Genomic DNA, 81,248 nt, shown 5'->3' on the forward strand with positions numbered 1-81,248 from the left:
AATCAGCTTGCTGAACGTGAAACGTTTTTGCCTCTCAAGAATCCCGCGTTCTTTAAAAACGTATCCGTTGAGCCAGGAGGTCACGCTGTATCATGGAACTCGGAAATCGACATTAGCGAATATGAGCTTTGGCAAAACGGCGAGGAAATGCCCTAATGATGAAACGGGTTGATGAAGCGATGAAACGCGATGAAACGGGTCAGGTTCGGTTTGATTCCCAAGACCGAAGTTAATCCATCAAATCGCCTAACGAACTGCTCCAGCCGAAGCCGGTTTCGCTCTCGCTCAACCGGCTCGGCTGAGCATGGCGTTAGTGCGCCAAGCTTCGCTTGGCGCACTAACAAAAAAAGCTCATGGCACAAAGCTTGACTATACCGTAACTTATCGACAGAAGTAAGTGTTTGTAAGATTAGGTGGCCTGGGTCGATTTGATTTTTGAGGATCGAATTAAACCCACATAATCGCCTAACACGGCGCTCCAGCTGAAGCCGGTTTCGCTCTCGCTCAGACTCTGATCCGCATCGATCTCGAGGCGGTGCGGGCGCTGATCACGCAGCGGCCGGAGTTGGGCGAATACCTCGCCGAGATCGTCAAAACACGGCTCGATGCCGCCGATGCGGCCCGCGTCGCGAGCCGGCGCCCGGTGCGCCGGCTCTCATTGCGCGATGTGCGCGAGGGGATCGAGCGCCGCCTGCGCCCGCTCGGGATGCGCGGCGGCCCTCGAGCCTGAGGTCTGCCGCCGTCAGAGGCGGCTGATCGGCGCGGGCGGCAGCGGCAGCCGGCCTCAGTTGTTTTCCTGATCGCGCGCCGTGCTGATCTGCTCCTCGAGCTGATTGATCTCAGTGCGCATGGATTCCGACGCCGAGTCCTTCAGCGCATTAAGCTGATCCATGATGCCTTCCGCCGAATCGAGATGATTCTCCTCGAGGTAGGTTTGGGCGCGCTCGATGAGCCTCTGTGCCTCGGCCTTGGCGCTGTCGGTCAAGGTCGCGCCTTGATCTTGAGCGATGCCGGCCGCCTCGGAGATCGCCGCCAGCGCCTGGCTGCCGGCCTCGGAGGCGCTGTCCATGGCCGCTTGGGTCTTTTCCTTCACCGAGTCCATCGCCGCGCTGCCGCCGGCCTCGCCCTCGGCTTGGCTCAGGGCTTGGCCCTCGGTGTCGCTCGGGCTCGTGCTCTGCTCGCCATCGCCACAGCCGGCGAGGGCCAGAAGGGCTGCCGCAGAAAGGGATAGCATGACGCGAGTGTGCATATCGGATGACTCCTGATGGCTGCGTAGAGAGGGTTGGGTCGATCAGAGGAGGCGCGCGCCTCGGTGGCCGCTGGGTCGAGCGACGCAGCGCCAGCATCACAGTAACGCAGTCGCCGCCGCGATGCACCAGCCTGCGACGTTGATCGACCAAGAGCGGCCATTTATGCTCTGTGCTCGATCACTCGTTGCCACCACGCACGCATCCGCTGATCCGCAGGACACCGCGCATGACCCCTGACGCCTTCGTGAGCAAATGGACCGGCGTCACGCTCAAGGAGCGCTCCTCGGCGCAGGAGCATTTCCTCGACCTCTGCCACCTGCTCGACGAGCCCACCCCCGCTGAGGCCGATCCGACCGGCGACTGGTTCTGCTTCGAGAAAGGCGCCAGCAAGGCCGGCGGTGGCGACGGCTGGGCCGATGTCTGGCGGCGCGGCTGCTTCGCCTGGGAATACAAAGGCCCTGGCAAGAACCTGCTCAGCGCCTTCAAGCAGCTTCAGCTCTATACGCCGGCGCTCGAATACCCGCCGCTGCTGATCGTCTCGGACGTGCACACGATCGAGATCCACACCGCCTTCACCGGCCTGGTGCCGGTGGTGCAGGTGCTCGCGCTCGAGGATCTGCGCGATCACGCCAAGCGGCGCCTGCTCAAATGGGCCTTCACCGAACCCGAAAAACTGCGCCCAGCCAAGACCACCGCCGCGCTCACCGAACAGGCCGCCGCGCGCTTCGCCGAACTCGCGCACACCTGGCGCGCGCGCGGCCATGCCGCCGAGGCGGTCGCTCACTTCAGCCAACAACTGCTGTTCTGCCTGTTCGCCGAGGACATCGACCTGCTCCCCGGCCGGCTCTTCTCCCGGTTGCTGCACGCCGGGCAGCAGAACCCGGCCCACCTCGAAAGCATGCTCGGCACGCTGTTCGGCACCATGGCCCAGGGCGGGCTGATGGGCGTCGATCCCATCGACTGGTTCAACGGCGGCCTGTTCAATTCCGCCGCGACCCTGCCGCTGGAGCCGTCCGATGTCGACCTGCTGCTCGAGCTTGCCCGGCTCGACTGGTCGGCGATCGACCCGACCATCGTCGGCACCCTGTTCGAGCGCGGTCTCGACCCCGGCAAGCGCACTCAGCTCGGCGCTCACTACACCGATCCCCACTCGATCATGCGCCTGGTCGATCCGGTGGTCCTGCAACCGCTGCGCGACGACTGGAGCGCGCTCAAGGCACGCATCGGCGCCCAGCTCGACAAGGCCGCCCAGGTCCGAAGCGCCTCGGCCCGCACCAAGGCCAGCAACGCTGCGCTCAGCCTGCTGCAAGGGTTTCTCGATCGCCTGCGCCGCTTCCGCGTGCTCGACCCGGCGTGCGGCTCCGGCAACTTCCTGCTGTTGGCGCTGCTCGGGCTCAAAGACCTGGAGCATCAGGTCATCATCGAAGCCGAGGCCATGGGCCTGCCGCGCGCCTTCCCGATGATCGGCCCCGAGAACGTGCTGGGGATCGAACTCAACCCCTTCGCCGCCGAGCTGGCGCGGGTGGTGGTCTGGATCGGCGAGATCCAGTGGATGCTCGCGCATGGGTTCAACCTCAGCCGCGATCCGATCCTCAAGCCGCTTGAGACCATCGAGAACCGCGACGCAGTGCTGAACGACGATGGCAGCGAGCCGGCGTGGCCGGCGGCCGATGCGATTGTGGGGAATCCGCCGTTTTTGGGCGGCAGCAAGAAGCGCAGCGCCCTGAGCGATGCCTACTTCGAGGGGCTGGCAGCGGTCTACGATGGTCGGGTTCCGGCTGGCGCCGATTTGGTGACCTACTGGTTCGAGAAGGCGCGGGCACTGATCGAAGAGGGCAAGGTCCAGCGGGCGGGGCTGGTTGCCACCAACAGCATCAGAGGTGGCTCCAACCGCAAGGTGCTACAGCGCATTACCGAGACCGGCGACATCTTCAATGCTTGGTCGGATGAGCCTTGGATCAATGAAGGCGCGGCGGTGCGCGTGTCGTTAGTCAGTTTTGGGCTGAGCGGGGATCAGCCCACAGCGATCCTTGACGGTGAACCTGTAGCAGCAATATATGCTGATTTGACAGCAAAGGTGTTCGGAACTGAAAAAGGCGCATCGGATTTGACGCATGCGAAGAGACTCGCGCAAAACAAAGGAGCCTGTATTCGGGGACTCGCTAAGGTTGGGCGCTTTGATATTCCAGGGGATTTGGCCAGACAGTTCTTGAACCAGCCCAACCCGAATGGATGTTCGAATACTGATGTCCTGACTCCTTGGGCAAACGGAATGGACATAACGCGCCGATCTTCCGATACCTGGCTGATCGATTTTGGTAACAAGCTGTCCCAAGCAGACGCGGCTCTCTATGAGGGGCCGTTTCAGCATGTACTGAAGCATGTTAAGTCGGAACGTGAGCGGCAGCGCGATGAAAAACGCAAATGTTATTGGTGGAGGCTAGGTCGTTCTGGTGCTGAGATTCGTGCCGCTATCGCTCCATTATCCAGATATATCGCTACTCCGATGGTTGCCAAGTATCGTTTATTTGTCTGGCTGGATCGACGTGTTTTCTCAGACCAACAACTCATCGTCATCGCCCGCCCCGACGACACCACCTTCGGCATCCTACACTCGCGCTTCCATGAGCTATGGTCGCTGCGGATGGGCACCAGCCTAGAAGATCGCCCGCGCTACACCCCGACCACCACTTTCGAGACCTTCCCCTTTCCCGAGGGTCTGACGCCGATCGAGACCGCCGGCTCCACCGAAACCCTGCCAAGCGGTGCCATCATCCCGAGCGTGGAGCCTGCCATCCGCGCACGCGCCGAGCCCATCGCCGAGGCCGCGCACCGGCTCGACGGTCTGCGCCGCACCTGGCTCAACCCACCTGAGTGGGTCGACATCGTGCCCGAGGTCGTGCCCGGCTATCCGGATCGCATCATCCCCAAGCCCGAGCATGAGCAGGCGCTGAAGAAGCGCACCCTGACCAATCTCTACAACGAACGCCCGGCCTGGCTCGATCATGCTCATCAGGGACTCGATGCGGCGGTCGCGGCGGCCTATGGTTGGGCCGACTACAGCGCGGAGATACCAGACGACGAGATTCTGAGCCGGCTGCTCGCGCTGAACTTGGAGCGTGCGAACACCACGGCTGCTTGATCTGCCGGCCAGCCTGGCGCGGCGATAACTACAACATTCGGGGTGAGAGCGAAGCCTAGCTCGATCACCGACATTGATATCAAAACCATTAGGAGGAAACGATGCGCAAATTCAACGACCTAACTATTAGAAAGAAATTAACCCTGGGCGTGCTCTTGTTGTTACTGTTGTTATCTCTTGGTATTGGGCTCATTGCTTCCGCGCAGTCCTCGCGGACTCTTGAGAAGCAAGTGCAAGAACTCATTCCCGCCATGGCCCAGGATGCGGCGAGAACTATTTCAAATACGTTACAAGGCCATGCGTCGACTGTGACTGAACTAGCCTTTAATGCTGATATAAGAACCATGAACTGGGAAGTGCAAAAACCAATCTTGGAAGAGGCGCTTCGCCGAACGGATTATATGCAAATTGGGGTTTCGGATTTAGAAGGGCAGCTCACCTTAAATGATAACTCCCAAACAAACATTTCAGGCAGGGTCTATTTTAAAGAAGCGCTAAACGGTCAGGCGGTAGTGTCGGATGTTTTAGTGCACAGAATTCAAAATATACCCTTTATGAGCATCGCTTCTCCTATAAGATCGGAAGCCGGAAATATTCATGGTGTATTGGTGGCTCTTCTGGACGCCACATGGCTAAGCGAAATAACTGATCAAATAGGTTATGGTGAAAGTGGCTATTCATATATAATAGACAGCGAAGGCGCGTTGATAGCACATGATAACAGAGAGTTTGTTCTTGACCAGCGCAACTTCTTGGAAGAGGGCAAGGCCGACGAAAAATTTGCGGACCTGTCCGCTATGTTTCAAAGAATGACCCAAGGGGAGTCAGGCTTTGATGAGTACCCTTTTATGGGGTCGGTCAGATACTTCGGCTATGCTCCCATTGCAGGCACCGATTGGTCTATTGCCGTCGGTTCATATAAAGCCGATGTATTTGAGCAAATCGAAACAATGAAACTGAACATTGTTCTTGTTTCGATTGTCGGCGTCTTCCTTGGCGCGTTCTTGGCGGCCTTGTTTGCAAAAACCATTGCCACGCCGATTCAAAATACCATGTCCATGTTAAAAGATATCAGCGAGGGGGAGGGTGATCTGACAAAAAGATTGCCTGTGGCTTCAAAAGATGAAATCGGAGAAATGTCCATCTATTTTAACAATTTCATTGAAAAGCTACAGGGCATCATCGGTCGCATGACCAAGAATGCGAGCACGGTAGCCTCCGCCGCAACGGAGTTATCTTCGATCAGCGCTGAAACGTCGCAGCATGTTCAACAAGTCGCGCAGCGATCTTCTTCTGTTGCAGCGGCGGCGGAAGAATCAAGCGCGAATACCGCCTCGGTAGCCGCAGCGACGGAACAAACCGCGACGAATCTCACCTCAATCGCAGGTGCCACGGAAGAAATGAGCGCAACCATTACCGAAATTGCCACGAACTCAGAGAAGGCCCGCGTCATCAGCGAAGATGCCGGCAACCAGGCCACGCATGTTTCATCCCTGATGCAGCAATTGGGAACGGCGGTCACGGAAATAGGGCAGGTGACGGAAACCATTTCTGAGATCTCCTCCCAAACCAATCTTCTGGCGCTCAACGCGACCATTGAGGCGGCCAGAGCCGGAGAGTCCGGCAAGGGGTTTGCCGTGGTGGCGGGAGAGATCAAAGCCCTGGCCAAGCAGACGGACCAAGCCACCGAGGATATCAAGTTGCGCATCAAGAGCGTGCAAAACTCAGCGGGAAACGCCATCGCGGATATTGAAAAGATCTCGTCCGTGGTTTCGGAGGTCAGTCATCTTGTCTCGAGCATCGCGACAGCGATTGAGGAGCAGGCGGTCGTCACCAGAGATGTGGCCAACAACATCACTCATGCCTCATCGGGTGTCCAAGAGGCGAATGAGCAAGTCGCGCAAATTGCCTCCGTCTCGCATTCGATGGCCGAGGACATGGCGTCTGTTGATCAATCAATGGTTGAAATCAAGACCGGAGGGGAACAGGTCCAGGCCAGCGCGGCGGAACTCTCGCGGATGTCCGAAGAGCTTAGAATGCTGGTCGAACAATTCAGGGTCTAGGTTGCACGCGGAATAGCGTTCGACGGCTTTGACGCTCGTTCCTCAAACGCCGCCAAATCGTCCTGATCGTCGGCGAGTGCTTCACGGACCGCATCATTGACAATCTCCGAGAGGCTGCGATTTGTATAAACCGCCTTCAGACGTAATGCGTCATGTAACTGAGGGTCAAAATACACCGTAGAACGCTTCAATACCTTGCTCATGAAATTGTCCAAAAAGCGTGACATGAAGACACTTTAGCTTCACAACATCAAAACGTCCATGGGCGTGCAGCTCACGCCATCTGTTTGGGCTTGAAATCCCCAGCCGCTTTCGATAGCGTTCAGCGGTGTCCTGCTGGGGGTGCCCGCGCGCGTGCGCGGGCTGAGAGAGTCCCCTAACGACCTGATCCGGTTCGTACCGGCGGAGGGAAGCCAGGACGAGCCGTGCTGTCACCGCCTGCTCGTTTCGGTTCCTCGCACGCTGGTTCGCCATCGTTCCCAAGGAGCCGCTATGAGTGCCATCCCCGAAGCCTTCCTCGCGACCACCGCCCGGTTGTCCGACGAGGTAACCCGTCCGTTTCCCGCCTCGCGCAAGTGCTATGTGACCGGCTCCCGGCCCGACCTGCGCGTGCCCATGCGCGAGGTCGCGCAGACCCCGACGCTGACCAGCGCGGGCCGCGAAGAGAATCCGCCGATCTATGTCTATGACACCTCCGGCCCGTACTCGGACCCGGCGGCGCGCATCGATCTGATGGCCGGGCTGCCGGAGGTGCGCGGCGCCTGGATCGAGGAGCGCGGCGATACCGAGCTGCTCGACGGCCCCACCTCGGGCTTTGGCCGCCGCCGCCAGCAGGATCCAGGCTTGGCGCATCTGCGCTTTGAGCATCTCCGCACTCCGCGCCGCGCCAAGCCCGGCGGCAACGTGACCCAGATGCACTACGCGCGCAAAGGCATCATCACGCCGGAGATGGAATACGTCGCCATCCGCGAGACTATGCGGCTCGATGAGTTGCGCGCCGATCCGCGCTACGAGAAGCTGCTGCGCCAGCATCGCGGCCAGTCGTTCGGCGCCAATCTGCCGGATCGGATCACGCCTGAATTTGTCCGCGCTGAGATCGCCAGCGGACGCGCGATCATCCCGGCCAACATCAACCATCCCGAACTCGAGCCGATGATCATCGGCCGCAATTTCCGGGTGAAGATCAACACCAACATCGGCAACTCGGCCACCACCTCCAGCATCGAGGAGGAGGTCGAGAAGATGGTCTGGTCCGCGCGCTGGGGCGGCGACACCCTGATGGATCTGTCGACCGGCAAGAACATCCACGAGACGCGCGAGTGGATCTTGCGCAACGCGCCGATGCCGATCGGCACCGTGCCCATCTATCAGGCGCTGGAGAAGGTCGATGGCAAGCCCGAGGAGCTGACCTGGGCGCTGTTCCGCGACACCCTGATCGAGCAGGCCGAGCAGGGCGTCGACTACTTCACCATCCACGCCGGGGTGCTGCTGCGCTACATCCCGCTGACCGCCGATCGGCTCACCGGCATCGTCTCGCGCGGTGGCTCGATCCTGGCCAAGTGGTGCCTGGCGCATCATCAAGAGAATTTCCTTTACACCCACTTCGCCGAGATCTGCGAGATCATGCAGGCCTATGACGTCGCTTTCAGTCTTGGCGACGGGCTGCGTCCGGGCAGCCTGGCCGACGCCAACGACCGTGCTCAGTTCGCCGAACTCGAAACCCTCGGTGAGCTGACCCAGTTCGCCTGGGAGCAGGATGTGCAAGTGATGATCGAAGGTCCCGGCCATGTGCCGCTACAGATGATCGAGGAGAACGTGACCAAGGAGCTGAAGGACTGCTTCGAGGCCCCGTTCTACACCCTTGGGCCGCTGATCACCGACATCGCGCCGGCCTACGATCACATCACCTCCGGCATCGGCGCCGCCAACATTGGCTGGTACGGCACCGCGATGCTCTGCTATGTGACGCCCAAGGAGCATCTGGGATTGCCGAACAAGCAGGATGTGCGCGATGGCATCATCACCTACAAGATCGCCGCCCATGGCGCCGACCTCGCCAAGGGTCTGCCGGGGGCGCAGATCCAGGACAACGCGCTGAGCAAGGCGCGCTTCGAGTTCCGTTGGGAGGACCAGTTCAACCTGTCGCTGGACCCGGATCGCGCGCGCGACTTCCACGATCAGACCCTGCCGCATCAATCGCACAAGGTCGCGCACTTCTGCTCGATGTGCGGCCCGCATTTTTGCTCGATGAAGATCACCCAGGATGTGCGCGACTACGCCAAGGCACGCCAGCTCGAGGATGCCGAGACGGCCCTCGCCGAGGGGATGAAGGAGAAATCCCGCGAGTTCCTAGAGGAGGGCGCCCGCATCTATCGCGAGGTGTGAGTCCAGGCTCCCGCCGAACTCGCCGGCGCGTTATGCTCGGAGTATGAACGCTGTTGAGCTGGTAAACGGTGTCGAACTGCAATGGGCCTGGCGCCTGGCGGTGGCCTTGGCGATCGGCTTGCTGGTTGGCTTGGAACGCGGCTGGCAGACGCGCGATCAGGAGGAAGGCGAGCGCGGGCTGGGTCTGCGCAGCATGGCGCTGGTCGGGCTGATCGGCGGGTTGGCCGGGCTGCTCGTCGAGCCCGTCGGGGGCGTCTTGGTTGGCTTCGTCGTCCTCGGCCTGGGGCTGCTGCTGAGCGCGGCGCATGTCGCCTCGGTCCACCGCTGTGACGATCTCGGCTTGACCACCGAGGTTGCCGCCCTGGCGACCTTGTTGCTGGCGGTGATGGCCGGCCTGGGGCAACTGGTGATCGCCGCCTCGGGGGCGGTCATCATGGTGCTCCTGCTGGGCTACAAGACGGAACTGCACGGTTGGCTCAAGACCCTGAAACGCCCTGAGCTGCATGCCGCGTTCAAGCTGTTGTTGATCTCGGTGGTGGTACTGCCGCTGCTGCCGAATCGCGGCTTTGGTCCCTGGCAGGTGCTCAACCCCTATGAGATCTGGTGGATGGTGGTGCTGATCGCGGCGATCTCGTTCGTCGGCTACTTCGCCATCCGCATCGCTGGCGCGCGCAAAGGCATGCTGTTCATCGGCCTCTTCGGCGGACTGGCGTCGTCGACCGCGACCACGCTGAACCTCGCGCGCATACATCGGGATGGTGTTGGCGCAGGCGCAGGCGCGGGCATTGGCGCGGGTGCGGGTGCTGGCCCTGGCGGCCAGGCCGCGATTGCGGCCGCTGGCATCCTGCTGGCCTGCGCGACCATGTTTCCGCGCATGCTGCTGGTCGCCTCGTTGCTGCATCCGCCCTTGTTTTGGCCCTTGCTGTGGCCGGTGGTGGCGATGTCGGTGCTGCTGTACCTGCCGGCTGTCGTCTACGTATGGCGCTCGGGGGCCAGCGAGATCACTGCGGATCTGCTGCCGCGCAATCCGCTGGAGCTGAAATCGGCCCTGTTCTTCGGCGCTCTCCTGGCGCTGGTGATGCTGCTCGGTCAGGCGCTGACCGATTGGTTCGGCGACGCCGGCATCTATGCGCTGGCCGCCGCCTCGGGCATTGCCGATGTCGATGCGATCACCTTGTCGCTGGCGCGCATGGCGGGTGACGAACTGCTGTTGTTGACCGCTGGGATCGGCATCTTGATCGCCTCGCTCGCCAATTCGCTGCTCAAGGCCAGCATGGCCTGGGTCGTGGGCGGTCATGCGCTGGGGCTGCGGGTGTTCTTGCCGATGTGCGCCGCCGTCGTGGCCGGCCCGTCCATCCTGTTCGTTTGACATCCTCCCCGCCCTAAAGGACACGGTGGCGATGGCGCGCTGTTCGAGCAGCCCGTGCAGGGCTGGGGTCCAGGAATAATGCTCGGCGCAGTCAGTTGGTCCAGCGGTGTTGAAGAAGCGTTCTTTGCTAATCGCCAGTTGCTCAGCAAGAGCGATCCCCTGTGATGGGCGGGATGCTCGGCAGAGTCCAGTTAACTGCTCTTGAGTCTGCTGGACCTACTGGCCTGCGGACCTGCTGGTATCAAGCAGCCGTCGTCGCCATCCCAGCCTTACCATGCCAGTAGCCATCGCAGGGACCGACGGGCATGAGCGCGTTGAGCTGGCCGCTGGCCTCGGCGGGGTCGAGCGCATCGCTCAGGGCTAGGTGGAACAGCTCGATCACCTTGTCCATCTGCGTTGATTGCGGACTGATGCGCAAGATGTCGACGCCGAGCGCGCGCATCGCCGGCAGTTCCGCGAGTAGATTGACCGTGTGCGCGGATTGGGTCTGGATGCCATTGAGCACCAGGAATTGCTGATCGTCCTGGGTGTTGACGACTAGACCGTCTGGATAGTCGATGCAGGCGTCGCGGCAGTCGTCCTTGGGAAGATCCTTGTGGCGGGCCGTGAAGCAGCGCGCTGAGTAGGCGAGTGGTAGCCGGCCATAGGCCATGACCTCGGTCTCGACCCCAGCAGGCTTGGCCTGCTGCATCTGCTCAAGGGTTTCGCGGGTCAGCTCGACCGGTAGCGCCCAGCGCTTCAGACCCTGTTTGGCGAGCACGCCGAGGGTGCGATCGTTGTAGCAGTTGACGCTCGGGCCAATCGCGAACGGGCGCCCGGCGAGCAGATGCACCGCGCCCATGTCGTTGGCCTCGACCATGAATCCGGTCTGCTCGCAGATGGCGCGCAGGCGCTTGAGTTCGGACTCGGCCTCGAGCAGAGTCAGGCTCGAGAGCACCACTTCCTTGCCATGTTCGGCCAGGCGCTCGGCGATGGCGAGCCAGTCCTCGTGGCGGACCTGATTGCGTTTCGAGCAGATGGTCTCGCCCAGATAGACGATGTCGATTGGCGATTCGGCCACCATCGCGTAGAAGGCGTCGACCTGCGCCTTCGGCCAGTAATAGCTGATCGGCCCCAACGAGAGGCGCGGGCGATGGTTGCTCTGTGCGGCGGCGGTTGAGGTTCGTGGTTCGCTCATCGTTCTTGTTCCCCTATTGCCAGGGCCGGTGATAGGGGCCGAGGGTGGTCTGGGCGCCCTCGGAGACCTTGCCGAGGGCGGCGGTCCACTCAGGCTTGGGCGCGAAGCTGGTCGGGTTGCGCTCGAAGCTGTCCAAGGCCTCGCGCCAAATCTTGGTCACCTGCGCGACGTAGACCGGGCTGCGCTGCCGGCCCTCGATCTTCACCGCCTTGACGCCGGCGGCGACCATCTCTGGCAGCAGTTCCATCGCGTTTAGGCTCACCGCATCCTCGATCGCATGATCGATCCGGCCATCGGTGTTGAAGGTGCCCTTGCAGAGGGTCGGATAGCCGACGTTCTCGCCCTTGGGATGGCGCTGGATCAGCACCCCGCCGAGGCGTGTGTCGAGTCCGCTCTCGGTCTCGATCCACTCGACATGGCTGGCCGGCGAGCAGGCGCCATAGGTGTTCGGCGAGCGGCCGGTGGCGTAGGACGACAGGATGCAGCGACCCTCGACCATCACGCAGAGGCTGCCGAAGGCGAAGACCTCGATCTCGACCGGGCTCTGGTCAATGACGTGCTTGACCTGGCTGATCGAGAGCACGCGCGGCAGCACTGCGCGGCGGATGCCGAAGTGCTCATGGTAGAAGCGCAGCGCCTCGTAGTTGGTGGCCGAGCCTTGCACTGACAGATGCAGATTGAGCTTGGGATGGGTGCGGCTGGCGTAGTCGAGCACGCCAATATCGGCGGCGATCAGCGCATCGACACCCAAATCGGCGGCGCGATCGACCGCCTGCTCGAAGCGTTGGAAGCCATCCGGCCGCGGATAGGTATTGAGCGCGATGAACACCCGCACGCCCTTGCCGCGCGCATAGCGGATGCCCTCGGTCATCTTGTTCGGGGCGAAGTTGAGGCCGGCGAAATGGCGCGCGTTGGTGTCGTCGCGAAAGCCGATGTAGACCGCGTTCGCGCCGTTGTCGACGGCCGCCTTCAATGCCGGCAGATTGCCGGCCGGACAAACCAATTCCATCGTCTGGGTCACTCGTGGTTAGCGTGATCTCGGTGAGCGTGAAACAAGCGCTTCATCGTCCGAACTGGCGACGCGCTATGTACGGTAGCGTGAAACAAGTGCCTCATCTTCCGAGCCGCGATGCGCGATCAAGCTGGCCGTGAAACGGGCGCGCCATCTCGCGCGTCGCGATGCGTTATGTGCTTTTAGGGCGCAGCCTCAGGCGACTCGCTCGATCGCTGATGAGCTGGGCGTTTGCTCCAAGGCCAGAGAGCCCTGGCGCGTGCCACGACGCCGCAGCGCGTTCTCGATGCCGTTGAGCACGATCCATTTCTTCGAGCACCACTCGGGGGCAAGCAGGATCTCGCGCTGCGCGGTACCGGTGACGCGGTGGTAGAGCACCTCATCGGGGGTGCGCTCGATCAGATCGGCCGTGATCTCGATGTAGTCGTCCAGTGCCAGCGGTTGATAGCCGCCGCGTCGCCATTGATGGGCCAGCAGGGTGTGTCGGACCACATGCAGCGGATGCAGCTTGAGCCCGTCGGTGCCGAGCGCGACGACGCGCGCCAGCGTTTCCAGCGCGGCATCGCGGCCTTCGCCTGGTAGGCCGATGATCAGGTGAGTGCAGACCGGGATGCCACGCAGCCGCGCGGCGCGCACCGTGCGCCGATAGTCAGCGAAGCTGTGGCCGCGATTCACGCGCGCCAACGTACTGTCGAAGGCCGATTGCAGCCCGAGTTCGAGCCAGACCTCGTGACCCTCGGCGCGATAGCCGGCAAGCAGGTCCAGCACCGCATCCGGCACGCAATCCGGACGGGTGCCGACCGAGAGACCGATGACATCGGGCTCATCAAGCGCCTGCCGATAGAGGGCGCTGAGGCGAGCGATGTCGTCGTAGGTGTTGGTGTAGGCCTGAAAGTAGGCGAAGAAGCGTTCGGCACCGGTGCGCCGTCGCACCACTTGACGCCCACACTCGATCTGCTCGGCAACGCCGCGATCTGGGGCGAAACGGGTTACGCTGGCGGTCTTGTTGGCGGTCGGGCTGCCGGCGTTGGGGCTGAAGGACACGTTGTTGCAGAAGCTGCAACCACCGCGCCCTTTTGTCCCGTCGCGGTTCGGGCAGGTGAAGCCGGCGTGAATGGCCAGCTTATGCACCCGGCGGCCATAGCGGCGGACCAGATCGACGCCGAAGGTGTTGACTCGATCTGCTAAGGTCATGCCCGCTGTTAGCTCGTCATCATCAATCGGTCACGGAAAGCTCGAAACTGTCGCAAAAGTCGCCCTGGTTGACATTGAGCAATGTCAACCAGAATGAGCGCCGAGGTTAACGCACGATGCGGGCCGTTCCGTAGCGATCGCTCAACACGCGCACGCGATCGCCGGGCACGAGCGAGATGTCGGCGGCTTGGGTGACGGCCACCGTGCGGCCATTGTCGAGCCTGACGGTGACCTCCAAGCCGCGTTGGCGTGTCGTGCCTTCTTCGACCGCCGAGCCCGCAGCGGCCCCCGCGAGACCGACGCCGATGGTGGCGAGCGTGCGACCCGCGCCAGCGCCGATTTGGTTGCCCAGCACACCGCCGATCGCGCCGCCGGCGAGGGTGCCGACACCGCTCTTGGTGCCTTCGATGCGGACCTCGCGCACGGATTGCACGATGCCGAATTCGACATTCTGCGCACTACGCGCCTGATCGCGCGTATAGGCGGAGGAAGACATGCTAGCCGGGCAGCCGCTGAGCAGCGTGACCATCGCCAACGCCGCAACCAATAGGACTAAGGGGGAATGCGCTCTGTTCATCGTGTGTCTCCTCGCGTCAACCGCTTGGGTTGAGTATGCCGTTTGACGGTGATTGGATGTCGCTTTGTTGGGGGATCTAAAACAGCGGTTGGCTCAGCGACCGTAGAGTATGACCGGATCGACCAGCGTGTCCGTGACCACTTCAACCCGGTCACCACGAATGGCATTGTAGAAGCAGCTTTGGCGACCGGTATGACAAGCCGGGCCCGTTTGGTCGACCAGCAACAGGAGCGTATCGCCATCGCAATCGAGCCGCGCTTCCTTGAGCTGCTGCACCTGGCCCGAGGACTCGCCCTTGCGCCAGAGCGTGCCACGCGAGCGCGACCAATAGCAGACGCGGCCGGTGCGCAGGGTCTCCTCGAGCGCCTCGCGGTTCATCCAGGCCATCATCAGGACCTCGCCGCTGTCGTGCTGCTGGGCGATGGCCGGGATCAGCCCCTCGGCGCTGAGCTTCAGGCTGTCCAGCACCTGCGCCCAGGGCAGGCTGGCGCCGAGTGGCGCGCGCTCGTTGTGGCTGATGATGTGGTCACTGCTCATGCCCTTGTTGCTCACTCGGTTTAGACTTGGCTGAGAGCCTATCAGTTTCAGAGGTGACGAGCCCATCATGTCCAGTTTGCTGATGACCAATGCCGATTGCGTCAACGAAGGCCGTCGCTTCGAGGCTGATCTGCTGATCCGCGATGGCCGCATCGAGGCCATCGGCGCCGATCTGCAGTCGCGCGCGGCCGATCGGGTGATCGACGCCAAGGGCAGGCTGCTGATTCCAGGCATGATCGACGACCAGGTGCATTTTCGCGAGCCGGGCCTGACCCATAAGGCCGACTTCGCCAGTGAGTCGCGCGCGGCGGTGGCCGGCGGCATCACCAGCTTCATGGAGATGCCGAACTCGCAGCCGCCGACGCTGAGCCTGGATCTGTTGGAGGCGAAACACACCCGCGCCGCCGAGGTCTCGCGTGCCAATTACAGCTTCTACCTCGGCGCCAGCAACGATAACCTGGAGGCGATCCGTGCGGTTCAGGTGGGTCAGAGCTGCGGCGTCAAGGTGTTCATGGGTGCCTCGACCGGCAACATGCTAGTCGACGACGAGGCCATCTTGGATGCGATCTTCCGCGACAGTCCGCTGTTGATCGCGACCCACTGCGAGGACACGCCGATGATCCTCGCCAACGAGGCCGAGTACCGTGCCCGCTATGGTGAGGATGTGCCGATCGCCGCGCATCCGCTGATCCGCTCGGAAGCGGCCTGTTTCAAATCCTCATCGCTCGCGCTCGCGCTCGCGCGCCGGCACGATGCACGTTTGCATGTGCTGCATCTAACGACCGCTAAGGAACTGGCACAGTTCCATCCTGGGCCGGTCGCCGGCAAGCGCATCACCGCCGAGGCGTGCGTCCATCACCTGTATTTTGACGAGGCTGATTATGCCGAGAAGGGCACACTGATCAAGTGCAACCCGGCGATCAAGCGTCGCGAGGATCGCGAAGCGCTGCTCAAGGCGCTGGCCGAGGATCGCATCGACGTTGTTGCGACCGATCATGCGCCGCATACATTCGATGAAAAGGGCCAGAGCTACTTCAAGGCGCCGGCTGGTCTGCCGCTGGTGCAGGATGCGCTCCCCTCGCTGCTCGAGCATGTGCACGCTGGTTGGCTGACACTGGAACAGGCGGTGGCCAAGACCAGCCATGCGGTGGCCGAGTGTTACCGCATCCAGGAGCGCGGTTATCTGCGCGAGGGCTACTGGGCCGATCTGGCCCTGATCGATCTCGACGCGCCCTCTGTGGTCGAGCGCGCCGGGGTGCTGGCCAAATGTGGCTGGTCGCCGTTCGAGGGGCGACGCTTGCGCGCGCGGGTGATGACGACCCTGGTCAATGGCGAGATCGCCTTCGAGCACGGGCGCGTCAACGATCAGGTGCGCGGGCAGCGGCTGCGCTTTGGCGCGCAGCGTTGAACGCCAGCAAGATTCCTTGGTTGCGTCGTATCATTCACTATCGTCATCATCCCCGCTTATCGTGGACCTTCGCCTTGCAACCGACGGTCTCTTAGCAGAGAGGCAGCATCGATGTTTTTTCGTCTGTTATCCGATCCCCGCTTGAGGCCAGCGCGCGCGCTGGCTCGAGCCGACGGCGCTTCGATGTTCGTCGTGCTCCTGCTCTGTGCCTTGGTGCTGGCGATGCCTGCAAATGTGGCTGCCAGTGCTGGTGCCAATCATGGCGCCGCGACAACCGCCAAGCACAAGCAGGAGGGCCTGTTCAAGGATGACAGCCAGGATTGCATGCGCTGCCATTGGATGGAGACCATGGCCTACCGCGACCGCGACACCGGTCAGATCGTGAGTCTCTCCATCGACAGCCAGGCGTACAGCCATTCGGTGCATGCCGAGTTGGCCTGCGGTGACTGCCACGCGCGTGGTTTTGCGCGTTATCCGCATCGCAGCAGCAGCGCCGATGAGGCGCTGCAGTGCGTGGGCTGCCATGAGCAACACCAAGACGAGGGCGCGCCAAATCTGATCGGACTCGAGCATGAGTACGAGCAGAGCGTGCATGTGGCCGAGGAGGTCGAGGATTTCTCCTGTTTCTCCTGCCATAACGCCCATACCTTCAAACCGGCCGGCGGCCGCGAGCCGATCGCCGATGTGGTCGTGCAGACCAATGGGGTCTGCCTAAGCTGTCATGAGGACCTGCTGACGCCGGTGCCAAAGGGACATGAATGGCTGCCGAGGCCGCAAGCACACTGGAGTTCGGTGCGCTGTCTCGACTGCCACACGCCGGTGGAAGGGCGGGTGCCGGAGCGGCCCTCGCACAATGTGCTGGCCGCCGCCGATAGCAATCAGCTCTGTGTGGAATGTCATACCAAGGGCTCGGAACTCCTGAGCCAGCTTTACAACTACCGGGCCGAGGAGGAGCGCCAGCAGAAGGGGTTCTTCTCGCGGGCGCTCTATAACGAGGCCTACATCGTCGGCATGTCGCGCAACAGTCTGTTGGATTGGATCAGCCTCATCGTGATCTTCTTGACCCTGCTCGGTGTGGCCGCTCACGGCTACGGTCGCTACCGCGCCTATCGCAAACAGGAGTCCTCGCAATGACCGCGCTCTATCTGTATCCGATCTGGCTGCGGCTTTGGCACTGGCTGAACGCGCTGCTGTTTCTGATCCTGATCGTGACCGGCGTGAGCATGCACTACAGCCTGCATTGGCTGGTGCCGTTCGACACCGCAGTGCCGGTGCACAACAGCTGCGGCGTCCTGCTCACCTTCTCCTGGCTGGCGTTCGTCGCAGGCAACATTTGGGGCGGTAACGGCAAGCATTACCTGGTCAACATCCGCACGCTACCCCAGGAGCTGATTGCCCAGGGCCGCTACTACCTCCACGGCATCTTCGTCGGCGCGCCGCATCCATTCCATGTCAGCGCCGAGCATAAGCTCAATGCCTTGCAGACCCTGAGCTATGTCGGCGTCATGTTCGGGCTGATGCCGATCCTGATCCTTAGCGGCTGGTCGTTCCTGTTCTCAACCGCCTTGCCAGAGACACTGTTCGGCGTCGGTACCGTCTGGATCATCGCGATGGTGCATTTGGCCACGAGCTGGATGCTGGCACTGTTCCTGATCGTGCATGTCTACATCATCACCACTGGCGAGACCCCGACGACCAATCTCAAGGCGATGATCACCGGTTGGCACAAGGAGCGCTCGAGCGGCTGATGCCTTCTGCGTCATCGCTGCACTCGCCGCGCCGCCCCGCTCGTTGTGCTGGTCCGCTAGCCACCTTTGATCCCCGCATTGCACTCTCCGAGATTCAAGATCATGCACATCCGCTCTCTCTTCGCAACCAAGACGCGCCGCCGCATCGCGAGCGTGCTCGCCGTCATCCTGGTGCCAGCGGTGCTCTACAAGGTGGTCTATCCGCTGTTCTTCGATGCCTACACGGGCGTGAAGAATGCGCCGCTCAGCTATGACACCCGCAAACTGAGCGATGCGGAGTTCGAGCAGTTGGCCTTGGAGCTGACCAAGCAAACCCGCCGCGAGCGGGCTGCGGCAACCGTGCGTCAGGATCAGGACAGCTTCGCGCGCGAGGTCAAGATCGACATCCTGATGAATACCCCCTCGTTCTTCGAAGAGGCTGACTATCAGCACATCGGGTATTTCCGCGAGGCGGGCATCCGCGAGTACCAAGGCCCCGAGACCTGTCTCGAGTGCCACGCGACCATCGACATCACCCATGAGGATGGGACCGTCGAGACGGTGGATACCTTGGAGAACATCGTCAACACGGTGCACTTCAAGTTTCAGAGTGCCGCTGGCGGCGCCTTCTCCACCTACGGCTATGACGGCCGTCAGGTCAACGCCGAGGGGGCGCGCAAGATCCCGGTGGGCAAGATCAACCGCGCTTGCGGTATCCCCGGCAGCTTTTCTTGGACTGGCTGGGCGGCGCTAGTCGAGAGCCGCCCCGAGCATCGGCTTGCTGCGGAGGCGCAGTCCTCACCGATCAACGAGGGCGCCGCTGCTGAAGCCAGTGCTGAATCCACGTTTGGTCCAGCAGTTGCTGCGAATGCAGGTAGCGATGGCCATGGCTCCAGCGGTGAGATCGTGATACGCAGCGAGGGCTGCGGCCAGTGCCATATCGGCGGCAACTACCATCCGGCCACCGAGAAGATGATGCCGGTCGGCGACGTGCCCGATGAGGCCAAGCAGGGCATCGACTGCCTGATCTGTCACGCTGCCGAATACGACATGGATCAGCGTTATGTGATCGAAGACAAGACCGGCCTGCGCTGGAACCAGGATCGCAGCATGCGCTCGGCGATGACGGTCGGCCGCGCCACCAACCAGAACTGCCTCAACTGTCATCAGCACAACATGGGCGGCGATGCCTATATCCATAACGTCGCCGCCAAGTCCCTGGGCGAGAAGCATCAGCGGCTGTTGCACACCGGCGCCAAGCGCGGCAACCCGTTCAGTCCACAGGAGGACGTGCATGCGGCGGCCGGCATCAAGTGCACCGATTGCCATGAGCCTGAAGGCCACAAGATCCCGCGCGGGCGCAAGGGCGTCGATCTGGTTGCGACCGACTTGCCAGAAAAGGATGTGACCTGCGAGAGCTGCCACTCACGCGCCCCGCATAATCTCTCCGACCACCGTGCGCTGCTCAACGGCCATGTCGCGCGGCTCGCCTGCGAGACCTGCCACATCAAGCAGCTGCAGGACAACAACGTGGTGCTGCGCGACTGGGTGCATCCCACCTGGGACGCCGAGGAGGGCATCTGGACGCCGACCGATATCTATCGCTCCGGCGAGCCCGGCAAGGGCATGATGTACCTCTGGTTCAATGGCAACGGCACCTTCCTGGCCAATGCCCTGGGCAGCAACCCGGAGGGCGACGGCAGCTATGACCCGCTGATGCAGCAGATCGCGCGCATCGACAACCCCGAGGTGATCGCGGCGGTGCGTGCCCAGGCCAAGGTGCTGAAAACCCATTACCCAGATATCGATGTCGAGCGCTACGTCGAGATGGCCACCGACCCGCTCTCGCAGCTCTCGCCCGAGATGCTCGAGAAGCGCCGCCGGATGGTCAGCGAGAATCTGCGCGAGGCCATGGCGAAAGGCGAGAGTCGCATCTATCCGTTCAAGCCCTTTAACGCGATGATGTTCGAGGACATGAATAACCAGGGGCCGTTCGGGGCGATGATCCTGCCGTTCGACTACGCCACCTACTATGAAACCGGTGATACGCGCGCCTCGGTGGCCAAGGCGATCCAAGACCCGATCGTCCTACGCATGTACCAAGAGCCGTTCAAGCTCTACATGATGGATGAGTTCATGGCCTACTTTGGCGTCGAGGGCGGCTGGAAGACCATCTACCCGCTGACCGATGACGGCCAACTCGGCTCACAGGTGGAGGCGCACTGGATGCGACAGATGGGCACCCTGATGGTCAACCACGGCATCCAGCGCGAGGGCCACAGCTGTAAGGCCTGCCATGAGCCGAATGGCATCCTCGATTATGACGCACTCGGCTATCCACCGGAGCGGGCCGCCGAGCTGTCTTCGATGGACATCGTCGAGGACATTGAGCCTTAGAGGTCGTTTGAAATCCCAATCGCGGAGGCAGCGTTCCGCGCTTGAAAGGCCTCTGGGGTGCCCAATGCAGCATTCCAGACGGCTTCTAAACAGCCCTAGCGGCCAATCATGACCCTTCGATGATGAGCGCGCGGTCCACCAGGGCCGCGATCACGAGATCGCCCCAAACATTCAGCGCCGTGATTGGATAGTCGAAGAAGCGATCGACCACCAGGTAGAGCGCCAGATAGGTCTGTGGTAGGCCGAGCAGGTCCAGCATGAAGGCCATCATCGCGATACCACCGCCGGGGATACCGGCGGTGCCGGCGCTGGAGGCCATGGTCAGCAGCACGATCATCAGCGCCTGCCAGAGTGAGACATCGGCGCCGGCAAGTTGGGCCATGAAGATCAGCAGAATGGATTGATAGAGCGCCGAGCCGTCCATGTTCAGGGTCGCGCCCAGCGGCAGCGTAAAGCTGGTGGTGCGCGCGCTCACCCCGGCGTTCTGCTCCAGCGTCTGCTTCGAGACCGGATAGGTCGCGGCGCTCGAGGCGGTCGCCAGCGCCGTGGCCAGCGCCGCGCGAACCTGGATGAAGAAGCGCCAGGGAAGCCGCCTGCTGCCCAGCCAGAGCAGCGCTGGCAGGAATAGCAGCGCATGTACTAGCGCAGCGATCAACACCGCCCAGACGAATGGCTGTAGCGCCAGCACGCCGGCCCAGTCCATGCTTGCCAAGGTCGCATAGACCAGCGCCGCGATGCCGACTGGCGCCAGCGCCAGCAGGGCCGTGAGCATGCGCATCAGCAGCGCGTTCAAGGCCTCGGCGCCATCGGCCAGGAACTTGCGTGGCTCCAGCTCCAAGCCGCGCGCGGCCAGCGCGGCAAAGATCGCCAGCACCACGATATGCAGGATGTTGCCCTCGGCCAACGAGGCGAACAGGTTTGAAGGCACCAGGTTCGCAATCAGCCGCGCCAGGCTGAAACCGGCGCCGAAGACCTCGCCGCCGCTGGCGATCGGCTCGAGATCCAACAATCCCGGCGCGACCCCGCGCGAGAACAGCAGGCCGAGCAGGGTACCGCTGACGGCGGCAAAGGCCGAGGTCAGCAGATAGAAGCCGAGCGTGCGGCCACCGAGTCGGGCCAGATCAACGCCACGCGCGAGCGCGGCATAGATCGAGACCAAGATCAGCGGCAGGATCAGCACCTTCAGCAGCGACAGGAACACCTCGCCAAGCCAGCCGACCCAGACCGCGCCCGCAGGCCAGATCAGCGCGAACAGCACGCCGAGCGCAAGTCCGGCAGGTGTCGAGTAGAGGGTACGCCAGGTCATTCATTCATGCGTCAAGGTTGGAGAAACGGTGAAGCCGACTTCGGTGCCCCCAGCGGCGGTACACCGAGCACCTGCATCAGACGCTCGACCATCTGTTGCTGGCTCTGTCGGTCGCCGTGTTCCGCCTCGATGTTGTAGTACTCACCGAGCCGATGACGGGCGACGTAGTCGGAGAGGGAACAATCGAAATTGCTGGCGTTCAACTGCTTGTGCATCACATTGAGGCCGGCGGCATTGAGTGCAGCGACTCGGCGTTTTAGCGCGGGATCGGCGCTGAGTGGGTCTGTGCCGACCACGAAGACCAGGTTGTCTTCGTCGCGCAAACGGCTGTTGCCTCCGGCGCCGACGCTGATGCCGGCGTTGACTTTGACGCTGGCATGGCTCGGATAAGCCGCTCGGTTGGTTCCCAGATAAGCCCCCAGATAAGCCCCTGGATAAGCCCTCAAAGTTGCGCTCTCCCGCTCGAGCGAGATGGTGCCGGCACCGCCATTGCCGCTCCAACCGTTGAGGTTGTTGTGCAGCGCGAGGATTGGGCTGCGGCGACTGCGGTAATGGTCCAACACCGCTTGAGTGTAACCGGGAGCGGGTCGGCGCTGGCCACGGCAGCGCCTGGACTCGGCGTTGGAGCGGCTGAAATTGCGATTCGGATCCTGGCCGAGAACGTTGCGCTGGCCGCCGCTATCAACCGCCAGCAGGCCGCCGCCATAATCGATCACCGCCTGCACCGCGACATCGAAGGCGGTGTCTTCGTTGTCATGCGGCAAGACCCAGAATGGCCCCTGCGGATGCTGCTGATGCTCGAGGATGTGGAAGGTCCAGCGGAAGCCGCCCTCGCGCACCTGCTGAAGCCGGTAGCACAACGGTGCGCGCTCGATGCGACTGAGGTTGCGGCGGATGTCGCTGGACTCGGCGCGGGCCGGCTCCATGCACGCGCTGATGGTCATCGAGGAGTCGCCCCGGCCATCGCCCGCGCAGCTGACCAGCAGCGGTGCCAACACAACCGCTAGGATGCCGAGGAAAAGGCGTCTCATAGGCCGCTCCAACCGAGCCGCCGCAGGTGGTGCAGCACCTGCTCGCGGTCGCTGTAGGGGCGCTTGATCCCGTTTTGGTCGATATAGGGCTCGTGGCCCTTGCCAGCGATCAGCGCGACCCAGGGCTCGTGATGTGGTCGCTCGGCGAGCCGGTCGAACAGCGCGGCGATGGCCTCGGCCCGGTCTAGGATCACCGTCGGCGAAGTGCCGCAGCCTTGCATCCCGGCGCGGGCGTCGTCGGCGATCGCCCGCAGATCCTCGAAGCGTGGATTGTCTGACGTCAGAATCACCTGATCCGAGCCGCGACAGACCGCAGCGCCCATCAGCGGGCGCTTGGCGCGGTCGCGATCGCCGCCGCAGCCGAACAGGGTCAGCACCCTGGCGCCGGGGAAGGCCGCGCGGATGGCGCCGAGGATGTTCTCGAGCGCATCCGGGGTGTGGGCGAAGTCGATGACGATGGTGCGATGCCGGTAGACATAGCAGTCGAAACGCCCGGGTACCGGCTGCAGGGCCTGCCAGGTCGCGGGCGGCTCGGCGCCGAGCAGCCGAGTCGCCAGTGCGCAGGCCAGTGCATAGTTGGCGCGGTTGTAGCTCAATGCGAGAAATGGGCTCGCTCGCAGGGCCTCGGCGCTGAGTGCTGAGGCCGGAGCGGGCGGAGTCGGTGCATCGACGGTCGGCTCGGTGGGCAATGAGGGTGGCGCGATCCACACCACTGGCGTGTCGGGTCCACGCTCGGCACGCAGCCGGTGCTCGACCTCGGCGCTGGTCGTGAGCAGTGGCACGCTCTCAGCGAGCTGATCGAGGATCAGTGCCTTAGCCGCGAAATAGCTGGCCTCATCGCCATGGTAGTCGAGATGATCCTGGCTGAAATTGGTCCAGGCCGCCGCTGCGAAGCGCAACCCATGCACACGACCTTGATGTAGTGCGTGGCTGGAGACCTCCATCACCAAGGTGTCGGCCTGAGCGCGACAGCCGTTGAGGATGCGCCGCAGCTCGATGTAGGGCGGTGAGGTGAAGCCGGTCTCGGCCAGCGGCTGGCCATTCAGTGTGAGCCCCAGCGTGCCGATGCTGAGCACGCGCCGTCCGGCCGCGAGCAGGATCGACTCCAGGTATTTGATGGTGGTGGTCTTGCCATTGGTGCCGGTGACCCCGGCGATGTGCCACTGCGCCGGCCCCAGCGGATAGAAGTGATCGCAGAGCCGTTCCAGGGTCTCGCCCCAAGCGTCCGGGGCGGTGACAAAGATCGGACGCCCGGCGAGCTGTCCAGTCTGCAATGCCCCATCCGCCCATCGCACATCCTGCTCCTGAGTGGCATCGGCATCCAGCGGGCGATTGATCACCAGGGCGCCAAAATCACTGTGCAGCAGATACCGCTCGATGATCTCGGCATCGCTCCTGCCGTCATCAAAGCGCTGGAAGCAGAGGATTGAGTTCGGCGTGCAGCGCTCAGCGCGCCATTGGATATCGGTCAGGCGGCGGGTGTCGAGCACGTCGAGATCGGGTGCCTGCGTAAACCGGCAAACGTTGAGCACCTCGCGTAGCGAGCGCACGACTGGGGCATGAGACTGAGGATCGGGCGGCATTCAGACAACAGACACAGGATGCAGTGCGGATCGATCCGGTTAATTGGAAGCCTGCAGCCAGGGCGCGTCTTGGAAGATCCGCACGGCGCTTGCGGCATCCACCGGCCGGGAAAACAGATAGCCTTGACCGCTGTCGCAGCCGAGCCGCTTCAAGGTGGCGTACTGCTCGGGCGTCTCGATGCCCTCGGCGATGACCTGTTTCTCGAGCGTCTCCGCAAGCCGGAGGATGGCGGTGACGATGGCCTCGGTGCGCACATCCTTGGTGATCGAGTTGATGAAGCTGCGGTCGATCTTGATGTAATCGAAGGGGAATTGGTGGATGTAGCTGAGCGAGGAGTAGCCGGTGCCGAAGTCGTCCATGCTCAGCTTGAAGCCCCGGGCATGCAGCTCTTGCATCCCGGCCAGTGCCATCTCCTTGTCGGCGAGGATGGCGCTCTCGGTGATCTCGAGATTGATCAGCGAGGGCGGGCAGCCGTATTGGGCGCTCAGGTCGCTGACCTCGTCGGCGATTTGGCTGTTGATGAACTGCCGGCCAGAGAGGTTGACGCTCACCACCGGCGGCTCGGCGAAATGCGCCGCCCACGCCACCGCTTGGCGGCAGGCCTCAGCGAGCACGAAGCGGCTGAGGTCGAGGATCAGGAGCGTCTCCTCGGCTAGCGGGATGAAGCGATCCGGCGGCACCAGCCCGTGCTCGGGATGCTGCCAGCGCACCAGCGCCTCGAAGCCTTTGACCCGCCCCGTGTCGAGCCTGACGATCGGCTGATACTGGAGCCTGAATTCATCGCGCTCCAGCGCCCGCCTGAGATCGCGCTCCATTTCCATATCCGCCAATGCGCGTGAGTGCATGGCCGGGTTGAACAACGCATAACGGCGCTCACGGCCCTCGCGGCGCTTGGCCTGATACATGGCGATATCGGCATCGCGCAGCAGCGCTTCCGGTTGGTCATAACGGCCGTCGGCGAGCACGATCCCGATACTGGCGCTGGTGAAGATCTCCTGGCCGCTGACGGTGAAGGGGGTTTTTAACGCCTGCTCCAGACGTTGCGCCATGGTTTCAGCGGCATCCGGGCCGGCGATGTGGTTGCTCAGGATCAGGAATTCGTCGCCGCCAAGCCGGGCGATGCTGTCGTCCTGATCGAGGCAGGCATTCAGGCGTTGGCCAATGACGATCAGGAGCCGGTCACCGAGACTGTGTCCGAGGCTCTCATTGACGGTCTTGAATCGATCGAGATCCAGGAAGAAGAGCGCGAACCGATAGCCAGGCTCTTGGCGCTGGCGCTTGATGGCGGCTTCCATGCGCCGATACATCAGGGCGCGATTCGGCAACTGCGTGAGTTCATCGCGGAAGGCGTAATGACGCAGGCGTTCCTCGGCCTGTTTGCGCTTGTCGATATCATGCGCGATCAGCAGCAAGCGTCCGCGCTTGGCCGCGCCGATCCTGATCAGGCTCAGCTCGGCCCAGAACGGCTGCCCGGCGGTGTTGCGCAGGCGGCATTCGACCTGCTCGCTGCGGCCGGTCAAGGCACGGCGCCAGCGCCGGCGCCAGGCGCTGGGGTCGGGATCGCTCAGCCAGCTGATGAGCGCGCGCTGCCGCAGCTCGGCGAAGCTGGCGCCAAGCAAGCGTTGCGCTTGGCGGTTGGCATCGATCAACTGGGCGTTGCGCCCGTCGATGACCAGGAAGGCATCCTGCGCGCTCTCGAACAGGATGCGATAGTCGATCTTGGCGCTCTGTAACGCCCGTTTCGCATGGCGTTGCTCGGTCAGCGCGAGATAGAAACCGAGCACCGCCTCAGCGATCGCCTGATCGCCGTCGGCGAAGGTGAGCGGGGTTTCCGGCGCCTGTTGGTGCCGATGAGCGAGCAGGAGCACCTTGCCACTCGGCGCGGACGAGGCCCAGACCCAGTGCTGTAAGCCTTGCGCCCGCAGCGCCTCGCTGACCTCGGGCGCTACCTGCTCCGTGACCCTGCTGGACGGTGGTTCCGAGAGCGGCACCGAGGGCGAGAGTTGAAAGGTCGCCTTCAGGCCCAGCGCATGCTCCACGACCAGGGTGTTGGCGCGGGTCTGAGTCAGCAGCGCCGCGCAGTCGACTTGCAGGATCTCAACCAGCAGTGCCACCAGATGCTCGCCGAGGTGGTGGTCTACCTGCTGATCGGCCGTCTCCTGACTGGCGAGCGCGTACAGGCGCTGAATGATGCGCGCGATGAGGCGCTGGCGCGACGCATCGCGGCGCGCCGCCCGCAGCTCATGACGCGCGCGTAGCAGACGTGAGCCGAGTTCGTCATATTGCTGGCGATAGAAGTCGATGGACTGTTGACTTGTCTGCGTCTCGTCCACGGAGCGGCTCCTCGGCAGGTCTGTATTCAACCCCGTGCGGTCGGGTTGATGGTGTGGATGCGCTTGTTGTGGTAGAAGCAAACACGATTACGCCCCCCGTCCTTGGCGGCATAGAGTGCTTTGTCGGCGGCGCTCAATAAGGCATCAAAATGTTCATGCTCGGCTTCTCGCTGCGCCGCGCCGAGGCTGATGGAGAGCTGGATGTGATGTCCGCCACAGTCGATGCGCAGTGCGGCAATACGCAGTCTCAGGCGCTCGGCGACGACGATGAGCTGCTTGATGTCCGACACCGAACTCAGCAACAGGAACTCCTCGCCGCCCATGCGGTAGCTGCCTTCGCCTTGGCGAATCGCGGCCTTTAGGGCCTTGGCCACATCGGCCAGCACCTGATCGCCAGCGGCGTGCCCGAATTGGTCGTTAATGCGTTTGAAATGGTCGATATCGATCATGATGACCGACATCGGTAGATCGGCGCGATCACTCATGGCCCAGGCCTGGCCGAGGGCCTCGATGGCCGATCGGCGGTTGGGCAGCCCGGTCAGTTGGTCGGTCAGCGACAGCACCTCCATGCGTCTGTGACTCAGCGCCAGCTCATTGGCGATCCGGCGAAGCTCGGCACGATCATGCTCCCATTTCGCTTGCAGATCGAAGAATCGCTGGACCACGAGCAGATGCGCCTCGAGTGCTTGCGTGCCGATGTCGTTGCGAACGCAGGTATCGGCCCCGGCGGACAAGGCCTGGGTGACCTGCGTGCTATCGCAGCAGTCCAGTATCGACATGATATAGACCTTTTTTCCCCATTCGGTCGAGCGGATCAGTCGACAGAGCCGGCCTTTTTCGATGCCCGCGTCCTCGCCGATCACCACCAGTTGGGGTTGGACTTGGAGTGCGAGCCTCAGGAATTCGTTCTGCTCATGACAGGTGTGCACATGGAAGAACCTCGCCTCCAGGAGCTGTTGGAGCGCATGGTCGCTGCCCTCGGCATGGATCAACAGCGCCTGCAGTTTTTGGCTCTTGGAGCCAGGCGCGCCGGCGTCGGGGGCGTCCGCCGAGTTGGGGTCGTCTGCTGGCGGCAGCGGAGCCGCCGGGATCTCCAGAACCTTTGACCATTCCTGCCATTCGTTGACACTCTGCCTCAGCAGCATCGAGAGCTGACTTAACGGCAGGCCGAGGCGTCGGGCCAGGGTCTTGGTTCGATTCGCCTGGCTCGCCTCGCTGATGCCCGCCTCCAGACAGGATTCCGCGAGCTGATGGCCAAGATGGAACAGCGTCGCCAGCTTCGCGCCGCGCGAGCCCTCGGCGAAATCCGCCTTGCTTGAGTGTTCATGGAATTTGGCCGGTTCCACCAAGGCCTCGGGAAGACCGAAATCGATGAGCATCTCCGAGGATAATTCATTGTGGTCGAAACCAAACTGCTGGCGTTCCGCCGCAGCGAGATCGGAGGGTTGCGCTTCGAGGAGTTCGGAAAACGCCTGCGGGTAAATCGTGGCGAAGGCGAGCATCCCGATGCGCGCCATCAGGGCGCAGGTGAACAACTCCTCGGGTGGGGCGATGCAGGTCACGCGTCCGAGTTCCCTGGAAATCACCGCCATGAGCAGCGATTGCGACCAAAAACCGTGATAGTCGAAAGACTGGCAGCGCTCCTCGTAATGGTTGACATCGATGAGCGAAAAGGCGACGGCCAGTTCGCCGACGGTCTTCAAGCCGATTCTGACGACGGCCTCGGAGATGGAGGTGACGGGTCTGAGACCGGTGCTCGCGGAGTTGGCGAGCTTCAGCAGGCGACCGGACAGCGCGGGATCGCTCTGCACGAGGTGCGCAAGCTGATTGACGGTGGCATGCTCATCCTCCCAAAGCTCCATAATCGCCAGCGCGACCCCATTCGGGCTCGGGAGCTTTTCGGCGGCGTTATCGAGCAGTGTTCTCGCTGTGCTCACTTTGGATCTCCACGGACGAACAACATCAAGTGTTGCGCGCCTGCATGGTACCCCGCGTCCGGGGAACGGCAAAAGCGGGATGCGCGCACAGAGGTCAATCGGCATGGTGACGGCTGACGAGGGCACAACCCCGGCTGATTTAGTAGCATGATGCCTTGCCGCAGCGCTCGCTGCTGTTGTCTTTTAGTTTCGAGGTTGCACGCTCGTGTCCATTGCCCTTGACGCCGCTGGTGTTCGCCGTCCGTTCTCGCTGGCATTGTTCGCCGCCTGGCTGACCTTGCCATGGCTGACCTTGCCGGTCGACGCGCTGGCGGATACACAGCCGGTCCATCTGTATAACTGGAACGACTACTTCGCCGAGGATACGCTAGCGGACTTCGCCGCGCGCAGCGGGATCGAGCCGGTGCTCGATGTCTATGACGCGAACGAGGTCCTTCTCGGCTGCGTTGGTCTATTTGGGCAAGGATCCCAACAGCCTGGACCCGGCCGATCTGGACGCCGCGACCGAGCTGCTGAAGGCGGTGCACCCACATATCCGTTACTTCCATTCCTCGCAGTACATCAGTGATCTGGCGACCGGCGATCTCTGCATCGCCCATGGCTACTCCGGCGATGTGCTGCAGGCGCGCGAGCGCGCCGACGAGGCCGGTGGCCCGGAGATCGCCTATCGCATCCCGCGCGAGGGTGCGGCGCTCTGGACCGATGTGATGGCGATCCCGAAGGATGCGCCGCATCCCGAGGCGGCGCAGGCCGTCATCGCCTACCTGCTGGAGCCGGAGGTGATTGCCGAGGTCTCGAACTACGTCTACTACGCCAACCCGAACCAGGCCGCGAGCGAGCACCTGGATGCCGAGCTGCGCGATGATCCCGGCATCTATCCGCCGGCGGCGGTGAAGGCGCGGCTGTTCGTGCCGACCGAACGCTCGGAGCGCGCGATCCGTGACCTGAATCGGCGCTGGACCAGGATCAAGTCGCGGCGCTGAGCGGGGGCCCATGGCCGAGCCATCATCGACGCGCGAGCCCTGGCAAGACCCGCACGCGGCGCCCATCGTGCGCATCGAGCGGCTGACCAAGCGCTTTGGCGAGGTCTACGCGGTCGATGACCTGAGCCTGAACATCTATCGCGGCGAGTTCTTCTCGCTGCTCGGGGGTTCGGGCTGCGGCAAGTCGACCCTGCTGCGGCTGCTGGCCGGGCTTGAGCGGCCCACAGCCGGGCGCGTCTTCATCGATGGCGTCGATGTGACCCATCTCCCGGCCTATGCGCGGCCGGTGAACATGATGTTCCAGTCCTACGCGCTGTTCCCACACATGAATGTCGAGCAGAACGTGGCCTTCGGGCTCAAGCAGGAGGGGATGGCGCGGCGCGAGCGCGGCGAGCGCGTGGGCCAGATGCTCGAGCTGCTGCAAATCACCGAGCTGCGTCGGCGCAAGCCGGATCAGCTCTCCGGTGGTCAGCGCCAGCGCGCGGCGCTGGCGCGCAGCCTAGCCAAGCAGCCGAAGCTGTTGCTGCTTGACGAGCCGCTCGGCGCGCTCGACAAGCGCCTGCGCGAGAACACCCAATTCGAGCTGGTCAATCTGCAAGAGCGACTCGGCATCACCGTTATCACCGTGACCCACGATCAGGAAGAGGCGATGACCATGTCGACCCGGATCGCGGTGATGCACGCCGGGCAGATCCTGCAGGTGGATACGCCCACCGGTATCTACGAATACCCGAATTGCGAGGCTGTCGCGCGCTTCATCGGCTCGGTGAATCTGTTTCCCGGCAAGGTGGTCGCGCTCGAGGGTGATCAGGTGCGCATCGCCTCGCGGCTTGGCCCGATGATGCGCATGCGCTGTCTGTATCCGCTGGCGATCGGCACCCCGGTGAGCGTGGCGGTGCGCCCGGAGAAGATGCGCCCCTGTGAGCCTGACGCGCCCGGCGGCGCGGTCAATCGGCTCGCTGGCGTGGTCGAGGACATCGCCTATCTGGGCGATGTGTCGATCTATCGGGTGCGGGTGCCGGCGAGCGAGGAGGCGTCCATCGCGGCCGAGAGCGGGAACGGCATCAACGTCGAGATGACCCTGACCAACATCCAGCCGCGCACCGAGCAGGCCCTGACCTGGGGCCAGCCGGTGGCGATGGAATGGTCGCCGACCAGCGGCGTGTTGCTGACCGAGTGATGTTCAATCGGCTGCTCAACATCGGCCTGCCGTACCTGTGGCTCGGGCTGTTCTTTCTGCTGCCGTTCGTCATCGTGCTCGGCATCAGTCTGGCCGAGCCGGCACTGGCGCAGCCGCCCTACACCGCGCTCTGGGAATGGGTGGAGCAGGGCGTGCTCGCCATCCGACTGAATCTGAAGAGTTATCTGCTGCTGGCCGAGGATGATCTCTACCTGGCGGCGCTGCTCAGCTCACTCTGGATCGCGCTGGTCTGCACGCTGCTGTGCCTGCTGATCGGCTATCCGATGGCCTATGCGATCGCGACCGCGCCGGAGCGCTGGCGCGTGCTGCTGTTGATGCTGATCGTGCTGCCGTTCTGGACCTCGTTCCTGATCCGCGTCTACGCCTGGATGGGCATCTTGCGCGGCAATGGCCTGCTGAACAACTTCCTGCTCTCGTTGGGCCTGATCGAGCAGCCGCTACAGATCCTGCACACACCGCTGGCGATCTATATCGGCATCGTCTATGCCTACTTGCCGTTCATGATCCTGCCCAGGTCGGCGGTCACATGGACGCGGTCCGCATAACGAGTGGCCAACCCACGCGCTAAACCCTTAGACTAGACAATTGATCATTGGTTGGGGTGCGGGATGTCTTGGAATGCCACAAACCCGGCCTTGGGCGAGGCGCGCCATAATGACGCCTTCAGCGCCGCTCAGAGCGCCGCGCGCCAAGCCCGGGAGCGCCTTGGCGCGACGCCGAGCTGGGTCTTGGCCTTCGGTGGCGGTCGGCTTGATCCGGCCGCGCTGCTGAATGGCCTGCGCAGCGTGCTCGGCGAGATCCCGATCGTCGGTGGTAGTACCGTCGGCCTGATCACGGCTCAGGGCACAACGCTGACCGGGTTTGAATGCGGTCTGCTGCTGTTCGCCGAGCCGCTGGTGCCAGGCGCGATCCTGAGCGAGACCCAGAGCGGACGCTGTGATTCACGGGCCGCCGGACAACGCCTCGGCGCCGCGCTGCGCGCCGCCGATCCCGACGCTTCAACGATTCTGCTGCTCTACGATTCGGTGCATGCGGCCGCGCCGTTGCACCTGCATAACGGCAGCGACCTAGTCAACGGCTTCCATGAAGGGCTCGATGGGCTCGAGGCGAACCTGATCGGTGCTGGAACCCTGGGGGAACTGGCGATGGAGACCAGCGTCGTCTTCGATGGTCGCGAGGCGCGACGACACAGCGTTGTCGCGGTGTCGATGCCAAGGGGGCTGCGCAGTCATATCCGCATCACCCATGGCTGTTATCCGGCCAGCGATTTCATGACCATCACCCGCATCGAGGATGAGCGCATCCTCGAACTCGACGGTCGGCCGGCCTTCACGGTGGTGGCCGAGCGCCTGGCGATCCCCGAGGCCGAGCTGGCGCGGATGGTGCCCCCCGTGCTCGCGTTGGCCCTGGGCGAAAAACAAGGCGACCCCTTCGCCCCCTTTGCCGATGCGAATTACAATAACCGTCTGGTGGTGGCTGCGGATGCCGAGTCTGGGGCACTGATCCTCTACGAGGCCGATTTCGCCGTTGGCAGCCGTGTCCAGCTGATGGATATCGAGCCGCGCAGTATGATCGATTCGGTGCGCGAACAGACCGATTCCTTGCTCGCCGAGCTGGGCGAGACCAAGCCCTTGTTCGGGCTCTACATCGACTGTGCGGGTCGCTCGATGGCGTTCAGCGGCACGGACGAGGACGAATCCGCGCCCGTGCGCACCCTGATCGGCGAGCGTTGTCCGCTACTCGGGTTCTTCTCCGGTGTCGAGATCGCCCCGGTACAGGGGCGCTCCCGACCGCTTGATTGGACAGGGGTGATGGCGATCTTCACCCAGACCACGGACGCAGACCGGGCCTCCCGCCCTGATTGACCGCGCAGAGACCGCCCATTGCCCAAGCAGCCGGTCGCCGGACACCGGCGACTTGGCAGCCGGTCGCCGGACACCGGCGACTTGTTGGAGAACCGCTTTATGGATGACCTGCAGACAAGCCAGCAGGCGCTCGAGTTCTACCGCCAGCAGTACGATGAACTCGGGACGCATCTGCTCCAAGCGCGCCACGAACTGCGAGCGGCGCGCCGCGATGCCTACCGTCAGCGGGCCATCGCGCGCATCATCCAGCGCCTCTACCTGCTCGCCGGTCGCGAGCCGACCCATCAGCAGATGGATGATCGCCTCGGCGAGCATCTGGTCGCGCTGTTGGTCGAGTCCCTGCAAATCGACTGTGCTGCGGTGCTCACGCAGACCAGCGCCGAGACCCTGATCGTCTCGCATGCGCTGGGCCTGGATACGGCCTTTCAGTTGACCCTCCCGGTGCCGCTGTCGGAGCAGCCGCTCAACATGGTCACGCACCAGATGTCGCCCGAGGTGCGCGAGGCGCTGCACGCCCAAGGCTTGCGGCTCTGGCTCTGGACCGCCTCCCCGCGCAGCGGCATGGTGCTGCTGCTCGGTCAGCGGCGCGACCAAGCGCTGGGGATACCGCTGTGCCTGGACGCCGACGATCTGGTGATCGCCGAAGCGGCCCTAGGCTTCTTCGAGGCGTCCAAGCTGTCGGTGACCGATCATTTGACGGAGTTGGTCAATCGCACCCGCCTGCATCAGGTGCTGGAAGAGAATCTGAAGCGAGCCAGGCGTTATGAGACGCCCTTTTCCGTGATCATGGTGGACATGGATCACTTCAAATTGGTCAACGACCAACATGGCCATCAGGTCGGGGACGAGGTGCTCGTGCGCCTGGCCAAGGTGCTGATGAGGAATACGCGCGCTGTGGATGTGGTCGGGCGTTGGGGCGGCGAGGAGTTCTTGGTGGTGGCGCCGAACACCGAGCTTGCACAGGCAGCCCAGTTGGCGGAAAAACTGCGCACGGCGGTGGCCAACAGCGAGCTTCCCGCAGTGGGTTTCAAGACTGCGAGCCTGGGCGTGGCCAGTTACAACGCCGGCGATGATCAGGAATCGATCATCGGGCGCAGCGATGCCGCCTTGTACAAGGCGAAAAGGAACGGTCGCAATCAGGTTTGGTATTGAGGTTTGAGACGCGCCAACCTAGCGCAGCAACAACGTCGGCACCTTCGCCGAGCGCAGCAGGTCGGACCGCGCCAGGAAGGGCCGCCTCTAAGGATGGTCGCGCCGAAACAGCGCCATCTGACTGGCGCCGCCATAGAGCGGATGCACGCCGCCGATATCGCGGTGGCGCAACCCGTAGCCGTGCCGCTGGGCGATGCCGCGCGCCCAACGCTGGAAGCGCGCGCGGTCCCATTCGAAGCGATGATCGGGATGGCGAAAGCGGTTCGGCGGCACCTCGAGCAGCGGATTGAATTCGGCGTTTGGAGTGGTGATGATCACCGTTCGCGGGCGCATCCGCGCGAAGAGCGCCTGCTCGACTTGGCCGAGATCACGCGGATCGATGTGCTCGATGGTCTCGACCAGGATGGCGCAGTCGAAGCCGACGAGCGCGTCATCGGGATCGGTCAGCGAGCCGTGTCGCAGCTCGATCCTGGGGCCGTTAGCAGTACCCGCACTGATGCCGGAAGGCACTTCGGCATCGAGCCGTAGCCGCACCTGCTCCAGGCACCCAGCATCGAGATCCAGCCCCAGGATGCACTCGAGTCCGGGCTCCCGGGCCAACCGCACCAGCACATCCCCATCGCCGCAGCCAAGATCGAGCAGGCTGCGGGCACCGCTCGCCCGCACGGCGTTGACCACCGCCTCGAGGCGTTCCTCATGCAGCGGCGTGGTGGCTTCTTGATTCCAGTGCATCGATCTTGCCGCCGCTGTTGTGACGCCCAACGACATTATAGAGTGACCAATCTATAGTGCACAGCCATGCGGAGCAGGCCGCGTCCTGCGGAAACCCTGGCCATCGGAGCGAGCGGATGGAGCAAAAGACGGATCAAACGAGCGACTGGCCGACGGGCTTCATGCTGATCCAGGCGAACCGGCTGGAGTCCCTGCGCGGGTTGCTCAGCGCCTGGCTTAGGCGGCATCCGCTGCATCCGCTGGAAAACGAGGCCATTCTGGTACAGAGCAACGGCATCGGCCAATGGCTGAAGCTCGCGCTGGCGGCGCTGCCCGCAGATGACCCGGTGGCGAAGGCAGGCTCGGCGTCTGGAACGGCATCCGATGCGGCAGAAGGCGGCTGCGGCATCGCCGCAGCACTGGACATGATGCTGCCCGGGCGCTTCCTGTGGCAGGCCTACCGCGCCGTACTCGGCGACCTGCCGGACGTCTCGGCCTATGACAAGGCGCCACTCGGCTGGCGGCTCTACCGACTGCTGGGCGCTCTGGACGACCTCGCGGACAACAGCGCCGAGCGAGGCTGGCTCGCCCCGCTGCGCGGTTTCCTCGACGCCGATACCCACCACGACGGGCGCGCGCGCCGGCGCCACCAGCTCGCCGAGCGGCTGGCCGATCTCTACGATCAGTATCAGGTCTACCGTGCCGACTGGCTCGCCGCCTGGCAGCAGGGTGAAGATGTGCTGATTCGCCCGAACGGGGAGCGCGTTGCCTTGCCCGAGGACCAGCGCTGGCAATCGCTGTTGTGGCGTCGGCTGAAGCAGGATCTGAGCGGTTCGGGCACAGGTCAAGTCGAGGCCAGCCGCGCCGAGATCCACACCCGCTTCCTGGCGCAGGCCAAGACGCTCACCCCGAACACGCGACCGGAGGAACTGCCGCGCCGGGTCATCGTCTTCGGCATCTCCTCGCTGCCACGCCAGACCATCGAGGTGCTCGAAGCCATCGCCCCGGTCGTCCAGGTCATGCTCCTGGTGAACAACCCGAGTCAACACTATTGGGGTGATATCGTCGAGGGCCGCGAGCTGTTCCGCCGGACCTACCAGCGTAGCGCCGAGCGCAAAGTGCCCGACGGCCTCGATGAAAACACGCTACACCTGCACGGCCATCCGCTGCTCGCGGCCTGGGGCAAGCAGGGGCGCGACTACATCCGCCTGCTCGACGAACACGACGACCGCACGCAGTACGAACAGCACTTCGCGACCCAGAGCCTCAAGATCGATCTGTTCGAGTCCCCGATCGACCCAGACACCGCCGGCACCGCCAGCTTGCTGCAGCAACTGCAGGACGACATCCTGGAATTGCGCACCCTCCAGGAGCGTCGCGATCTGAGAACGGCGATCGACCCGCGCCACGACCGCAGCCTCGCGTTTCAAGTCGCCCACAGCCCTCAGCGCGAGATCGAGATCCTGCAGGACCAGCTGCTCGCGGCCTTCGCTGCCGCCAAGACGTTTGATGACGCGTCCGCGACGACCCCGCTGTCACCGCGCGACATCCTGATCATGGTGCCAGACATCGCCACCTACGCCCCGCACATCGAGGCCGTCTTCGGCCGGCTGGCCCAGGACGACCCGCGCCACATCCCGTTCCACATCGCCGATCAGGGCGAGCGCCAACGCAACCCGCTGCTGATCGGCCTAGAGACCCTACTCAACCTGCCGCAGGCACGACTGTCGACCAGCGACGTGCTGGATCTGCTCGACATCCCGGCCCTGCGCGCGCGCTTCGGGCTGCAGGAGTCAGACCTGCCACGGCTGCGTCAATGGGTCGCCGGTGCGCAGATCCGCTGGGGGCTCGATGCCGCGCAGCGCGCGGGGCTTGGCCTGCCCGCAGGCCTGGAGCAGAACAGTTGGCGCTTCGGTCTCGAGCGCATGCTGCTCGGCTTCGCCACCGGCGACAGCGACCCCTGGCACGAGGTGGAGCCCTACGCCGAGGTTGGTGGACTCGAATCGGTCCTGGTCGGGCGCCTCGATGCCTTGCTGCAGACCCTGGTCCACTACTGGACTCAGCTCCAGCAGCCGCGCTCGGCCAAGGCCTGGGCGGTCCTCATCGCGGGTTTGCTCGAGGACTGCTTCAGCGCCGAGAGCGAGGCCGAGGAGTTGACCCTGGCCAGCTTGCGCGAGGCCCTGGAGCAGTGGCAGCAGGAGGGCGCGCGCGGCGGGCTGGGCGACGAACCGCTGCCGCTAGAGGTGGTGCGCCGCTCGCTGCTGGCGCGGCTCGATGAGCCGACGCTGAGCCAGCGCTTCCTGGATGGTAGCGTGAATTTCGCCACCCTGATGCCGATGCGCGCGATCCCATTCCGCCAGATCTGGCTGCTCGGCATGAACGACGGCGACTACCCGCGCAGCCGCCGTCCGGTCGATTTCGATCTGATGGCCCATGATTATCGCCCCGGCGATCGTTCCCGGCGCGAGGATGATCGCTATCTGTTCCTGGAAGCGCTGCTCTCGGCGCGTGAGCAGTTGGTCATCAGTTGGGTCGGGCGCAGCCTCCGCGACAACAGCCCGCGCCCCCCTTCGGTGCTGGTCGGACAGCTGCGTGATCACCTGGTCGCTGGTTGGCAGCTGGCGGCTGCAGCGAATGCGAGTGCGGCAACGGATACGAATGCAGCAGCGGATACGGCAAAGCAGCGCCACGCGGGTGTAACCAAAGCGGGCGCTATCGATACCTCCGGCCAGGCGCTGGTCACCGCGCTCACCACCGAGCATCCGCTGCAGCCCTTCAGCCGGCGCTACTTCGAGCCCGGACGTGATTCGCGCCTCTTCACCTACGCCCACGAATGGCGTGCGTTGCATCGCGCGCCCGCAGAGCCGGCAGAGCAAACAGACCCGGTGGAGCCGGCAGCAGCTTCCCCGAGCGTTGCCTCTGATGCCAGGCCAAAGGCAGAGATGGACTCCGCTCCGGCATCCCGGCCAGCGCCCAAGCGGGAACAGCCGCCGAGTCTGCCTCCACCCAGCTTTGATGGCCCGATCCAACTGGCCACGCTCGGGCGCTTTCTGCGCCATCCGGTGCGCACCTTCTATACCCAGCGCCTGCAGGCGTCTCTGGAGCGCGAGGTCGAGCAGAGCGCGGATGTCGAGCCCTTCGCCATCGATGCGCTCAGTGGCTGGAGGTTGCGCCAGCAGGTCATCGACGCGGTTGCGCGGCAGTGGGTGCAGACGCCGGAGCGGACGCTCGACGAGGGTCTCGAGCGGGCTATCGGGTGCCTTGCGCGCGCCGGCCAACTGCCGCTGAAGCCCTTCGATGCCCCCTGGGTCGAGCAACTGACGGCGGAGCTGACCGCCCCGCTGGCGCGCTACCAACAGCTGCTCGCGGCGCATCCGCAGTCGCTGCCGAACCAGGTCGTGCGCCTTGAGCAGGCAGGGCTGGTCTTGGAGGATCGCCTGACCGGCCTGCGCGCGGCGGCCGATGGTGAGCGCTTGCGCCTGACCCTGCAGGCCAGTGAGCTGGTCAAGGAGCAACGGCTCAAGTGGTACCATCTGGTGCGCCCCTGGCCCGCGCATCTGGCCGCTCAGTGCGAGGCGCCGACCACCAGCTGGCTGATCGGCCCGGGTAGCATCGTGATCCTGACACCGCTCGCGCCCGATGAGGCGCAAGCGCATCTGCGCGCGTTGCTGCGGGGCTATGTCGAAGGGCTGACTCGGTTGCTGCCGCTGGCCTGCAGGACGGGCTTCGCCGCGCTGGCGAAGGATGCAGGCGATCGGCGTGCGAACCCGGCGGAAACCTATGAAGGGGGCTTCAACCGCAGCGGTGAAAGCGACGACCATCCCGGTTATCGGCGCTATTGGCCCGACTATGCCGCATTGAGCGCCGACCCGGGCTCAGGCTCGGACCCAAGCTCGGGCGCGGGCGCGGGCTCAAACCAAGGCTTTCACTCCCTGATCGAGCAGGTCTACACACCCCTGTTTGCCCATACGCCGACGCTGGAGGAACTCTGACATGGAGGCTGCGATGGACACCACCACGGCTACCGATCAGCCGCTGGAGCCGCTGAACTTTCCGCTGCATGGCAGTCGTCTGATCGAGGCCAGCGCGGGCACCGGCAAGACCTTTACCCTGGCGCTGCTCTACATCCGCTTGGTGCTCGGCCATGGCGATCGGGGCAGGGCGTCGGAGAAGGCGCTGATGCCACCCAACATCCTGGTGGTCACCTTCACCGACGCAGCGACCAAGGAGCTGCGCGAGCGCATCCGCGCGCGCCTAGTCGAAGCCGCCACAGTGTTCGACGAGCCGGCGACGACCGCCCGCTCAGCGACGGAAAACCTCGATCTCAACAGCGTCGTGGATGATGACCCGCTACGGATGCTGCGCGCCGACTATCCGCCCGAGGCCTGGCCCGGCTGTGCGCGACGGCTGCGTCAGGCGGCGGACTGGATGGACGAGGCATCGATCGCCACGATCCATGGCTGGTGTCAGCGCATGCTCCAGGAGCACGCCTTCGCCACCTGCGGGCTGTTCCAGCGCGAGCTGGTCATCGATCAGACGGATCTGATCCTAGAGATCCTTCGTGACTACTGGCGCACGCACTTCTACGCCCTCGATCCCGAGGATGCCCGCCACATCAGTGAGGTCGTCGCCTCGCCCGAGGCGCTGCGGAAGAAGCTCGATGCCTGGCTCAGCCGCCGTGATGCCGGTCTCTGCTACAAGGGCGCGCCATTCAGCTGCGACAGTCTCGCCGAGCCGCTGGCCGCGCATCGCCACTGGCTCGCTCAAGGGCAGGCGAAGGCCACGGTCTCCGAGCCCACGCTGGAGGCCTGCCTGCTCGCTCACGCGCAACGCTGGGTTGCGCGCGAACTGCCGCACCGATTAAACCTTCGCGCCGAGATGGGTTTCGACGAGTTATTGCGCGACCTCGACGCCGCGCTCACGCCTCCCAATCCGACGCCCGCGTCACAGGCCCAAACCAGGGTCCTGGCCACGACCATCCGCCGGCGGTTCCCGGTCGCCCTGATCGACGAGTTCCAAGACACCGACCCGATCCAGTACCGCATCTTCGATGCCGTCTACGAGGTCGCCAAGAACGACCCCGAAACCGCGCTGGTGATGATCGGTGATCCGAAACAGGCTATCTACGGCTTTCGCGGCGCCGATATCCAGACCTATCTGGCCGCGCGTCGTGCCACGGCTGGACGGCATTACACGCTCAAGATCAATTTCCGCTCCACGGATCCCCTCGTCGAGGCCTGCAACCGCTTCTTTGGCCATGCCGAGGGACAGCCGCGCAAGGCGTTTCGCTTCGCGCTCGACACCACCGCCGAGAATCCGATTCCGTACACCAAGATCGATGCCAAGGGCAGACAGGAGCAGCTCCTCATCGATGGCGCTCCGGCCAAGGCGATGACCTTCTGGTGGCTCGACGGCGAGTCGCAGGTGGTCAATCCCGAGGGCTATCGAACCTCCATGGCGGCGGCGGCCGCCGCCGAGATCGCGCGCTGGCTGGAACAGGCGCAGGCGGGCCGAACCGGCTTTCAGGCGCCGGGCAGCTCGACCATTCACCAGCCACTGAAGCCAAAAGACATCGCCATCCTGGTGAAAGACCGCAAGGAGGCCACGGCGATGCGCGAGGCGCTTGCGGCGTTGCGGATCAACAGCGTCTACCTGTCCGACCGCGACTCGGTGTTCGAGACCGAGGAGGCACGCGATCTGCTGCATTGGCTGCGCGCCTGCGCCTCACCGACCGACGAGGGGCTGGTGCGCGCCGCGCTGGCGACCAATACCCTGGCCCTGCCACTGGAGACACTCGCCCACTGGCAGCAGGACGAGCTGCAATGGGAGGCGCGGGTCGAGCGCTTCGGCGAATACCGCCGCCTCTGGCAACGCCAGGGCGTGCTGGCGATGCTGCGCAGGCTGATGCACGAGTATGCGCTGCCTGCCCGCTTGCTGGCTCGTCCCCATGGCGAACGCCTGCTGACCAACCTGCTGCACTTGGCGGAATGGCTGCAGCAGTCGGCCACCGCGCTGGACGGCGAGCAGGCGTTGATCAGGCACCTGTCGGAGCATCTGGACTGCCGTGGCGAGGAGTTCGTCGTCCGGCTCGAGAGCGATGCCGAGCTGATCCAAGTCGTCACCATCCACAAGTCCAAGGGCTTGGAATATCCGCTGGTGCTGCTGCCGTTCATCTGCAGTTGGCGCGAGGTCGATGGCCACATCAAGCAGGTGCCCTATCACGCCACCGCGTCGGGTGGGACGCTCGAGCGCTGGCTCGAGATCGCCGGCAAAAACGCCTTCGGCAAGGCCTGGAAGGCGGCGGACGACGAGCGCCTGAGCGAAGACATGCGCCTGCTCTATGTCGCCGTCACCCGCGCCCGGCATGCGGTCTGGCTTGGCATTGCGCCGCTGAAAAGTGGCAACTCCAAGACCCCGCAGTTGGAAAAATCCGCCATTGGCCACGTGCTGAATGGAGGTAAAAAGCTGGCCTCCGCCGACGCCCTCTGGAGCGCCCTGGAACGGCTCAGGGGCGACTGCGACGCCCTCTGTGTGCGCGCAGCACCGAGCGCGCGCACGCGGGCACTCGCCGCGACGCCCGACACGGCACTGGAACCGGCACGCGTGCCCAAACATGGCCAGTTTCAGCGTTGGTGGATCGCCAGTTACTCGGCGCTGCGCCTGCAAGGGGCTTGGACCCCGCAGGCGCTGCCAGCAGCGACAGAGACCAGCTCGCCGCCAGCGCTGTCCGCCGAGACGGCGGCGCAGGAGACGGCGCTCGAGGAGGCGGATCTTGACCCGCTGTCAGTGCCGGAACCGACTGACCCCTTTAGAACCGAGGCAGAGGCTGCTTCACCTGTCGCTGCAGTAATCGACGCGGCCAACGCAGCTGACGCATCCCGTTCAGTGCTAGAAGACCCGACTCCGCCGCACGCGCTGCATTCGCTACCGCGTGGCAGCCGCTATGGCACCTTCCTGCACGGTCTGCTCGAATGGGCCGCAGCGCAGCAGGGGCTGGACGCCGAGGGCCAACGCCAACGCGGCTATGCCGCCGCAGCCGACGGTGCCCACGTGCGTCGCGACATGCTCGCGCGCCGCTGCAATCTGCGCGGACTCGACGGCTGGATCGATCCGCTCGATCGCTGGCTTGCGCACCTCCTGACGCGCGAGTGGCGCCTGACGGGGCTCGAGGACGCCACCGGGCAGGCACCGCAACTACGGCTGCGGGAACTCGCCCCGCGCCAAACGCAGGTGGAGATGGAGTTCTGGCTCGAGAGCAGCCAGGTCGACACGGCCGCCCTGGACCGCCTGGTCCAGCGCCACTGTTTGCCCGGCCAGGCGCGACCAGCGCTGCGCGCAGACCGCTTGAACGGCCTGCTCAAGGGCTTCATCGACCTAGTGTTCGAGCACGACGGGCGCTATTACGTGCTCGACTGGAAATCCAACTGGCTCGGCCCGGACGATAGCGCTTATACGGCCCAGGCGATGCGCACGGCCATGCTCGTGCATCGCTACGATCTGCAATACAGCCTCTATCTGCTCGCGCTGCACCGACAACTGCGCACGCGCCTGCCTGGTTATGACTACGCGCGCGACATCGGCGGCGCGATCTACGTCTTCCTGCGCGGTAGCGGCGCGACGACCCAGGGGCTGTTCACCGACAAGCCGCCCAGGGCGTTGATCGAGAGCCTCGATCGGCTCTTTGCCGGCGTGCCCCTGAGCGCGATTCCGGAGTGTGCCTGATGTCGACGACGCTCACGAACACCACCGACGGTTTGTTCCAGACCCTGCAGCACTGGGTCGAGGCCGACGCCCTGCGCGCCCTGGATCTGTCGCTGACGCGCTTCATCGCCACGCACAGCGGCGAGACCGATGAGGCCGTGCTGCTCGGCGTGGCGCTGACCAGCGAGCGCCATCGGCATGGCCACGTCTGCCTCGACCTGCAGGGCGCCCTGCGCGAGCCGGCGGCGCTGCTCGGACGCGTGCGCGACGATCAGGAACTCGCTGCGCAGGTGCGCGAGGCGCTCAACGCATGCTTGCGGGCGCTCGAGCTGTCGGACTGGGTCGCGCGCCTAGCCCGCAGTGCAGCGGTCAGCGACTGGCTCGGTGGCCAGTGTGACGACGGCGCCTCGCCGCTGGTCCTCGCCGGCAGCGAGGCGCGGCCATTGCTCTACCTGCGCCGCTATTGGCAGGACGAGAACCGCATCCGCGACGGCATCCGCGCACGCCTCCGCCAGCCGATCGTTGTCGACCAAGATAGCCTAAAAGCGCAACTGGATTCCCTCTTTGGGCCTGAGCCCGAGTCGAAACCTGAGTCCGAGCAGCGCGCCGAGCCGGACTGGCAGCGCATCGCCTGTGCCCGCGCCGCGTCGCGCGCCTTTTTTATCATCACCGGTGGCCCCGGCACCGGTAAGACCACCACCGTGGTCCGGCTGCTGGCGTTGCTGCAGGGGCTGACCGTGGCGGACGGCAACCCGCCGCTGCGGATCGAGTTGGCCGCACCGACCGGCAAGGCGGCAGCGCGGCTCAACGAGTCCATCGCCGATCAGGTCGACAAACTCAGCGGCCATCAGGCGCCCGCAGGCAGCATCCCGACCCGCGTCAAGACCTTGCACCGGCTGCTCGGCACCCTGCCGGACAGCCGTCGCTTCCGCCACCATGGCGCCAATCCGTTGCCAGCCGATGTGGTCGTGGTCGATGAGGCCTCCATGGTCGATATCGAACTCATGGCGCGATTGCTCGAGGCGCTGCGACCAGATGCGCGCCTGATCCTGCTCGGCGACAAGGACCAGCTCAGCTCGGTGGAAGCGGGCGCGGTGCTCGGCGACCTGTGCCAACGCGCACTCGGTGAGCACGACCGGGCAGGGGACCTCGGCCAGGCCGTGGTGATGCTGCAGAAGAGCTTCCGCTTCAATCCGCAGGGCGGCATCGGCGCGCTTGCCAGGCTCGTCAACAGCGCGGGCGACACCCCGACTCAACCCCGGCTGGAGCAGACGTTAGCGCTGTTCGAGCGGGAGGCAACCCGGCAAGACTCGAACGACGGTGTCATCGTCCTAAGGCGGCTGAGCGAGACCAGTGATCAGGCTTTCAGGGCGTTGATCATCGCGGGCTACGGGGCTGAGGGCAGCGCGTTGGCCAAGATGCGTCGGGCGCCGACAGGATCGGTGGATCAGGACGCGCTCAACGCGTGGGCAAAACAACTGCTGGAAGCGCAAAAGCGGTTTCAACTGCTCACGCCGCTGCGCCAGGGCGCTTGGGGCGTGGAAGGTCTCAACCGGCGCATCATCGAGCTACTGCGGGAGCAGGGGCTGCTCGGTGCCGGCGGTGGCGGCCCTGCATTCCAGCCGCGACAGTGGTTCGCGGGGCGCCCTGTGCTGATCACGCGCAACGATTACGGGCTGAACCTGATGAACGGGGACATTGGGCTGACCCTGCGGGTGCCCGCCGACACGACAGCGACGGGCGCGGCTGGGACGAGGCCGGTGCTGCGCGTCGCCTTCCCGACCGCCGAAGGCGGCGTGCGCTGGGTGCTGCCGAGCCGCTTGCAGGCGGTGGAGACGGTCTTCGCGATGACCGTGCATAAGTCCCAGGGCTCGGAATTCGAGCACACGGCACTGATGCTGCCGGATAAGCCGAATCCCGTGCTCACACGGGAGCTGCTCTACACCGCGATCACGCGCGCCAAAGCACGCTTCACGCTGCTCTATAGTCAGGAGGCGGTGCTCGGGGAGGCGCTGACAGGACGCGTTCAACGCGTCAGCGGGCTGCAAGAGACGTGGCTCTAGGGCTGGCTAGGGCTGGCTGCAGGTTGGCTTGCACAGAGCCCAGGGAGCCTGCACCGCGCTCGGCGAGCCGATCCTGCGCGGCGGCATGATCGCCACGCCCGCCGAGACCAGGATCGATGCCTACATCGAGGCCGAGCGCCGCCGCCATGGCCAGGCGCTGGAACGGGCGCTGACGGATCTCGAGGCGCGCGCTGGAGCCGAGGCCATGCACTGGCTGAAACCTGTACGGCATCTGCCGAAGGGCTCGCCGCGCGAGGAGTTGCCCGCGCTCGCGGCGCGCATCGATGCCGACATCCTGGTGCTCGGCACGCTGGGGCGCAGCGGCGTCTCTGGGCTGTTGATCGGTAATACCGCCGAGGCCGTGCTGCAACGTCTCGACTGCGCGGTGTTGGCGGTGAAGCCTGCGGGCTTCGTCAGCCCGATCGCCGCCTAACGCCCCTCTGCGGTGCGTTTGCGCTGGATGTCGATGATGTTGTCGGCGGCGAAATCGACCGCGTCGCGGAACGGGTAGAGGATGATCGGCGCGCCGGCCCGCCAGAGCTTGGCGCCCCGCGCCTCGTCGCGCGCCACCACAGCGATCTCGCCGGTGAAGTGCCGCTCCGCCAGCGCCTGCATCAGCATCCGATTCGAGTCGACATCCGGCAGGGTGCTGATGACCCACTGCAGCCCGTCCAGTGGCAGGATGTCGAGAAAGGCTGGGTCATGGCCATCGCCAAAGCAGACCGGCATCCCGTCTTGCGTGAGCTGGCGCACGAGGTCAGGGTCACAGTCGACGCCGAGCACGCGGAGATCCGCAGCGCTCAAGCGCTTCGCCATGCGCAACCCGTAGCGACCAAGACCGAGCACCAGCACCTGTGGGTGCAAATCCGTCGCGATCTGGGCTTCGGCCGCGATCTCGCGGAAGGGTGTGCGCCGCTCGAAGACCCCAAGCACCGGTGTTAGCAACCGGTACAGCGGCTGCGAGTACAGGATCATGTAGGTCGACAGCGTAATGGTGATGATGCCGACCAGGGTCGTCACCCCAAGCGCCTCGACGCCGATGTGGCCGAGGCCGATGCCCATGGCGATGAAGACGATCGAGAACTCGCTGATCTGCGCCACGGTCAGCCCGGCCAGGAAGCCGGTGCGCTTGCGGTAGCCCATCACGCCCATAATGACCATGACGATCAACGGATTGCCGATCAGCACGAAGAGCGAGAGCAGGATCGCCGGGAAGACCTCGGCGCCCAAGGTCGAGAAGTCGAGTTCGGCCCCGAGATCGACGAAGAAGAACAGCAACAGGAAATCGCGGATGCCGCTGAGGCGCGCGCTGATCGCCTCGCGGTAGACGGTGGAGGCGAGCGAGAAACCGGCCAGGAAGGCGCCGGCCTCCTTGGAAAAGCCGACCCATTCGCCGAGTGCCGCCAGCCCGGTGCCCCAGGCGATGGCAAAGATCAGCAGCAGCTCCTGCGAGCGCGCCATGCTGCGCAGCAGGGGCGGGATCAGATAGCGCATGAGCACGAACATCAGCAGCGCCGCGCCGAGGATGCGGGCTGAGAGCGAGACCGCGATCTCCCAGGCCGACGCGTCGCCGCCGGCGCCGAGCGCGCTCATCGCCATCATCGCCACCACCACGGCGATGTCCTGCACGATCAGGAAGCCGATCGCGATGCGGCCGTGCAAGGCGTCGAGTTCGCCCTTGTCGGAGAGCAGCTTGACGATGATGATGGTGCTGGAGAAGGTCAGCGCCACAGCGATATAGAACGCCTCGACCAGATCCTTGCCGAGCGCCAGGATGAGCAGAAAGCCGAAGACGATGGTGAAGGCGAGCTGGCCCAGGCCGGTGGCCAGCGCCACCTTGCCGATGTCGCGCACGCGCGTGAGGTCGAGCTTGAGCCCAACCACGAACAGCAGCACCGAGACGCCGATCTGTGCCAGCACGCTGATCTGATCGTGCGATTTCACTAGTTCGAGCCCGGCGGGCCCGACCGCGATACCAATGATGATGTAGGCGATGAGGACCGGCTGGCGCAGCCGCACCGCGAGCGCGCCAGCCGCCGCCGCGAGGACCAACAGCAGCGCCAGCTCGGCGAAGGGATCGAGGATTGGTAGGCTAATCGGCATGGATTCACGAATCATGAGAGCCAGTCAATACACTAACATGAGTGGCGATGCGGGCAACGGTGCGGGCAGCAGTACGGGCAATGGTACGGTTAGCGATCGGGGCGGGGGCGACGGGGGCGGCCGCAGGCCGTTTCCGATCCCGATCTGGCTGCTGGCGGCATTGCCGCCGTTGTTCTGGTCCGGCAACTTCGTGCTGGCGCGGGCGCTGCACGCGGACATCCCGCCGCTGGCGCTCTCGTTCTGGCGCTGGGTTGGCGCGCTGCTGATCCTGCTGCCGTTCACCTGGCATGGGCTCTGGCGGCAACGCCAGCTGCTGGCCCAGCATTGGCCGCTGCTGGCACTGCTCGCGGTGCTCGGCATCACCAACTACAACACCATGGCCTATTTGGGGCTGCAGCACACCACCGCGACCAACGCGGTGCTGCTGAACTCGGTGGTACCGGTGCTGATTATCGGGCTCTCGTTCCTGCTGCTGCGCTTGCCGGTGCGCGGGGCTCAGCTTGGCGGCATTCTGCTCTCGCTGTTCGGCGTGTTCATCATCGCCACCGAGGGTCGCCCGCAGACACTGTTGAGCTTATCGCTGAATCGGGGCGATCTCTGGGTGCTGGCTGCGGGCCTCGACTGGGCGTTGTACTCGGTCTGTTTGCGCTGGCGTCCGCAGGGGCTGGCGCCGGAGACCTTCCTCGCCGCCATCGTGCTGATCGGGCTGCCACCCTTGGCTGGGCTCTATGTCTGGGAATTGTCTAGCGGACAGGGGTTCGCGCTCGATGCCGTTAATCTGGGGGCGATCGGTTATGTCGCATTGTTCCCGTCGGTGCTCGCGTATCTGTTCTGGAACCGCGCCATCGCCGAGATGGGGCCGAATCGTACCGGTCACTACCTGCACCTGATGCCGGCCTTCGGCACGCTGCTCGCGGTACTGCTGATCGGTGAGCAGCTGCATGGGTTTCATCTGCTCGGTGGTGTGCTGATCGCCGGCGGTATCCTGCTGGCGACCTGGCCCAAGCCGCCCTGAGGGCGCGCGGGCATTGCACGCGATGCGAGATTGTGCTGCACTTCGACAATGTGTAGCACAACGAGGCGAAGGGATGAAGGAGTTGAATGTTCGTGAGATGCGAGCCGCGATTGGCCGACTTGATGAACTGGTCGACACGGCCGGCGAGTTGCTGGTCAACCGACGTGGCCGGCCGATTGCTAGGATCTTGCCAGTCGCCGGAACGCGACCACGTCCGGATCATGCCGATTTGCGAGCGCGCATGCTGCGGCTGTCGACGTCTTCAGCAGCGCTGATTCGCGCGGAGCGCGATGAACGCTGACGCTAACGGGCGCACTTATCTGGACACCAGCGCCTTGGCGAAGTGGTATTTCAACGAGGAGGGCTCGGAAGACTTCGTCAGCTACCTGCAAGGCCTCGATGTCGCCGTGGTCAGCAGCCTAACGCGAACCGAAGTGCGCTCGATGCTGGCGCGCCGCCGGCGTATGGGCGAGTTGAGTCACGAGCTGGAGTCCGTTGTTTATGCGGCCTTTCTCAACGACATTGCGCAGGGTTGGCTGCAGCTCTGCCCGGTTGAGGATGCTCGCTTCGATGAGGCGGCGAACCTGATTGCTCGCTATCCAGAGCATCCACTGCGCACCTTGGATGCCTTGCATCTCGCGATCGCGCTTCAGGCTCGGGCCGCTGGACTCGCGACAGCCGATTCGGTGATGGCGGAAACGGCGACATCGCTGGGCTTTGAAGTCGTCAGGTTCTGATGCCGCCGCAGCCAAGCCTCGGTTACACTAGAGGGTTCTCCACGCGCCAACCCAGGCAATCCGAGATCATGTCCCAGCTGGAAGAACAGATCGCCCATCGGCGCACCTTTGCGATCATCTCGCATCCGGACGCCGGCAAGACCACCCTGACCGAGAAACTGCTGCTGTTCGGCGGCGCTATCCAGCTCGCCGGCACCGTCAAGGGCCGCAAATCGGCGCGCCACGCGACCTCCGACTGGATGGAGCTGGAGAAGCAGCGCGGCATCTCGGTGACCTCATCGGTGATGCAGTTCCCTTACCAGGAGTCGATCGTCAACCTGCTCGATACCCCGGGCCATGGCGACTTCTCCGAGGACACCTATCGCACCCTGACCGCAGTCGACTCGGCGCTGATGGTGATCGATGTGGCCAAGGGCGTCGAGGAGCGCACCATCAAGCTGATGGATGTGTGCCGGCTGCGCACCACGCCGATCCTCACCTTCGTCAACAAGCTCGATCGCGAGGGCCGCGACGCGATCGAGGTGCTCGATGAGATCGAGCAGGTGCTCCAGATCCAATGCGCGCCGGTGACCTGGCCGATCGGCATGGGCAAGCGTTTCAAGGGCGTCTACGATCTGCGCCATGACCGTACCCACCTGTTCAGCGCCACCCATGGCGGGCACATTCAAACCGGTGAGGTGATCGAGGGGCTCAATAACCCGCGCATGAACGCGCTGCTCGGCGATCAGGCCGATGAACTGCGCGGCGAGCTGGAATTGGTACAGGGGGCGAGTCACCCGCTGAATCTGGATGATTATCTGGCCGGCAAGCAGACACCGGTCTTCTTCGGCTCGGCGATCAATAATTTCGGCGTCAAGGAGCTGCTCGACGCCTTTGTCGAGTATGCGCCGCCGCCGCGTCCGCGCCCGACGCGTGAGCGTCCCGTCGAGCCGCAGGAGTCCAAATTCACCGGCTTCGTTTTCAAGATCCAAGCGAACATGGACCCGGCGCATCGCGATCGCGTCGCCTTCCTGCGCGTCTGCTCGGGCAGCTACAAGAAGGGCATGAAGATGCGCCATGTGCGCATCGGCAAGTCGGTGCAGGTGGCCAATGCCATCACCTTCCAGGCCGACGAACGGCGTCAGGTCGAGGAGGCCTGGCCGGGCGATATCATCGGTCTGCACAACCACGGCACCATCCAGATCGGCGATACCTTCAGCGAGGGCGAGGATCTCAAGTACGAGGGCGTGCCCTATTTCGCCCCGGAGCTGTTCCGGCGCGTGGTGCTCAAGGATCCGCTCAAGCTCAAGGCCCTGCAGAAGGGCGTGCTGCAGCTGTGCGAGGAGGGCGCGACCCAGGTCTTCCGGCCGTTGAGGAACAACGACATCATCCTCGGCGCGGTTGGCGTGCTGCAGTTCGAGGTCGCCGCCTATCGGCTCAAGGGCGAGTATGGGGTTGAGGCCGTGGTCGAGGCGGTGGGCGTGAACACCGCGCGCTGGGTCGAGTGCGATGACCCGAAGATGCTCGCGCGCTTCAAGGAGAAGGCCTACGAAAACCTAGCGCTGGACGGCGATGAACAGCTGGTCTATCTGGCGCCCACCCGGGTCAATCTGGATCTGACCCAGGAACGTTGGCCGGACATCCGCTTCAATGCCATCCGCGAACTCTGACAAGAGCGAGGTTACAAGGACAGGGTTGAGCAAGCATCGATTCCGGCCAAACAGGTGGGCTTCAGCACCATGAAAGATAGAGTCTCGGCCATGTTCTCCACGTTGACTATCGGCCATAAATTAGCCGTCTCCTTTGCCCTGGTCCTGGTGATCCTGCTGGTGGTGGCCGCCATTGGCTGGACCGGCCTGAGCCTCATGGGCACAACCCAAGAGCGGGTGGCGGAGACCTATGAACAGGCCATCTTCCAGGTGCAAAAGGAGGTTGATCACCTGGTTTGGGTGAACGATCTGGCCAACGTCTTCGTCTTGGGCTCCGACTTTCAGGGGCAACTGGACCATACCCGGTGTGATTTCGGGCGGTGGTACTACGGCTTTCGTGGCAGCGATGCCTATGCGCAGGCGCCGGCGGATTTCCGCCGCACCTTCGATGCCATCGAACCGCCCCATCAGGCGCTCCATCAGAGCGCCATTCGCATCTTGCGCGCTGTGGAAGACGGCAACCGGCAACAGGGGCTGGCGATCTACCAAAGCGAGTCCCTGGGCTATCTGGAAACCCTCCGTGCGTTGCTGAATAACCTGGGTGTCCAGCTCGCCGAACAGCGCGACGCGGTGATGACCCAGGCCGAGCGCACCGCCTTGGTCGCCACCACCACCATGATCTTGGCCGCCTTGCTGGCGGTGGCCCTGGCCGGGCTGCTGGGGTGGTTGCTCACCCGCGCCATCGTCACCCCGTTGAAGAGCACCACCAGCCATCTGCGCTCCATCGCCGAAGGCGAGGGCGATCTGACCCAACGCTTGCCGATTCACAGTCGCGACGAGGTAGCGGATCTGTCCGCCGCCTTCAACGGATTTGCCGAGCGCGTGCATGGTCTTGTCAAGCAGGTGGTGGAGGCATCCGGGCTACTGGCGGCGGCCGCCGAGAGGCTCGCGGTCACCAGTGGCGAGACACGCCAACAGGTGCATACGCAGCAGTTGGAGGTGGAGCAGGTGGTCACCGCCATGCACGAGATGGCGACCACGGTGCAGGAGGTGGCGAACAATGCGGCGGAGACGGCCAGCGCCACCGACGCCACCGATGATCAGTCCAAGGCCGGCACCGAGGAGGTCGAGCGGACCATCGAGAGCATCCAGTCCCTGGCGCAGCAGGTGGAAGACTCCGCCGAGATCATCAGCACGCTGTCGGCGGACAGCGATGAGATCGGCAAGATTTTGGAGGTGATTCGTGGCATTGCCGAGCAGACCAATCTGCTGGCCCTGAATGCGACGATTGAAGCAGCGCGAGCCGGTGAGCAGGGTCGGGGCTTTGCCGTGGTGGCGGATGAAGTGCGGACCCTGGCCGCCCGCACCCAAGACGCCACCAACGAGGTGCGAGACATGATCGAACGCCTGCAGTCCAGTGCCGCCAAAGCGGTCGAGTCCATGGGCGCGGGGCGCGACAAGGCGCGCGGCGGCGTCGAGCAGGCGGCCCGAGCGGGCGAATCGCTGCAGGTGATCAGTCGTTCCATCGGCACCATCAACGCCATGAGCACACGCATCGCCGGTGCCGCCGAGCAGCAGTCGACGGTGGCGATGAAGGTCAATCGCAACGTGGAAAACATCAGCGATGAGGTCAAGCAAACGGCTTCTGGTGCCGATCAAATCGCCGCCACCAGCGAGACGCTCTCCGCGCTTGCCGCCGACCTGCAGAGTCGCGTGAGTCGTTTCAAGGTCTGATGACAGGTGAACTGACCGTCCTCGCGCCCGGCCTGCTGGGGCCAGTGCCCCTGCCGCCGGAGCAGGCGCCGCGCACCCCCGCGCTCGATCTTTTGTTGCGGCGCGGCCAGCCCCGGCACGCGCCACATGCCGGGAGCACTCATACCAGCCTGACGGCCTGCTTGCTCGAGCGTTTCGGCGCGGCCGCGAGCGCGCCCTATGCCCGCGCCGCCGATGATCCGAACTGGAACCCTGAGGGCTATGTGCTGCATGCCGATCCGGTCCACCTGCGCCCGGATCGCGACCAACTGCGCTTGTTCGATGCGCGCCATCTCGGCATCAGTCGGGATGAGGCGGCGGCGCTCGCGCACGCAGTGAACGCGCATCTGGCCGCTGACGGGTTGCGGCTGGTGGCGCCGGTGGCCTCGCGCTGGTATCTGGAACTGACCGAGCGACCGCAGCTCGAAACCAGCCCGCTGGAGGCGGTGATCGGCCGCCACATCGATGGCTTCTTGCCGACCGGGGCCGATGCCCGACGGTGGGCCGCGCTGATGACCGAGGTGCAGATGCTGCTGTTCCAGTCGCCGGTGAATCGCGCGCGCGAGGCGCGCGGCCGACCAGCGGTGAATGCGCTCTGGCTCTCGGGCGGTGGCGAGTGGCGAGCGTTGGCGCCCCCGCCGGGGCTCGCCAAGGTCTGTGCCGATCAGCCGCTCGCGCGTGGATTGGCGATGGCCAGTGGGCTTGAGGTGATGGGGCGCGATGGCTTCCGCGCCGAGCCGGGGTTGCTGCTGGTCGAGGCCGAGATGGCCGATGGCATGCTCGATGCCGATGAGCTGAGCTGGCGCGGCGCCGTGGTTGGCGTCGAGGCGCGGGTAGCGCTGGCGCTGCGGTCACTGCGCGCGGGCGAACTCGATGGGTTGACGCTGGATCTCTGCGATGGGCGCCGATGGCATTTGACCCGCCACCGTTTGCGCCGGTTCTGGCAGCGATCGCGAGCACTCGCCGAGCGGCTTGATCAGCCGCCAGCGCGCTAGGGGCCGGCTCGCAGAAGCGGGCGACTAAGGGGCTGGCGTGCGAGAGGTTATGCGCCAGGAACGGGTCAGGGCTGTCGCCGCCACACCAGGGTGCGATTGTTGACCGGCATCGCGATGTCGGCCTCGAGCGCGAGTCCGACCGCGCGGGCGAAGCCTTCCAGGTCACGCAGATCGCGCACACCGCTCAGCGGGTCGTTCCTGCGCAGCATTTGGTCGAAGCGAACATTGCTCTCGCTGTTGTGGCGGCCATCGACGCTGAAGGGACCATAGAGTAAGAACAGCCCGTCGCTCGGCAGCAGGGCGCCAACGCCGTGGAACAGGCGTTCGACCTGCGCGAGCGACATGATGTGCGCGGTGTTGGCACTGTAGATCGCGTCATAATCGGCGTGGCTGAAGGCGTCGCTCCAATCGGCGTCGACATCGAACGCGATGGGGGCGGGCAAGTTCGCTAGCCCGGCCTCCTCGATCCAGCGCCGGACACCGGGCAGATGCTCGGGCACATCGGTGCATTGCCAGCGCAGATGCGGCATCGCGGTGGCGAAGTGAACCCCATGCTGACCGGTTCCACTGCCGATCTCGAGCACCGAGCGTGCCGATGCCAGCCGTGGGGCGATCACCTCGAGGATCGGTTGCTGATTCTCTTGGCTCGAGGGGGAAAAAGGCTTGTCCATCATGCGTTCGTTGGCCTGTCTGCGTCGTCGGTGGCTCGGGTCGGGGCGGGCGCTGTTCGGGGTGAGAGTTGCGGCCAGGGGGTCGGCTTCGCAACCGCGCGCGGCACGCTGATGCGATCCGCGCGGATCAGCTATCATGCAACTCCATCCCCTATCCCTGCTGCGAGACCGCGATGCGTGGAGCCTTCCCGAGCATAGTGCTGATCGGTGCCGTTTTGCTGGCGGCTTGCGCCGGGAGCGGTTCGCGCGAGGCCGAGAGGGACGCATTGGAGGTGCCTGGCAGGATCGGGCCTGATCGTGCCCCGGACTCTAGTGCGTCAGTCACCTTCGAGGTTGGCGGCCCGGAACGCGAGTGGGACGAGCAACAGCCGAGCCTGGTCGATGACCGTCTTAGCTTCGAGGCTGGCGTCCTCTATGCCATGGCCTATATACCCTCGCCCAGCGGTGTCGAGACCGAGCGCGCGAACAGCTTGGCGGAACTCTACGGGGATGCGCGCCCTGGCTATGCGCTCTATACATTCATCCTCGGTGGCCCGGTCGGCGCCCAAACGGCGGTCGATGATGCCGATACCTATTCCGAATTGTTGCGGGTGATCGAGACCTACGTCGCGAATGATGAGAGCGCCGAGGCCGACACGGGCTTCGGGCGGCATGGTTTTCTGGTCCAGGTCGATGCGGCGCGGACCGATGGCGCCCTTGCCGAGCGGGTGCAACCTGGACTCTCACGGCAGATACAAAGTGCGTTGGCAATGCAGCTTCGCATGCAGGGTCAGTTCGAGCTGGCCGAACGGCTCGACCGCTCGTACGGCCCCTTTCTGGTCACCAGTCTGCGGCCGGCCCTGTTCCCGATGTCGGCGCGGACACCGCTGCTCGTCGTCGATCCGCAGGAGATCGGGCCTGAGTACATGTATTCGCTGATCGATGCCTATGATCGGCCCATTCCTGGCGATCTCTCCGGTCGTCCCGGGAGCTTGGCGGCGATTGAGCGTCGTTTGCGCGGGATGTTTCCGAATCCACAGCGCGATCGTGGTGCCGCGCCGCCACCGTTTGGCGATTGGATTTGGTTGATCGGTGACGCGGGTGAACAGGGCGGCATGGCCGAAGCGGCAATTTCAGGGGAGGGTTGATCGTGGGCGGACGTCTCAGTGGTTTGCTTCGGTTCCTGATCGGTATCCTGCTCCTGCAGGCAGCCACGGCATTGCTGACCTATACCGCGTTGATGACCGATCTCGAGCAGACGATCTATTTGTTTGCGGGCCTGGCCGCCCTGCTTGGCTTCCTGGTCGCGCTCTGGTTCGATTCCGTGCTTGGCACGGTGCGCGAGCAAACGCTGTCGAAGCAGAATAAGCGGCACACGCGCGAGCGCGAGAAGCTGCGCATGCAAGCCGAGCGCGAGAGGGCGAAACTGGCTGCGAGCAAACACAAGCACTCCAGCGGTGCCAAGCTGCGCACCGGCGTTGCGGTCGGCGGCGTGGTCGGGATCGGCGTGGCGATGATGTTCGCTCAGTTCCTGACCCTGGGGCTGCTCACGATCGCAACCGCCGGCGGTGCGGCGGCCGGCTATGGCGTGCGCGTCCGCCAGGAAAAACGCCTGCGCATCCGCGATGCGACCTTGAACAATGAGCGGCTGATTGCCTCCTCAGCCGACGATCTACCGGCGCTCGAGGATGAGTCGCCGGCGTCGCGCCGGCGCGGGAAAAAGCCTAGTGCTTAGGTGTACCGGTGTCTGGTACCTTCTCGCGCAATTCTTGCAGCCAGATCGCGGCCTCGGCATCGCTTGGCGCGCGCCAATCACCACGCGGCGAGAGTGAGCCGCCGGAGCCGACCTTAGGGCCGTTCGGCAGACAGCTGCGCTTGAACTGGCTGAGCTGGAAGAAGCGGAACAGGAACAGCTCGAGCCAGCGCTTGATCTCGGGCAGATCGTATTCGTGGCGACGCGTCTCGGGCAGATTCTCAGGCCAAAGGCCTTGGGTCTTGTCATGCCAGGCGTGCCAGGCGAGAAACGCCACCTTGCTCGGCCGTAGTCCGTAGCGGCTGATCCAATAGGTGTTGAAGTCCTGAAGCTCGTAAGGGCCGATCTTGGCTTCCGTGCTTTGCAGGCCGCTTGCCGTGGCTCCGACCGAATGAGACCCGCCTTCAGTGCGGTCTATTGCTTCGTTTGTTGCGGCTGCTGCTTCGGCCTCTGCTACGGATTGGGCTCCGGTCATCGCAGTTGCCGCATTGGCATTGCCAATCGCCGCATTGGAGCCGTTATTTGCTCCGTTAGCATCGGTTGGCACCAACTCGGGCGAGATCTCGGTGTCGAGGATCGCTTGCAGGATGGCGTTGGTGGTGCCATCGAATTGGTCGCTGGCGATGACCCAGCGGATCAGGTATTGGATCAGCGTCTTGGGCACCGAGGCGTTAACGTTGTAATGCGACATCTGGTCGCCGACGCCGTAGGTGGACCAGCCGAGCGCGATCTCGGAGAGATCGCCGGTGCCGAGCACGAGGCCGCTGTGGCGGTTGGCGAGCCGGAACAGATGCGAGGTCCGTTCGCCGGCCTGGACGTTCTCGAAGGTGACGTCATAGACCAGCTCGCCTGCGGCGAATGGATGGCCGATGTCCTTGAGCATCTGGGTGCAGGAGGGGCGGATGTCGATCTCCTCGGCCTGGGTGCCGAGCGCCTGCATCAGCGCTAGCGCATTGGCGCGGGTCTCGCTGCTGGTGGCGAAGCCCGGCATGGTGTAGGCAAGGATGTTGGTGCGCGGAAGCCCGAGCCGGTCCATGGTGCGGGCCGCGACCAAGAGTGCCTGGGTCGAATCGAGCCCGCCGGAGATGCCAATCACGATGCGCTCGATGCCGGTGGCCTGCAGTCGTTTCGCCAGCCCGTGGACCTGGATGTTGTAGGCCTCATAGCACTGCGCATCACGCTCCGCGCTGTCGGCTGGCACGTAGGGGAAACGCTCGATTGCGCGCTGCAAGCCGAGATCGCCAGTCGGTAGCTCGGGGCTGAAGCGCACCCGCCGCATGCGTTCTAGCCGCTCGCGGTGCACGCGGATGCTGTCGCTGAAGCTGGTGACTCGCAGCCGCTCTTGTTGTAGCCGCTCCAAATCGATGTCGGCCGTGATCATCTGCGCGCTGCTGGGGAAGCGCTCGGACTCGGCGAGGAGCCGATCCTGCTCGAAGATCACCGCATGGCCGTCCCAGGCCAGATCGGTGGTCGATTCGCCCGGCCCGGCCGCCGAATAGAGATAGGCGGCGAGGCACTTGCCGGATTGGGCGGCGCAGAGATCATTGCGATAGGCGGCCTTGCCGATGGTGATGTTGCTGGCCGAGAGGTTCAGCAACACCGTCGCGCCGGCCAGCGCGGCATAGGTGCTGGGGGGAATCGGCGCCCAGAGATCCTCGCACAGTTCCATGTGGATGATCAGGCCGGGCAGGGTGCTGGCCTCGAACAGCAGGTCGGTGCCGATCGGGATGTCTTGGCCGAGTAGCTCGACCTCGCGCGCGAGCAGCGCATCGGCGGCAGCGAACTGGCGTTTTTCGTAGAACTCGCGATAGCTCGGCAGATAAGACTTGGGCGTGACGCCAAGGATACGGCCGGCGTGGATAGCGACCGCACAGTTGAATAGGCGTCCATCTAGGCGCAACGGCAGACCCACCGCGATCAGCGGCCGCAGCGCGCGGCTGGCCTCGACGACCTGCGCGAGTGCCGCGAGCGCCGCGTCGAGCAGCGTTTGCTGATGAAAGAGATCGTCGTTACTGTAGGCGGTGAGCCCTAGCTCCGGAAACAGGGCGATCAGCGCGCCGGCCTCATCGGCGCGACGGGCGAGCGCGATGGTCGCCTCAGCGTTAGCGGGCGGGTTGGCGATACGCACCTCGGGCACGCAGACCGCCGCCCTGACTAAGCCTTGCTGGTAGAGGTTGAAGAAGTCGCTCAATGCGTCAGCTCTCTGGCGAGACGGAAACGCCCCGCAGGGCGGAGCGTTGACGAAGCGGTAGACGGCAGACTGTCCTTGCCGTGAAACAGACGCTTCATCTTCCGGGGTAACGACGCACCATGAACCTTAGTCGGTCTCAGTCGCCGGTGTAAGGCTCCTTCAGCGTCACTAATTCCTCGGCGCTGACCGGATGAATGGCAACCGTATTGTCGAAGTCTTCCTTGGTGGCGCCCATTTTCAGCGCCACAGCAAAGCCTTGCAGCATCTCATCGACCCCGTCGCCGACCATGTGGATGCCGACCACCCGCTCGTTCCCGCCGCTACAGACCAGTTTCATCGCGGTGCGCGGCTCGCGTGTGTTGAGCGCGTATTTCATCGGCGTGAAGGTGGTTTGATAGATGGTCACCTTCTCGCTAGTCGCGCGCGCCTGCGCCTCGGTCATGCCGATCGAGCCAACCGGCGGATGCGCGAAGACCACGGTCGGGATGTTCTCGTAGTCGAGGTGCCGGTCGGGCTGGTTGTTGAACAGCCGATCGGCCAGTCGGCGCCCGGCGGCAATAGCCACTGGCGTCAGCGGCGCGCGGCCGGTGATGTCGCCGAGTGCATAGACGCCCGCGACCTTGGTGTTCTGGAAGGTGTCGGTCGGGATGACGCCATTGGGCTGACGCTCGATATCCGTCGCCTCGAGGTTGAGGGCTTCGGTGTTCGCGCGCCGGCCGACCGCCCAGAGCGCGGTGTCGAAACCGGTCAGCGCGTTGCCGTCCCTGTCGATCACCGCGATGCCATCATCACGCTGCTCGAGCGAGCCCACCGCGAACGGTAGGTTCAATCGAATGCCTTCATGCTCTAGGTTGTGCTTGACCGTCTCGCTGATCAGCGGGTCGAAGGTCTCGAGTACCTTCGGTTCCAACGCGACGATGGTGACCTCGGAGCCGAGCGAATTGAGGATGCCGGCCAGTTCGACGCCGATATAACCGCCGCCGATCACGCAGACCCGCTTGGGTGCCTGATCGAGCTTGAAGAAGCCATCGGAGGTGATGCCCAGCTCATGACCCGGGACCGGTGGCACGATGGGTTTGCCACCCGTGGCGATCGCGATATGGTCAGCGCTGTACTGCTCGCCATTGACCTCGATGGTCTTGTTGTCGACAAAGCGCGCGCTGCCCTTGAGCAGAGTGATGCCGAGCTTCTCAACGTAACCGTTCCAGTAGTTGCGGATGCCGTCAATCACGTCCTCGCGGCCCTTGACCAGTGTCGGCCAATCGATCGCGGAGATCTCGGCCTGCACCCCAAGCTCGGGGGCATCGCGCACCGCTTGGGCGATCTCTGCGGCATACCACATCATCTTCTTCGGCACGCAGCCAACGTTCACACAGGTACCGCCGAGTTGACCGGGTTCAACGATGGCGGTGCGCTTGCCGTAGGCAGCGGCCTTCTCGGCAACCGCAAGTCCACCGCTGCCGCCGCCGATGGCGATGAGGTCGAAATGCTTGTCCATGGGGTTCTCCTGGGAAGAGTGATGAAGTTAAGCGGAACATCGGCCGTCGCCGCGTTGACCTTGTCAGCATGAAAGACCATCGCCGCCGGGATGGCTATGCGATTCGCCAATCAGCCAGGGGTCGGACTCGGTTGCGCGGCTCAGAAACCCGTGTTGGCCGGGGAGCGCAGCAGCGAGGGCCACGGCAATGTTTGGAGCAGTAGTCAGCGCAGTGATCAGCGCAATGATCGGAAATGGGGCCGATGATCAGGATGCGGCTGTGCCGACAGCCCAATCACCGGTAGACAGTTCCTTTGTATCGGCCTGTGCGCGCCGTTTGTCGCGCACAGGCTCAGGCCAGGCAAGAGGTAAGCCCTGGCTGGTCTCGCTTGGCACCTGCTCAGCGGCTGGCCATCCACTTTTCGAGATCGTCGGAGCCGCCGATCTTCATCCCATTGATGAAGATCTGCGGTACCGAGGTCGCGGCGGCCACGGCGCGCAGGGTCTCCTCGGTGTAATCCTTGTTCAGGACCAGTTCTTCATACTGCATGCCGGCATCGCTCAGCATGGACTTGGCCTTGGCGCAGAATGGGCAGCCGGGGCGGGTGAAGACGGTGATGTCCGACGGCTTGGCCGCATTCGGCGCGATGTACGCGAGCATGGTGTCGGCATCGGAGACGTGGAAGGGGTCGCCCGGCTCCTCCGGCTCGATGAACATCTTCTCGATGGTGCCGTCCTTGACCAACATCGAGTAGCGCCAAGAGCGCTTGCCGAAGCCGAGGTCGTCCTTGTCGACCAGTAGACCCATGCCGTCGGTGAACTCGCCATTACCGTCTGGGATGAAGGTCAGATTCTCGGCGTTCTCGTCTTCCTTCCAGGCGTTCATGACGAAGCCGTCGTTGACCGACATGCAGATGATGTCGTCGACGCCGGCGGCCTTCAGGGCCGGTGCGAGCTGGTTGTAGCGCGGCACGTGGGTCGAGGAGCAGGTCGGGGTGAAGGCGCCGGGCAGCGAGAAGACGACAACGGTCTTGCCCTTGAACAGCTCATCGGTGGGGATGTCCTTCCAGTCGTGGTCGGTGCGGGTGCGGAAGGTGACGCTCGGGACTTTCTGGCCGGTGCGGTCTTGCAGCATGATCGATACTCCGTTGAGTGGTTGAGGGAAGGAATGTGCAAATCAGGATGTGATGGCGGGGCACTGCCGCCTCGCTCAGCACACAGAATGGGGTAAAAACCGCGAGCATCCAAATGGATTCTTCGGATGATGACGATCGGTTTGCTCGATCGTCATCGGGTGTCGCCGGCGCATATTGCTATCGTGCGAGCGGTTTACGGCTGAACGGCCGGCCGATGCTGAGCGGAACGACCAGTCCCTGCTGAGCGATCGCGCAAAAATATGGCCCTGCCGGTTTCCCGAGCAGGGCCACGGTGGCTCAAACGAGGTCAGGCTCAGGCGAGCGGCTGAGCCGGCGTCATCACAGCAGCGCTCTCGCCTTTCTTCTTGTCGCCGCAGCTCTTGCCGTCGCCAGCCACGGCGGTGCCGGCGCTAAGGATCAGGGTCAGGCCGAACAGCAGGGCGGTCACCAGGGTTGCAGTACGTAGGTTCATGTCGATGCACTCCTCGCGCGAGACGCGATTGATGTTAATCATGGCGGGATGCGGAAACAGCATCTCCGACAGGGGCAGTATGGGATCACTGTTCCGGCGCGACAACCCCATGGTTCGATGTTCGATGGCTGCTTGCCCGCAGTGGCTGATGCGTGCGCGCTTGGTGTTGGCTCAGGTGATGACATCCGGCTGCGTGCGGTCGGTGCGCGACTCGATCTGCGCCAGCTCGCGGGCGATGAGGATCAGCGGCGCTAGCGCCTCCTGCACGGGCTGGTCGTGGCGCGCGCTGTCGGCTTCGTACTGCTCGATATAGACGCGCAGCGTCGCGCCCTGGGTGCCGGTGCCGGAGAGCCGCAGCACGATGCGTGAGCCGTCCTCGAAGCCGATGCGGATGCCCTGATGCTCGGCGACGCTGCCGTCGATCGGATCGGTGTAGGCGAAATCATCGGCAAAGGCGACCTTGAAACCGCCGAGCTGCTGCCCAGGCAGGCTTGGCAGCAGGATGTGCAGATGGTTGACCAGGCCTTCGGCGGCATCGCTGTCGATACCTTCGTAGTCGTGGCGGGTGTAATAGTGACGCCCGAAGCGACGCCAATGCTCGCGCATGATCTCGGCGACCGATTGGCGCTTGACGGCGATCAGGTTGAGCCAGAACAACACCGCCCAGAGGCCGTCCTTCTCGCGCACATGATCGGAGCCGGTGCCGAAGCTCTCCTCGCCGCAGAGGGTGATCTTGCCGGCGTCGAGTAGGTTGCCGAAGAATTTCCAGCCGGTCGGCGTCTCGAAGCAGTCGACGCCGAGGGCCTCGGCGACACGGTCTGCGGCCTGACTGGTCGGCATCGAGCGGGCGACGCCGGTGATGCCGCTCTTGTAGCCGGGCGTCAGATGGGCATTGGCGGCGAGCACTGCGAGACTGTCGCTCGGGGTGACGAAGAAGTCGTGCCCGAGCACCATATTGCGGTCGCCGTCGCCGTCCGAGGCAGCGCCGAAATCCAGGCCCTGTGTGCCGCGCGTCAGCTCGACGAGAGCGTGCGCATGCACCAGATTCGGGTCCGGATGTCCGCCGCCGAAGTCTTCCAGCGGCACGCCATTCATCACCGTGCCGGGCTCGGCGCCGAGCCGGTGCTCAAGGATCTCGAACGCATAGGGGCCGGTGACCGCGTGCATGGTGTCGAAGCGCATGCGAAAGTTGCCGGAGTTGAATAACTGATGAATGGCGTCGAAATCGAACAGACTGGCCATCAGGTCGGCGTAGTCGGCGACCGCGTCGATGACCTGGACCCGCATCTCGCCGAGGCGGGACTCGCCGACCTGATCCAGATCGACCAGGTCGGCCTCGATGGTCCGGTACTGATCGATGGTTTGGGTGCGTTGGTAGATGGCGTTGGTCACCGATTCCGACGCCGGGCCGCCGGCATCGATATTGAACTTGATGCCGAAGTCTTCGTTGGGTCCACCCGGGTTGTGGCTGGCCGAGAGGATGATGCCGCCCTGGGTTTGGTACTTACGGATGATGCAAGATGCCGCTGGTGTCGATAGGATGCCGCCCTGGCCGACGAGCACGCGCGCCACGCCATTGGCCGCAGCCATGCGCAGGATGGTCTGAATCGCCTCGCGGTTGTAGAAGCGTCCGTCACCGCCGAGCACCAAGGTGCCACCGGTGAGCTTGGTCTGGGTGTCGAAGGTGGCCTGGACGAAGTTCTCCAGGTAGTGCGGCTGCTGAAAGGTAGCGACCTTCTTGCGCAGGCCCGAGGTGCCCGGTTTCTGGCCGTCGAACGGTGTCGTGCTGATAACGCGTATTTCCATCTGCATAACCCTTGATTTTGAGCTGGTTTGCCTCGACCACAGCGGCGCCGGCGAGGCCTGGTGGCTGCGATTGTAGCCAGACCGACGGCCAGCCGACCGATCGAATTTCTTACATGGAGCCAGACACTGCGTTCCGGCTCCGCTCATTGACACTCCCACTAACACAGGTGATCGACCCCCATGACCGTTGATGCCCATAAGGAAACCCTCGAGTTCAAGGCCGAGGTGAGCCAAGTCTTGGACCTGGTGATCCGCTCGCTGTACTCGAACAAGGAGATCTTCCTGCGCGAGCTGATCTCCAACGCCTCCGATGCCGCCGAGAAGCTGCGCTTCGAGTCGCTGACCGACGCGGCGCTGCTCGAGGATGACCCGCAACTGCGGGTGCGAGTCTCGATCGATCAGGAAGCTGGCACCATCACCGTCGCCGATAACGGCATCGGCCTCAATCGCGAGGAGGTGGTCGAGACCATCGGCAGCATCGCCAGCTCCGGTACCCGCCGCTTCCTGCAGGCGATGAGCGAGGGCGAGGTGACCGATCACGCGCTGATCGGCCAGTTCGGCGTCGGCTTCTACTCGGCCTACATCGTCGCCGACAAGGTCACGCTGACCTCGCGCCGGGCCGGCCTGACCGCCGAACACGGCGTGCGCTGGGAATCGGACGGACGCGGCAGCTACACGCTCGAGACCATCGAGAAGCCAAGCCGCGGGACCGAGGTGACCCTGCACCTGAAGGACGACGAGAAGGAATTTCTCGACGCCTGGCGCGTGCGCAGTGTCATCGGCAAGTTCTCCGATCACATCGCGATGCCGATCGAGATGGTCAAGGAAGACCTCGGTGGCGACGATGACGAGAACAAGGACAAGGACGCCGAGCCGGAGCTGGAGCAGGTCAACCGCGGTACCGCGCTCTGGATGCGCAACAAGTCCGAGCTGTCGGATGACGAATACAAGGACTTCTACAAGCATATCTCGCACGACTTCGACGAGCCCTTGGCCTGGGCGCACAACCGCGTCGAAGGCACCAATGAGTACACCGCGCTGCTCTATCTGCCCAAGCGCGCCCCCTGGGACATGTGGGACCGCGAGCAGAAGCACGGCGTCAAGCTCTATGTGCGTCGTGTCTTCATCATGGACGAGGCCGACAAGCTGATGCCGCATTGGCTGCGCTTCGTCAAGGGCGTGGTCGACTCCGACGATCTGCCGCTCAACGTCTCGCGCGAGATCCTGCAGCACAATCGCAAGATCGACACCATTCGCGGTGCCAACACCAAGCGCGTCCTGAGTCTACTCGAGGGCATGGCCAAGGACGAGCCGGAGAAGTATCGGACCTTCTGGAAGGAGTTTGGCAAGGTGCTCAAGGAGGGACCAGCCGAGGACTTCGCCAATCGTGAGCGGATCGGCGGCCTGCTACGCTTTGCCAGCAGCCACAACGAGAACGATGAGCAGACCGTCTCGCTCGACGATTACATCGAGCGCATGAAGGACGGCCAGAAGGACATCTATTACATCACCGCCGATAGCCCGGCGGCGGCGCGTCACAGCCCGCATCTGGAGGTGTTCCGCAAGAAGGGCGTCGAGGTGCTGCTGCTCTCGGACCGGGTCGACGAATGGTTGGTCAGCAACCTGCACGAGTACAAGGAGAAGCACCTGCAATCGGTGACCAAGGGTAAGCTCGATCTCGGCGATCTGGCCGACAAGGAAGAGAAGGAGAAGGCCGAGCAGGCGGAGAAGGAGCACGAGGACCTGCTCAAGCGGCTCAAGGACTCGCTCGGCGAGCGCATCGAGGCGGTGCGGGTGTCGACCCGACTGGTCGACTCACCGGCCTGTATCGTTGTCGGCGAGCACGATATGAGCGCGAACCTGGCGCGGGTACTCAAGGCGGTCGGCCAAGATGCGCCGAGCATGAAGCCCACCTTGGAGGTGAATCTCGACCACCCATTGGTGCGTCGTCTGGAGGCTGAGTCTGATCAAGGCCGCTTCGATGACCTCGGCATGATCGTGCTCGATCAGGCTATCCTTGCCGAAGGTGGACAGCTCGACGATCCTTCGGCGTTCGTCGGTCGTCTGAATAAGCTGATGATGAACATGTTCATGAGTGGTGCTTGATGGTGGATGCCCTGATCACCCTTGGCTGGCGTGAGTGGGTTGGCTTGCCCGAACTCGGGCTGCCGCTGATCAAGGCCAAGGTGGATACCGGGGCGCGCACCTCGGCCCTGCATGCGTTCCAGGTCGAGCGTTTTGCTAAGGACGGGGCGGACGGCGCGGACTGGGTGCGCTTCGCGGTGCACCCGCTGCAGGGCCGGGACGATCTGGTGATGCGCTGTTCGGCGCCACTGCTCGATCAGCGCGCGGTCACCGACTCCGGTGGCCATCGCGAGGAACGCTTCGTGATCGCGGCAACGCTCGAGGTCGGCCGGGAACGCTGGCCGATCGAGCTGACCCTGACCGACCGTGACAGCATGCGCTTTCGCATGCTGATCGGACGCACCGCGCTCAGTGGGCGCGCGCTGGTCGATGTGCGCCGATCCTTTCTTATGGGACAGCGAGCGGATGCCGCTGCGGCTTATCGCGGCGTTGCGACTGGCGCCTCCATGGAGGACGATAGCGCCGGGGGCGCACGCGATGATCCGTAGTTACAAGGTCGCCTTCGTCGCGCTCTTCGTCGGCCTGCTGGTGCTGACGATGTTTGCGGTATCGGTGAATACCTATCGGCATGCGACCCAAGTGTCACTGGATTTCTCGGCGGATATCCTCTCCGAGATGTCGGCGAAGGTGATCGGGCGGACCTCCGCCGTGTTCGAGGTGGCCCGGGACTTTGCCGAGATCAATGCACGGATGGTCGCCGAGCAGGGGCTTAGCAACCATCAGACCCTGTTCCGATTCTTCGGCCAACAGCTCGCGTTGCGGCCACAGTTGGCGTCGATCTATGTCGCCAGCCCCGATGGCGATTTCATTCAGGTGCGCAGCTCGCCGCAGTTGGTGACGCGACTGATTCGCCGCGCTCCCGGCGAGGGCGAGCATTCGGCCGTGGTCAGCGAGCATCTGGTCTATCGCGATCCCGGTTTTGAGCCGATCGCCCGCATCAACGGCGACTCGGCGTATGACCCACGGCAACGCGGCTGGTATCAGCAGGCGATCGCGGCGGAGGGGCTGCAATGGTCATCGGTCTATCGCTTTGCCAACACCGAGCAACGCGGTATCACGGCGGCGATCGCGGTGCGCGCGGCGGATGGCTCGCTGCTCGCCGTGGTCGGCGTCGATATCTCTCTCGGCAGCCTGTCGGAATTCCTGACCGAGCAGCGGGTGGCGCGTGGTGGTGTCGCCTTGATCGTCGATGCCGAGGACCGTTTGATCGCTGTCCCGCGCGCCTTGAAGCTGCGCTCGGACGTGCCCGCGACGGGCGAACTGCCGCGCGTCGACGACCTACAGCGGCGCTGGCTGGTGGATGCCTATCACCATCACGGCGTCGATACGCTGCGCATATCGGGCATCAACCGCGTCGAGTACAGCCTGACCCAAACCCTTGGTCAGCGCTATCTAGGCCATCGGCAGGCGTTTCCGCCGGGTGTCGGTGATGACTGGGAGTTGATGATCGTGGTGCCCGAGGCCTCCTTGCTCGAGTCCGCGCGGCGGCTGTTCAGCGAGGCGGCCGCCGTCTCGCTGATCCTGCTGGTGATCGCGGCCGTTGCGGTGTCCTATCTGTCGCTGCGGCTGTTCCAGCCGCTCAAGCGCCTGGTGCGCAATACCGAGCTGATTCGCGAGTTTCGCTTCGCCGATGTCAAACGGGTGCCGTCGCGCTTCGCCGAGATCAAGGCCATGGACGAGGCGATCTGGAAGATGAGCCAGGGCTTGCGCTCGCTCGAGAAGTTCGTGCCGATGGATGTCGGCCGCCAGTTGATCAAATCCGGCAAGCGGGTCGAGCCCGGTGCCGAGGTGCGCGAACTGGCCCTGCTGCTGACCGGCGCCTCGGACCTGGCGAGTCTCTGCGGGGCGCTACCGCCGGCGCGCATCACCGAGCGACTGTCGCGCCAGTTGGATGTCTTTACCAGCACCATCCTGCGCCACAAGGGCACCATCGATAACTTCCTCGGCGAGAGCATCCTCGCCTTCTGGGGCGCGCCGGTGGCGATCGATGACAGTGTCGATCGCGCCTGCCGGGCGGCGCTCGCCTGTCGCGAGGCCGAGGCCGCGCTGCATGCCGAGTGGGACAAGACGCGGCCTGCCGATGAGCCCGCCCCACCGTCGAATCTGTTCTCGGTGCATCATGGTCGTGCCATCGTTGGCGCGATCGGTTCGCGCCAGCGCATGAGCTGGACGGCGATTGGCGATAACGTCGCCCTGGGCTGGGACTTGCACCAGCTCAACCGGCGCTATGGAACCCAGATCATCATCAGCGGCGAGGCGCGCGATCAGGTCGCCGATCGCTACTGGACGCGCCGGCTCGATGTCCTGCCGCTGAGCGGCGGCGAGCGCCGGCTCGAGGTGTTCGAGCTGATCGACCGGCGCGAGCGCGCGCTGATGCCGGCCCATCTGGAGGCAATCGCAAGCTACGAGGCCGGTCTCGAGGCCTTGCTCGTCGGTGACTGGGAGGCGGCCGAGGCGATCTTCATGCCGCTCGCCGAGCGCGATCCGAACGACATCGCGGTGGCCTTGATGCTGAATCGCTGTGGTGCCCGCGATGCCTGTTTCTGGCCCGGGCTTGCGGGTCCGCGCGATGATCTGCTCAATGGCCCCTTTGCCACCCGGGCCGTCGCCTCGAAACCCCTGAGCGTCAGCGCTTCGAGCGACGCGCCTGCGGTTGACCCCGGAGACTGATCCATGCAACTGAACGACGACCAGGCGCTCGATCAGTCCATGGATCGCTTCGCGAAGCTGATCCGTCGCATCGACGCTCGTCAGAGCCGCATCGAGGCGCGGGTGGCCTTGCTCTACCAGTTGCTGTTCGGGGCCGTGATCGTGTTGGTGGCCTCGTTGTCGTTTCTGACCATCATCCTCTCGCAACAGATCCCGGATGCGACCGCCGCAGTGACCGGGTTGAACGAGCATTTTGCCAAGGTCGCCGACAACATGGACCGTATGGAGTACTCCGTGCGCATGATCGACGCAGGCATGCAAACCCTGCCGGAGATCATTCGTCATGTCGATACCATGCATGGCGGACTCGCCTTCATGTCACATGATGTGGCCGATATCGCCGACTCGGTGGTGGCCATCGATACGGACATTGGCGCGATGTCGACCAGCCTCGATGACATGCGCCAATCGTTTCGGGTCATGGAGGAGACGGTGGGGCGCATGGGGCGGGATGTGAACCAGCTCTCACAGCCGATGCGGATGTTCAACTGGATGAATCCATTTCGTTGATTGACGAGCCCCACCTATGATCGAGCGTGACCGCATCGAGGCCCTGACCGAACTCATGGTCGAATTGGAAATGGACCTGGATCGCAGTGATCTCCTGAGCGGGCGTCATCGCCGTGGGGTCGCGCTCTGGGTGCGCATCGTGATCGGACTGGTGGCGATGCTCGCGCTCTCGAACCTCTACTTCGTCAACGACCTGACCGATGAGGTGCGTTTGGTCATCACCCGCATGCAGGAGATGACCGAACTCTTTACCCGGGTCTCGGAGCGCATGGATCAGATGAGCGTCGAGGTTCACGCGATCGAGCGCAATGTCTTCCTCATGCCAGTGATCGCGGAGCAGATGGGCGAGATGTCCTCGCATGTGCTGGCGATGGAGCAGTCGGTCGCGAGCATGGGCCAGGCGACTGGACGCCTGGATGACTCGGTGGCAGTGATGAATACTAGCGTGCGCGAGATGGCCGTGCGCTTTCATGGGCTGAACCAACGCGTCGGAGCCATGAGCGTCGATGTCGACCACATGGCGCGGCCCCTGCCTTAGGCGCCCAGCGCCAAGGCTCAGAACTCCACCGCAAGCTGCGCCACGAAGGCGTTGGCGAGTTCGCCGGTGCCGCCCTTGGCGGTGCTGTAATCGGCGTCGCGGGAGTACTCGAATGAGAGCGCGGTGCCGTCGAAGATCCCGATCGACCAACCGACCAGCCAGCGCTCTTCGGGCAGCTCGAGCGCCAGCGCCTCGTTGCTGCCCTGGTAGGCGACTGCGGCCACCGATTCCTTGCCAAACACCTCGAAGCGGTAACCAAGCTCGATGTTCCACGCCTGCGGCTTGGCGCCCTGGCCATCGAAGTTCAGGCTGTCGGCATCGAACTCATCCGCCGCCCCGAGATACTCGCCGATCAGGTTGAAGTCGTTGATGACAACGGCAAGATTCGCGGTCCAGCCGCCAGTGAACTCAGTCGGCTCCGAGACCGCGTCGCGGAGCGCATCGGAGTCGCCGAGGTTACTGATATAGCCGGCGCCCACCGCCCAGCTGACCGTGTCGAGTTCTTGGGCAAAGCTGAGATTCGCGCCCCAACTGTCGATCCTGGTGTCGCCGTCAACCTCGTTATCACCCTGGAACGCGTAGACGCTGCCGCCGAAGCCTTCGTGGACGAAGCCGAGTTCGGCGGCGCTCTCGCGGATCTCGCCGATCTCGAGCGTCAGCGGATCGGAGACCAAGTTGGTCTCGTAAGCGCCGAAGGGCAAATAGAACTGACCGGCGTTGAGGTACACCGGAGTGACCGCCGCGTTGGCGATGGTGATCTGCGCGATATCGACCTCGAGGTCGGTGTCGCCCTCCTCGTAGAGCAGGGAAGCCATGGCGTCCACCCAATCGTTAATCTGTGCGGCGATGCCGAGTTCGAAGGTGGCAAGGGTGAGGTCGGATTCGCTGTCGCCCTCGAACGGGTCGACATGGCTCGCTTCGACCTCGATCAGGCCGGCGATCTCGATGCTGTCTAACCAGCCCGCGCCCAAGCCGGCGCTGCCTTCGCGCTTGGTCTCGAGCGCATCCTCGAGCTGCTCGACACGCTGAGGCGCGCCTTCCAGTTGCTGCTTCTGCTGCTCGATGGTCTGGTGCTGACGATCGATCGCCGCAGACTGCTCGCGATTCTCCTGCTCGAGACGACGGACGCGCTCCTCGAGCGTCTGTGCGCTCGCCGGACTGCCGGCGGTGGCGAGGAAGGTGACGATGGCGGCGGCCAACGGTGTGTGTCTCATATCTTGGCTCCTGAGGATCGGATGTCGGTCGCGGCGCTCGCCCCAGTCTGCGCGGACGCGAGTTGAGCGGCGATAATACAAAAAAATAAAAAGTATGCAGCTGCTTGACGTCACGCAGCATCCACCACTGCCGTCGATTATGCGAATGCGTATCAACAGCGATATGATAGTACAATAAAATAAAAAAATGAGAAGTGTTATTGATGGCGTGGCGGGGAGGCCGACGATCTGATTTCATCGAAACGGTGAAGGCTCGGGTCAACGACCGTGGACCCTCTCTGTGCTCTGAACCAGTCGCTGCTGCGCTCGCTATTCAGGTGTTCGTTGCGCTGCTGCTGGAGCGATCGCCGCCGTGAGCAGGCGCGGTTCGCAACCAAGACGCAAGCGATACACCAGAACCGTTTCTGGCAACGCTTGCGCGGCTGATCACTGGGGGCGAGCGGCCATCAGAAACGGTAACGCACGCCAAGATAACCAAAGGGGCCAGGATTGGAGCCGATGCCGGTATCGACCCCTTCGAGGGCACCGGGTTGATAGCTCGCCTTGACATAGAGCACACTGGCCGGGCCACGGATGATCTCGATGCGCTCGATCATCGCCGCCGAGAGGCGATTGAGTTCGAAGGTACCGGAGCTGCTCAGGACCTCATGCTCGATACCGTTTGCCGCACCGGCGTCGGGGGTGGCAGCAGCCTCGGTTGCGCTGTCGGTGGCCTCTTGAGCGCCGGCTGGTGGCGACGCGACGCGTTGCGCCACGCGTTGCTCGCTTTCCTCAGTCATCCAGCTCGCGCCGCAGCTCCCGCAATAAGTCCCAACGTCGGCAGCGCCGTGACGGCGGGCCCGACATGAACGCATCGCGCAGCCAAACGCGCAGCCCTGTCTGCTTAAGTGGCGCTGGCTCTGGTCGCTGCTCCCAGGCTGCAGCATCTTCTGCGCCCGGTTCCCGGGTGAACCGCCCTCTGGCCATCCTTTGGTTGTGACTGTTTCGGTGTGGCATCGGTTTGCCCTGGATCGTTGCGTACTCTTACCGACATTATCACAGCAGATAGCAAATACAAATCACTCGTAGTCGCTAGAAGCATTTTGTTGCCTCTTGACCAGGTTCGGGGTTGACGAACGGACTGGAGCTGCTAATCTAACCGAGAATCGTTCTTAAATAAGACCGATACTCCAGCCAGCCCCTATGTCGAGATCGACCCTGTCGAGGTCGTGCCCCAAGCTGAGGCCGACGGCCAGCCGGATGTGTTCAATACCAACTGGGCCTCAATGCCCGATGACGGAGACACTGGCATGCAACGCATTTCCACTGGCACAACCGATGCAACCCTCGCCGTCGATTCCCTCCTGCTGCACCTGCCGCCCGAGCTACTCAAGGCGCGTCTGGCGGGTCTGATTCGAGCCTCTGTCACTCAGGGAGCGGCGGCCGTGGCCGAGACGGTGGTGCGCCATTTTCAGGCACTCTCCCTGCACCCACAGCTCGCGGCCGATCTTGATGAACGCGCGGCCTATTGCCGTGGCGCGCGCCATTGGCGCGGACTGGCCGCGATCGGCGAACGCTCCGCGAGCCACGGTGCTGGGCGCGTTCCAGCAGGAGCCCTCTGATGTCGAGTCCTTACTTGAGCGGCTTCAGCGCGGGGTTCGCTAACGATCCTCCGTCTTCGGTGGGGGCTGAGGGCGGACCGCAGCCGTTCTCTAACCGTTCTCGGCATTGGGACTCCGGGCAGATGCAGGTTCCTGGGCAGATGCAGGTTCCCGGGCAGGTGCGCTACCTCGGTCATTGGCCTGAGCTATTGGCCGATCTGGCGCTCCTCGGGCGTGTCTGGATCGAAACCGAACAGCCGGGCATTCGCATCGCGCAGCGTCGCCGGCTCAGTGGGCTGCGTGTGCACGGCATGCTGGGTTATCTCGATACGCCCGAGTATCAAGTGCGGATCCTGCTCGACCAGTGCCATGCGCTGAATGCCCGCGACGATGGGCAGGGCTTGGTGATCGAGGACCGGAGTATGCAGCCGCTGGTGAGCGTTCAGTTGGAGGCGGGCGCCCTTCCGCTGCCGTTGCGCCTGCTCTTATCCAGTCTTGGCGCCGATGACCGTCGCGTGGTGCCAGCGCCGCATCGGCAGGATGAGCCCCGGATTGCCGCGCTCGAGCAGCACGCCATCCACCGTTTACAGCGCGATTGTCAAGCGCTGGAGCCGGAGCCGGGGTACTCAAGGTCGGAAGGGGCAGAGCCTGGATTCCAAAGGTTAGAATATTCGGGGTTGAGATTCCGGGATCTGGCCGAGCTAAGCGGCCGCCTGAGTGGACATCCTTCGCCGTTGAGGCAGGCGGTCGAGCGCGGTGATGACCAGGCGATCGCCATCGATCCATCGCTGGTGCCCTGTGCGCTCGAGACGCTTGTCGATCAGGTGCATCCGCTGGTGTTTAGCAGCGGCAGTGGCGGCTGGGTCAGCCGCTCGATCGAGCAGTTCTATGCCCATGCCTATGTCGATGGGCAGCTCTCACTGCGCGGTGACGAGGCGCGCCTCGAACTCGATGTACACGCGATCGACAGCGCTTGGGTTGTCGGGGAGCACACGGGTGAGGTCGATCGCCGCTCGCTCCGGCTCTACGACGAGGACGGTCGAGCCATGGCCGTCATCGCTTCCGCCGCCGAGTCGGACGACTGCGTGGGCAGTCGGTGCACAGGCGCGGGTGATCCGGGTGACCCGGTTGGCGCGGCTGATCTGTCTCGGCCCGCCATGAGCCCCCGGTTTCGTCCCCAGGATCGCGCCCAAGGTCGAGCCGGCTTCCGACGAGACGAGGCGCGGCTCTGGACCACGTTGATGAACGCGTTGACCAGTTGAGTTGCCCCACCATGTGTCAACAATGTCAACGATTAAGTTCAGAGCTTCACCCGCTGATCTCGGTATCCGCGCCGGCCAACGCCGACGCTGAACGAGCCGAATTGGCGGAACTGGCGGAAGCGCTTGATCACAAGGAATTCGCACCACTCACCGAGCCTTGCGGCAGCACCAAGGGCCGCAGTCGACTGTGGGAGATTTGGCATAAGTACCACTGCCCGATCATTGGCACCTGTCTCGAGGTCGATGACTTGCGGCGCCTAGCGCGGAAGATCGGTGCCGCGACGCTCAAGGATGCGCGGAGTGACTTCGAGGTGCACGTCAGCTTCGTCGCTGCAGCTGATGAGAAGAATGTGCTCTCGATCGCGGTGCAGAAGGAGCTGGATCGACGCTATGCGCCCACCGTGAAACGCTTTGCGGCGGCAAAATCGCCCGACGCATTGCTCGAGCTGTGGCAACAGGCACTGGCCGACGGCGAGGTGCAGGGCGCGTTCTGGGCACTGATGACGCATGGGCTCGCCGATGTCGCCATACGCTCGCGTGCGTTCGAGGACGTGCACATGCTCTCGCACCAGATCGGTGCTGGCCTGCGCGCCGATCTGGTCGCGCTGGCAAAGGCGCGCAAGGATCTCGCGCGGCTGCGCAAGGATACCGAGGCAGAGTCGAAGCGGCAGGCGCGGCGGATTCGGGCGAAGCTCACCGAGATCGAGCAATTACGCGTGCGGGTCGCGCATCTGGAGGGTATCGAGCAGGCCTATGTAGAGACGCGCGAGCGACTGCGCGAGCTTGAGGACGGTCGCGAACTACGGGCCTTGCGGGCGCAGGTTGCGGAGATGGAGCACGACAATGATCTTCAGGGTCGACGATTGGCCGATGCCGAACTGCGCGCGAACGCGTTGGAGACGGCGCTGGGAGCGGCTGAAGCCGAGGTCGTCGATCGCACGGCCCGCTTGAACGAACAGGTGCGCGCCTGCGAGGCCCTTGAGCGCCTGGTTGGTGTCGGCGATGAGACCGTTGACTGCAGCGCTCAAGACTGCGAAACCTGCAGTGAGGGGCAGGACCGTCTCCAAGACTTGGATCTGGCGGGACGTCGCATTCTTTGTGTTGGGAGACGCAGCGATCTGGCGTCGCGCTACCGCGATTTGGTACAGCGCTGCAATGGCGAGCTGATCCGCCACGACGGTGGGCTCGAGGACAGCCAGCAGCGCCTGCAAGCGGCGCTCGCGAGTGCCGATGCGGTGATTTGTCCGGCCGACGCCGTCAGCCACAACGCCTACTCACGCACCAAGCGCTTCTGTAAGCGGATGGGTAAGCCCTGTGTGCTCGTGTTGCGCTCCAGCGTGGGGGCCTTTGCCGAGGCGCTGACGGTGCTGGCTGATCCACTGAATCAGCAGGCGTTGCAGGGTCCGATCAGCCTGGGCGGCGATCGCCTGCCGTCACCGAGCCGCGCGGCCTGAGCCGGGAGTCGGCGGCTTGATTCATGGCGCTTGAACACCTCACTCTTGATTGGCGCAAAATAATGCAATCGATTATTATATCGATTCAATAAAATTCAGGCCATGAAGCGCCAGCTAGAAGCGCCAACCAGGAGAAACGAGATGAGCGAAGCCGAGCGTGACCACGGCGGGTCCAGTGGTGCGCCGCAATCCGGTGGTGGGCCAGCGTCCGCTGGCGGAGTAGGGCAACAACATCCCGCCGCCGGGCGGCCCGCGCATGCCGAGACTGCGGTAATGGGTGATGCACCGCTGCCCGGCATGGCCGCTGCGGGCGCGAGCCATGGCCAGCCTTATACTAAGGCGCCTCATCATCCGCCGAGTGATCCGGGTGGGTTCGGCGGTTATGGTCAGCCCTATCCGGGGGCGTATCAAGGGCCATATCAGGGGGCTCAGCCGCCGTATCAGGAAGGGGCTGGCTCGATGCACCCCGGTGTTCATCCAGGCGCCTACGCGCCGGCTGTTGGCTATCCATATCCTCCATACCCTCCTTATCCTCCGCCTGCGTTCCAGGCCCAAGCGCCTGGCACGGGTGCTGGACCTGGACCCGGCCCGCAGGCCGGAATGCAGCAACTGTTCGAGGAGATTGCCCAAGGTGGCAACGGCCTCAACAGCCTGACGCGCATGCTCAGCTTGGACGATACCGAGTTTTGGAAAGGCGCGATCGTGGGCGCGGCGGCGGTGATGCTGCTGACCAATGATCAGGTCCAGGACGCCTTGTTCAAATCCGGCGCCAAGGCCAAGAGTGCGGTCAAGAGCGGTGCCGATCATCTCAAGGAGCGGGCCTCGACGCGGACCGAACGCGAAAGCGGGAGTGATTCATGAGCAGCGATGATGACCGCGCCCTGATGCAGGCTCCCATGCCCTACGGTTCAACCGCGCTGCCCGATCATCGTAGCGCCGTGGCCGGTGCCGCCGCCAGCGCTGTCCAGCAGCAAGGTTTGGTGCGGCTCGGTGTGCTCTTCGTGAGCGGGACTGCAGTCATGTATGGGATTCAACGCTACCTAGAGCGAGACATCGAGCACGAGGTCGAGCCATGAGTCGCACCGAGCACGGCATGCAGCGCCAGCGGCATGGGGTCGCCAAGAACCTCGCGGAAGGCGTCGGCGGTCTTATCGTTGGCGTGGCGTTGGTGGTCTTCGCCGGTCAATGGGTCAAGCGCCGCCAGCAACGCAGCTTGGCGACAGAGCGCGCCGAGGCCGAGACGCCGCGTGCGAATCAGCCAGCCACCGAATCCGAGCCCACAACCTGAACCTCACCTGGGAGCCAACCATGAGCCAATACACCGATCGATCCTGGTATCCGCCTGCGGCGCCATCCCCATTCCAAGCCCAGGCCCCTCATGGCCCGATGCAGGGCGGCCCGATGGGTGCTGGCCAAAAGCCCAGCATGATGCCGCCCGGCGGCTACTACGCCGGCGCTGGCTATCATCCCGCCTATCAGCAGGCGCCCATGGCCCCGCACCCGCAGGCGAGCACGGGTGCGGGCGCCATGCCGGGCAGCGGTTATCCGGCGCCAGCGGCATAGCCGTTCTTCAATCTCGGCAATGATCGCTTCCTCAAGGGCTTGCTGATCGGTGCCGCAGCCGCCTATCTGCTCACCAACGAGAACGTGCAGCGCACCGCCATCAAGGGCGCGGTCAAGCTCTGGGGTGGCCTCCAGGGTGGCGTCGAGGAACTCAAGGAACGCTTCCACGACGCCGAGGCTGAGATCCAGGCATCGGAGTCGCACAAGGACGCCTGAACTCGATCTCACGCCCGGCGCTGATTGCGAACCCGATCCCAACGCCGACGGCGAACCCAAGCCCGCCGAAAACCCTCTCATCGCATGCCGTGGCGCTGACCAACTATCGCATCATCCATGAGGTGCCGGGCCGCCTGCGCTTGCGCATCCCGGCCCTGGGCGAGCCCGGCTGTGAGGCCGGAGCGCTTGAGGATTGGATCGACGCGGCGGCGCCGACCGAAGAGGTGCGCGCCAATCGCGCCGCGCGTACCCTGATCATCCACTATCGCGGTGGAGACGAGGCGCGGCAGTCACTGCTGCGCCGGCTCGAGCGCTTCTCGACCGAGCCGATCCCCGGCTATAGCGAGGGCGATGTCCACGAGGCCGAAGTGGCGCCGATGATCACGACGCTGTTCACGCTGGCGGCGCTGCCGTTCCTGACGCCGCCGATGCGGGTCGTGCTCACCTTCGCCAATGTCGGCTCGACCCTCGCCAAGGGTGCCGATACCCTGATCCACGAGGGCATCAAGGTCGAGGTGTTGGATGCGCTCGCGGTCGGCCTGGCGGCCGCCAACGGCAAGCTGTTCACCGCCAATCTGACCGATCTGCTGCTGAATCTCGGCGAGTTCCTCGAACGCCGCACTCAACGCCAGTCCGATCGCATGCTGCGGCGTCTGCTTAGGCCCGATCCGGCCATGGCCTGGATTGAGCGCGAGGGCGAACTGGTGCAGGTCTCGGGCGACGAGGTCCGCATCGGCGAGACGGTGGTGGTCGGCGTCGGCGAGACCATCCCGGTCGACGGCTATGTCATCGATGGGCTGGCGCTGGTCAATCAGGCCGGCGTTACCGGCGAGGATGTGCCGGTGCGCAAGGAGACGCCGGCGCGCGTCATCGCCGGCTCGGTGCTGGTCGAAGGGCGGTTGCGCTTGGAGGCGACCCGGGTTGGAGAGGACACCACCACCGCGCGCGTCTCGCGCTTCATCCAGACCTCGCTGGCCGAGCAGGCCGCGACCCAGCGCTTGGCCGATGAGTTGGCCGATAAGCGGGTGTATCTGACGCTCGGCACCGGCGCGGCCGTCTATGCGCTGACGCGTGATCTGGCGCGGCTGCAGTCGGTGTTCCTGGTCGATTATTCCTGCGCGCTGAAGCTCGGCACGCCGGTCGCTTTCAAGTCCGGGATGTCGCGCGCCGCCGAGCATGGCGTACTGATGAAGGGCGGAGAGGCGATCGAGACCCTGGCCGAGATCGACACCCTGGTGTTCGACAAGACCGGCACCCTGACTCACAGCGATCTGTTGGTCACCGACGTCGTCGTGCTGCCGAGCGGCGCCCTGTGCTCCGAGACCGAGCTGCTGGCAATGGTCGCCTCGGTTGAGGAGCATGCCAGCCATCCGATCGCCCAGGCCGTGGTCGAGGCCGCCCGCGAGCGTGATCTGGCGCATATCTCGCACGGTGAGGTCGACTATATGGTCGCCCATGGCCTGCAGGCCAAGGTCGACGGCGGGCACATCGTGGTCGGTAGCCGGCATTATCTGGAAGCGCACATGGCGATCGACTTCCAGATCCATCAGGCGCGGATCGACGCGCTGCAAGCCGAAGGCAAGACGCTGCTGTTCGTCGGTAACGCTGGGGGCGCGGTCGGGCTGATCGCGCTGCGCGATACCTTACGCGAGGAAGCCCCGGCGGCACTCGAGCGGCTGCGGGCGCTCGGCATCCAACAGTTGATCATGATCACTGGCGATCGGCGCGAAAAGGGCGAGGCGCTGGCTGCCGAGTTGGGGCTCGATGCGGTGTATGCCGAGATGGCGCCTGAGGACAAGGCGAGCGTGATCGAAGGTCTACAGCGGGCCGGGCACAAGGTGGGCTTTGTCGGCGACGGCGTCAACGACGGGCCGGCGCTGGCAGTGGCCGACGTGGGCATCGCGATGCCGCGCGGCGCCGACATCGCCCGCGCGACCGCCGATGTGGTGCTGATGGACGATCGTCTGCAGGCGGTGGCCGATGCCCGCGAGGTGGCGGTCAAGACCATGCACCTGATCCAGCAGAATTTTACTGCCGCCGTCGGCATCAATACCGGCGTCCTTGCTGGCGCCGTGCTCGGCTGGCTGTCGCCGGTGGCCAGCGCGCTGCTGCACAACGGCTCGACCATCGGCATCCTGGTCAATGCGCTCAAGGGGGTGGCGTTGGAGACCGAGTCGCAAGTCTCCATGCAAACCGTTTGCAACGGCAGCAGCGAGTCCCAAGAAGGTTGACAGAGTTTGCAGACGTTTGCAGACGTATAAAGACCAATCGAGAAAGTTGCGGTGCAGTGAGCCGTCGCTTGGCCTGCGTTGCTAGCGCGTGATCTCAGGTTCCATCTCGCCGCGTTCATTGGCGTGGCAGCGTTCGTCCTGACACTGCTGGACCTCGACGGTCAGGTGGTCCAGGCCTGGAATCGCCCGCAGTCGCTCCTTGTATTTTTCGACCGGGCGCGGCTCATGGGTGACGAGCGAGAGGATGCAGGCGCGACTAGCCGCGCCAATGCGCCAGAGATGCAGATCCGCAATCGCAAGATCTGGGTCCGCGTCGATCTCGGAACGAATGCGCGCAGCGATATCGCTGTGATCCTCGGCGTCGAGCAGCGAGCGGGCACTGTCGCGTGCCAGGCCCCAAGACCAGCTGCCGATCAGGGCGGCGCCGATGATCCCCATCATCGCGTCGAGGAAACGCCAACCCAGTAGCATGCCGGCACCGAGCGCGGCAATCGCCAGCAAGGAGGTCATGGCGTCGGCAAGAACATGCATGTAGGCGGCGCGGAGGTTGTGGTCCTTATGCTCGGCGCCATGAGCGTGGCTGTGCGCGTGATGGTGATCGTGCCCAGGACCATGATCATGGGCATGTCCGTGATGCGGTGCGTGGCCATGATGATGACCACCACCCTGCGCCAAGATCCAAGCACTGATCAGGTTTACGATCAGGCCGAGGCAGGCGACCAGCATCGCATCGGCATAACGAATCTCGATCGGCTGGAACAGCCGACTGACCGATTCAATCAACATCCAGAGTGCGCCCAACCCGAGCAGCAACGCGCTGCTGTAGCCGGCCAGGGTCGGGATCTTGCCGGTGCCAAAGGTGAAACGCGAGTTCTTGGCCCAGCGCCGTGCGAGGCCGTAGGCGAATACACTCAAGCCAAGCGCCGCCGCATGGCTGCCCATGTGCCAGCCATCGGCTAACAGCGCCATGGAGCCGGTCAGCCAGCCGGCGGTGATCTCTACAATCATGGTCACCAGCGTCAGATAGACCACCCACCGTGTGCGCTGCTCGGCCTTCGCCTCGGCGCTGGTGATGAAATCGTGCTCGTGTTGCCAGGCATGGAGACTGTGCAGATGCATGATGGGCCTTGTTTTGGCTATGGTCAGCGGTCGATCGATTCGTAGAGTTCCGGCGGTGTGAGGCTGCACTTGCTGCAGCCGCTGCTGCTGCAAGGACCGCCGATCGGTAGCTTACGCACCCGGCCCTTGCGCTCCAAGACCTGCAGCATCGCCCGGAGCGCCTCGGTATCGGCATCGAAGTGGTGCGTCATATCCAGCAGCGACACGCGTCGATGCTGGGCGATGTAATCTCGAAGCTCAGAGAGGATCATCAGGCGGCTCCGGTCGTGCGAGGCAAGGGATCGTTCCTCTGGGCTCAGGCCGCATCGGCGACAGGCTGGAGCAGACGCCGCTTCTCACGCATGCCCCACCAGCGCAGCGCTAGGATCACGCTGATGAACAGCACCAGCATGGCGCCGATCCAGGTCGCTGAAAGGGTTGGGTTGCGGGCGAAGATGGCCGCTTGATAGAAGACCGTCGCAGTGATGTAGGCGATGCCGGTGGTCCAGCCGGCGACGAACAGGGTCCAGCCGAGGTTGGTCTCGCGGTAGACTGCGGCCAGCGCGGCCGTACAGGGAAAGTAGAGCAGGATGAACAGTAGATAGGCAAAGGCCCCGGCGGCACCATCGAAGCGCGAAGCCATGGCACCAAAGATCCCACTGGAGACGGCCTGCTCCTCGGCAACCAGCGTCGGATCGCTGAGATCACCCACCGCCAGCCCAAGCGGATCACCCCAGGTGCCGAGTGCATCGCTTAGGTTCGCTGGGATCGTCGCCAGCGCAGCGCTGACACCGCCCCACAGGTTGAACGGCTCGGCCGGAGCCTCCGCCTCTCCGGCGGCCGCCGCATCGGCCTGCGCCATCGCGGTGTACATCGAGTCCAGGGTGCCGACCACCGCCTCCTTCGCCAGCACGCCGGTAAAGATACCGACCGTCGCCGGCCAGTTCTCGGCGTCTAACCCCATGGGCGCGAACGCCGGCGCGATACCACGCCCGACCTCGCTGAGCACGGACTGATCGCTATCCTCGTTGCCAAAGCTGCCATCGGTGCCGAGCGCATTGAGGAAGTTCAAAACAAGAACCATGGGCACGATGATCTTGCCGGCACGGAACACGAAGCTGTTGGTGCGCTCCCAGGTGCGCATACTCACGCCCTTGAGGGTTGGCAGGTGATAGGGCGGTAGCTCCATGACGAAGGGCGTGGTTGGGCCTTGCAAGAGGGTGTTCTTCATGATCAGCCCGGTCAGCACGGCGATGGCGATGCCGATCAGATAGAGCCCGAAGACCAGGTTCTGGCCGCCGATGGGGAAGAACGCGGCAGCAAACAGGGCATAGACCGGCAGCCGGGCGCCGCAGGACATAAACGGCGCCATGACGATGGTCATGATCCGATCGCGCTGCTGCTCGAGCGTGCGCGTGGCCATGATCGCCGGCACGTTGCAGCCGAAACCGACGATCAGCGGCACGAACGACTTGCCGGGCAACCCCACCGCGCGCATCGCGCGATCCATGACGAAGGCGGCACGGGCCATGTAGCCACTGTCTTCCAGCATCGAGAGGAACAGATAGAGCGCGGCGATCACCGGGATAAAGGTGGCGACGACCTGGATGCCACCGCCGACGCCGTTGGCGAGGACCACGATTAGCCACTCTGGTGCGCCAATGTTCGCCAAGCCCTCGGCAACGCCATCGACGAACAGGGTGCCGGCGAGACTGTCGAAGAAATCGATGAAGGCCCCACCGATGTTGATGGTGAACATGAACATCAGGTACATCGCGGAGAGGAAGATCGGAATCCCCAGCGCGCGATTGAGCATGACCCGATCGATACGGTCGGAGAGGCTGCGCGAGACCTGGGCCTTGCGCTTCACCGCCGCGCTGCTGACACGATGGGCAAAGCCGTAGCGGCCGTCAGCGAGGAGGATGTCGACATCGTCGGGTAGCGCCTCGCGCTCTGCGTTCAGCTCCGCCTCGCTGACACAATCGGCACTGATCGCCGTGGCGAGGTCGTCGCCCTCGAGCAGCCGCGAGGCGAGCCAGCGCGGGTCGGCGCCAGCCGCGTGCGCGGCGTTGTCGAGCTTAGGGAGCAGCGCTGCAATGGCCTGTTCGAGCGCCTTGTCGTAGCGCAGCTCGGCGCGCGACAGGGGCTGCTCCACCACCGCCTTGGCGAGCGCCTGTTTCAAAGCCTGGATGCCCTCGCGCTTGACCGCTACCACCGGCACGACTGGACAACCAAGCTGCTCGGCGAGACGCTCGACGTCGATACGCATGCCTGCAGCCCCGGCCGCATCCATCATGTTCAGCGCGACCAGTATCGGTCGGCGCATCTCCAGCAGCTGCGAGGTCAGATAGAGATTGCGCTCCAGATTGGAGGCATCGACGATGTTGAGGATCAGGTCGGCTTCGCCGGCATGCACATAGTCGCGGGCGATCTTCTCGTCGAGCGAGACGTCCTCGCTGGTCACGTCGAGCGCATAGGTACCGGGCAGGTCAACCAGCTCGAAGGCGGCATCATCGAGCCGATAACGGCCGATCTTGCGCTCGACGGTGACGCCGGGCCAGTTACCGACCCGCTGCTTGGCGCCAGTGAGCGCATTGAAAAGGGTGGTCTTGCCGCAGTTGGGGTTGCCAACCACGCCGATCCGATACGGCTCGCTCATCATCGTAGCTCCACTTGAACGCTGTCGGCCTCACTGCGGCGCAAGCTAAGCTTGAAGCCGCGCACTAGGATCTCAACCGGATCACCCATCGGTGCGACCCGGGTAATACTGAATTCGGTCCCAGGGGTGAGGCCCATCGATAGCAGCTTCTTCCGGTAGCTGCCGCCACCCTCGGGGGCGAAAGCCCCCCGACCGGGGTTTGGCGAAGCCCCGTGGGTTTTATTTAATTGTGTTTTTTTGTGGAAAGAT

66 protein-coding genes, 1 pseudogene and 1 riboswitch are annotated in these 81,248 nt (G+C 64.1%); of the genes and pseudogenes, 40 read left to right on the forward strand and 27 right to left on the reverse strand.

The features are described from left to right. The first annotated feature begins 535 nt into the window (after positions 1–535). Positions 536–730 carry a hypothetical protein gene (locus AC54T3_RS07775; RefSeq protein ID WP_496623762.1) on the forward strand — a complete coding sequence of 65 codons (195 nt, stop codon included), beginning with the start codon at positions 536–538 and terminating at the stop codon, positions 728–730. A 54-nt stretch (positions 731–784) separates the two neighbouring features. On the opposite strand, the gene AC54T3_RS07780 is transcribed toward AC54T3_RS07775, so the two are convergent. Beyond that, complete coding sequence (locus tag AC54T3_RS07780) at positions 785–1,249, reverse strand: hypothetical protein (protein WP_496623764.1); 465 nt, start codon at positions 1,247–1,249, stop codon at positions 785–787. A 227-nt stretch (positions 1,250–1,476) separates the two neighbouring features. Between AC54T3_RS07780 and AC54T3_RS07785 the strand changes: the two genes are divergently transcribed. Together AC54T3_RS07785 and AC54T3_RS07790 are read left to right on the forward strand one after the other, a co-directional pair. Beyond that, the gene (locus tag AC54T3_RS07785; RefSeq protein ID WP_496623766.1) at positions 1,477–4,392 is read left to right on the forward strand and encodes a class I SAM-dependent DNA methyltransferase; all 2,916 of its coding nucleotides are present in this window, start codon (positions 1,477–1,479) and stop codon (positions 4,390–4,392) included. 101 nt (positions 4,393–4,493) lie between these two features. Beyond that, the gene (locus AC54T3_RS07790; RefSeq protein ID WP_496623768.1) at positions 4,494–6,455 is read left to right on the forward strand and encodes a methyl-accepting chemotaxis protein; all 1,962 of its coding nucleotides are present in this window, start codon (positions 4,494–4,496) and stop codon (positions 6,453–6,455) included. On the opposite strand, the gene AC54T3_RS07795 is transcribed toward AC54T3_RS07790, so the two are convergent. Beyond that, entirely contained in the window at positions 6,452–6,658 is a 207-nt protein-coding gene (locus tag AC54T3_RS07795) for an RH3 domain-containing protein (RefSeq protein ID WP_496623770.1), read from the reverse strand. The genes AC54T3_RS07790 and AC54T3_RS07795 overlap by 4 nt on opposite strands. A gap of 125 nt (positions 6,659–6,783) precedes the next feature. After that, positions 6,784–6,883, forward strand: a riboswitch (TPP riboswitch). A 64-nt stretch (positions 6,884–6,947) separates the two neighbouring features. On the opposite strand from AC54T3_RS07795, the gene thiC reads away from it, so the two are divergent. Beyond that, positions 6,948–8,840 carry a phosphomethylpyrimidine synthase ThiC gene (gene thiC / locus AC54T3_RS07800; RefSeq protein WP_496623772.1) on the forward strand — a complete coding sequence of 631 codons (1,893 nt, stop codon included), beginning with the start codon at positions 6,948–6,950 and terminating at the stop codon, positions 8,838–8,840. A 43-nt stretch (positions 8,841–8,883) separates the two neighbouring features. Next, complete coding sequence (locus AC54T3_RS07805; protein ID WP_496623774.1) at positions 8,884–10,209, forward strand: MgtC/SapB family protein; 1,326 nt, start codon at positions 8,884–8,886, stop codon at positions 10,207–10,209. Between the two features lie 241 nt (positions 10,210–10,450). Here the strand turns inward: AC54T3_RS07805 and ubiV are convergent, their stop codons facing one another. The 5 genes from ubiV to hisI form a co-directional block, all read right to left on the reverse strand. Beyond that, entirely contained in the window at positions 10,451–11,386 is a 936-nt protein-coding gene (gene ubiV / locus AC54T3_RS07810) for a ubiquinone anaerobic biosynthesis protein UbiV (RefSeq protein WP_496623776.1), read from the reverse strand. A 13-nt stretch (positions 11,387–11,399) separates the two neighbouring features. Continuing rightward, on the reverse strand, positions 11,400–12,395 hold the full coding sequence (gene ubiU, locus AC54T3_RS07815) for a ubiquinone anaerobic biosynthesis protein UbiU (RefSeq protein WP_496623777.1): 996 nt from the start codon (positions 12,393–12,395) through the stop codon (positions 11,400–11,402). 198 nt (positions 12,396–12,593) lie between these two features. Then, positions 12,594–13,592, reverse strand: coding sequence for a tRNA modification radical SAM protein MnmL/YtqA (gene mnmL / locus AC54T3_RS07820; RefSeq protein ID WP_496623779.1), 999 nt, complete (start codon positions 13,590–13,592; stop codon positions 12,594–12,596). Positions 13,593–13,698: 106 nt separating this feature from the next. Then, positions 13,699–14,169: an outer membrane lipoprotein gene (locus tag AC54T3_RS07825; RefSeq protein ID WP_496623781.1), complete on the reverse strand. Its 471-nt coding sequence runs from the start codon at positions 14,167–14,169 to the stop codon at positions 13,699–13,701. Between the two features lie 93 nt (positions 14,170–14,262). Beyond that, on the reverse strand, positions 14,263–14,706 hold the full coding sequence (gene hisI / locus AC54T3_RS07830; RefSeq protein WP_496623782.1) for a phosphoribosyl-AMP cyclohydrolase: 444 nt from the start codon (positions 14,704–14,706) through the stop codon (positions 14,263–14,265). Positions 14,707–14,773: 67 nt separating this feature from the next. Between hisI and AC54T3_RS07835 the strand changes: the two genes are divergently transcribed. From AC54T3_RS07835 to AC54T3_RS07850, 4 genes are all read left to right on the forward strand, one after another. After that, entirely contained in the window at positions 14,774–16,114 is a 1,341-nt protein-coding gene (locus tag AC54T3_RS07835) for a dihydroorotase (protein ID WP_496623783.1), read from the forward strand. Between the two features lie 183 nt (positions 16,115–16,297). Then, on the forward strand, positions 16,298–17,248 hold the full coding sequence (locus AC54T3_RS07840) for a cytochrome c3 family protein (RefSeq protein WP_496623785.1): 951 nt from the start codon (positions 16,298–16,300) through the stop codon (positions 17,246–17,248). Beyond that, complete coding sequence (locus tag AC54T3_RS07845) at positions 17,245–17,862, forward strand: cytochrome b/b6 domain-containing protein (RefSeq protein WP_496623786.1); 618 nt, start codon at positions 17,245–17,247, stop codon at positions 17,860–17,862. Before AC54T3_RS07840 ends, AC54T3_RS07845 begins: the two co-directional genes overlap by 4 nt. Positions 17,863–17,964: 102 nt before the next feature. After that, entirely contained in the window at positions 17,965–20,238 is a 2,274-nt protein-coding gene (locus AC54T3_RS07850) for a nitrite reductase (RefSeq protein WP_496623787.1), read from the forward strand. Positions 20,239–20,344: 106 nt separating this feature from the next. On the opposite strand, the gene AC54T3_RS07855 is transcribed toward AC54T3_RS07850, so the two are convergent. The 5 genes from AC54T3_RS07855 to AC54T3_RS07875 form a co-directional block, all read right to left on the reverse strand. Next, complete coding sequence (locus AC54T3_RS07855) at positions 20,345–21,544, reverse strand: dicarboxylate/amino acid:cation symporter (protein WP_496623789.1); 1,200 nt, start codon at positions 21,542–21,544, stop codon at positions 20,345–20,347. 11 nt (positions 21,545–21,555) lie between these two features. Then, the gene (locus AC54T3_RS07860) at positions 21,556–22,575 is read right to left on the reverse strand and encodes a hypothetical protein (RefSeq protein WP_496623791.1); all 1,020 of its coding nucleotides are present in this window, start codon (positions 22,573–22,575) and stop codon (positions 21,556–21,558) included. Next, the gene (locus AC54T3_RS07865; RefSeq protein WP_496623793.1) at positions 22,572–24,125 is read right to left on the reverse strand and encodes a Mur ligase family protein; all 1,554 of its coding nucleotides are present in this window, start codon (positions 24,123–24,125) and stop codon (positions 22,572–22,574) included. The genes AC54T3_RS07860 and AC54T3_RS07865 overlap by 4 nt, the downstream gene beginning before the upstream one ends. Positions 24,126–24,197: 72 nt before the next feature. Further along, a complete protein-coding gene (locus tag AC54T3_RS07870; protein ID WP_496623794.1) occupies positions 24,198–26,492 on the reverse strand; it encodes a putative bifunctional diguanylate cyclase/phosphodiesterase in 2,295 nt (764 codons plus the stop codon). A 26-nt stretch (positions 26,493–26,518) separates the two neighbouring features. Further along, positions 26,519–28,429, reverse strand: coding sequence for a GGDEF domain-containing response regulator (locus AC54T3_RS07875; protein WP_496623795.1), 1,911 nt, complete (start codon positions 28,427–28,429; stop codon positions 26,519–26,521). 416 nt (positions 28,430–28,845) lie between these two features. Between AC54T3_RS07875 and AC54T3_RS07880 the strand changes: the two genes are divergently transcribed. The 5 genes and pseudogenes from AC54T3_RS07880 (at position 28,846) to AC54T3_RS07900 (ending at position 33,630) form a co-directional block, all read left to right on the forward strand. Next, positions 28,846–29,412 carry an extracellular solute-binding protein gene (locus tag AC54T3_RS07880; protein ID WP_496623797.1) on the forward strand — a complete coding sequence of 189 codons (567 nt, stop codon included), beginning with the start codon at positions 28,846–28,848 and terminating at the stop codon, positions 29,410–29,412. Positions 29,413–29,422: 10 nt separating this feature from the next. Beyond that, positions 29,423–30,592 carry an ABC transporter ATP-binding protein gene (locus AC54T3_RS07885; protein WP_496623799.1) on the forward strand — a complete coding sequence of 390 codons (1,170 nt, stop codon included), beginning with the start codon at positions 29,423–29,425 and terminating at the stop codon, positions 30,590–30,592. Continuing rightward, positions 30,556–31,125: pseudogene (locus tag AC54T3_RS07890) on the forward strand (ABC transporter permease); the annotation flags it as partial. The gene AC54T3_RS07885 and the pseudogene AC54T3_RS07890, both read left to right, overlap by 37 nt. A gap of 96 nt (positions 31,126–31,221) precedes the next feature. Beyond that, positions 31,222–32,478, forward strand: a complete 1,257-nt coding sequence (locus AC54T3_RS07895) for an FIST signal transduction protein (protein ID WP_496623801.1) — start codon at positions 31,222–31,224, stop codon at positions 32,476–32,478. Between the two features lie 99 nt (positions 32,479–32,577). Then, positions 32,578–33,630 carry a GGDEF domain-containing protein gene (locus AC54T3_RS07900; protein WP_496623803.1) on the forward strand — a complete coding sequence of 351 codons (1,053 nt, stop codon included), beginning with the start codon at positions 32,578–32,580 and terminating at the stop codon, positions 33,628–33,630. Between the two features lie 87 nt (positions 33,631–33,717). On the opposite strand, the gene AC54T3_RS07905 is transcribed toward AC54T3_RS07900, so the two are convergent. Beyond that, the gene (locus tag AC54T3_RS07905) at positions 33,718–34,362 is read right to left on the reverse strand and encodes a methyltransferase domain-containing protein (RefSeq protein ID WP_496623805.1); all 645 of its coding nucleotides are present in this window, start codon (positions 34,360–34,362) and stop codon (positions 33,718–33,720) included. A gap of 116 nt (positions 34,363–34,478) precedes the next feature. Here AC54T3_RS07905 and recC point away from each other — a divergent pair, with 116 nt between their 5' ends. Genes recC through AC54T3_RS07925 form a run of 4 tightly spaced genes read left to right on the forward strand, consistent with a single transcriptional unit; the run spans position 34,479 to position 44,538 of the window. Next, a complete protein-coding gene (recC, locus tag AC54T3_RS07910) occupies positions 34,479–38,333 on the forward strand; it encodes an exodeoxyribonuclease V subunit gamma (RefSeq protein ID WP_496623806.1) in 3,855 nt (1,284 codons plus the stop codon). Positions 38,334–38,346: 13 nt separating this feature from the next. Next, positions 38,347–42,063, forward strand: coding sequence for an exodeoxyribonuclease V subunit beta (gene recB / locus AC54T3_RS07915; protein WP_496623808.1), 3,717 nt, complete (start codon positions 38,347–38,349; stop codon positions 42,061–42,063). Continuing rightward, positions 42,063–44,105 (forward strand): exodeoxyribonuclease V subunit alpha, encoded by a 2,043-nt coding sequence (gene recD, locus AC54T3_RS07920; RefSeq protein WP_496623809.1) that lies wholly within the window; start codon positions 42,063–42,065, stop codon positions 44,103–44,105. The genes recB and recD overlap by 1 nt, the downstream gene beginning before the upstream one ends. Before the next feature lie 28 nt (positions 44,106–44,133). Next, positions 44,134–44,538 carry a universal stress protein gene (locus tag AC54T3_RS07925; protein ID WP_496623810.1) on the forward strand — a complete coding sequence of 135 codons (405 nt, stop codon included), beginning with the start codon at positions 44,134–44,136 and terminating at the stop codon, positions 44,536–44,538. On the opposite strand, the gene AC54T3_RS07930 is transcribed toward AC54T3_RS07925, so the two are convergent. Beyond that, on the reverse strand, positions 44,535–46,208 hold the full coding sequence (locus AC54T3_RS07930; protein ID WP_496623812.1) for a cation:proton antiporter: 1,674 nt from the start codon (positions 46,206–46,208) through the stop codon (positions 44,535–44,537). The two genes, AC54T3_RS07925 and AC54T3_RS07930, sit on opposite strands and share 4 nt — an antisense overlap. 13 nt (positions 46,209–46,221) lie before the next feature. Here AC54T3_RS07930 and AC54T3_RS07935 point away from each other — a divergent pair, with 13 nt between their 5' ends. The 6 genes from AC54T3_RS07935 (at position 46,222) to AC54T3_RS07960 (ending at position 52,335) form a co-directional block, all read left to right on the forward strand. Then, positions 46,222–47,223, forward strand: coding sequence for a DMT family transporter (locus AC54T3_RS07935; protein WP_496623813.1), 1,002 nt, complete (start codon positions 46,222–46,224; stop codon positions 47,221–47,223). 73 nt (positions 47,224–47,296) lie between these two features. Beyond that, positions 47,297–47,524 (forward strand): type II toxin-antitoxin system Phd/YefM family antitoxin, encoded by a 228-nt coding sequence (locus tag AC54T3_RS07940; protein WP_496623814.1) that lies wholly within the window; start codon positions 47,297–47,299, stop codon positions 47,522–47,524. Then, positions 47,514–47,960 carry a type II toxin-antitoxin system VapC family toxin gene (locus tag AC54T3_RS07945; protein ID WP_496623815.1) on the forward strand — a complete coding sequence of 149 codons (447 nt, stop codon included), beginning with the start codon at positions 47,514–47,516 and terminating at the stop codon, positions 47,958–47,960. The genes AC54T3_RS07940 and AC54T3_RS07945 overlap by 11 nt, the downstream gene beginning before the upstream one ends. A 68-nt stretch (positions 47,961–48,028) precedes the next feature. Further along, positions 48,029–49,609, forward strand: coding sequence for a peptide chain release factor 3 (locus AC54T3_RS07950; RefSeq protein WP_496623817.1), 1,581 nt, complete (start codon positions 48,029–48,031; stop codon positions 49,607–49,609). Between the two features lie 90 nt (positions 49,610–49,699). Then, complete coding sequence (locus AC54T3_RS07955; RefSeq protein WP_496623818.1) at positions 49,700–51,322, forward strand: methyl-accepting chemotaxis protein; 1,623 nt, start codon at positions 49,700–49,702, stop codon at positions 51,320–51,322. Further along, entirely contained in the window at positions 51,322–52,335 is a 1,014-nt protein-coding gene (locus AC54T3_RS07960; protein WP_496623819.1) for a phosphoglycerate mutase, read from the forward strand. The genes AC54T3_RS07955 and AC54T3_RS07960 overlap by 1 nt, the downstream gene beginning before the upstream one ends. Positions 52,336–52,400: 65 nt before the next feature. Here the strand turns inward: AC54T3_RS07960 and AC54T3_RS07965 are convergent, their stop codons facing one another. Continuing rightward, positions 52,401–53,009, reverse strand: a complete 609-nt coding sequence (locus tag AC54T3_RS07965) for a DUF938 domain-containing protein (RefSeq protein WP_496623821.1) — start codon at positions 53,007–53,009, stop codon at positions 52,401–52,403. A 170-nt stretch (positions 53,010–53,179) separates the two neighbouring features. On the opposite strand from AC54T3_RS07965, the gene AC54T3_RS07970 reads away from it, so the two are divergent. Beyond that, complete coding sequence (locus AC54T3_RS07970) at positions 53,180–54,133, forward strand: hypothetical protein (RefSeq protein ID WP_496623823.1); 954 nt, start codon at positions 53,180–53,182, stop codon at positions 54,131–54,133. Positions 54,134–54,135: 2 nt separating this feature from the next. Then, positions 54,136–54,720 (forward strand): hypothetical protein, encoded by a 585-nt coding sequence (locus tag AC54T3_RS07975; protein ID WP_496623824.1) that lies wholly within the window; start codon positions 54,136–54,138, stop codon positions 54,718–54,720. On the opposite strand, the gene AC54T3_RS07980 is transcribed toward AC54T3_RS07975, so the two are convergent. The 5 genes from AC54T3_RS07980 to AC54T3_RS08000 form a co-directional block, all read right to left on the reverse strand. Further along, positions 54,710–56,929, reverse strand: coding sequence for an NAD(+) synthase (locus AC54T3_RS07980; protein ID WP_496623826.1), 2,220 nt, complete (start codon positions 56,927–56,929; stop codon positions 54,710–54,712). The two genes, AC54T3_RS07975 and AC54T3_RS07980, sit on opposite strands and share 11 nt — an antisense overlap. A 136-nt stretch (positions 56,930–57,065) precedes the next feature. Then, complete coding sequence (gene gorA / locus AC54T3_RS07985) at positions 57,066–58,427, reverse strand: glutathione-disulfide reductase (RefSeq protein ID WP_496623827.1); 1,362 nt, start codon at positions 58,425–58,427, stop codon at positions 57,066–57,068. A gap of 379 nt (positions 58,428–58,806) precedes the next feature. Next, positions 58,807–59,544, reverse strand: a complete 738-nt coding sequence (locus tag AC54T3_RS07990; protein WP_496623860.1) for a glutathione peroxidase — start codon at positions 59,542–59,544, stop codon at positions 58,807–58,809. Between the two features lie 311 nt (positions 59,545–59,855). Continuing rightward, positions 59,856–60,014 carry a hypothetical protein gene (locus AC54T3_RS07995; RefSeq protein WP_496623829.1) on the reverse strand — a complete coding sequence of 53 codons (159 nt, stop codon included), beginning with the start codon at positions 60,012–60,014 and terminating at the stop codon, positions 59,856–59,858. 171 nt (positions 60,015–60,185) lie between these two features. After that, complete coding sequence (locus AC54T3_RS08000; protein WP_496623831.1) at positions 60,186–61,820, reverse strand: alpha-D-glucose phosphate-specific phosphoglucomutase; 1,635 nt, start codon at positions 61,818–61,820, stop codon at positions 60,186–60,188. Between the two features lie 180 nt (positions 61,821–62,000). Between AC54T3_RS08000 and htpG the strand changes: the two genes are divergently transcribed. The 5 genes from htpG to AC54T3_RS08025 are packed head-to-tail and all read left to right on the forward strand — an operon-like array spanning position 62,001 to position 67,722. Next, the gene (gene htpG / locus AC54T3_RS08005) at positions 62,001–63,926 is read left to right on the forward strand and encodes a molecular chaperone HtpG (RefSeq protein WP_496623833.1); all 1,926 of its coding nucleotides are present in this window, start codon (positions 62,001–62,003) and stop codon (positions 63,924–63,926) included. Further along, entirely contained in the window at positions 63,926–64,453 is a 528-nt protein-coding gene (locus AC54T3_RS08010) for an ATP-dependent zinc protease family protein (RefSeq protein ID WP_496623835.1), read from the forward strand. Before htpG ends, AC54T3_RS08010 begins: the two co-directional genes overlap by 1 nt. Then, complete coding sequence (locus AC54T3_RS08015; RefSeq protein WP_496623836.1) at positions 64,443–66,635, forward strand: PDC sensor domain-containing protein; 2,193 nt, start codon at positions 64,443–64,445, stop codon at positions 66,633–66,635. Before AC54T3_RS08010 ends, AC54T3_RS08015 begins: the two co-directional genes overlap by 11 nt. Positions 66,636–66,638: 3 nt before the next feature. Beyond that, positions 66,639–67,184, forward strand: coding sequence for a hypothetical protein (locus tag AC54T3_RS08020; protein ID WP_496623837.1), 546 nt, complete (start codon positions 66,639–66,641; stop codon positions 67,182–67,184). A 16-nt stretch (positions 67,185–67,200) separates the two neighbouring features. After that, a complete protein-coding gene (locus AC54T3_RS08025; protein ID WP_496623838.1) occupies positions 67,201–67,722 on the forward strand; it encodes a hypothetical protein in 522 nt (173 codons plus the stop codon). A gap of 17 nt (positions 67,723–67,739) precedes the next feature. On the opposite strand, the gene AC54T3_RS08030 is transcribed toward AC54T3_RS08025, so the two are convergent. Together AC54T3_RS08030 and AC54T3_RS08035 are read right to left on the reverse strand one after the other, a co-directional pair. Next, on the reverse strand, positions 67,740–68,936 hold the full coding sequence (locus tag AC54T3_RS08030) for an LbtU family siderophore porin (RefSeq protein WP_496623840.1): 1,197 nt from the start codon (positions 68,934–68,936) through the stop codon (positions 67,740–67,742). Positions 68,937–69,382: 446 nt separating this feature from the next. Continuing rightward, positions 69,383–69,715 (reverse strand): TonB-dependent receptor plug domain-containing protein, encoded by a 333-nt coding sequence (locus AC54T3_RS08035; RefSeq protein WP_496623841.1) that lies wholly within the window; start codon positions 69,713–69,715, stop codon positions 69,383–69,385. Between the two features lie 510 nt (positions 69,716–70,225). Between AC54T3_RS08035 and AC54T3_RS08040 the strand changes: the two genes are divergently transcribed. The 3 genes from AC54T3_RS08040 (at position 70,226) to AC54T3_RS08050 (ending at position 73,232) form a co-directional block, all read left to right on the forward strand. After that, positions 70,226–70,537, forward strand: coding sequence for an ATP dependent RNA helicase (locus AC54T3_RS08040; protein WP_496623842.1), 312 nt, complete (start codon positions 70,226–70,228; stop codon positions 70,535–70,537). Beyond that, the gene (locus tag AC54T3_RS08045) at positions 70,537–71,778 is read left to right on the forward strand and encodes a hypothetical protein (protein ID WP_496623843.1); all 1,242 of its coding nucleotides are present in this window, start codon (positions 70,537–70,539) and stop codon (positions 71,776–71,778) included. Before AC54T3_RS08040 ends, AC54T3_RS08045 begins: the two co-directional genes overlap by 1 nt. Positions 71,779–71,879: 101 nt before the next feature. Beyond that, on the forward strand, positions 71,880–73,232 hold the full coding sequence (locus tag AC54T3_RS08050; RefSeq protein ID WP_496623844.1) for a DUF2325 domain-containing protein: 1,353 nt from the start codon (positions 71,880–71,882) through the stop codon (positions 73,230–73,232). Positions 73,233–73,346: 114 nt separating this feature from the next. Here the strand turns inward: AC54T3_RS08050 and AC54T3_RS08055 are convergent, their stop codons facing one another. Then, positions 73,347–73,553 (reverse strand): hypothetical protein, encoded by a 207-nt coding sequence (locus AC54T3_RS08055; protein ID WP_496623846.1) that lies wholly within the window; start codon positions 73,551–73,553, stop codon positions 73,347–73,349. Positions 73,554–73,832: 279 nt separating this feature from the next. Here AC54T3_RS08055 and AC54T3_RS08060 point away from each other — a divergent pair, with 279 nt between their 5' ends. The 6 genes from AC54T3_RS08060 (at position 73,833) to AC54T3_RS08085 (ending at position 77,242) form a co-directional block, all read left to right on the forward strand. Beyond that, complete coding sequence (locus AC54T3_RS08060) at positions 73,833–74,093, forward strand: hypothetical protein (protein ID WP_496623847.1); 261 nt, start codon at positions 73,833–73,835, stop codon at positions 74,091–74,093. After that, a complete protein-coding gene (locus AC54T3_RS08065) occupies positions 74,090–74,308 on the forward strand; it encodes a hypothetical protein (protein WP_496623849.1) in 219 nt (72 codons plus the stop codon). The genes AC54T3_RS08060 and AC54T3_RS08065 overlap by 4 nt, the downstream gene beginning before the upstream one ends. Then, the gene (locus AC54T3_RS08070; protein ID WP_496623850.1) at positions 74,305–74,520 is read left to right on the forward strand and encodes a carbon monoxide dehydrogenase; all 216 of its coding nucleotides are present in this window, start codon (positions 74,305–74,307) and stop codon (positions 74,518–74,520) included. Before AC54T3_RS08065 ends, AC54T3_RS08070 begins: the two co-directional genes overlap by 4 nt. 20 nt (positions 74,521–74,540) lie before the next feature. Continuing rightward, positions 74,541–74,795, forward strand: a complete 255-nt coding sequence (locus AC54T3_RS08075) for a hypothetical protein (protein WP_496623851.1) — start codon at positions 74,541–74,543, stop codon at positions 74,793–74,795. Positions 74,796–74,834: 39 nt separating this feature from the next. Beyond that, entirely contained in the window at positions 74,835–75,011 is a 177-nt protein-coding gene (locus tag AC54T3_RS08080; RefSeq protein WP_496623853.1) for a hypothetical protein, read from the forward strand. A gap of 89 nt (positions 75,012–75,100) precedes the next feature. Next, positions 75,101–77,242: a heavy metal translocating P-type ATPase gene (locus AC54T3_RS08085; RefSeq protein WP_496623855.1), complete on the forward strand. Its 2,142-nt coding sequence runs from the start codon at positions 75,101–75,103 to the stop codon at positions 77,240–77,242. 81 nt (positions 77,243–77,323) lie between these two features. Here the strand turns inward: AC54T3_RS08085 and dmeF are convergent, their stop codons facing one another. The 4 genes from dmeF to AC54T3_RS08105 all read right to left on the reverse strand — a co-directional run. Continuing rightward, positions 77,324–78,361: a CDF family Co(II)/Ni(II) efflux transporter DmeF gene (dmeF, locus tag AC54T3_RS08090; protein WP_496623856.1), complete on the reverse strand. Its 1,038-nt coding sequence runs from the start codon at positions 78,359–78,361 to the stop codon at positions 77,324–77,326. A gap of 23 nt (positions 78,362–78,384) precedes the next feature. Next, complete coding sequence (locus AC54T3_RS08095) at positions 78,385–78,612, reverse strand: FeoC-like transcriptional regulator (protein ID WP_496623857.1); 228 nt, start codon at positions 78,610–78,612, stop codon at positions 78,385–78,387. Between the two features lie 44 nt (positions 78,613–78,656). After that, a complete protein-coding gene (gene feoB / locus AC54T3_RS08100) occupies positions 78,657–80,999 on the reverse strand; it encodes a Fe(2+) transporter permease subunit FeoB (RefSeq protein ID WP_496623861.1) in 2,343 nt (780 codons plus the stop codon). Next, on the reverse strand, positions 80,999–81,248 hold a 250-nt coding region (locus AC54T3_RS08105), incomplete at its 5' end, for a FeoA family protein (protein WP_496623858.1). The genes feoB and AC54T3_RS08105, both read right to left, overlap by 1 nt.

Source organism: Halochromatium sp. NSM3 (assembly GCF_059621085.1).

What these genes read in the sequence shown, in the direction of transcription:
- AC54T3_RS07900 (WP_496623803.1), top strand. Translation starts at nt 32,578, where the DNA reads ATGGATGACCTGCAGACAAGCCAGCAGGCGCTCGAGTTCTACCGCCAG.
- AC54T3_RS08010 (WP_496623835.1), top strand. Translation starts at nt 63,926, where the DNA reads ATGGTGGATGCCCTGATCACCCTTGGCTGGCGTGAGTGGGTTGGCTTG.
- AC54T3_RS08035 (WP_496623841.1), bottom strand. Translation starts at nt 69,715, where the DNA reads ATGACTGAGGAAAGCGAGCAACGCGTGGCGCAACGCGTCGCGTCGCCA.
- AC54T3_RS07845 (WP_496623786.1), top strand. Translation starts at nt 17,245, where the DNA reads ATGACCGCGCTCTATCTGTATCCGATCTGGCTGCGGCTTTGGCACTGG.
- AC54T3_RS07825 (WP_496623781.1), bottom strand. Translation starts at nt 14,169, where the DNA reads ATGAACAGAGCGCATTCCCCCTTAGTCCTATTGGTTGCGGCGTTGGCG.
- AC54T3_RS07965 (WP_496623821.1), bottom strand. Translation starts at nt 53,009, where the DNA reads ATGATGGACAAGCCTTTTTCCCCCTCGAGCCAAGAGAATCAGCAACCG.
- AC54T3_RS07960 (WP_496623819.1), top strand. Translation starts at nt 51,322, where the DNA reads ATGACAGGTGAACTGACCGTCCTCGCGCCCGGCCTGCTGGGGCCAGTG.
- AC54T3_RS08040 (WP_496623842.1), top strand. Translation starts at nt 70,226, where the DNA reads ATGCAACGCATTTCCACTGGCACAACCGATGCAACCCTCGCCGTCGAT.
- AC54T3_RS07945 (WP_496623815.1), top strand. Translation starts at nt 47,514, where the DNA reads ATGAACGCTGACGCTAACGGGCGCACTTATCTGGACACCAGCGCCTTG.
- AC54T3_RS07930 (WP_496623812.1), bottom strand. Translation starts at nt 46,208, where the DNA reads ATGCCGATTAGCCTACCAATCCTCGATCCCTTCGCCGAGCTGGCGCTG.
- AC54T3_RS07970 (WP_496623823.1), top strand. Translation starts at nt 53,180, where the DNA reads ATGCGTGGAGCCTTCCCGAGCATAGTGCTGATCGGTGCCGTTTTGCTG.
- htpG (WP_496623833.1), top strand. Translation starts at nt 62,001, where the DNA reads ATGACCGTTGATGCCCATAAGGAAACCCTCGAGTTCAAGGCCGAGGTG.
- gorA (WP_496623827.1), bottom strand. Translation starts at nt 58,427, where the DNA reads ATGGACAAGCATTTCGACCTCATCGCCATCGGCGGCGGCAGCGGTGGA.
- recD (WP_496623809.1), top strand. Translation starts at nt 42,063, where the DNA reads ATGTCGACGACGCTCACGAACACCACCGACGGTTTGTTCCAGACCCTG.
- hisI (WP_496623782.1), bottom strand. Translation starts at nt 14,706, where the DNA reads ATGAGCAGTGACCACATCATCAGCCACAACGAGCGCGCGCCACTCGGC.
- AC54T3_RS07795 (WP_496623770.1), bottom strand. Translation starts at nt 6,658, where the DNA reads ATGAGCAAGGTATTGAAGCGTTCTACGGTGTATTTTGACCCTCAGTTA.
- AC54T3_RS08075 (WP_496623851.1), top strand. Translation starts at nt 74,541, where the DNA reads ATGAGCCAATACACCGATCGATCCTGGTATCCGCCTGCGGCGCCATCC.
- AC54T3_RS08095 (WP_496623857.1), bottom strand. Translation starts at nt 78,612, where the DNA reads ATGATCCTCTCTGAGCTTCGAGATTACATCGCCCAGCATCGACGCGTG.
- AC54T3_RS08055 (WP_496623846.1), bottom strand. Translation starts at nt 73,553, where the DNA reads ATGGCTCGCGCCCGCAGCGGCCATGCCGGGCAGCGGTGCATCACCCAT.
- recC (WP_496623806.1), top strand. Translation starts at nt 34,479, where the DNA reads ATGGAGCAAAAGACGGATCAAACGAGCGACTGGCCGACGGGCTTCATG.
- AC54T3_RS07850 (WP_496623787.1), top strand. Translation starts at nt 17,965, where the DNA reads ATGCACATCCGCTCTCTCTTCGCAACCAAGACGCGCCGCCGCATCGCG.
- AC54T3_RS07855 (WP_496623789.1), bottom strand. Translation starts at nt 21,544, where the DNA reads ATGACCTGGCGTACCCTCTACTCGACACCTGCCGGACTTGCGCTCGGC.
- AC54T3_RS07860 (WP_496623791.1), bottom strand. Translation starts at nt 22,575, where the DNA reads ATGAGACGCCTTTTCCTCGGCATCCTAGCGGTTGTGTTGGCACCGCTG.
- AC54T3_RS07780 (WP_496623764.1), bottom strand. Translation starts at nt 1,249, where the DNA reads ATGCACACTCGCGTCATGCTATCCCTTTCTGCGGCAGCCCTTCTGGCC.
- AC54T3_RS08070 (WP_496623850.1), top strand. Translation starts at nt 74,305, where the DNA reads ATGAGTCGCACCGAGCACGGCATGCAGCGCCAGCGGCATGGGGTCGCC.
- AC54T3_RS07995 (WP_496623829.1), bottom strand. Translation starts at nt 60,014, where the DNA reads ATGAACCTACGTACTGCAACCCTGGTGACCGCCCTGCTGTTCGGCCTG.
- AC54T3_RS08000 (WP_496623831.1), bottom strand. Translation starts at nt 61,820, where the DNA reads ATGGAAATACGCGTTATCAGCACGACACCGTTCGACGGCCAGAAACCG.
- AC54T3_RS07805 (WP_496623774.1), top strand. Translation starts at nt 8,884, where the DNA reads ATGAACGCTGTTGAGCTGGTAAACGGTGTCGAACTGCAATGGGCCTGG.
- AC54T3_RS08030 (WP_496623840.1), bottom strand. Translation starts at nt 68,936, where the DNA reads ATGAGACACACACCGTTGGCCGCCGCCATCGTCACCTTCCTCGCCACC.
- AC54T3_RS07880 (WP_496623797.1), top strand. Translation starts at nt 28,846, where the DNA reads ATGACGCGAACGAGGTCCTTCTCGGCTGCGTTGGTCTATTTGGGCAAG.
- AC54T3_RS07885 (WP_496623799.1), top strand. Translation starts at nt 29,423, where the DNA reads ATGGCCGAGCCATCATCGACGCGCGAGCCCTGGCAAGACCCGCACGCG.
- feoB (WP_496623861.1), bottom strand. Translation starts at nt 80,999, where the DNA reads ATGAGCGAGCCGTATCGGATCGGCGTGGTTGGCAACCCCAACTGCGGC.
- AC54T3_RS07790 (WP_496623768.1), top strand. Translation starts at nt 4,494, where the DNA reads ATGCGCAAATTCAACGACCTAACTATTAGAAAGAAATTAACCCTGGGC.
- dmeF (WP_496623856.1), bottom strand. Translation starts at nt 78,361, where the DNA reads ATGCATCTGCACAGTCTCCATGCCTGGCAACACGAGCACGATTTCATC.
- thiC (WP_496623772.1), top strand. Translation starts at nt 6,948, where the DNA reads ATGAGTGCCATCCCCGAAGCCTTCCTCGCGACCACCGCCCGGTTGTCC.
- AC54T3_RS07935 (WP_496623813.1), top strand. Translation starts at nt 46,222, where the DNA reads ATGAGAGCCAGTCAATACACTAACATGAGTGGCGATGCGGGCAACGGT.
- recB (WP_496623808.1), top strand. Translation starts at nt 38,347, where the DNA reads ATGGACACCACCACGGCTACCGATCAGCCGCTGGAGCCGCTGAACTTT.
- AC54T3_RS08045 (WP_496623843.1), top strand. Translation starts at nt 70,537, where the DNA reads ATGTCGAGTCCTTACTTGAGCGGCTTCAGCGCGGGGTTCGCTAACGAT.
- AC54T3_RS08015 (WP_496623836.1), top strand. Translation starts at nt 64,443, where the DNA reads ATGATCCGTAGTTACAAGGTCGCCTTCGTCGCGCTCTTCGTCGGCCTG.
- AC54T3_RS07840 (WP_496623785.1), top strand. Translation starts at nt 16,298, where the DNA reads ATGTTCGTCGTGCTCCTGCTCTGTGCCTTGGTGCTGGCGATGCCTGCA.
- AC54T3_RS07940 (WP_496623814.1), top strand. Translation starts at nt 47,297, where the DNA reads ATGAAGGAGTTGAATGTTCGTGAGATGCGAGCCGCGATTGGCCGACTT.
- AC54T3_RS07895 (WP_496623801.1), top strand. Translation starts at nt 31,222, where the DNA reads ATGTCTTGGAATGCCACAAACCCGGCCTTGGGCGAGGCGCGCCATAAT.
- AC54T3_RS08020 (WP_496623837.1), top strand. Translation starts at nt 66,639, where the DNA reads ATGCAACTGAACGACGACCAGGCGCTCGATCAGTCCATGGATCGCTTC.
- AC54T3_RS07955 (WP_496623818.1), top strand. Translation starts at nt 49,700, where the DNA reads ATGTTCTCCACGTTGACTATCGGCCATAAATTAGCCGTCTCCTTTGCC.
- AC54T3_RS07950 (WP_496623817.1), top strand. Translation starts at nt 48,029, where the DNA reads ATGTCCCAGCTGGAAGAACAGATCGCCCATCGGCGCACCTTTGCGATC.
- AC54T3_RS07905 (WP_496623805.1), bottom strand. Translation starts at nt 34,362, where the DNA reads ATGCACTGGAATCAAGAAGCCACCACGCCGCTGCATGAGGAACGCCTC.
- AC54T3_RS08025 (WP_496623838.1), top strand. Translation starts at nt 67,201, where the DNA reads ATGATCGAGCGTGACCGCATCGAGGCCCTGACCGAACTCATGGTCGAA.
- mnmL (WP_496623779.1), bottom strand. Translation starts at nt 13,592, where the DNA reads ATGACCTTAGCAGATCGAGTCAACACCTTCGGCGTCGATCTGGTCCGC.
- AC54T3_RS07785 (WP_496623766.1), top strand. Translation starts at nt 1,477, where the DNA reads ATGACCCCTGACGCCTTCGTGAGCAAATGGACCGGCGTCACGCTCAAG.
- ubiU (WP_496623777.1), bottom strand. Translation starts at nt 12,395, where the DNA reads ATGGAATTGGTTTGTCCGGCCGGCAATCTGCCGGCATTGAAGGCGGCC.
- AC54T3_RS08060 (WP_496623847.1), top strand. Translation starts at nt 73,833, where the DNA reads ATGCAGCAACTGTTCGAGGAGATTGCCCAAGGTGGCAACGGCCTCAAC.
- ubiV (WP_496623776.1), bottom strand. Translation starts at nt 11,386, where the DNA reads ATGAGCGAACCACGAACCTCAACCGCCGCCGCACAGAGCAACCATCGC.
- AC54T3_RS08065 (WP_496623849.1), top strand. Translation starts at nt 74,090, where the DNA reads ATGAGCAGCGATGATGACCGCGCCCTGATGCAGGCTCCCATGCCCTAC.
- AC54T3_RS07835 (WP_496623783.1), top strand. Translation starts at nt 14,774, where the DNA reads ATGTCCAGTTTGCTGATGACCAATGCCGATTGCGTCAACGAAGGCCGT.